The sequence below is a fragment of the Trichococcus sp. genome (genome assembly GCF_049684335.1).
GTDB lineage: Bacteria > Bacillota > Bacilli > Lactobacillales > Aerococcaceae > Trichococcus.
Window position 1 is genome coordinate 1 of sequence record NZ_JBAVFV010000061.1, and the last position, 115,343, is coordinate 115,343.

Genomic DNA, 115,343 nt, shown 5'->3' on the forward strand with positions numbered 1-115,343 from the left:
ATGGCTAGCTAACCACGTCCGTCGGACGAACAAAAAAAGACTTGTATGATGAGTAAAATCATACAAGTCTAAAATCAAAACTCATTTTTACTTTTTTATACTGTCTACTTGACAGGTAGCTGTTCAAAACATAGATTCCAAGGGCTTTTAGCATTTGTAGTTTTTTATTCAATCTTCAATCGCAGTTTCCCCCTGCACTTCCCGCAGACATACTTCTTCAAATCGATCCTGCGTTTGCGCGGGTAAGACTGCCCGCATGCGCTGCAACTGTAGAGCCATTTCGGAGGCGCTATAGTTCCAGCTTGGCGCAGATCCTTCACAAACCTACTCCCCCCGCTCTCCTTCAAAAGGTTCCGGAAATCGGCATCCCGATGCTTGTACCCCCGCCCTTCCAGATGCAGATGATAGTGGCAGAGTTCGTGCTTCACGACCTTTTCCAGTTCGTCCATTCCGTGCAGTTCCAGCACCAGCGGATTGAAATCCAGATTGTGGCTTCCCAGATGGTAGCGCCCGCCTGTCGTTTTCAGGCGGCGGTTGAAAGTTGCTCGGTGGCGGAACGGCCGTTGGAAAACAGTAAGCGAGATGTCCACCACCAATCGCTGCAGTTCTTGTTCATTCATCGCTTGGTCCTCATTATTTTTGCGGCAACATGGTAAGGGCAACACGGCCTTTGTTTGTGTCGACATTATCGACCCAAACGGTCACGATGTCGCCGACAGCGACCACATCAGATGGATGCTTGACGAAGCGGTTGCTGAGTTTTGAGATGTGGACCATGCCGTCTTGTTTAACACCGATGTCAACGAAGGCGCCAAAATCGACAACGTTGCGGACGGTTCCCTGCAGCTCCATCCCCGGCTTCAAATCTTCCATCGAGAGCACATCCTGGCGCAGCAATGGTTGGGCGATGTCGTCGCGCGGATCGCGGCCCGGTTTGGTCAGGCCGGCGATGATGTCCTGCAGCGTTTCTTTCCCTAGGCCTGTCACTTCACGGGCTTTGGTCCGATCCAAGGCGCCCAGCGCTTCGCGGGCTTCGTCAGTACCGATGTCCTTCAGGCTGAGCCCGGCCAGTGCCAGCACTTCTTTAGCGGCCGGATAGGATTCCGGATGGATGTCTGTATTGTCAAGGATGTTCTTGCCACCGGCGATGCGCATGAATCCGACCGATTGCTCAAAAGCTTTCGGGCCGAGGCGCGGCACTTTCTTCAATTGTTGGCGGCTGTCGAAGGCGCCGTTCTCCTCGCGGAAGGCGACGATGTTGTTCGCGATCGTTTTGTTCAGTCCGGCGACGTGCTGCAACAATGGTGCGCTAGCTGTGTTCAAGTTGACGCCGACTTGGTTGACTGCGGTTTCGACGACAAAGTCCAGGCGTTCGCCCAGTTGTTTCTGGGAAACGTCATGCTGGTATTGACCGACACCAACCGATTTCGGATCGATTTTCACCAATTCGGCAAGCGGATCCTGCAGGCGGCGCGCGATGCTGACGGCGCTGCGTTCTTCGACTTGGAAATCCGGGAATTCTTCTCGGGCAATGTCGCTGGCGGAATAGACCGAAGCGCCCGCTTCGTTGACGATGACGTAATAAACGGTTTCGGCGACTTGTTTGATCTGGTCGGAGACGAACAGTTCCGATTCACGGCTGGCGGTTCCGTTCCCGATGGCGACCATCTCCACTTTGTAGTCCGAAAGCATTTTTCGGAAAGCCGGACCGGCAGCGGCACGTTTTTCTTGGTTGGCCGGTTTGTGCGGATAGATCACGCTCTTCGCCAACACTTTCCCGGTTGCATCGACGATCGCCAATTTGCAGCCGGTGCGGTAGGCCGGATCCAAACCGAGCACAACTTTGCCTTTCAATGGCGGCTGCAACAAGAGGTTGCGCAGGTTGTCGCCGAAGACATCGATCGCTTGCGCATCGGCGGCTTCGGTCAATTCGTTGCGCAATTCGCGCTCGATAGCGGGTCCTATGAAGCGGCGGTAGCTGTCTTCGTAAGCGGCTTGCAGATAAGGCACGGCAATGCTTTTCGGATTCTTCACTACCTTTTTCGCCAAATAAGCGAAGATTTTCTCTTCATCGATCAGAACGGCGACCTTGAGGATGCCTGTTTTTTCGCCGCGGTTCATGGCCAGCACGCGATGCGAAACCATAGATGAAATGCCTTGGGAAAATTCGTAGTACATTTCATAGACGCCTTTTTCATCCTTATCAGCATCCTTGGCGGTGCTCACAATCTGGCCGTTTTTGCGCGTGAACTCGCGGATATGTTCGCGGTAGGCCGGTTCGTCGCTGACGATTTCGGCGATGATTTCATGTGCTCCGGCCAAAACGTCTTCTATAGTAGAAAGTTCCATTTCCTCGTTCAGGTATTCCTTGGCCTTCGCTTCGACGGATCCGTTCATGGGACCGTTCAACAGCCACTCGGCAAACGGCGCTAGCCCTTTTTCGCGGGCGATGGCTGCTTTCGTGCGGCGTTTCTGTTTGTAAGGACGGTACAAGTCTTCGACGCGCTGCATTTTTTCGGCGCGTTCGATATCCGCTTTGAGTTTCGGCGTCAGTTTGCCCTGTTCCTCGATGATGCGGATGACTTCTTCCTTGCGTTTATGTAGATTTGTTGCGTACTGGTGGCGTTCCTCGATTTGACGGATTTCAACCTCATCAAGCGAGCCTGTCGCTTCCTTCCGGTAACGCGCGATAAAAGGGACGGTGTTGCCCTCTTCCAATAGTTGCAGTACTTTCTCGATCTGTGCGGGTCTGAATTGGTTCAGCTCGGCTTTCACCAAGCCCAAAACGATTTGTTGTGCGGTTTCTGTCATAGTTTTGTTTATTCCTGCCTTTCAAAATAAAACTGCCCTTTCGGCACCTTCATTATTTCTGTATAATATGGTCCTCTTTCAGACCGTTTTTGTCAAACACGACACCATGCAACGATCCGCCGTAGACGGCTCCGCCATCGATGCCGATCTTATCGTCCGAAGTCCAAAGGTCCGAACGGTCATTGTCGCCGTAGAGGTAAAAGGTCGGGGTATGCCCGAACACGATCGTTTTACCGGTGCGGTTCTTCTTTTTGTGGAACGGTTCGCGGATCCAAAGGAAGTCCTCTTCGGTGCTGTCGTGCCAATCCTTTTTGTCCAGATCGACGCCGGCATGGACGAATACGTACTGTTCCCATTCATAATACAGAGGGAGCTCCGCCAAAAAATCCAGCAGATCTTTGTAGTAGTGTTTCATCATCAGCGCGATTTCGGTAGGCGAATACTCCTCGTTGATGTGCTCATGCAGAAAACTTTCCAGCGAGCCTAAACCGCCGTTCAGGAAATAGTTGCCTGCAAATTCCTCTGGCTTGGCGATAAAATTCAGCAAGATAGCCTCATGATTGCCCTTCAGATAGATGGCACCGTGCTTTTCCACCAACTCCTTCGCCAGCAGAAAACAAGCCTTCGAATTTTCGCCGCGGTCCCCCAGATCGCCGATAAAAATCAGCTGTTGCTTCTCTCGGTCCCACTTTTCCAATAATTTCTTCAGTAAAGTGATCTCCCCATGGACATCGCCCACCACAAACACTTCATCTTTCACGCTCATCACCTTCTTACTTTCAGACTGTTTCACTCCTTCTCATTTTAGCATACCGACTGCTTTCTTGCTCAGACAGATTTCTTCAAAAAAAGAACATGTTTTCCTGAAATACTAACGTTAAGATGTAAGGATAGCTTTTTTGATGCGCTTTCATTATCGATTCGGGCAAATTCCGAACATTAAAGTGATAAATTGATTAAATCATTCACTTATTTATTGCAAGCTTTTGTGGGATTGGTTATAATAGTCGAGTGGTAAGCAAGGAAAGCATCTGAAATCATTTATTGTTACTGTTTCCTGTCGCTGCCGAAAAAAATTCAGATGGGAGATCTTTTCAAAATGGAAAATTTCTTTAAACTCAAAGAACACGGAACAACAGTTTCCACAGAAGTCGTTGCCGGGATCACAACTTTCTTCGCAATGTCTTATATCATTTTCGTCAACCCTGCAATCCTTTCTTTATCAGGGATGCCTAGCCAAGCAGTCTTCTTGGCGACAATCATTTCCGCTGCTGTCAGCACATTGGTGATGGGCCTATTTGCCAACGTACCTTATGCTTTGGCACCGGGTATGGGCCTGAACGCCTTCTTCACTTTCACAGTCGTCTTCTCGCTTGGCTTCACTTGGCAACAAGCTTTGGCCATGGTATTCATCTGCGGGATGCTCAACGTTTTCATCACTGTCACTAAAGTCAGAAAAATGATCATCAAATCGATCCCTGAAAGTCTGCAGCATGCAATCAGCGGCGGTATCGGCATCTTCATCGCTTATATCGGCATCAAAAACGCCGGCTTTTTGCAATTCACTTCCGACGCCAGCTCCATCACGGCCATCAACGGCGCGCCTTATGACGCAACAGCCGAAACTTTCACTGGCGGTGTAGGATCAGTCATTACCGGCGGCGGCATCGTCCCTGCTTTGGTTGATTTCACGCAAATGCCTGCTTTATTGGCTTTGATCGGTTTGGTTATTACGGCTATACTGATGGTCAAAAATGTACGTGGCGCTATCCTGATCGGTATCGTTGCGACAACCTTGTTGGGTATCCCGATGGGTGTCGTTGATATCTCAACAGCTAGCCTGCAAGCAAACTCACTTGCAACTGCTGTTTCAGAATTAGGTGTAACATTCGGTGCAGCATTCGGTTCAGAAGGTCTTTTGTCTCTTTTCTCCGACCCTTCCCAATTGCCTTTAGTACTGATGACCATCTTCGCATTCAGCCTTTCCGACACTTTCGACACAATCGGTACATTCATCGGAACTGGCCGTCGCACAGGCATCTTCTCTGCAGAAGATGAAAAAGCGCTTGAAGAAGGATCCGGATTCAGCTCAAAAATGGACAAAGCTTTGTTCGCCGATTCAGTCGGTACTGTCATCGGTTCGATCTTCGGTACTTCCAACACAACTACCTACGTAGAGAGTGCTGCTGGTATCGGTGCTGGCGGACGTACAGGTTTGACTGCGGTTGTTGTTGCCGGCATGTTCATCATCAGCGCGTTCTTCGCACCTCTGATCGGTGTCGTTCCCGCTGCTGCAACGGCTCCAGCTTTGATCCTTGTCGGTATTTTGATGATGGGTTCGTTCACGGAAATCAACTGGCATGATTTGGAAGATGCGATCCCTGCTTTCTTCGCATCCATCTTTATGGGTCTTTCTTACAGCATTTCCTACGGTATCGCAGCTGGATTCTTCTTCTACTGCATCGTTAAAGTCGTAAAAGGAAAAGCGTACGAAATCCACCCGATCGTGTGGTTCTCTTCGGCTTTATTCCTGGCTAACTTCATCATCTTGGCACTGATTTAATGTTTATGGACACATTTCCGATTGATGCGGAAATGTGTCCATTTTTTTAAATGTTTTCATTTTCGGTAATAAATTGTTGCGATTACATGATTTTGTCGATATAATAAATTCGAGTGTTAAACTGAATATCTCCATAGGGGAGTAACTAGCAGTACAAGGCTGTGGTAACGTCAACAATAAGTAGAGTAATCCTATCTGCTGGTGTTACCTTAAATAGTGAGACTTATGCATACAGTGTTGTCTGAAAGACAATTTTATGCATAGGTCTCTTTTCATTTTAACACTACTATATTCAGGTCAAGAGAGGGGAAATACTGTGTCAAAAGAACAACTGAATAAAGCGTTCTTCGCGCAAACGGAAGAGGAAGTCTTAGCTGAACTTAATTCAACTAGAAACGGACTTTCCAAAGAAGAAGCGGCGAAGAGATTGGCCGAGTATGGCGAGAACGTACTAGAAGCAGGTGAAAAACGCACCACTTTACAAAAATTCTTGGATCAATTCAAGGACTTCATGATTCTCGTTCTATTGGCTGCAGCTATCATTTCTGGTACTATCGGTCATGAAATCGCTGATGCTATCATCATCTTGGCTGTTGTTATCATCAACGCATTCTTAGGTGTCTTCCAAGAGAACAAGGCAGAAGAAGCAATCGAAGCTTTGAAGAAAATGGCTTCCCCACTTGCTAACGTTAAACGTGGCGGAGAAGTCATCCAAGTCAAATCCGAATTACTTGTGCCTGGTGACATCATCGTTTTGGAAGCTGGAGATGTTGTTCCTGCAGATATCCGCCTTTACGATGTAAATTCACTTAAAGTTGAAGAAGCTGCCTTGACTGGTGAGTCTGTTCCGGTTGAAAAAGACTTGCGCGACGTTGAAACCGATGCCGCTTTGGGTGACCGCAAGAATATGGCATTCGCAACCACAAACGTTACTTATGGCCGTGCGGAAGGTGTTGTCGTCCTTACAGGGATGAATACCGAAGTTGGACATATCGCTAACATGCTGCAAAATGCTGAAGATAAGAAAACGCCTTTACAGATCAACCAAGATCAAATGGGTAAATCATTGACTATTCTGATTTTGGTCATCGCTATATTGATGTTCATCATCGGATTCGGCTTCAACGGCCGCCCTTGGTTGGACATGTTGATGGTTTCCATCTCCGTAGCCGTAGCCGCTATTCCTGAAGGATTGCCTGCCATCACGACGATCATCTTGGCGTTGGGTACGCAAAAAATGGCAAGCAGAAATGCGCTTGTCCGTAAATTGCCTGCTGTTGAAACATTGGGTGGTACTGAAGTCATCTGTTCCGACAAAACTGGTACATTGACTCAAAATAAAATGACGATCGAAAAAGTTTACTACGATGGCCAAGTCCACAATGCTGATGAAAACATCGACTTGGAATTGCCTGTCATGAAGATTATGAACTTCGCGAATGATACAAAAATCGCCAATGACAAATCATTGATCGGTGACCCTACTGAAACAGCAATGGTTCAATATGGTTTGGAAAAAGGTTTCGACCTTTCCGCTAAATTGGTTGACATGCCGCGTGTTGCTGAGGTTCCTTTTGAATCAGACCGTAAATTGATGTCAACGATCCATCCTGAAGGCAACCAATTCATGATCGCTACAAAAGGTGCTCCTGATGAATTGTTGAAACGTTGTACGCACATCATTAAAGCCGGCGTCATTTCACCAATCACTGATGCTGACAGAATCGCAATTCTGGACACTAACCACAGCTTGGCTATCCAAGCATTGCGCGTATTGGCAATGGCATTCAAAAACGTCGCTGCTATACCTGCACAAATGACAACTGAAGCAGTCGAAACGGACTTAGTCTTTGCCGGTCTGATCGGTATGATCGACCCTGAGCGTCCGGAAGCTAAACAAGCGATCGCTCAAGCCAAAAAAGCTGGTATCCGTACTGTCATGATCACGGGTGACCACAGAGACACTGCTTCTGCTATTGCGACTCGTTTAGGTATCCTGGATGAGAACTCTTCTGCTAAGGCAGTCATCACTGGTGCTGAATTGAATGATATCTCTGATGATGATTTCTTGCGTACGGTTCAAAATTACTCTGTATACGCTCGTGTTTCACCTGAGCACAAAGTACGTATCGTTAAAGCATGGCAAGACCAAGGTAAAGTTGTTGCCATGACTGGTGACGGCGTAAACGATGCACCATCATTGAAACAAGCTGACATCGGTATCGGTATGGGTATCACAGGTACGGAAGTATCTAAAGGCGCTTCCGATATGGTATTGGCTGATGATAACTTTGCTACAATCGTTCACGCGGTTGAAGAAGGACGTAAAGTTTTCGCAAACATCCAAAAAGCGGTCCAATACTTGCTTTCCGCTAACTTGGGTGAAGTATTGACCTTGTTCATCGCTACTGTATTGGGATGGCAGATCCTTGAACCAATCCACTTGCTGTGGATCAACTTGGTGACGGACGTATTCCCTGCCATCGCATTAGGTTTGGAAGAAGCTGAGAAAGATGTTATGGAACAAGCGCCGCGTGGCCGTTCTTCCAACTTCTTCTCGAATGGCGTATTCACCAGCATGATCTACCAAGGTATCTACGAAGGTGGGATTACCTTGTTCGTGTTCTGGTTAGCGACTGGTTACTATGGTTATGAACTGCACATCGGTGAAGCAATGGCCTTCTTGACATTAGGATTCATCCAATTGTCGCATGCCTTCAACTGTAAGTCAGTGTTCAAATCATTGTTCTCTGTCAACCCGTTCGGCAATAAAATGTTCAACTACGCTATCCTGCTTTCCTTAGCATTGATGCTGATGGTTGCATTCACGCCTGGATTGAACACAATCTTCGGTATCTACGACATGACGGGCCAACAATGGATGATCGTTGTCGCAGCTGCATTGTCAGTAATCCCATTCGTAGAGATTATGAAAGCAATCTTGCGCGGTATCGGATACGACAAAAAAGTGAATCAAATCAAAGAATAATAAATGAATGTTTGAAAACCCCGTTGCAACTTGGTTGCGGCGGGGTTTTCTTTTTTTGCGATCTGGTTGTATGGGTTTCCGGGCTTGGGGATGTGGGTTCGGTGCGAGATCCCCCGCCAAAATGGTTTCGACGGGGTATATCATGTTGTCCGGGTGCGTTTTTCCCCGCCAAAGTCGTTTTGGCGGGTTTTCTCTTGGGTTTTAGGACTGTTTTTCCCCTCCAAATTGATTTTGGCGGGTTATTTTTGACCGCCCAAACTCAATTCGCATAAAGAATAAATGCGAGGCTTCGCCCATAAAATAGCTATACGAATCAAATTATCCCATCCAAATAAAGATTACCCGCAATACTATACGTAATAGCGCATATTTCCGCTTCCTTTAACAGTATATTCCTCCCTCAAAACCCGAAAAATTCGGTCCCTTCGTCCTATTCCGCACCAATCCGTCATACGAGCCGAGGTCACTGGTTCATTCGGGAACAACAAGCGAAAATCCGAAATGCTGGTCTTGATTGCGTTTTTGACATTTACTCTCTTTCCGCACTTCGCGCATGATTGACGATGGCCGCTGAATGTTTCCAGAAGAGCCCCGCATGTAGTGCAAGGGATTCCTTTTATTAGTTGGTCGTAGCGATACTCCGGCATTTTGCTTGGATAATCTAGTTTGTGGAGTTTTACAAGTGCATCCGCCAACTTCTTCTGTTCCGTAGTTGGTTTAGCGCCCAAAAGCAGATTTCCAAAATATCTGGAAATCTGGCTTGGCAGCAGCAGCCGCTCATCGGCTGGAGCACCCAACAACGTAAATTCTGGATTGATATAGACAACAAAGGCTTCTACTTCAATCTTGCAGCCTAACTCCTGAAGCAGCAATTCCAGCCGAACCCGTGTCTTTTGCAGTTGCAAAGCAGGATTCTCCATAGCCACTCCGTTGAGTTTGGTGAATTTATCTTTCCCCCAATAGTGCACCCCTTCATAATTTTTTATTTCGTACAATACTATTCTGTCGAAAAAAATCAGTAAGGAATCGATTTGGAAAGAAGATCGCCTGTTTTCCAATTGCAGATCATTCAGAATCAGGCAAAACTCTTTCAGTTTTTCCGTGAATTCATCAAAACGCATCTCCCCTTCGAATCCCTTTAGCAAATTAAGATAATAATAGTAGTCATCGCTTGCCAAATGCATACGTGAAGACAATATCTGATAGATGTTCAAAAGCTTCGTCTTCGTCCGTTCCTTGTACGCCACAGAATCACCTCTAATTTTATTTTCAAATATACTATGCGCGGAGCATCCGGGGTTGCTTTTCGCTTTCATGAACTTTTGTCGGGATCCTGAGGTGGTTCCGATTAATTTATTGGGCGGTACGTCATTTACCCCGCCAAAAGGGATTTGGCGGGGTAAATGACCTCGGTATCATCTGAAATAGCCCGCCAAAATGTGTTTGGCGGGCTATCTCACTGTGAAGTGTATTCAGTTTGCCCGCCGAAATGGTTTTGGCGGGTTATCTTGCGCGTTCAGCGTCGCGAATCATCGCGCGCTCTATCTCATAGTCACGAACTCTTCCGCTCCAGTCGGATGGATGGCTACGGTGTTGTCGAAGTCGGCTTTGGTGGCGCCCATTTTGATGGCAACCGCAAAACCTTGAATCATTTCATCGACTCCGTAGCCGATGCCGTGGAGGCCGACGACTTTTTCATTTTCGCCTGCGCAGACCAGTTTCATCTTCACAAGCTGGCGATGGGCTGTAACGGCCGTGTACATCGATGCAAACGTAGACTTATATACTTTAACCTGATCGACACCAAACTTCTCCATGGCTTCTTTTTCGCTCAATCCGATGCTGCCGATTGGTGGGTGACTGAAGATCACGGTTGGGATGTTGTCGTAGTCCAATTTCTCATTCGGCTTATTGTTGAACAACCGTTCCGAAAGTCTGCGGCCGGCCGCAATCGCTACCGGAGTCAGCATGATCTTGCCGGTTACGTCCCCGACTGCATAGATGCCATCGACAGAGCTGTTCTCAAACTCGTCGACGATGATGAATTTTTTATCGCTGACTTTTACATCCGTTGCTTCGATGTTCAGACCGTCGATGTTGGCGGTCCGGCCGATTGCCCAGATGATTTTGTCGAAGACTTCCGATCTGCCGTCCTCGAGATGCAGCGTCAAAGTACTGTCCGCATTCTTTTCGACAGATTTTGAAACAGCGTGAGTATGCAACGTCGGTCCATCATTTTCGATTTCCTGCATCAGGCCTTCGATGATGATGTCATCGTATTTCCGCAGCGGTGTGTCGTAGCGGACATACAGATGCGTGTCCACGCCCAGATTGTGCAGCACGCCGGCCAATTCGATGGCGATGTAGCCCGCACCGACGACAGCTACCTTTTCCGGCAATTCAGTCCATTCGAAGAACGTATCGGAAACGTCTCCGAGTTTTGCGCCAGGAATCCGTGGGCGGATCGGTTTTGCGCCTGTCGCGATCAGGATATTTTGGGAGCGGATCAGCTCCCCGTTCACTTCAACAGTATGGTTGTCGACGAATTTGGCGAATCCCTCGATCACATCGACATTACGGCGTTCGAAGCCCGCTTGATAGGAGTTGCGGGAGCGCTCGACATAGGCATCCCGGTTCTTCAATAAGGTCGGAAAGTCGATTTTATGCGCGCCTGTATCGAATCCGTAATCTGGTCCGTATTTGTGGATCGCCTCGGATATTTGGGATGCATACCACATGATTTTTTTCGGTACGCAACCAATGTTCACGCAGGTTCCTCCCAATAAATTCCCTTCAATAACAGCTGTTTTGGCACCATACTCTGCCGCACGGTTCATCGTGGCGATGCCCCCGCTGCCTCCTCCGATGGCAATAAAATCATATTCCCTCATCATGTTCCTCCCAATAATATCTATGTATTTTTATTTATTTTTTTGTCTTTCTTCCAACCAGACACAACCGATCGTCTGCGAAGCCGGCAAAATGGCCTGATAACGGCCGTGGTTATCGTAAGCTTTATAGTACAGCTTACCGTCTTCGTTGTAGCCATAAGCATAGACGACTACCCAATGGTTTTTGTACTTGCTGTTGAACAGCCGCGTCGTCCCCACTATGACAGGGACCGGATCCGGGCGATCCAACAGGGTCGGAACGATTTTTTCCGTGATGAGACCCGATTTCACGGTCCAATCCGGAATATCCGCCAGCAAGGTTTTCAGTCCGTGCTGCACATCCCAAAAAAAGGTCCCTTTGTAGGGCAGAAATTCGTCAACGACCGTCAGGAGACCCGCCAACAAAGTATCTTTATCAAGGGAATGCTTGTATTTATGCAGAACCGCATCATGAACGAGTACGGCGCTGCAGTAGGTTCCGCAGATTCCCGGGCTGCCGCTGTTAATCCAACTGCGGTACTTCGCGAAGCGTGAAGGTTTCAGACCGTGCCACTTCTTCGGCACATTCTTTTTGGCCTGAAGCTCTTTATATGTATGATTTGACGTCATGACAAATTCCTTTCTGTTTCTGAATGAAGCGAATAAGCTATCTTTTGATTATACACCCAGTCAGCTGAATAAATGGAAGAGGATGCTCACGGCTCCTGAAACCAGAATCAGCCAGATCGAATCGATTTTCGTGGTCCGTAGTGCATACAGTGCCGCAAGGAAGATGGCCACCGCAAGGAAATTGATTGTAAATCCGGCGATTGCAGTCCCCCCGGATTGGAATAAGGCAGCCATAAAGAGCGCCAGCCCTGCCGCAGCAATCAAAGCCACGACTGCCGGACGGAGCCCGCCAAGGATTCCCTGCATGATTTTAATGTCACGGTACTTATAGTAGGCCCATGCCAAAATCAGCGAAAGGATGATCGAAGGCGTGACCGTACCGAGCGTCGCGATGATCGCTCCTGCAAAACCACCCACTTTTGTGCCGACGAAAGTCGCTGAATTGATGGCGATCGGCCCCGGAGTGATCTGTGAAATCGTGATGATATCCGTGTATTCCTGCATCGTCAACCAGCCTTTATTCACGACGATTTCATTCCGGATCAGCGGCAAGGATGCATATCCGCCGCCTATCGTGAACAATCCGATTTGGAAGAAGGACCAAAATAATTGCAAATAAATCATTTAATCGCCCCTTTCTTATCTTGGTAGCTCAGATTGATGAAACCAATCAGTCCAGCCAGGAAAATGATTAGGACGACATGGACATCGAAAAAGTAAGAAGCTATGAATGCCGCAATCAACAACAATATGTTGATTATGTCCCTTTGTTTGACGATTCCGCTGACCATGCCGATAACGACATTGACGATGACTGCCGCCACACCGGCCTGCATCCCGATCATCAAAGCATCCACAATCGGATTTTCCCGGAAATTCATGTAAAAATAGGAAATGAGCGTGATGATGGCAAGAGGCGGCGTAACCGTCCCCAAAACTGTCACCAAAGCCCCCAACAGTCCCGCCATGCGGTAGCCGACCAAAATGGACGTGTTGACTGCGATTGCGCCCGGCGCGGACTGCCCCAGAGCGACCAGATCCAACATCTCATCCGCTTCGATCCACTTGAGTTCTTCCACGAACTTTTTTTGCATCAACGGCACGATGACATACCCGCCGCCGAAAGTAAACGCGCTCAGAACAAACGTCGATTTGAACAGCAACCAAAACAACTGGGCTGATTTTTCTTTATTAGCCAAAGTTTCTCTCCACCTCTTCTTCAATTTCAGTTCATCTACTTTTGATTCTACCAAAGTTAGCTATCGATGTAAAAAGAACGAATCGCCAATTGCGCGCCGGAACGGGTCATGGGCATGATTGGGCAGCAGTCATTCCAATAGGATTTTCTTAAGAATATTCAAAATAAATTGAAAATACTGATGCTTCGTGTATAGTTAGATTAGAACATTAGAATAATATAGAACTATTTTTGGAGGAGTGAATCACTATCGAAGCTTGGATTCAAAGTATTATGGAGCAATTTGGCTACTTCGGTGTAGCATTTTTGATTATGATCGAAAATCTTTTTCCGCCTATCCCTTCTGAAGTCATCTTGACTTTCGGCGGCTTTATGACAACCACAACAGATCTCAACATTCCCTTGATGATCGTTGCCGCAACAATTGGTGCAGTAGTAGGTGCTGCGGTTCTTTATGGTGTCGGTACGCTTTTGGATGTCGAACGATTGGATAAGATTGTCGACAAGTACGGCAACATCCTGCGCATCTCGCATGAGGATATCCACAAAGCGGATTCGTGGTTCGATCGCTACGGTTTTTGGACAGTCTTCTTTTGCCGCTTCGTACCGTTGATCAGAAGCTTGATTTCTTTACCAGCCGGAATGGCGAACATGAACTTTGGCCTTTTCCTTCTGTTCACGACTGTCGGTACCGTCATCTGGAATACCGTCCTGATCTACTTGGGTGCGGCGGTCGGCTCGCAATGGGAAACGATCGTCCATTACATGGACATCTATTCCAACATCGCCTATGTCATCATCGCTATTCTTGGGATTGCCGGCATCATTTGGTATATCCGCAAAAGAAAACAAACCGTTAAAGCAGATTAATTAGTCTGGCCATCCTCCACTCGGAAGATGGCTTTTCTTGTTTTTCGGGTGATATATCGTATACTATATGTAAGAAAGTACAACCGAAAAGTTAGTTTCCCCGAACAGTCACTTACGGTTAATTATATAGAAAGAAAGGGATCAAATAATGAAATTCACTTTTACCGATTCCGCCATCGCGGAAATCCAAAAACGTTACGACCTTAAGGATATCAGCCTGTTCTATGCGGTCGGCGATGATTGCGGCTGCCCGAGCACCGGCATCTTTATGCTGAAGGTCAATGATGCCGGAATGGCGGAATACGATGCCATAATCGAAACGAACATTGGCCCAGTTCCTGCCCAAAAATGGGCATTGGTTTTCCTCGACAGCGACAATGTTGTTGACTTCAACGCCACCAAGCATGCTTTCCAACTGAAAAGCGAGCGTGGCTTCCTGAACATGAACCTGTTGTTGGAGCAGACTATCGCACAATAAGCCAACTATACACAAAGAACAGCCCCCGCTCATCCATTAAAACGGATAGTCGGGGGCTGTTCTTTTTATGGAATCAAATCAGTATTTCACCTTGATCATCCTCGCGGCGCGCACTTCATCCAGTCGTCTGACGGATGTGTGATGCGGTGCCTGTGTAACGGTTTCCGGTGATTCGGCCGCTTCGCGTGCAATGGCGATCAGCGCGTCCGCGAAGTCATCGAGTGTTTCCTTGCTTTCGGTTTCCGTCGGTTCGATCATCAAGGCTTCCTCAACGATCAGCGGGAAATAGACGGTCGGAGCGTAGTAGCCGTAGTCCAACAAGCGTTTGGCCATATCTAAAGTCCGCACGCCGCCCTTCTTCTGGCGGTTGCCGGAAAGGACGAATTCGTGCTTGCAGATGCCCGGGTAGGGCGTGTCAAAATCATTTTCGAGAAGCTTACGCAGGTAATTGGCATGCAGCACGGCGCTCTCGGAAACTTTCCGCAAACCGACCGGACCCATCGTGCGGATGTAGGTGTACGCCCGCACTAACACGCCGAAGTTGCCGTAATAGCCTTTGACCGGCCCGATTGAAGCGGGATGATTGCTGTTCAGCACATAGCCCTCTTCCGTCTTTTCCACTCTCGGGATCGGCAGAAACTCTTTCAAGTAGGCTTTTACGCCTACCGGACCGGCTCCCGGCCCGCCGCCGCCATGCGGCGTGCTGAAGGTCTTGTGCAAATTCAGGTGGACGATATCGAAGCCCATCATGCCCGGTGTCGTTTTGCTGAGGATGGCGTTCAGGTTCGCACCGTCGTAATACAGCAACCCACCGGCTCCATGGATGATTTCGGCGATCTGAACGATGTCGCGCTCAAAAAGACCCAATGTATTCGGATTCGTCAGCATCAAAGCGGCAGTCTGGTCGTCGACTGCATTGCGCAAGGCCTCAAGATCGACCAAACCTTCAGCTGTCGACGGGATGCTCACAACATCGAAGCCAGCGATATGCGCACTGGATGGATTGGTCCCATGGGCGCTGTCCGGCACAAAGACTTTCGTGCGCTGCAGGTTCCCGTTCTTTTCATGGTAGGAACGCACCATCATCAACCCTGTCCATTCGCCGTGCGCTCCGGCTGCCGGTTGTAAGGATACACCATCCATGCCGGTGATGACCGCCAGATCTTCCTGCAGTTCATGCATCAATTGCAGTGCGCCCTGCACAGTCTCCAACGGTTGATAAGGATGGATGTTGGCGAAACCGTCCAAGCGGGCGGTCACCTCATTGATCTTCGGGTTGTACTTCATCGTGCAGGATCCTAGCGGATAAAAGCCGTTTTCCACGCCGAAGTTGTCCTGAGAAAGGTTGGTGTAATGGCGCATCAGCTGCAGTTCGCTGATTTCCGGCAGTTCGGCCGGCTGTTTGCGGATGAGATGCTCCGGCAGTTTGGCTTTGAAGTCCGTTATTGGGACATCGCTCTTCGGCAGGCTGTAGCCCACACGCCCCGGACGGCTTAATTCAAAGATCACATTTTTCGTTTTACGCATGGTTCACACCCTCCAATACCGCAATGAATCGGTCGATTTCTTCCTTCGTGCGTTTTTCGGTGGCGCAGACCAACAACTGGTTCGGCTTGTTATAGGTTTCCGCCAAGCTGTAGCCGCCGATGATGCCCGCATCCAACAAAGCCTGATTCGCTTCTGCGGCCGGGAAAGGCAGATCGATGACGAATTCATTAAAGAACGGCGACTGGTTCAGGATTGCGAAGCCTTTTCCCTGCAAAGCCTGGGCAAAATAAGCCGCTTTGTCGACGTTCAGATGCGCCATTTCCTGGACGCCTTGTTTCCCGAGGGCCGCCATGCAGACCGCAGAGGCCAACGCATTCAAGGCTTGGTTCGAACTCATGTAGGAAGTCGCTTTTTCGCGTCGAATATGCTGCTCCCTGCTTTGGAGCGTCAGGACAAAAGCGCGCTCTCCGTCTGCATCCAGCGTTTCCCCGACGATTCTACCGGGAACTTTGCGGATATGCTTTTGGTTGACGGAAAAGTAGCCGCAGTGCGGGCCACCGAAAGACATCGGCAAACCGAACGGCTGCGTGTCGCCGACAACGATATCCGCACCCAGCTTGCCGGGCGCTTCAAGTATCCCGAGCGCCAATGGATTGGCCATCACGATCAACAACGCACCTTTGTCTTCGGCGATCTTTTTGACGACACCTAAATCTTCGACCGATCCGAAGAAATTCGGGTACTGGACAACGATCGCCGCCGTATCCGGTGTCGTCAGGCATCTTGTGACATTGAAGTTGGTGACATCCTTATCCGTCAACACTTCGATGACATCCAGGCCGCGACCTTTTGCGGCAGCGTGGATGACGGCTCGGGCGTTCGGATGGACCGCCTGTGAAAGCACAATTTCGTTCCGCTTCGTGACTGCCGCTGCCAAACCGACTGCTTCGCTCAAAGAAGCGAACCCATCATATAAGGAAGAGTTTGTCGCTTCCATTCCGGTCAATTCGCTGATCATCGATTGGAATTCAAAAATCGCCTGCAGCTCCCCTTGACTGGCTTCCGCTTGATAGGGCGTATAGGCTGTATAGAATTCGGAGCGCGAAATCACTGCATCGACCACGCTCGGAATGTAATGATCGTAAGTACCGGCGCCCATGAAGATCGGCATCTGCCCAGCGCTGACGTTCTTTTCTGCCAAAGCTTTCATTTGCTTCAATAATTCCGATTCGGAAACGGCAGCCGGAATCGACAATTCTTCCTGCAGACGAATTTCTTCAGGGATATCAGTGAACAGGTCCTCCATGTTTTCAACCCCGATGACAGCCAGCATCTCTTTTTCGTCTTCGGCTGTATCCGGTAAATAACGGAATTGCTCTTCAGTCATCTTATGCTTCCTCCTCAGCCACGAATGCTTCGTATTCCTCGTAACTCAACAACTCGTCCAATTCTCTGGCATCGCTCAAGCGCATTTCGTACATCCATCCGCCTGCAAAAGCTTCCGCATTGACGGTTTCTGGCGCATCAGCCAAAGCTTCATTTTGTTTGATCACTGTTCCGGAAACCGGCGCATAGACTTCCGAGACGGATTTTACGGATTCGACCGTCACAGCTTCGTCCCCTTTGGCCAATTCCGCATCCAGATCGGCCACGAAATCGACGAACACGATGTCGCCCAATTGTTCCGCCGCATGCTCCGTGATGCCGATGCGAACCGTATCATCCGTGATTTTTTCTACCCATTCATGCTCTTTTGTGTAATAAAAATTTTTGTGGTCTGCCATTTTGATCATCCTTCCGCGCCTTGCGCTGGTTTATTGTTGTAGAGAAGTATAAAAATTTATCTTTATTCAATAATGATGGCTAGCTGAACGGGTTCGTTCAGCTTTTCGTTCTTTTGTAAAATGGTTTGGGTATGATTGTCGCTTGGATGCGTTTGTTGCGTATTTCGATCTGGATTTCTGTGCCGATGGCGGCCGCTTCCGACTTCACCAAGGCCATCCCGATGCTTTTCTTCAGAGTCGGCGATTGCGTTCCGGAAGTTACGATCCCGATTTCTTCCCCTTTCAACGAAAAGACTTTGTAGCCTTCGCGGGGGATTCCTCTTTCGGTTGCCTCGAAACCGACGATCTTTTCGGTTGGTCCGTTTTCGCGGATTGCCGTCAAAGCCGCTTTACCTATAAAATCGCTCGCTTTTTTCACCTTGACCGCAAATCCCAGCCCGGCCGCCAATGGATTGATATCCTCGGACAATTCATGCCCGTAGAGCGGCATCCCTGCTTCCAGACGAAGCGTATCCCGCGATCCGAGTCCGCAAGGCAACAACCCGTAAGCTTGACCGGCTGCCAACAGTTTTTCCCACAGTAGCGCGGTCTGCCCGCTCGCCAGATATAATTCAAAGCCGTCTTCGCCGGTATAGCCCGTCCTTGAGATCAGGACATGCGGAATGCCCGCGACTTCTTGGTCCTCGATGAAATGGTAATTTCCGATGGTATCCAGATCGGCGTCCGTCAGTTCCTTGAGAATTTTGATGGCTACTGGGCCCTGCAAGGCAAGCAAGCCTATGCTGTCGGAAATATTTTTTAGGATCGCTTTCAATCCATTGTTCTCTTGCATCCATGCATAGACTTTATCCGTATTTGATGCATTGCAGACCAACAAATAACTTTCCTTGTCCATTTTGAAGAGGATGACATCATCTACTGCCCCGCCATCCGGATAACACATGATATTGTATTGAGCTTGTCCGATGGTCATCACGCTGACATCATTCGTCAGCAATCCATTCAGGTAGCTTTCTGCTTCCTCACCGGATATTTCGATTTCTCCCATATGCGAACAATCGAACAGTCCGGCGCGTTCACGGACGGCTTCATGTTCGGCAAGAATTCCGGAAAACTGGATCGGCATCTCCCATCCCCCGAAATCAATCAGCTTCACACCATTCGCTTTATAATATTCAAATAATGGCGTGCGCTTTCCTATCGTTGGTTCACTCACGTACAAATCCCCCTTTTCTTTCCTGGATTCCGCATTTTTTACAACTATTTTTCAGCATTCCGTCACATTAACGTGTAACCGCTTCATATCCCTTTGTTATCTATTTTAGCATAGAAAACAGTCAAAGCACTCTCATAAAAGATTGTTCGCATTAAACACAAAGCCACTCTCATAATAGTATGTTTTTTTTAAAAATTAAAAAAATATGCTTACATTTTCAATATCATAATTATAAATAGTTCGTATTTTGCCCAAAATACGACATTTCATTCAATTATTAACAGATTCTTAAAAAGGTAGTTGTAAACACGCAGAATAATGTGTAAAATGAATAATTAAAAAGATATAATTGATTTCTCTCGCCAAATTTTCATCTTTGGCGGAAATCACGAATCATTTTTAATCATTGTATAAGAAATGTTTCTGAATTTAATAAACTGGCGAGGTGGAAATATTGAAAAAAGTTTTAGTTGCAAATCGCGGCGAAATAGCGATACGTGTATTTCGTGCACTGACTGAACTGGGAATCCCTACTGTTGGCGTCTATGCGCAAGAGGATGAAGGTTCTGTGCACCGTTTTAAAGCAGATGAAGCCTATTTGGTCGGAAAAGGCAAAAAGCCTATCGACGCCTATCTGGACATCGAAGACCTGATCCGCATCGCTAAAGATTCCGGTGCAGACGGCATTCATCCTGGATATGGTTTCTTATCTGAAAATATCGACTTCGCTAGACGTTGCCAAGAAGAAGGCATCAAATTCATCGGCCCTTCTTTGGAACACCTGGACATTTTTGGCGATAAAATCAAAGCAAAAGTTGCAGCTGTGGAAGCCGGCATCCAGTCTATCCCTGGATCGGATGGCCCCGTCGCAAACATCGACGAAGTAATTCAGTTTGCGGAAACCTACTCTTATCCGATCATGATCAAAGCGGCTTTAGGCGGCGGCGGACGTGGTATGCGTATGGCCTTCAACGAGCAAGAAGCCCGCGAAGGTTTCGAAAGAGCCCGCAGTGAAGCTTTGGCCGCATTCGGCAGCGATGAGATTTATGTCGAAAAATATATCCAAGATCCTAAACACATCGAAATTCAGATTTTAGGGGATGAGCATGGTAACATCGTTCACCTTTACGAGCGCGACTGCTCCGTGCAACGCCGCCATCAAAAAGTTGTCGAAGTGGCACCCTGCGTTTCCATGTCGGATCAAGTCCGCCATGAAATCTGCAACTCTGCGCTCCAATTGATGAAACATGTCGGCTATGTGAATGCCGGAACTGTTGAATTCCTTTTGGAAGGCGATCAATTCTACTTCATTGAAGTGAATCCGCGTGTCCAAGTAGAGCATACAATCACAGAATTGATCACAGGAATCGATATCGTGCAATCACAGATCCTGATCGCCCAAGGTCAAGATCTGCATAAAGAAATCGGTATCCCGCAACAGGCCAACATCCCGTTGATTGGCGCTGCTATCCAATGCCGGATCACAACGGAAGATCCGTTGAACAATTTCTTCCCTGATACTGGAAAAATCAACACTTACCGTTCTCCAGGTGGCTTCGGTATCCGATTGGATGCTGGTAACGGATTCCAAGGTACGGTCGTAACACCGTTCTTCGACTCCTTATTGGTTAAATTATGCGTACATGCTTCGACATTCGATCAAGCCGTCCGCAAAATGGAACGTTCTCTGATCGAATTCCGTATCCGTGGCGTTAAAACGAACATTCCGTTCATGTTCAACGTAATCACGCACCCGATCTTCGTATCAGGCGATGCGAAAACGACGTTCATCGACACGACTCCGGAATTGTTCGAATTCCCTAAAACACGTGACCGTGGTAACAAAACGATGCAGTACATCGGAAACATTACCGTTAATGGCTTCCCGGGCATTCAAAAAGGTCACAAGAAATTCTATGACAAGCCTAGAATCCCGACTGACATTGTCGTGCCCGAACAAAAAATCATTACCGCCAAAAATATTTTGGATGAAAAAGGCCCTGTAGCCGTGAGCCAATGGATCAAGGAACAAAACCGTGTGCTCTTGACGGATACGACTTTCCGTGACGCGCACCAAAGCTTGTTGGCTACCCGTATCCGCACAAACGAGATGCAAGCCATCGCAGCCGAAACACAAGCAGCGATTCCGCAACTGTTCTCTTCAGAAATGTGGGGAGGAGCTACCTTCGACGTGGCCTACCGCTTCCTGAGCGAAGACCCTTGGAAACGACTGAAGAAACTGCGCTCACAAATGCCGGATACGCTATTGCAGATGTTGTTCCGTGGATCGAATGCCGTCGGATACCAAAATTATCCCGACAATGGTTTGGAAGAGTTCATCAGACTTGCCGCTAAAAACGGGATCGACGTTTTCCGTATCTTCGACAGCTTGAACTGGACGAAGCAGATGGAAAGAAGCATCCAGTACGTACGCGACAACAACAAAATCGCTGAAGCAGCCATCTGTTACACAGGCGATATCAATGATCCTTCACAAACGAAATACACGATCCAATACTACAAAGAGATGGCCAAAGAGCTGGAATCATTAGGCGCACACATCATCGCGATCAAGGATATGGCCGGCCTTTTGAAACCGCAAGCGGCTTACCGTCTGATCAGTGAGTTGAAGGATACAGTCGATCTTCCGATCCATCTGCATACGCATGATACAAGCGGAAACGGCATCTACACGTACTCAGAAGCGATCAAAGCCGGCGTCGATATCGTAGACGTAGCGATGAGTGCGATGAGCGGTACGACCAGCCAACCGAGCATCAGCAGCCTGTACTATGCATTGGAAGGTTCTGAGCACGAGCCGGACATCAACATCCACAACGTGCACAAAATCAACCGTTATTGGGAAGATATCCGTGACTACTACGAAGAATTCGAAGGCGGCATCCAAACGACTTCAACAGAAGTCTACGACCACCAAATGCCGGGCGGACAATACACGAACCTACAACAACAGGCGAATGCTGTCGGCTTGAACGACGAGTGGGATAAAGTCAAAGAAATGTACGCTGACGTAAACAAAATGTTCGGCGACATCGTCAAAGTGACACCATCCTCTAAAGTTGTCGGCGATATGGCCCTCTTCATGGTCCAAAATAAATTGAATGAAGAAGATGTCTACGCAAAAGGCGAAACCATCGACTTCCCTGAATCAGTGATCAGCTTCTTCAAAGGCGATTTAGGCCAGCCGACAGGCGGATTCCCTGAAAGATTGCAGGAAATCATCCTGAAAGGCAAACAAGCCATCACAGTAAGACCGGGCAGCCTGCGTGAGCCGATTGACTTCGTTGCTTTGAAAGCTGAGTTGGAGGAAAAAATCCAACGTCCAGCCAGCGATGAAGATGTCATCAGCTACTTGATGTACCCGCAAATCTTCTTGGATTATGTCGCAATCTATGATAAGTTCGGCGATGTCACAAAACTTGACACCCCTACTTTCTTCCACGGCATGCGCATGGGTGAACAGATCGAAGTTCAGATCGAAAAAGGCAAAACCTTGATCATCAAACTGAATTCAATCGGTGAACCTGATTCGGACGGGATGCGTATCCTTTACTTCGATCTGAATGGCCAAGGCCGTGAGATTCAGGTCAAAGACATGTCCATCACCAGCACGAAAGCAATCCGCAAAAAAGCGGAACCTACCAACAAAGAACACGTCGGCGCAACAATGCCAGGTTCTGTATTGGAAGTTCTCGTCAAACGCGGCGATCGCGTATCGCAAGGCGATCCAGTCGTGATCACTGAAGCGATGAAGATGGAAACGATGATCCGTTCCACAATCAACGGTGTCGTCGATCAGATTTATGTCATCGACGGCGATCAAATCGAAGCCGGGGACCTCCTGATCGAGATCGAAGCAAAATAATATGCACAAGAAAGGCTGTCTCGAAAAACGAGGCAGCCTCTTCTTACTGTTTAGCAGTGGCATTCCCCGCCAAATAGGATTTGACGGGGTAGCTCTGAGTATAAATTGAATTCCAAAATAAGTAAGCTGGCACAAGGAGGAACCTTTTTTGAAAAATGAATTAAAACCCTATATCCACGTCGCTCAATATTACGAAACGGATCAGATGAAGATCATCCACCACTCCAATTACATCCGTTGGTTCGAAGAAGCCCGCGTGGACTTTCTTGACCAGATCGGCGCGAATTATGCGAAATTGGAACAAGCTGGCATCATCAGCCCGGTACTTTCCGTCGAAGCGCAGTACAAAACGATGGTCCGCTTTGGAGACTCTGTATACGTGCTGACCGAAATCGATTCTTACAGCGGAGTGAAATTAGGCCTAGCCTACCGTGTCATCGATGTCAAAACTGGCGAGTTGCGCACGACCGGCAAAAGCAAGCATTGCTTCCTGAACGAAGAAGGCCGACCTGTTTCGTTGAAAAAAGTCCAACCGTATGTGCATGCTAGCTTCGAAACCTATCGGGATCATATTTTCAGCGTTTGAGTAAGTGAAATAGACTCTCTGCCAAGAAACAACCTGACAAAAGCATCAGCCTGCCTCTCAGCTCCGCAAAAGCAGCCTTTAAGGAAGAAAACTGTTGTGGATGCGTCAAAGTACTCCGTCCCCCGAACAGGCAAGCAAGGTGCCTTTATGTACCGAAAAAAGCATGAGCCCTTGAATGATTGGGCTCATGCTTTTTATTCTGTAGTCATATTTTCATTTTGTTCCAATATGCTCACGAAGCGGTCAGTCAGGTTCGCGGTGAATCCCCAGAGTCGATAGTTCTCCAAATGATAGAACGGCACACAATGGACGCCGATTCTGAATTTGTAGTCCTTGCCGTTCGGAATCAATTCGAACGGGAAGTCGTCTGGGTGCTCCAGCCTGACCGTTGAAGAGTAATAGGTCGGCCGGTTATCCATGAAATACTGAAGAGGAACCGTAAAGATTTCCTGTACTTCTTTATTGAAGCAGATATCATCCTTGTCCACGCCAATGATCTCCCCGACGAAACAATGGATAATTGCACGCTCATTCATGATATAGTCCATTTCTCCCAAAACTTTGATATTGTCCCTTTTTATGTTCAACTCTTCCATTGTTTCCCGGATGGCCGTCGCTTCAAAACTTTCTCCCGGCTCCACTGCGCCGCCCGGGAATGACGTGTCGCCCGGTTGGGAGATATGCTCGCCACGCACTTCATAAAGCACATGAAGCGCCCCGTCTACCTTGATTAAAGGAAGCAGAACGGAAAAGTAGCGCTGTTCCCCGATTGGCTCAGGTTCGTGTTCCGCTAATATTTTTTTGATGTCTTCCAGCATCGTGTCCTCACCTACCGCTTGTTTTTCTTACATTATACCCGTTATTATCTCGAATTCGAAATAATATGCTCGAGCCATTCTTTAAACTTATCCGGCGATTATTTTGACATGGAATTTACGGTTGCGTGGGCCATCGTAATCCCAGAAATAGATACTTTGCCAAATACCCAGCAGCATCCGACCATCCGACACGATGATCGTTTCGCTGACGCCGGTCAAGGATGACTTGATGTGGGCATCGGAATTGCCTTCGTAAACAAATTTTGGCTCAATTGCTTCCCCTCAATTCTGCAATATCAGACAATTTCCTTAAGAGCAGAATCTAAACTGCGTCCACGGAAATCTGCCACTCGATTCCGTAGCGGTCAATCAGGCTGCCGTACAGCGGGCTCCAGAAAGTCTGTTGGAGTTCCATGCCGATGGAGCCGCCATCAGCCAAGCGGTTGAATACAACCCGGGCTTCCTCCACATCATCGTAGGTCAGCGTCAACGACAGATTGTTGCCGGTATGGAATTCCCTTCCCGGAAACACATCGGAAATCATCAGCATAGCGCCATTTTTCAGTCTGATCTGCGCATTCATGATCAGATTCTCAACACCTGGCGGCAAGGAAAATTCTTCCGCCGCCTCGGAATCGTCCTTTGGAGCCTCCCCGAATGTAGTGATGCCGAGCAGTTCGCCATCAAGGGTCGCAACATAATAATGCGTTGCCTCTTTGGCGTTGCCGTCGAAATTCAGATAAGGAAATAAGCTTGTCAACATACGGATTCCTTCTTTCAATTTAATTATTTTTTCAACAACTAGCGCACGACTTCAATGCCGGCTACATTCCCTACATCGTGATAATTTTTCCCGGTTTTCTTGTCGGTGAAGTCAACCGTGACGATGCCGGAAAGTCCTTCTTTGACGATTTTGTTCATTCCCTGTTCTGTCGGCGCCAGCAAAGCCCCTCCATGGAGCACTTCCGCACAGATGGTAAGGGAGGCAGAGGCATGGGAAACTTCGATTTCAATCCGGTCATCGATCAACAATCCCAAAGTGAATTTGCTGTGGTTATAGGTCGCAAAACGGTACTCCTCTCCATACACGATAAAATTGCAGATGAAGCCCTCGAATGAGGAACCCCGGAAAGGGATTTTCGCCACCGAGAAGAAGAGGCTAGTCCTATCGTCCCGGAAATGGTTGCACTGGATCCAGACGTACTCCTGCGGGAAAGACGTTCCCCAGTCCTTTTCGAGGTAGCCTTTGCCGCTCGTAAAATCACTGGTTTTATTTCCGATTGAAACCGTTCCGTCGATGGCGTGATTCATGCTGATGACGCCGTGGTAACATTCCATGTTCGGGATGTAGGCGAAGAAACCCATGATGGATGGCGACACCGGTGTGCGTTTGACCGCTTGGAATGGCCCCAGTTTCAGAATGCCTTCTATCCGGAAATCATCCTCTTCGAGATGCACACTGACGAGCGTTTCCGAAAAGACGCTGTTGCCGACTTTCAGCACAAATGGCGTTTGGTTGTATTGAAACGCAGACAATGGATAGCGGATGTAGCCGGTCCGCAGCTCTTTTTCGAGCGCTTCTCCGACATGGACATAGGAATATTGGATGAAACAGTGCGGGTCTTCCTCGGTGATCGAAATGCCGGGAATCAGACTAAGGACGGTCTTTTCATCTGCCGAAACACTCTTGAAATACCACCCTTCAAAATAGGGACCTTGCTTTTTCAGGTCGCCTTGAAACAGGATCGGATGGGTCACTTTGTTTGCCATGGCGCAGCGCTTCCTTTCGCATGCTTTCTTATCTTTACTATGCAACAACATCCCTTGCTCCGTCAATTTTTTGCATTTGCAAGGAAGTCATTTTTTCGGTTTATCCGGTTAGACAAGAAATGATTATTTATGGAACGTTAACTCCGATATGGATGCGCTCCATCGGAGAACAGCATTGCGCCAGACAGCTCAACTACGACGAGCGAATGTAGGCCGGAGGAGGTTGTGTTGCGGAAGACTGAATTCCGGCAAAGCCGCCGTGGTCGGAGGTAATGATCTTTTCGTATCTCTTTTCCTCCGGCAAAGCAACCAAGTAATCATCAGCAGCCAAACACCAAAAAAAGCCACTCCAGCATTATTGCCGGAGTAGCCCTGTTCATTTATAAAATGTTACTGTTTGATGATGGATACAACGCGAGAGCCATCCACTTCGATCGTCACGCTGTCGCCGGCTTTGATGAACGGCAATTGCTTGTCGATGGATACTTTAGCGATATAGATGGTTTCTGCATCGCCTTCCAACGTGAAGTAATAAGTCGTTTCGCCGTCAATGACGACTGATTCCATGGCGGTGATGGCACCGCTGATGGTTTCGGTCTCGACGACCTCTTCTTCCTCATCGGTTGTCGTGGAAACGACACCGCCAGTATAAGCGTTCCACGCAGCAGCCAAGGAATTGCCGGTCCCGACTTTCTGATAGTTCGTCGCATTCACAAAGGCATACATTTTTATCAAACCGGCATCATCCTTCAAGGACAATTGATAGACCGGCTTGTTTTCCATGTTGAACAAAAGCGGGAATGTGCTGATGTAGCCTTTTTCCTGCACCGATCCCTGGGCGCTCTCCATGGCACTCCATTCTGTCGCTGTGCTGATGTTGTAGCGTTTCGATTCCTTGGTCCTGGAATTGACCAGCACAAAACCGATATTCGATTCATCTGCCGCAACGGAAGTCAAACCGGTGTACAGATACAAATCATCATTCAGCACGATGTAGTTGTAGCCATCCGCATTTTGGATGACACCCTTCTTGCTGATGACGCTGTTCAGGTAACCGCCTTGATATTGCCCGTTGTAATTGATTTGCGTCATCACCATGTTCGCCGGGAACACGCGATCTACCCAATCAGGTACATCGGCAACACTATAGCGCGTGATGTCGCCGGAGGAAGCATCCACGACGAATACTCCGACGACTTCCTTAGGCCCCATGAAGCTGAATTTCTTTTCAACGATAGGCGCAATGTAATAAGGATTGCCTTCTTCATCCAATTCAAAGACCGGATTTTCGAACATCACTGTCGGATAGTTGAAAAAGATATGGCGCGTGATGTCATCCCCGAAATAGCCGGAATGGGAATAATGGATGTTCTTATCCAAACTCACTAATTCAGAATCTCCCGTCACCATATCGACGGTCACATAATGCGGAATGCCATCGGCGCGGTTGTTCAACCAACGGAAAAAGCTGACGTATTCCAATGGTGAAACGCGGACTGAATCGCCTTTATAAGCAATCTGCGTGTATTCCGTGCTGACGTCGAATTGCGAAACCAAATTGAGGACTTCGCCAAGTTTGCGGCTCCCCAGACGTTCCGCCATATCACGGTCGATCGTCGGTATCTGTGAAGGGTCCGTGATGGTCAGGTCCTCCTCAAAATTACCTTCCGTATGCGTAATCAAACTGGCATAGTCTTTGGCCCTGAAAATTTGGGAACCAAACAGCATCCCTCCGATGATGAAGACGATACTGATTCCGATGATAGCTCCGGTAACTTTGTTGACGCGATCGGCTTTCGTCCGATCCAAGATGTTCATCAATGCTGCACTTGCAACCAAATACAAAAACATATTCGTCCAAAACTCCGGTGACTGGATCGACACCGGGGTCAACGCCGAATACCAATATCCTAAAAGACCGACTGCCGGCAGGCCATAGGCAATCGCCACACTTTTCCAATTTTTCACAACTCTGCACCCTTTCTTTTCCTTCGAATCTTCCCTCATAAATCACTTAAGGATTTGATGCTAGTATTATACCATTTTTTTGAGTTATATTTCGAATTTCAATATATGGGATTATTTAGGCTACCTGAACAGATTGGCACGCTCGATCAGCGCTGCGGTCGAATGTAGGGAATGCGGCTTCACCGGAGTTCACAGCCCAGGCCGATCCGATCCCCTCCTCCTGGCAGACGCGCCCTGACCGGAGCTGGCGATCCCAACATACCCACACCAATAGAAAAAAAAACCGAAGCAGCGATTTTCCGCTGCTTCGGTTTTTTTAAACTGATTAATAAATAGCTGTGTCGCCTGACAAGAAACGATCGACTTCGCCTGCGGCTAGTTTTCCTTCTTGCAAAGCCCACACGACCAAGCTTTGTCCGCGGCGCATGTCGCCGCAGGTAAAGACTTTTTCCACATTCGTTTTGTAGTCGGTTTCTGCTGCTTGAATATTGCTGCGCAGATCGCGTTTCAAAGCTAATTCATCCGGAATGGTATCTTCAGGACCGGTGAAGCCCATCGCCAGCAAGACTAAGTCCGCTTTCCAGACTTTTTCGGTTCCTTCGACAGGAACTGGATTCATTCTGCCTAACGCATCACGTTTCCATTCGATCTGTACAGTATGGACAGCCGTAACTTCGCCTGCCTCATTCTTTTCGACTTTCGTCGTGTTGATCTCATAGTTGCGCGGATCGGAGCCGGTCAAGTAGATTGCTTCTTCTTGGCCGTAGTCCGTTTTCAGCTTTTTAGGCCATTCTGGCCAAGGGTTCGTATCTGCATCACGTTTATCCGGAGCTTGCGGCATGATTTCGAATTGATGCACGCTCTTCGCACCATGACGGATGGAGGTACCGACACAGTCGGTACCGGTATCCCCACCACCGATTACGATAACGTGTTTGTCTTTGGCAGTGATTTTGCTTTCCTGCGGTTCGCCTGCAAGAATATTTTGTGTGTTGGCAGTCAGGAAGTCCATGGCCATGTGTACGCCTTTTGCGTCATTGCCTTCAACATTGATGCCGCGGGCGCGGGTTGCGCCGCCGCATAGGACGACTGCATCATACGTATCAACCAATTCCTGCGCAGTGATGTCTTTGCCGATTTCAGTGTTGCAGACAAATGCCACGCCAGCTTCTTCCAGGATATCCAGTCTTCTTTGGATGATGTCCTTGTCCAATTTCATGTTCGGGATACCGTACATCAATAAACCACCCGGACGATCGCTTCTTTCGAAGACAGTGACCGCATGACCGACTGAAGTCAGGTAGTGCGCAGTCGCAAGACCGGCAGGACCGGAGCCGACAACCGCAACGCGTTTGCCGGTTGCTGGAGCTTTAGCCGGTTTTACCCAACCATTTTGGAAAGCATGTTCGATGATTTCGTATTCGATGCTACTGATCGTGACGGGTTCACCGATTAGTCCAACTGTACAAGATCCTTCGCAAGGAGCAGGACAGACACGTCCTGTAAATTCCGGAAACGGATTGGTCAAGGATAAACGTTCGTACGCTTCCTTCCATTGACCGCGATACACCATGTCATTCCACTCGGGGATGAGATTGTGCAGAGGGCAACCGGACGCCCCGTTCGGCAACATGATGCCTGCTGAACAGAACGGAATGCCACAGCTCATACAACGGGACGCTTGAGTCCGAATTTTTTCTTCTGATGTTTCTTCACGCATCTCGCCCCAATTTTTGATGCGGACTTCCGGAGAAATCTTTTCATAATTGGAACGGCTATATTCCTTAAATCCAGTAACTTTTCCCATCTTATCCCTCCTCCTTAGTTTGTCACAACTGGTTTGTAGCGCTCATCAAAGGCATAACGCATTGCGTCTTGACCGGTGATGCCCATCTGGTTCGCTATTTCGATATTTTCCAGTATGAACTTGTAGTCGTTGGAGATGACCTTAGTGAAGCGGGATTTCATTTGATCCCAGTTAGCCAAGATATTTTGCGCTTTTGGACTTCCCGTAAAGATCATATGCTCCTGCAGCATGCGCTTGATTGTGTCATGCTCTGTGTCATTCAAATCTGTCGTTGCGCTGACCATTTCCATGTTCAGGTTATTTTCGTCGAAATCAAGGATATAAGCTACCCCGCCCGACATCCCGGCAGCGAAGTTACGACCGGTTTTTCCGATGATCAGAACCGTTCCGCCAGTCATGTACTCACAACCGTGGTCGCCGATTCCTTCAACAACAGTATCCACGCCACTGTTACGGACGCAGAAACGTTCTCCAGCGATTCCATTGATGTATGCTTTACCACTGGTTGCGCCATAGAAAGCGACGTTACCGGTGATGATGTTTTCTTCAGGTGCGAATGTAGCCTCATTCGGTACGCGTACGATGATTTTACCACCGGACAAGCCTTTACCGATGTAGTCATTCGAATCGCCTTCCAGCGTCAATGTCATCCCTTTCGGAATGAATGCGCCGAAACTTTGTCCTGCCGAACCCACGAAAGTTAATTGGATTGTATCTTCCGGCAAGCCTTCAGCACCATATTTTTTCGATATTTCGCTGCCGATGATGGTTCCGACAACGCGATCGATGTTTTGGATTGCTGATTTAGCTACGATGCGTTTCTTAGAGTCGATTGCCGGTTTCACGATTCTCAACAGACGACGCATATCCAATGTTTTCTCTAATTCATGGTCTTGCTCCGTCATGTTGTATCTGCCGACATTCGGTGCTGCATATGGTTGGTACAATACGCTGGACAGATCAACTGTCTTCGCTTTCCAATGCTTCACATTTTCTTTCATCTTCAGCTTGTCGCTGCGTCCGACCATTTCATTGATTGTGCGGAAGCCTAATTTCGCCATGATTTCACGCAATTCTTCGGCAACGAACATCATGAAGTTCACGACGTATTCCGGTTTGCCTTGGAAGTTCTTGCGCAATGTTTCATCCTGCGTTGCGATACCCACTGGACATGTGTTCAGGTGGCAGACACGCATCATGATGCAGCCGATAGCCACAAGCGGTGTTGTCGCAAAACCGAATTCTTCAGCTCCCAACATGCAGGCGATCGCAACATCGCGACCAGTCAATAATTTACCATCCGTTTCGACGCGGACACGGTCACGCAATTTGTTCAACACTAAAGTTTGGTGCGCTTCAGCCAAGCCCAGTTCCCATGGCAAGCCGGTATTACGGATGCTGGTTCTTGGTGCTGCCCCTGTACCGCCGTCATAACCGCTGATCAGGATCGTATCGGCATTTGCTTTCGCAACACCGGCAGCGATCGTACCAACGCCGGCTTCAGAAACCAACTTCACGTTGATGCGCGCATGACGGTTGGCATTCTTCAAGTCGAAGATCAATTCTTTCAAATCTTCGATGGAGTAGATGTCATGATGCGGAGGCGGTGAAATCAAGCCTACACCCGCGATGGAGCCACGTGTTTTGGCGATTTCAGGATACACTTTCTGTCCTGGCAATTGTCCGCCTTCACCCGGTTTTGCACCTTGGGCCATCTTGATCTGGATTTCCTTTGCGTTCACCAAGTAGTGGCTCGTAACGCCGAAACGTCCGGAAGCGACTTGTTTGATGGCACTGTTGCGGGAATCCCCGTTTTCATCCAATTCGTAACGGCTTGGATCTTCTCCACCCTCACCAGAGTTGCTCATTCCGCCGAGACGGTTCATAGCGATTGCTAACGTTTGGTGCGCTTCGATACTGATTGATCCGTAAGACATTGCTCCGGTCTTGAAGCGTTTCACGATGTTTTCAGCCGATTCGACTTCTTCGATCGGAATCGCGTCTTGTGCGTTTGGCTTGAATTGCATCAGTTGACGCAGCGTGTACGCCTTCGTTTCAGCATTGATTTCGCGAGAGAACTCTTTGTATTGCTCATAGTCCCCTTGGCGAGTCGCTTGCTGCAGTCGGTAAATCGTGCTCGGATTGTACAAGTGTTCTTCACCCATAGCCGAGTATTGGAAATGACCGCCCACTCCCAGCGTTTCGCTGTAAGGAGCTGTAGCTTTGTAGGCACTGTCATGACGCATTCTGTTTTCTGTCGCAATTTCCTGAAGACCGATACCCTCGATGCGGGTAGGCGTGCCTGTGAAGTATTTAGCGACAACTTCGCTGTTGACTCCCAGTGCTTCAAAAATTTGTGCACCATGATAGCTGCGCATTGTTGAAATACCCATCTTAGTCAATACTTTGGACATACCGTGGACAGCTGCGTGGATGTAGTTCGCTTCCGCTGCCTCAGCATCCAGTCCGTCCAACAAGCCTTCTTCAGCAAGTTCGCGGATAGTCGCATAAGTCAAGTAAGGATTGACCGCGTTACAGCCGTATCCGACCAATGTGCAGTAATGATGCACTTCTCTTGGTTCACCGGATTCCAGCACAAGGCCGACGCTCGTGCGTGTTTCTTCGCGGATCAAGTGATGATGCAGACCGGAAACAGCCAATAAAGCCGGAATGGCTGCCCATTCAGCGTTCACACCACGGTCGGAAAGGACCAAAATGTTGGCGCCTGAAGCAATGGCTTTGTCCGCTGCATTGAAAAGACGTTCCAAAGCTTTTTCCATCCCTTTCACATCTTCTTCGACGCGGTAAAGAAGGGAAAGAGTGACCGTTTTGAATTTGTCGTCCTGCAACGCTTTGATTTTCGCTAATTCAGAATCCGTCAAAATCGGGCTATCCAAGTAGATGGCATGCGTATCAGCCTTATCCGGATCTAACAGGTTACCGCAATTTCCGACAAGCATCGTATCGGAAGTAACGATTTCCTCACGGATTCCATCAATCGGAGGGTTCGTAACTTGCGCAAATAATTGTTTGAAGTACAGATAAAGCATCTGTGGTTTGTCTGATAAAACTGCCAACGGAGAATCGATCCCCATTGCTCCGATTGAATCCCCACCTGTAACAGCCATCGGTTTAATCAATAACTGGATGTCCTCGAACGTATAACCGAAAGCTTTCTGTTGGTGCAACAATTCTTCAGGCTCAACAATTGTGGTCAATGGAGCAGGCGCAAGGTCCTTCATTTTGGACAAATGCTTTTCAGCCCATTCTCCGTAAGGTTGTTTAGCAGCTACTGTTTCTTTGATTTCTTCATCCGAGATGATACGTTTTTGCTTCGTATCGATCAACAGCATCTTACCTGGCTCCAGACGACCCTTGTAGGCTACATCTTCCGGACGCACATCTACGACACCTACTTCGGATGAAAGGATTACGCGATCATCTTTCGTCACATAGTAACGGGACGGACGCAAACCGTTTCTGTCCAACACCGCTCCGACGATTTCCCCATCCGTGAAGCCCATTGCTGCAGGGCCATCCCATGGTTCCATCAGGAAGTTGTTGAAATTATAGAAATCCTTTTTGGATTTCGACATCGTTTTGTTCTTTTCCCAAGGCTCAGGAACCATCATCATGACGGCTTCCGGCAAGGAACGGCCGTTCAGATATAAGAATTCCAGATTGTTGTCGAATTGGGAAGAGTCACTCCCAGTTTCGTCGACGATCGGATAGATTTTTTCACTGGCATCCAACAGATCCTGGGACATGCTGCCTTGACGGGCGCGCATCCAATTGATATTTCCGCGGATTGTGTTGATTTCGCCATTGTGGATCAAGTAACGGTTTGGATGAGCTCTTTCCCAACTCGGGAAAGTATTCGTACTGAAACGGGAATGGACCATCGCCAAAGCGGATGTGAAGTCCAAATCCGTCAGATCAAGATAGAAGCTACGCAATTGTTCTGCAGTCAACATCCCTTTGTAGACGATTGTTTTCGAAGAGAAACTGGCAAAATAAAACGAGCCGCCTCTTTTTTCGCTCATCGGTACGATTAGTTTTTCAGATAATTTACGGATGACGAACAATTTACGTTCGAAATCCATTTCAGTCATCTCAGGATTTCCTTTACCGACAAAGACTTGGATAAAACGCGGGATAGCTGCTTTTGCAGTCACACCGATTTCAGAGCTGTCGATCGGAACCTCACGCCAACCCAACACTTTTTGACCTTCGGAAGTGACAATCTCTTCCACCATTCTCATTTGTTCGTGACGTAGATCGTCATATTTATGGGCAAAGAGCATCCCTACTCCATAATCGCCTTTTTTAGGCAAATGGATTCCTAGGACGTCGCACTCCCTGCTGAAAAAATGATGAGGAATCTGCACCATGATACCTGCTCCGTCACCTGTTTTGGCATCAGCGCCGGAAGCACCCCTATGCTCCATGTTTTCCAATAAATCCAACGCATCAGAGACTAATTTATAAGAGCCATTACCATTGATATCAACGACAAATCCCATACCGCATGCATCATGCTCGTAGGCGGGATCATACATTCCTTGTTTTTTTGGAGGAGTGTAACTATTCATTTCGGCGTCCCTACTTTCTATTATGTTATTCTGATATTATAATCAAACTCTAATTTAAATACAATCCATTTTCATTCATTTTTTCACAATTAGTTGCATCTTTTTTTTGATAGTAACAATATTAACTTTGGAAAAAACATTTGATATAACACAATTATACAACCTGATAGCCGTCCACTGACTTGTGATAGATTTCATAACATCACCATGTAAACAATTACCGTTTTCATGACTTTTTAATGCAAGTTGGTTTCATTCTGTCATTTTGACCTGCAGATGCTATTTTTTATTAAAAAATACCCGACCTTGATTAATTTTAAGGTCGGGTAATTGATTTTTGTTCTATTTAGTAAGTGTCAAAAGCATTTCTCTGACGGTCTTGCAGGCCATAGCAGTCGAAGCGCCTGACGGATCGTATTGCGGAGAAAGTTCAACGACGTCGGCTGCAACGATCTGGTTCAAGTCCTGCAGCGCAGCGATACCCGCCAACAATTCCTTGTAGGTGATGCCACCTGGCTCAGGTGTGCCGGTTCCAGGGAAAGTTCCTGGGTCCAGTACGTCCAAATCGATCGTAACATAAACGGGAACATCCTTCAATTGCTGCACGATCTGAGGCAACGTATCGATGGTAAATTTCTCCATATAAGTATGCTCTTTCGCCCATTCGAACTCTTCCTTCAAACCGGAACGGATACCGAATTGGAAAATGCGGCTATCTCCCAGAAAGTCGAAGCAGCGGCGGATGACCGAGGCATGCGACAACTGTTCTCCCATATAGTCTTCACGTAGATCTGTGTGGGCATCGATATGGATGACATGCAGATTTGGGTATTTCTCATAGGCAGCTTCGATAGTAGGCAAGCTGACGAGATGTTCGCCGCCGACCATCAGAAATTTCTTGCCGCTGTCCAGTACTTCTTTTGTATAGGTTGCAATATCGCTCAATACACGTTCTGTGTTGCCGAAAGGCAGATCCAGATCTCCGCCATCATGGATGGCCTCTTCTTCAAGATCACGATCCAAATAAGGGGAATAACTTTCCAAGCCGAATGAATCTTGGCGGATCGCTTGCATCGCAAAGCGCGTGCCTGGTCTGAAGCTGGTTGTTCCATCGAATGGGATTCCGAATAATACGGTAGATGCTTCTTCAAATGAAGATTCGCAACCGATAAAGGTCTGGATGTTCATGTTATTTTTCACTTTCTGCCGTCCTCCAACTGTATGCTATTTGATGAGTGTTACGATTGATTAGTCTTTAAGGACTTTGATCTGATGAGGCATTTTTTCCTCAGTCAGGACGTTGCCTAATGTTTCATTGTAGTAGTGGTAATGCTGCACGACTGCCTCAGAAATCACTTCACCAGGGATGATCAAAGGAATTCCTGGCGGGTAGATCATGATCGAGTCGGCACTGATGCGGCCGATCGCGTCGTCAATGCTGACCACTTCATTGTCGGCATAGAAGGCGTCACGCGGGCTGCAGGCCAATTTGTTGATGCTGCAAGTCATCACATGCGCATCGAAATGTTGGCTTGCTTTTTTGAAGCGTCTGCGGACATCCATCAAGGCATCAACCAGTCTTCCGATTGATTCGCGCGTATCGGCTGTACTGATGACTGCCATCACGACATAGCCTTCAGCCAACTCCATTTGGATGCCGTATTCTTCCTTCAAGATTGTGTATACTTCGAAGCCTGTCAGGCCGATATCATTCACGCGGATCACCAATTTTGTCCAGTCATAAGTCTGGTCAAATTTATCTTTAATGTAGTCGGCTTTCAATACTTCATAGTCGCCGAATGCTTCGATTGCTTCAATCGCTTCGCTGACGATCGGTCGTAGTTTTTTGTAGCGGTCTTTGCCGTACATCGCCAATTCGCTGCGTGCGGCATCGATCGAGCTCATCAACAAGTAGTTCGCGCTTGTCGATTGCAGCATGTTCAGCACTTTTTGTAATTTTGTTGCAGAAATGCGTTCCCCTTGCATCACCATCAAGGAACTCTGTGTCAAAGATCCGCCGGTTTTGTGCATGGAATACGTCACCGCATCGGCTCCGGCTTTCATCGGATCCTTCATTTTTCCGGGCATGAACGGCAAATGCGCGCCGTGCGCACTGTCGACGATGACAACAACACCGCGTTCATGTGCGATATCACAGATTGTTTCCAGATCGTTCAAAGATCCGAAATAAGTCGGATAAGTGACCAAAAGTGCTTTCGCTTTAGGATTTTCATCCAAGCCTTTGATAATGCGTTCCACGGAGATACCGTGTGAAATTCCGAAGGCCAAATCCATTTCGGGCTGGATGAAGATCGGCTTTGCGCCGCTCAAAATCAACCCGCTCATTACTGACTTATGGCAGTTGCGGGGAACCAAGATCGAATCGTTCGGCCCCACTACGCTCATGATCATAGCTTGGATGCCTACAGTCGTACCGTTCACCAAGAAAAAGGCCTGATCGGCATTGTATGCTTTTGCAGCCAATTCCTGTGCTTCTTTTATGACGGATTGTGGATGGCTCAACAAGTCCAATTCTTTCATGGAGTTGACATCCATCTGCATCGTCATATCACCGACTGCCATTTTAAATGGCGTCATCTGCGCACCCATTTTATGTCCAGGGACATCGAAAGGCGTAACGTCCTGCTTCGCATTTTTAACAAGCGCTTCGAAAAGCGGCATTTTGATATGTGTAATATTTTTTGCTTTAACGTTAGAAATTTGGTAAGTAATTTTATCAGAATGACCTTCCAAATAAGTGTCTGAATTGAATAAAACCTTTTCAGCCAAATAGATTTCCCCCTTTGATATAAAAAATGGGCATAAAAAAAGCTCTCCAACCAAAGGAAAGCTTCGATATCTATCAGCTGCTTTTCCTCTTATTGCTCATAGGACTTGGATAATCCTACGCTCAGGTTGGGCACCCAATATCAATCTGTACTGCAAAATAATTAGATTGATTGGTTTGCCACCGTATCTTCGACCCCTCGTCTCAACGGCTATTAATAAGAGATATTCAATTTATGCAAGCTAAATTCTATACAAATATACCGTATATGTCAATGATTTTGAATAGAAAATTATAATTTTTTTCACGCGGCTTTCCCGAACGATGTTTTGACATTTGTTTATGAATATTCATGAAATCGGCGGATTTTCCGTCCTATAGCCTTTAATCCGTTCGTGAAGGTGTTTCCTGGCGCTTATGATACTTATGGGCCAATTTCAGTTCCTTCTGGTACATGCCCATAGCGAATGATATCAATGCAGCCCCGGCAAAGCCGACGATGCTGCCCAGCACCAATCCGTAAAAACGGAATCCGATCAAGTCCATTTCGAATGCGCTGCTCGACAAGTTGGAAAGCAGCAACGCCAACGGATTCGTAAAGAAGTTCGCCAAGCCGTAATTCCGCACCATCGCATATTCTACAAAAAAGTTCAAAACGATCAACACCAAGACCGTTTCCACCTTGCTGAAATGCAAACTGAAAAGAAATATTCCGATGCCCAAACCCACCAAACCGCCGACTATCCGCTGCACATGGCGATGGAAAATGACTTTCAGTTCGCGCCCTTGAAGCACTGCCGCACACGACACGGCAACCCAATAGAAGTTCCCTATCCCCAAGGAATGCGCCAGATAGGTCGCAAGGAACAGGATGCCCGCATGATGCACGGAGGAAAGCAACAATTCCGAATCATTTTCGACTGCATCATAAAGGTGCTCCCGGTAACTCCGGGTGTCGTTCCGGTAAGGTCGGTTCAGCACGCGGTTGTTGAAGCTGACCGCCAAAACCGCCCAGAAGATGGATGCCGCAACCCCGATGCCCACGAAGGAGACTGCTTGAAGTATGCCCGGTATGTCCAAACTCACACCAGCCCCCATGGATGTCACCATGATGACGAAGAAGGCGCCTGGATTCGGGATATGCAGGATGCGCACAACCAGGAAACCGATCAGGCTGACAAGACTGATCGTGATCGGTATCATCCAAGGTACGAAGGTGGATAGCGCCCCAGCCAAGAACCCCGCCATGATGGCAAGCCCTGCCTTAAGGATGCGTGTCGCCAGCTTCGTGGGCGTAAACGGCTGGAAAGAAAGGAACGCGAAAGCTCCCAACGCCCCGAATGTCCCAATGCGCATATTCCCCGCCATCAGTCCAATGATCAGCGGAACCGCTGTGCTCAGTCCTGAACCGATAACCCGCGTCAAAGTATCGTCCGTTTGTCTGATATGCAGCATCTCTTTGATGTGTCCTTTGATAGTTAACCACTCCCTTATTTGATTGATTCTTCCAACTTTGCAAAACAAAAAGCAGCCTTATATAAAATAAACGCTGCTCCAAATCTGTCTCATTGATATTTCGAGCGCCACTTCCACTTACCTTTTCGAAAATGACTTTTGTTTACAGAAAATTTCCCTGACGTCCCCTATTTCAGCTTATCACAAATAACTGGACCATTCGCACCGATTTTGTGACAACTTTTCGAAAATTCCCTGTAAATCAAAAAAACAACCCAAATGGATTGTTTTTTGATTCATACTTTATTTTTAGGCTTTCGACTGGCTTTTCACCATTTCAAATTCCTCTTCCATCGCAGCGGATGGTTTTTCCCCGATCAAGGAGAAGATCACGATTGCCAAACAGGAAAGGATGAATGCCGGCAACAGTTCGTAGATGCCGAATACGCCGCCGATCGGTTTGATGAGAAGTTTCCAGATAAAAACAGCAATCCCGCCTGTCAACATTCCGGCTATAGCACCTTGACGCGTTGTTTTTTTCCAGAACAAGGAAAACAGCATCAACGGTCCGAATGTCGCACCGAAGCCCGCCCAGGCGAAGGATACGATCGTGAAGATGACGGAGTTCTCATCCAAAGCGATGATGATGCCTAGGATCGCCAAAACGATCAAAATCATCCGCGTCATTGCCATGATTTGCTGATCGGAGGCATCCTTGCGCAAAACACCTTTGTAGATGTTTTTCGAAAAAGCACTTGCAGCAATCAACAGATACGAATCCGCGGAACTGATCGTCGCCGCCAAAATGCCTGACATGACGATTCCGGCCAATAGCGGCGGGAACAATAACGTCGCCATTTCGATGAAGATCGTTTCTGAAGTGGAAGCAGTCGTCAACGCCATCGGGAACATCGAACGTCCGATCAGACCGATCAGGACGGCAGCGCCCAATGAAAGTGTCGCCCAAATAATCCCGATGCGGCGTGATTGCTTGATATCATCAGCCGAACGAATCGCCATAAAGCGCAACAGCACTTGCGGCATACCGAAGTATCCGAGGCCCCAAGCCATACTGGACGCAATTGTAATCAGTCCGTATTTTCCTGCAGGTCCAAAGGCAGCCATCGCGCCATCAGCTTGTTGCACGCCATCAACCAATGTCGGTGTAGCGATTCCGAAGAAATCCAAAAATCCTGGGATGCCTTTTAGGTTATCGATGACCGCTCCGGGACCACCGGCATGCACGACACCACCTACCAAAACAACAGCCAAAGCCGCAATCATGATGATGCCCTGCATGAAGTCGGAAACACTCTCTGCCAAAAATCCGCCGATGAACGTGTAGAACACGACGAACACCGCTCCGGCGATCATCACCGGAATGTAAGGCACTTCGAACAAAGTTGCGAAGAGCTTCCCTACCGTCACGAAACAGCTGGCTGCATAGACGGAAAAGAAAACGAAGATGAACGTGGAAGAAACGGTCAAGATGACACGTTTATCCTCATGGAATCGATTGCTGAAGAATTCCGGCAAGGTGATGGCTTCCGCCGATTCAGAATAGTGACGCAACCGTTTCGAGACGATGATCCAGTTCAAAGATGTTCCCAATGCCAAGCCAATCGCGGTCCAGAATGCGTCGGACAAGCCTGACCAATAAGCAACGCCTGGAAGACCCATCAGGAGCCAACCGCTCATGTCCGAAGCTCCCGCACTGATTGCGGCAACCCAAGGACCAAGGCTGCGTCCCCCCAAGAAGAAATTATCGGAGCTTTCATTTGAACGCTTGTAGTAATAAAAACCGATACCGATGATGATCGACATATAGCCGGCCATCGCCATAAAAATTAATGCTTTATCCATAAGTTACCTCCAAAATAAATAATGACATGTTTCTTCATTCAAATTTAATTTAATTAAAATTCAATGAATTCACTACGCCATCATAGCACAAGATGAAAATTGGAAGCAACCTTATTTTCAGGAAAAGCCAGCGTTAGCGTATGTCAAACCGTTTTAAGTCATTTTTTGGAGCTCGTCGATTTTCTTGCTGCATGCCAAAGCCTGCTTCAGGAAAACCAGTGCAATAATTGTCAAAATCAAAGACATCAAGATGAGTACCGGCTCCTTTATTTGGATTGCATTGTACCACTGAGGGATTGAAAGTAGGAATTCCACAATGGCCAATCGGATAAATATCTTACGGATACGTCTGAATTGTTTGATTTGGCTTTCCGGATCCGTATACAGTTCAAAGTACCCTTTTTTCCGGAAGATTGCCCAGATGCCCCAAGTCTGCACGAGTTCCCCACCAGAGTCACGTATCAGATCGTACAATTCATTGCGTTGCTCCGTCGTTTTGTCGCTGATTAAATCAACCCGATAGGTATATTCACCCGGCTGACTTTTTTCAAAAGTGTACAATCCCAAGAAAAAACGTTTCATGGCATAGCCTTTTGCTGACATATCATTCAGGAATGCTTCTTCCTTATCTTTGTCGTAGTAAAGCCTAAATTTTCTCATTATTTTCCATCGCCTTTCTGCCGTTTTCGAGAAGTTCGCCCAGTCTGGCGATTTCCCCATTCAGAATTTCTTTTCCGAGTGCCGTGATCAGATATTCCTTCTTTTTGCGGGATTGGTCGTCCTGGCTGTGCAGCATGATCCATTTTTTCTCCAATAGCGTGTTCAATGCGCCATAAAGCGTACCGGCTCCCAGAGCGACCCTGCCCTTCGTCCGCTCCTCTACCTGTTGCATGATGCCGTATCCGTGGTTCGGCTGCAGCAAAGAAAGCAGAATATAAAACATCGATTCCGTTAGTGGTGCTCCCATCACATACCTCTCCTTCTGATATATCGTGTATCGTTATATATAATATATCGCCTAACGATGTATTTGTCAATTGAGAATTCATGCACACTTACCAAACAAAAAAAGCTTGCCTGATTTCTCCGTTTTCTGGAAAAATCAGGTAAGCTTAAAATTTTTATGCCAATCAAAGGGATTCCAGATGAGCATTTATCCACTCGATAACATCCTGTGTTACTGCATCTTTGTTCGTCTCATTGAGCAGTTCATGACGGGCACCCTCATATAGTTTGTAGCTTACGTCTTGAAGGCCAGCTTGTTGATAAGCCCTGCAGGTTTGGACGATGCCTCTTCCGGCCTTGCCTCCAACCGGATCGGCGGTGCCTGAGATGAACTGAAGCGGCAAGTCTTTCGGTATCGATTGGATATTCACAGCATCATTCATGGCCAGCAAGCCGCTGAAGAAATCATGGAAATAACCAGCCGAGCCGATTTTCCCACGCAACGGATCCGCCAAGAATCTGTCGACTTCTGCCCCGTCACGGCTGAGCCAATCCAAATCCGTCCGAGCGGGCTTTAAACCTCGGTTGAAGTTCTGGAAGACCAGTTTGTCGAGCAAACGACTTGGATGGGCACGGCCATTTCTTTTGATTTCCGATGCTGCCACGACTGTCCCCAGTTTCAGCAAAGCATTCGAAAACACCCCGGAACCGGACAGAACTGCACCAGCAAGATCATCCCCATACAACTGGATGTAGCGTCTGGTCAACATGGAGCCCATGCTGTGACCGAACAAGAACAGCGGAAGGTCAGGATATTCCGCTTGGATGATCTCTGTCAATGCGCGCATATCCGCGACGACCTTGTCGAATCCGGCCTCATCCGCAAAACAGATCGCTTCGCCGACATTCCCGTTCGTTTTGCCGTGGCCCCGATGATCGTTTCCGTAGACGACGATCCCCGCTTCCGCCAGCTTGCCAGTAAAAGCATTGTAGCGTCCGATATGTTCTGCGTAGCCATGCGCGATTTGGACGGCGGCTTTCGGTTTCTGGGAATTTTCCGGCGACCATTTCATCGCGAAGATTTCTGTCCCGTCGCTTGATTGGAAAGTGAATAATGCTGTTGTCATGAGTGGTCCCCTTTTCTGGTATCAGGTTCAAAAATAGGTTAATAAGTATTGATAATGCTATACTTTCCTCCAATTTAGCGACACCAGTCGAAAATGTCAAGCACCACAACAGCAGGGTAACGAATCGCTTCTACTGACTCAATCCTTCATGAATCTTTTCTAGATTCCATTTCATCATATCGTAATAGCTGTCGCCGTCTTCCCCTTCTTTCGCGATAGAATCCGTGAACAGATTGCTGTAAACAGGAAGATCCACCTCATTTGCTAATCGTTCCATGCTTCTGTGATCGACGCTCGTTTCCACAAAGAGAACCGGAACTTGAGAATCTCGGACTTTTTCAATGATTTGCTTCATCTGATCAGGCGTACCTTGACCTTCAGTATTGATTTCCCAAATATAGGCAGCTTGTAATTCATAAGCTTTTGAGAAATACTTGAAAGCTCCTTCGCTGGTCACCAACAGCTTTTTTTCCTCTGGGATATCAGCAAATTCTTTTTTTGCCTCGCTGTCCAGTTCCGTTAAATGGGCAATGTATGCATCCGCATTTTTTTCATACGCTGCTTTATTTTCAGGATCTTTTTCGCTCATGACGCGCGTGATTTCGGTGATGTACCGAATGCCGTTGGAAATATCTAACCAGGCATGAGGATCTTGCTGTGAGCTGTTACCCGTCAGATAAATTGGTTCGACATCTCTGCTGACAACGAAGTAATCCTCATCTTCAATTTTACCAGCTGTTTCCATCAATTTATCAAACCAGCCATTGCCAGTTTCCAAATTCAATCCGTTGTAGAACACGACATCGGCTTCGCTGGCTTTTCGAATGTCTTCCGGCAAGGGTTCGTATTCGTGCGGGTCGGTCCCGACAGGCACGATACTGTGCGCATCAATCAGATCCCCTCCAATTTTTTCTACCATGTCGCCGATAATGGAGTTGGTTGAGACAACTTTTAGCTTGGTGTCAGTTGCATCTGTACTGCCTTTATCATCATCCGGAGAATTTCCGCATCCTCCCAACATACCTACAAAAAGCACTGCAGCAAGCAGCAATAATTTATTCTTCATTTTGTAAATTCTCCTTTCTTAGTTGACCGATAAGGCCCTTCTTCGGTGCAAAAATAAATGCCACAATGAAAAATATAGCTGCTGCCATGACAATCGTCGCCCCAGACGGCAAGTTGTAACTGTAGCTGAAGTAAAGCCCTATGATAGAACTGAGGGTTCCAAACACTGTCGAAAGGACAATCATAACAATCAATTTATCGGTCAGTTGATAGGCTGTCGCAGCCGGGGTGATCAGCATTGCGATCACCAGAATCGTCCCGACTGTTTGCAGCGAAGTCACCGCCACAAGCGTCAGTAAAAACATCAAGCCATAGTTGATTGCACTGATGTTCCAACCATACGATTTTGCAATCGTCGGCGCAAAAGAAGTCAGTTTGAGTTGTTTATAGAAAAGCGGCACTGAGATCAAGACGATAATAAGCACAGCGGCAGTCAACAACATGTCTGAATCCCGGACAGCGAGAACATTTCCGAAGAGGATATGATACAAATCCGTGGAGCTTCTGGCGAAGGAAATCAAGATGATCCCTAGAGCAAAAAATGCGCTGAAGACGATTCCGATTGCCGTATCGTTTTTTAAACGACTGTGTTTCGTGACAAAACCAATGAGAGCGGCCGACGCCATCCCAAAAACCGTGGCGCCGATGACATAGCTGCTCCCCAGCATATAAGAAATCGCCACCCCGGGTAATACTGCATGCGAGATGGCGTCACCCATCAAAGACATTCCCCGCAGGATGATGAAGGAACCGATGATTCCAGCAGATATCCCGACCATAACGGAAGTGATCAAAGCGTTCTGCAGAAATTGGAAGTCGAAGAGTCCTTGAATGAATTCATTTAACATTTGTTCCACCCCCTAGGCTTATCATTTCAGAAATTGCTTCCCCATAAGCCTTTCCCATATTATTGGCAGTGAACACCTCAGATACAGGACCATTGGCAACCACTTCTTTATTGATCAGAACAATATTGTCGAAATAAGACTGCACTTTATGCAAATCATGATGCACGATCACGATTGATTTGCCTTCATCGCGGAGTTGTTTCAACAAATCAATGATGATTTTCTCACTGGTAGCATCAATCCCGGCAAAAGGTTCGTCAAGCAGCAACCATTCCGCTTCCTGTGCCAACGCTCGCGCAATGAAAACGCGCTGCAACTGCCCACCGGATAATTCACTGATATGCCGATCTTTAAAAGCTACCATTCCGACTTTCTCTAAAGCTTTTAAAGCCAAATCCTTTTCTTTTTGCTTTGGTCTCTGGAAAAAACCTAATTTGGCGTAGGTGCCAAAAAGTACGGTTCCGAAAACATCTATCGGAAATGAGAGATCGATTTCTTGTCTCTGTTCGACATAGGCTACCTTGTTTATCATTTCCTTCAGTGGTTTGCCGTAAAGACTTACTTCTCCTGTATTTAACGGCGTCAAGCCCATGATCCCTTTCAATAAGGTTGATTTCCCTGCTCCATTAGGTCCAACGATTCCTGATAATTTGTTGGACTCAAACGCAAGCGTTACATTTTTGATTGCAGACTGCCCTTGATAGGCTATATTCATATTCTGGATTATTAAATTTTCCATTATGTGTTGTTCCTTTCTCGTTTATATTCTCTGGTCTCTTAATTTTTGCTGAGCAGCCCATAATACATAAGGTTAAATTAAACATATCGTTAGGTCTGCCTAACTTTTTATTTAAGTTTAACTTATTTAATCCAAGTAAGCAAGCAGTTTGCATTTATCGCAGAGACTTTCTGTAGCTGTTTACTATGAATGCAAAAAAAATCACCCTTTTAGGTCGTATATATGAATCAAGTTCATTCATATAACAACTCAAAAAGGTGATTTTATGTTTTATAACATCATAGATCCCTTTAAATCGATATTTGCAGGGGTGTTTATGATAGGCTTATTCCCACTCGATGGTCGATGGTGGCTTGCTCGTAATGTCGTACACTATGCGGTTAACGTGCTTCACTTCATTTACGATGCGTCGGGAAATCTTGTCCAACACTTCGTAAGGGATGCGTGCCCAATCGGACGTCATGCCATCGATGGATGTCACGGCGCGGATACCGATTGTGTAGTCATACGTACGGCCGTCGCCCATTACGCCTACGCTGCGGAAGCCTGGCAGGACTGTGAAGTATTGCCATACATCGCGGTCCAAACCAGCATTCGCGATTTCTTCGCGCAGGATGTAGTCTGATTCGCGGACGATTTCTAATTTTTCTTCAGTGATTTCGCCGATGACGCGGATACCCAAACCAGGGCCTGGGAAAGGTTGACGCCAAACGATGCTGTCAGGCATGCCAAGTTGTGTTCCCAATTCGCGGACTTCATCTTTGAACAATGTGTTCAATGGTTCGATCAATTTGAATTGCATATCTTCAGGCAGTCCGCCTACGTTGTGGTGAGACTTGATTGTTTGGGCAGTCTCTGTTCCACTTTCAATCACGTCTGTGTAAAGCGTTCCTTGCGCCAAGAAGTCGATGCCTTGCAATTTCGTAGCTTCATCGTCGAATACGTAAACGAATTCGTTACCGATGATTTTACGTTTTTGTTCCGGATCGCTGACGCCTGTCAGTTTGTCCATGAAACGTTTTTTCGCATCAACGCGGATGATGTTCAAGCCGAATTTGCCTACAAGGCTTTCCATAACCTGATCGCCTTCGCCTTTGCGCAACAGGCCGTGGTCAACAAAGATACATGTCAATTGCGAGCCGATCGCTTTGTGCAGCAACACGCCGACTACGCTTGAATCAACCCCGCCGGACAGTCCCAATAAGACTTTTTTGTCGCCGACAGTTTCTCTGATTTTTTTGGTTTCGATTTCGATGAAGTTGGCGATCGACCAGTTACCTGAACAGTCGCAGACTTCGAAGGCGAAGTTCTTCAGCATTTCGTTTCCGTGTACAGAGTGCTGTACTTCCGGGTGGAACTGGACGCCATAGAATTTTTCTGCTGTATTGGCGAAAGCTGCAACAGGACAGTTGTCGTTTGTGGCAGTCACTTTGAAGCCAGCAGGAATTTCAGTGATTTTGTCACCATGGCTCATCCAGACAGTCTCGATGTCGGAAAGGCCTTTGAACATTGGCGTATCCAAATCAAGGATTTGGATGTCGGAACGTCCGTATTCTCTTTCATCAGCAGGAATGACTTTTCCACCGAAATGGTCGGTCATCAGTTGCATGCCGTAGCAAATACCCAATACAGGGATGCCCAAAGTAAAAATGGCCGGATCGACTTTGAAAGCATCGTCTTCGTAGACGCTGTTCGGGCCGCCAGAGAAAATGACCCCTTTGACGTTCCCCATCGCTTTGATATCTTCAGCTGTTGTGCGGTGTGAAACCAACTCTGAGAATACGCCGAATTCGCGGATGCGTCGTGTAATCAATTGGTTATATTGACTGCCGAAATCCAGTACGACGATTTTTTCCAACTCGGTAAATTGCTCTATCATCTAATAATCTCTCCAATTTTTTTAATATTTTTTTATGTACAATTCATCAATAAAGTGATTCGTTGTTTTATGAATCACTAAATTTGCCCGTGTGATCGTGGGATAGATATACTCCCGAAGGTTCTTGAGGTTGACTCTTTTCCAGACGCCTCTGGCCATCTCGATGGCATGCTCGCGTTTGCCGATTGCATAATTGTAGTAATAATTGTCCGGTTGATCGATCGCCAGATCCATCAGCATTTCGAAACGTTCGATGTACCATTTTTCGATCATCTCTTCTTCAGCATCCACATAGATGGAAAAGTCAAAGAAATCGCTGACGTAAATCTGTTGATTGCTCGGCAACTGCAACACATTGATCCCTTCCACAATCAGGATATCCGGATGATTCACTTCTTCATAATCGCCAGGGACAATATCATAAATACGGTGGGAATAGACTGGAAACCGGACATTCGGCTTACCTGTCTTCACATCCAACAAGAATTGCACCAAATTCTCCATATCGTAGCTTTCCGGGAATCCTTTGCGATCCATGATGTTGCGTTCCCTCAATATCCGGTTCGGATACAGGAAACCATCTGTTGTCATCAATTCGACAGCTTTTGTCGGATAAGCCCGCTTCAAAAGGTTCTGCAGGACACGTGCTGTCGTACTTTTACCCACTGCGACACTACCCGTTACGCCAATGATGAGCGGAGACGGTTCATAGGATCTGCCAAGAAATCTGCTTTTATCCCGCTGAAGATTCCGGTACTGCTGCAAGTAAATATCGAACATATGCACCAACGGCACATAGACATCCTTAACATCTTCCAATGAAAGCCTATCATTCAACGATGTCAATTCCTTCAGTTCCTCTTCCGTGATTGTCGGAATGGAATCTTGATGAAAAGTTTGCCATTCTTCACGATGGATTTCGTAGTAGTTTCTATCTTCTATCATAGCTTTTCCCTTCTGGAAATAATCAAACTTTTGGTAATTGTATCATACTTTTCTGAAAATTTAACCCCCATCAAATACGAACATTTAATTTTAATTGAAACCTAATCTTTGCTTTCTGCGGGGGGAAAGCTTTTTAAGTTTCCGTAAAATCCCAAAGATTTGATTTACTTTGTATTTTTGCTCCGATACAATGAAAATGATGAAAGAAAATAGCGAAAAATATGTGCCGAATCTGTCGGAATTTCATAAGCATCGCCTGCACAGATCGGAAGGCTTCGGCAAAATCATGCCGATTTGCAAAATCCATGTACAGCAAGCATAATAGAAGACGCGCCAGAATCAGTGGCAGTACGACTTTTCCGCTTGATTCATAACCAGTAAAGGACGACTCTATATGATAAAAACACGTTGCTCAACCGGCAAGTCGCACGGCAAAATCATCCTGATGGGTGAACACGCCGTGGTCCACGGGGAGCCATCCATCGCATTGCCCTTCCCGGCAGTCGAAATGACCGCGACCGTTTGCGAAGCGGAAGGTCCCTTGACCATTGATTGTTCCTATTACAACGGCATCGCTGCAGAAATGCCTGAAATCCTTGAAAGCATGCGGACAGCCATCCAATCGGCATTGACCGAACTGCAGGTTTCGGACGAAAACTTAGCGATCTCGCTCGCGAGCACCATCCCGGCTGAAAGAGGCATGGGTTCCAGCGCTGCCGTTTCGGTGGCCTTAACTCGCGCCCTTTTCGCCTACTTCGATAAACCGCTGGACCAAGCGACCTTGCTCCGGCTCGTCAACATATCCGAGATGGTCGCACACGGAAACCCCAGCGGTCTGGATGCCGCCACGGCAAGCGGTGAGGCACCGCTCTTTTACATCAAAGGCCAGCCCTTCGAAGCTTTTCCTTTGAACCTGAAGGCTTACATGATTGTCGGGGATACCGGCGTGACTGGCCAAACAAAGGAAGCAGTAGCCAGCATCGCCACAAAACTGAACGGAAAAAATCCGCAACAATACCGAGACGCCATCACCTGTTTGGGCAGCCTTGCCCAAACAGCGAAGTCCGCCATCGAGGCAAATAACCCGCAACAATTGGGGCAATTGATGAACCAAGCCCATGAAGTCTTGTCTTTTCTGGATGTATCCAGCCCCGATCTGGACAGGCTCGTGTCAGCGGCCCGGTCTGCAGGAGCGCTGGGCGCCAAATTGACGGGTGGCGGACGCGGCGGTTGCATGATTGCATTGGCGAGTACCCGATCCGAAGCGGAAAAAGTGGAAGAATCTTTACGCCAAGCCGGGGGAATCCGGACTTGGATCTATCAAATGGGAGGAACTGAAGATGCCTAAGAAAGCTTGTGTCCGAGCGCATACTAACATCGCGCTAATCAAATATTGGGGGAAGCGGGACGAAACCGACTTTCTTCCTATGAACAGCAGCCTTTCCATGACCTTGGACAAACTCTATACGGATACGATGGTCGTCTTCGATGAAGCCCTCCCGCAAGATTCCTTCTATCTGAACGGCGAGAAACAAGGTGAAAAAGAGACGCAAAAAATCTCCAAATTCCTTGATCTGTTCCGCGCAGAAAAAAAGACAGCCATGCGTGCACGCGTTGAAAGCATCAACCATGTCCCTACCGCAGCGGGCTTGGCCTCATCAGCCTCCGCCTTCGCTGCTTTGGCAGGAGCTACCAATTTGGCCTTGAGTCTTGATTTGGATCCGCAGCGATTGTCGACCTTCGCAAGACGCGGCAGCGGCAGTGCAACGCGCAGCATCTACGGCGGTTTTGTGGAATGGGATATGGGGACTTGTTCCGACGATTCCTTCGCGGTACCGGTCGACGATGCCGGCTGGGATATCGGTATGGTCATTGTGGCTGTCAACCAGAAAGCAAAGGAAGTGTCCAGCCGCATCGGCATGAAACGAACGGTCGAGACTTCGCCCTTCTATCCGGCTTGGGTTGAATCGGCGAAAAGAGATATCCTGGACATCAAAGCAGCCATCGCTGCGAAAGATTTCATCCGCTTGGGCGAAATCACCGAAGCGAACGGCATGAAGATGCACGGAACCATGCTGGGTGCGGAACCACCTTTTTCCTATTGGGAACCGGACAGCATCGTCGCCATCAAGACAGCACAGGCTTTGCGAAAAAAAGGCATCCCTTGCTATATCACGATGGACGCCGGTCCGAATGTGAAAGTGCTGTGCCGACTTTCGCAAGCCGAAACGATAAAACAAGCGTTGTTGGAACATTTTACAGAAGATAAATTGATCATTACCAAGCCCGGAAAAGGAATCCGGGAATTGACTGCAGCCGAACGTGCTGTCTACAACTGGAACGATTAATTGGAATAGAGAGGGTTGAATTCATGACTGTAACAGAAGCAAGTGCTCCGGGTAAATTGTTCATTGCCGGAGAATATGCGGTAGTGACGCCTGGCCACCCGTCGATTTTGGTCGCGTTGGATCAGTTCATTACGGTATCCTTGGAGGAAGCCGATACGACCGGAACGATCCGATCGGCGCAGTATGGCGGTTTGCCGATTCCTTGGACCCGCGAAGAGGATCAGTTGGTCATCGACCAGCGCGAAAATCCTTTCCTCTACATTACCGAAGCGGTAAAAGTGACGGAACGCTACATCAAAGAAGCCGGTATTCCGTTGTCCTATTTCCACCTCTCCGTGAAGAGCGAGTTGGACAATGCCAGCGGAAAAAAATACGGACTGGGATCGAGCGGTGCGGTGACGGTCGCGACGATCAAAGCTTTGCTCAAATTTTATGCGATTGATCCGGAATTCGAATTGGTATACAAATTGGCCGCTTTGGCGCATCTATCCGTCAAAAGCAACGGTTCCTTCGGCGACATTGCCGCAAGTACCTACGGCGGCTGGATCGCTTATGCTTGTTTTGACAGGGAATGGGTGATGAAAAAGGCAGCCGAGCTGACACTCACCGAGTTGTTGGAATCAGCTTGGCCGCAATTGATGATCCGGCCTTTGACACCCCCAGCCAATCTGCGGTTGGTAATCGGCTGGACCGGCTCGCCGGCTTCCACCACCCATCTTGTTGATCGCGTCAATGATGTCCGCGGAGGCATCGATGATTTTTACAAAACTTTTCTGGAAGCCAGTAAAACATGCGTGAACGCTATGATCACCGCTTTTGAACAAGGCGATCTGGGGGCGATTCAGGCAGGCATCCGGGAGAACCGCTTGCTGTTGAAGCAATTGACTGCGCACACCAGTGTCGTCATTGAGACACCCCCATTGACGCAATTATGCGATTTGGCCGAGAAGAATCTGGGCGCAGCAAAATCATCCGGTGCCGGCGGTGGAGACTGCGGAATCGTCATCATCGACAGGCAATCGGGCATCATCCCCTTGATTTCGGAATGGGAAAAAGTCGGAATCATGAACTTGCCGCTGCATGTCTTTAGTTATGTCCGAAGTGCCGCAGCGATCGATTGGAAAGGAGCTTCCGAATGACACTTGATTCAAACAGAAAAGACCAGCATGTCGATCTGGCCGAAAAGCAATATCAGCCAGCCAATCTGTCTGATTTCGGGAAGATGCGCTTTGTTCATCATTCTTTGCCCAACCTGAAAGTGGCGGATGTTTCGCTGCAGACGGAGCTGGCCGGTATGAAACTGGCCGCGCCCTTCTACATCAATGGCATGACCGGCGGCAGCGAACGGACCAAACAGATCAATACGGATCTTGCAATGGTCGCAAAAATGACCGGCTTGGCAATGGCTTCCGGATCCGTCAGCGCGGCGTTGAAGGACCCCAGCGTAAGCGACAGCTTTGCGGTCATCCGCAAAGTGAACCCGAACGGCCAGATAATGGCGAATATTGGAGCGCACCATTCGCTCGAAAATGCCAAACGCGCCGTGGATATTCTCGAGGCTGATGCTCTGCAGATTCACATCAACGCGCCGCAGGAAATGATCATGCCCGAAGGCGACCGCGATTTCACGATGTGGCTGCGCCAGATTGAAGAGATCACGACGCATGTCGGCGTCCCAGTCATCGTGAAGGAAGTGGGTTTCGGCATGAGCCGGGAAACGATTGGGCAATTGATTGCGGTCGGTGTCCGGACAATCGATGTCTCAGGTAAAGGCGGCACAAATTTTGCAGCGATCGAAAACGCAAGGCGGACTGCAATAGCCTACGATGACTTGGAAAACTGGGGCCAATCGACTTTGATTTCGCTGTTGGAAGCTGATGTGCATCGTGGAAAAGCAGATTTCCTCGCATCCGGCGGCATCAAAACGCCGTTGGACATCGTCAAAGCGCTGAGCTTGGGCGCGAAGGCTGTCGGACTTTCGGGCCAGTTCCTGCATATGGTACTGAGCGATGGACCGGAAAAGACGTCGGAAACTGTTAATGCTTGGAAAGAACAGATAACGACGGTGATGGCTATGCTTGGCAAAACCTCTGTTGCCGATCTGGTTCGGACGGATCTTATTTTCCAACGGGATATCCTTGATTGGTGCGACATGCGCGGGATCGATTTCCGTCAGTACGCCAATCGTTCAGCGAAGTAACCTACTTTAAATAAAAATGAAACGCGCTAGCGAACGGGAGAATGATACCGTTCGCTAGCGCGTTTTTGTTTGGTGGGTGTAGTTTCGATGTCGGCTGTTCCCACTTACACCTCATCTGTTCGACCAACCTATCCGCAATTGGAAAAGTCTCCCAGAATCATTAATAATGAGCGAGAGAAATCAGAGTGCCCACACCATCAGGCTGATGCCCGCGATGCCGACGATGACGGAAAGGATCATGTTTTTCGAGTAATAGGCTACCAGAGCCGTCACAAGCGACGGCAACAGTTTGGCGTTCTCCAATACATTCAAGGAAACAGTGCCCTCCCAGAAAAAGATATCCGAAGCGATCAAAGCGGCAAAAATCGATACTGGCAGGAAGCTCATCCATTTCTGGAACCAGATCGGAATCCGCGCATTCTTCAGGGCAACGATCGGGAGCCATCTTGGTAAAAAAGTCACCAATCCGCCTCCAAAAATGAGCCATAACGCTTTATCATCCACGCAAAATCCCCTCCTTTTCGTCTTTCTTGTTCTGCAGGTAGAGCCCGAATCCGGAAGCTAAAATCGAAGTCAGGACGATGGCGATATTATGATGCAGCAGGCTCATCAACAGGACCGCCGTGATGCTGGAAAATACAGCTGTCCAGAATACGATGCGGTTTTCGATCTGGGAAATGAGCAGGAAGATGAACATCGCAATGAGGATGTAGTTCATCACGACCGGCGACAAAGCGATGCTCTTTCCGGCCATCGCCCCAATCCCGGTGCTCAAAATCCAGGTAGCATAGGCAGTCACATTCGCGGCCATTGCTTTTGCTGGATTCCACATGCCATCGGTTTTGAAATACAGTGTGTTAACGGCAAACGATTCATCCGTGATGGTCTGCGCAAAGAACATGCTGAAAGCTGTTTTCTTCTTGCGGATCCTGTGGGCCAAGCTGGAACTCATCAAAAGGTGCCTCAGATTGATGAAAAAAATCATGATTACCATTTCCAGCAGACCCGCTCCTGCAACCGTCATCGAGGCGATCATGAACTGCGAAGCGCCCCCGTAGATGATTAGGCTCATCAGCATGACCGCTAGCCAATGATAGCCGGCTTGCTGCAACAGGACTCCGCAGGCCAATCCCATCGGAATATAGCCGAAACAAACCGGATAGATGGCTTTCATCCCAGCCAGCCACTCTTTTTTCGACATATTGTCCCTCCTCTAATCAAAAAATAATGTTATATTCCATTTTATCATAAGCCAGCTGAAGAAACGGCGTGATTCCGCATATTTTCAGAAAATCTTTATTTCCTTTTACAGAATACAGCCGGTGCTTTAGAATAGAGGAAATGCACTATTTTGAAAGGGGGGACTGCAGTGTACACAATCAGCACATTGGAAATAACGATGCGCTTGCTAGCGGCGGTTTTTGTCGGCGGCGTCATCGGCTATGAACGCGAAGAGAACCGCCAAGCGGCTGGTCTGCGGACGAACATCATCGTTTCCGTTTCAGCTTGCCTCATCACTTTGATTCAGCTCGAAATCGCTTTTTACAGCCTGAACCTGGCGATTGCGAATCCGGACATCGCATCCAGCATCACCGTCGACTTCACCCGCATCATCGCACAAATCGTCAGCGGGATTGGGTTTCTAGGAGCCGGTACGATCCTTATCACCAAACGGGATACGGTCACCGGCTTGACATCGGCTGCAACCATCTGGACGGTTGCAGGTCTCGGGATTGCCGTCGGGATGGGCTATTATTTCCTATCTTTCATCGGCTGTCTGATTCTTTATGTCGTTCTGCACATCATCAAAAAACTCAGGACTTCCATAGGCGGGCTGCATATGGAGGTCCACTACCGGCACCAGGATCTGAAAAAAGCGATCGAATTGTTCCTTTCCGAAAACAACATCGAGACTTCGGACATGAAGTTTCTGATCGAGAATCCGGAGAGCGAGCACCCGAAATACATCGTCATCTACGGGATCGGTTTGCCGCATTACTACAAGAAAAAGGATCTGGTGAACGATCTGCTGAACATGAGCAAGGACATCACGAACGTGTCCTTCGACCAATGATAAAAGCATCCGAACTGCACACATTTAATCGTGTGCGGCTCGGATGCTTTTGTTATCAGTCCGTGATGACGCTGTGGATCAGCGTGATTTCTTTTCGTTCTTCACCTATGGAATAGGCTTCCTGGATCAGCTTTTCGGCCTGACCGAAATCTGCTTTGTTGGCGAACATCCTGACGATTGCTTCGCCTTTTTGGACCGGATCGCCGACTTTTTTCAGGATCTTCAGTCCGGCAGCCAGATCGATCGTGCTTTCTTTCGTGGCGCGCCCGGCACCAAGCAACATCGCAGCCACGCCAATATCATCTGCAACGATTTCCGTCACATAACCGGATGCTTCAGCCAAAACATCCTGTTGACGCGTCGCTTGCGGCATCAATGAATAATCATCCACGACTGCCGGATTCCCGCCTTGGGAAGCAACAAAAACTTTGAATTTCTCTAACGCTTTGCCGTTGCGGAGGTTTTCGGTCACCAGTTCGCGGGCTTCAGCCAAATCAGCCGATTTTCCGCCCAAGTAGACCATCTGGCTTCCCAATTCGATGCAGAGCGCCTCCAGGTCTTTCGGCCCGTTGCCCTTCAACGTTTCAATCGCCACTTCAACTTCCAGAGCATTGCCGACCGCCACACCCAAAGGTTGGCTCATGTCGGAAATGATCGCCATCGTTTTGCGGCCGGCCAGATTGCCGATTTTGACCATCGCATGGGCAAGTGCTCGCGCATCTTCTTCCGTCTTCATGAACGCACCGGCGCCAATTTTCACATCGAGTACAATCGCATCCGCACCGGCTGCAATTTTTTTGCACATGATCGAACTTGCGATCAGCGGTAACGAGTTCACGGTTCCGGTCACATCCCGCAGCGCATACAATTTCTTGTCGGCCGGGCAGAGATTGCCGGATTGTCCGATGACAGCGACTTTATTTTCATTCACGATGGATGCGAATGTCGCCTCGTCGATCTCCACATGGAAGCCTGGAATCGATTCCAGTTTATCCAGCGTGCCGCCTGTATGCCCCAATCCGCGTCCACTCATCTTCGCCACCGGTACGCCGCAGCTGGCGACCAATGGAGCGAGCACAAGCGTCGTCGTGTCGCCAACTCCTCCGGTTGAATGTTTGTCGACTTTTATGCCTGCGATAGCAGAAAGATCGATCTGATCGCCGGACTCAGCCATGGCCATCGTCAACTCCATCCGTTCCTCATCAGTCATGTCCTGAAAAAAGACGGCCATCGCCCAGGCACTCATCTGGTAATCGGGAATCGACCCATCCGTGTAGCCGTCAATGATGAAACGGATCTCTTCTTTCGTCAATGCTTTGCCTTCTTGTTTCTTGATAATTAAATCTACCATTCTCATAGGCTCTTCCTCCATCTGAATCTGACTTTTCGAATATCAAGCACAGCGCAAAACGTTTTTGTGCATCTAAGTTGAAGCTTATCTTTTCGCTTCGATCACTTTCACGCCGTCTTTTGTACCGACCAAAACGGTATCCACACAATCAAGGAACAAACCATGCTCCACGACACCGGTCAGATGGATCAGGTATTCGGCGAGTGCCTTCGGTTCCAAAATTTCACCCAGATGCAGATCGATGATGTTGTTCTTCTCATCAGTCAAATAATAATCCCCGTTTGCTGTCTTGCGGAATTCCGGATTGTAGCCTTTTTCGTTGAATTTATTGAACAGTTGGACCGATCCGTAGCAGACGACTTCCACCGGCAACGGGAAGGCGCCCAGATGTTTCACCATTTTGCTTTCATCGACGATCCAGATGACCTTCTTGGAATTGTCAGCAACGATTTTTTCGAACAGCAAAGCGCCACCGCCACCCTTGATCCCTTGGAAATCTTCGCTGATTTCATCGGCTCCGTCCACTGTGATGTCGATGCAAGTCACTTCATCCACACTCTTTAACGGAATCCCTAATGACTCAGCCAATTCCTTCGTTTGGATTGAAGTCGTCACCCCAGTGATCTTCAATCCTTCCTCATTCACACGTCTCCCGATTTCCTTCACAAAATAATAGGCAGTCGAGCCTGTCCCCAGACCCACTGTCATACCGTCTTTGATGTATTCTGCTGCTTTTAATCCAACCAGTTCTTTTAGTTCCATTTGCTCACGCGTTCCTTTCAGGATGATGAAATCATTATATCATACGGAAAGGAAGCGTTACTATGCTGGAATGCCGATAATGAGAGAGCTTTTTTGTTCCCACATGAAAATTTCATTTTATGGATGAATCAAAAACAGGGCACACATTATTCAGGTGATTTACTTGCTAGATATTTTCTCGCATACCATTAGAATCTGCTAAAAAGCGTGTTGGTGTTCTGTCATTTCGACAGCCTTTTCGCTATAATGAGAGGCAAGCTTTCATGAACCAATAAGGAAAGGGGATCGGTATGAGCCATACATTCAGAAGCATTTTCGATATCATCGGTCCGATAATGGTCGGCCCTTCCAGTTCGCATACTGCAGGCGCTCTGGCATTGGGGAAAGCGGCGGCGCAGCTGTTCGAGGTCAAGCCGAAAAAAGTCACAATCCATTACTACGAATCGTTCGCGGATACCCATCTCGGTCACGGCACCGATTTTGCGATCCTTGGCGGAATACTCGGTTTTGCGGCGGATGATCCGCTGATCCCGCAATCCCTCAAAATGGCCGAATCCCAAAAGATAGCCGTGACATTCATCGAAGAGATCGGCGACTCTCCCGTCGGCCATCCAAACACAGCCACCATGGTGTTGGAACGGGATAAGAAAAAAATATCCATCACGGGCAGTTCCATCGGGGGCGGTTCGATTGTTCTGAACCAAGTCGACATCGACAACTTCTCGATGCGATTGGATGCGCAACTGCCTATTTATTTTATCCATCAGAATACGCTCCAATACCATCTTTACAGCGAAGCGGAATGGCAGAATTATTTTGCATTCAAAGGCTACCCGCTGAATGATATCCGTATTTTTAGGGAAAGTGATACCGAATGGGTCGTCCTCTATCTGGATACGGTTCCCACTAAAGAAATAATCTACGAAATCAACGAGATGCCTTTCATTGAAAAGGCAATACTGATCAGTTAGGAAAGAAGGAATACCGCTTTGTACAACAAGATTGCAGAACTGGTTACTGCCGCGGAGGAAAGCGGCAAGCCGATTTCCGAATTGATGCTGCTGCAGGAAATGGCCAAGAGCCACCGGACGCGCACGGAAATTTGGGAACAGATGCGCAACAATTACCATGTCATGAAAGCCGCAATCGAAAAAGGATTAGCTGGGGATGGCGTGTTTTCCCCCACTGGATTGACCGGCGGCGAAGCCGTGAAACTGCGGAACTATCGTCAACGCGGCCATACGCTTTCCGGAGACGACCTGCTGATTGCTGTGGAGAGCGCCATCGCAACGAATGAAGTCAACGCTTCGTTGGGGATCATCTGCGCAACACCGACTGCCGGCTCATCGGGGACTTTGCCCGGTTTGATGTTCGCAATCAAGGATAAACTGGGATTGACGGAGGAACAGATGGTCCAGATGCTGTTCTGCGCCAGCGGCTTTGGCATGGTGATTGCCAACAACGCGATGATCTCCGGTGCCGCCGGAGGATGCCAAGCCGAAGTCGGGAGCGCATCCGGAATGGCGGCCGCTGCGGCTGTCGAAATCGCAGGTGGCACACCGGAGCAGGCTTCGGAAGCGATGGCAATGGCGATCAGCAATCTGCTCGGCCTTGTCTGCGATCCGGTTGCCGGACTGGTCGAGATTCCCTGCGTCAAGCGCAATGCGATCGGTGCAGTCAATGCCCTAATCAGCGCAGATATGGCCTTGGCCGGGCTGACGAACAAAATCCCCGCCGACGATGTGATTGAAGCGATGCGCAAGGTCGGGAAAAACCTTCCTGCCTCCCTGCGCGAAACCGGATTGGGCGGCCTCGCAGCCACTCGTGAAGGTGTCCGCCTGAAAATGATGATCTTCGGTCAGCAGCTGGAAATCAAGCCGGAATGGGTGGATGACCAGCCCCTGGCTAAAGCGAATCCGTTCGAATAACGGTTTCAGGTTGTTGCTTTAAATGACTAAATAAACCGCAAATAAGATGCTGCCTAGTAAAGAGGCAGCATCTTATTTGTGGTTTGGTAGCGGGATTCCCCGCGAAATGGGTTTTGGCGGGGAATCTCGTATTGTCCGTTGACGTTTTACCCCACCAAATAGGTTTTGACGGGGAATCTCATGTTGCCCTTGGACATTTTACCCCGCCAAATGGATTTTGACGGGGAATCTCCGAGCGTAAATTCAATTCCCAAACAAAAGAGGCCGTATCTAAGCCAGAAAATCCTATTCTGGTTCAGATACAGCCTCATTTTTTAGTCTTTTGCTGCGATGGCTTCTATTTCGATGACGGCATCTTTCGGTAAAGCGGCAACCTGCACCAAAGAACGAGCTGGTTTATGTTCGCCGAAGAATGCAGTGTACGCGCCGTTGATGGCGTCAAAATCATTGATGTCCTTTACGAACACGTTGACTTTCACGATTGATTCCAACGAGCCGCCGCCCGCTTTGACAATCGTCAACACGTTGTTTAAGCTTGCTGTTGTCGCTGCAGCAGGGTCAGAAACAAGTTCCTTCGTTTCCATATCGATCGGTAATTGTCCGGATGAAAAAATGAAGCCATTTTTTCTGGTTCCTTGCGAATAAGGACCGATTGCTGCGGGCGCTTTGTCTGAACTGATGAATTTAGTCAAGAGATTCCCTTCTTTCTTTTAATCTTATTTTAATGATAGCACAACCTTGCGCGGATTGTGAAGCGGAATTTCTTCGACAGACTTTTTGAGTATAAAGTGAATGCGGCTGCCAAACCAATACAATCCAACTGATTTCAATCAGAAACCTTGGTGACAGATATTTCCCCTGTCAATTCTTTGATATCTTCTCCCCCTGAGATAGCTGTTCCCAAATCATACAATCCCCGATAACGTCCAAAGCTGCCATAATACATGACGACATTTCCCCATGTTTCGAAATAGGCAAGTGTGCCCGCAGGACCTTCTGCACTTGGAGTGTTACTGGTATTAAGTTTTGTTGGCGGATAAAATATTTTTTCGTTGTTCCCATAAGTCTCCACCATTATTTTCAAGGGAAGCTGATTATAGAGCGATTCTGCTGCAACACTATTATTTAACATAAATACAACAGTATGCGTGTTATCTTGAACTTGTATCTCCATTTTGTCTTCTCCTGTCTCAATACCATTTTCTGATGATTGACTAACCTGTAGTCCTGCCTTCATACCTGTTTCAACGATTTCAGACGTTTGTCTAAAGCAAGCGGCTAATAGACTAATAGCAACGGTTATGAAAGTTAGCAAGATTCTCTTTCTCATTATGCCGCCTCGCTTAAATGAAATTCTTGTATGTCTCTATGCAATCTTACCTCTTAACCTTAAGATTAAGTCAATGTTTTTCTCTACAAAAAAAACGACCTTTCAGTCGTCTTTGGTAGATAAAATCGCCAATTCATTTAATTGTGAGATTATTGGTTTTCCGTATTTTCTAGTTATTTCTTTATTATTTTCTGAACATTTTAATTTCAAGAAATAAATCATTATACGTCCCCAGAGTTTTAGCTCCCAAGTTTTCGTAGACTTCGAGTTTGTCCATGATTTCATCGGACGGATAAAACTGTTCATCGCTAGTGATTTCGGGATCCATCAGCTCGATGGCGGTTTTATTCGGTGTGGCGTAGCCGACGTATTCCGCATTGATGGCCGCATTCTCAGGTTCCAGCATGAAATTGATGAAAGCATAAGCGCCTTCGATATTTCTGGCGGTCTTCGGGATGACGATATTGTCGAACCAGAGATTGGAACCCTCCTCAGGGATCACATAATGAAGATTTTCGTTTTCCCAAAGCATCTCGCTGGCTTCACCTGAGAAAGTCACGGCGATGGCCGCTTCTTCCTGGATCATGTACATCTTGATTTCATCGGCAACAATCGCCTTAACGTTCGGCGTGATGTCCTTCAGTTTCTCAGCGATCTCCATCAAGATCATCGGGTCCGTTTCGTTCAGCGAGTAGCCTTCGCTCTGGAGGCCCAACCCCATCACTTCACGCGCCCCGTCGATCAGAAGCAGACTGTTCACATAGCGAGGATCCCACAAATCGGACCAGGAAGTGATCTCTTCCGAAACCATTTTATCGTTGTAGATGATTCCCAAAGTTCCCCAGAAATAAGGGATGGAGTATTTGTTGCCTTCGTCGAACGGCAAATTCAGGAAGCGCGGATCGATATTCTCCAGACCTTCAATCTTCGAATGGTCCAGTTCAATCAGCAAGCCCTCTTCAGCCATTTTGTCTATCATGTACTCTGAAGGGATGCTCAGATCGTAGGCCGTCCCGCCCTGTTTGACTTTAGTGTACATCGCCTCGTTCGAATCGAACGTTTCATAAGAAACTTTATATCCGGATTCCTCTTCGAATTTTGTGATCAACTCCGGTTCAATATAGTCGCCCCAGTTGTAGATCGTCAGCGTATTCTCGTCCGAAAAACCTTGCGCTCTATTCAAAGAGATTATTCCAAGAGCGATGGCCGCACAAGTAAGCAACACAGCAACCGCCATTCCCATTAATTTTTTCATCCGTGTTTCACCGCCCTATCCGAACCGGCGCGTTTCCCGATCGCCTTTAATTGCTGCGCACGTTTATTATGCCCGTATTGTTGAATGAAATAGTAGCCCAAGACCAAAAGCAGCGTGAACAGGAACATCAGCGCACTGAGCGCATTGATTTCCAGGCTGACACCGCGTCTGGCCCGCGAGTAAATTTCCACCGCCAAAGTGGTGAAGCCGTTCCCGGTCACGAAAAAGGTCACCGCAAAATCATCCAAGGAATATGTGAAGGCCATGAAGAAACCGCTCAGTATTCCCGGAGTGATGCTCGGGATCAGTATTCTGCTAAAAACCTGGCCGCTGCTTGCGCCCAAGTCCTGGGCCGCACTGATCATCGAATCGTTCATTTCATAAAGCTTCGGCAGCACCATCAACACCACGATAGGGATTGAAAAAGCGATGTGCGACAGCAGCACCGAGGAGAAGCCCAACGAAAAGCCAAGCATGGTGAAAAGGATCAAAAGGCTTGCCCCGATGATGACGTCAGGAGAAACCATCAGCACATTGTTCAGACTCAAGAGCGTATTCTTGGTGCTGCGTTTTTTTGAGTAATAAATATAGATTGCACCCATTGTGCCAATCACAGTTGCGATGAGGGCCGAAAGCAAAGCTACCAAAAATGTGTTCATTACGATTCCGATCAAGCGCGTGTCCTCAAACACGGTTTGGTAATGCTCCCACGTGAAGCCAGTAAAGGCATTCATGGTCCCGCCGGCATTGAATGAATAAAAAATCAGATAAAAGATCGGCAGGTACATCAAGGCGAAAACAAGCGCAAGGAACGCATTGTTCCATTTGGTATTGGTTGTTGCCTTCATTTGACTCCCCTGCCTTTCTTCTTTTTGTCACTTGTCAGGGACATGATGGCAATCATGCTGATGATCAGGATTACGCCGATTGTGGAGCCCATTCCCCAGTTCTGTGTGACGAGAAAATGCTGCTCCACAGCAGTTCCCAAAGTGATGACCCGGTTTCCACCGATCAGACGCGTCAGCATGAACAGCGACAACGACGGGATGAAGACTGCCTGAAAGCCGCTGCGTACGCCGCTCAGTGTCAAAGGAAAGATGACCCGCGTCAAAGTCTGCATCCTTGTCGCACCCAAGTCTTCGCTGGCTATGATAAGGGACGGTTTCAGTTCTTCAATCGAATTGAAGATCGGCAGGATCATGAAAGGCAGCTCGATGTAAGCCGCCACGAAAATGAAACTGAAGTCCGTGAACAGAATCTGTTGGGGACTTATGCCCATGAAGCCAAGGAACTGATTGACCGTCCCACTCTGACTGAACAAACCGATAAAGGCATAAGCTTTCAGTAAAAGATTGATCCAGGTCGGCAGAATGATCAAGGACAGCCAAAGTTGCTTGTGTTTCGTCCGACTCAGGATCAGCGCCGTCGGATAACTGATCAGGAAAGTCACGAGGGTAATGATGAACGCATAAAGGAACGAATTAAACGTCATCCGCAAATAATTGCCCGAGCTGAAATAGGTCGCGTAGTTGGAAAATGTGAAATCCCCGGTGATATCGAAAAACGATTGGTACAGAATCAACAACATCGGGGAGATTACAAACAACCCCAGCCACAGCACGTAAGGAATCGAATAGAATGCTCTAGAATTTTTCGTCATATCTCTTTCCCCCTACTCTTCATAGCTCTCGAGGCGGGCATCGAACTCTTCTTCGGATTCACCCAGACGCATGACATGGATATCCTGCGGACCGAAATGGAGCCCGACATCTTTGCCGATTTCCGCGCGCTTGGTGGAATGGATCATCCACTCGTTTCCATCCTTGTCGTAGCCGATAATTTCGTAGTGGACGCCGCGGAACAGCTGCGTGTCAATAGTCACGACCAATTTCCCATTTTCGACAGTCGTCAGTTCCAAATCTTCCGGTCGGATGACGATTTCGATTTTTTCACCCGGCGTGATCCCGGCATCGGAACATTCAAACTCCTTGCCGACGAAGCTGACTTTATAGTCCTCAACCATCGTCCCCGGAACGATATTGCTTTCGCCAATGAAATCCGCGACGAAACGGTCTATCGGCTCGTCATAAATATCCACAGGTGTGCCGCTCTGAACAATCGCGCCTTTGTTCATGACGAAAATCCAATCGCTCATGGCCAACGCCTCTTCCTGATCGTGCGTAACAAAAATAAAGGTGATGCCAAGGCGCTGCTGTAGCTCCCTCAGCTCATACTGCATGTCCGTGCGCAGCTTCAAGTCCAAAGCCGACAAAGGCTCGTCCAACAGCAACACATCCGGTTCGTTGACGATTGCCCGCGCAATTGCGACACGCTGTTGCTGTCCGCCTGACATTTCGCTGATTTCACGGTTTTCATAGCCCTCAAGTTGAACCATTTTTAGGGCTTCCTCCACTTTCAGCTTGACCTGATCCTTAGGCATTTTCTTGATCGTCAGCCCGAATGCGATATTATCGAAAACATTCATGTGGGGGAACAACGCGTAGTCCTGGAAAACGGTATTGACCTTGCGTCGGTTCGCCGGTATATCATTGACAGTTTCGCCATTGATTTTGATGATGCCTTCCGTTGCGTCCGCAAACCCCGCGATCAAACGCAGAATCGTCGTTTTTCCGCATCCGGATGGTCCCAAAAGGGTATAGAATTTGCCTTTTTCAAGCTCAAAGTTAATATCGTGCAATACAGTTTCATCATCGTATACTTTTTTTACATTCTCCAAAGTAATGATTGGTTTTTCAGTCATTTTCTCCCGCCTTTATCGTTTATTTATGGGCACCGAACGTTCACTCCGACTGCGGATAGGCAATCGGATATTCACACATCACTATCATGTTAGCACAAAACACTATTATTATATAAGAAGTCGCACCTTTTCCAGAAAAAAACCGAACAAAAAACGCCAGAAATGATCCTTCTGACGTTTGGAACTTATATGGATTTCATCAGAACAGACGCGCAGCCCGATCGTAGTAGACGAATTTTTCCGTAAAGGAATACGGATCAGTCATTCCGATCTGATTGGCGAAGGTGAACAAGGTGGTCTCTTTCAATGAGGCGATCTGGATCAGCCTCGGATTGATGAGGACAAAAGCGGAACTCGTGTCAGCCACGATTTTTCCTTTGGCCATAACTACTGCTCTGCGGGTGTATTCCAGCATCAGATGCATGTCATGCGTTACGATCACGACGGTCACACCGTTCTGGTGGATCCGCTGGAGGAAATGCATGATGTCTTTGTAATGGCTGAAATCCTGCCCCGCTGCCGGCTCATCCAAGATGATCAATTCCGGATTCAGCGCCAAGACGGCTGCGATTGACACCCGTTTCAGTTGGCCGAAACTCAGCATCGATAACGGCAAGTCTTTGATGTATTGCAGTCCGCAGACTTTCGCAACTTCATCGACTTTCCTTTGGATCTCTTCTTTTGGCATGTTGCGCTGTTTCATTTTTAGGGCTATCTCTTCATAAACGGTTTCCTGTGAGAGACTGTCTTTCGGGTTCTGCGGGACGTAGCCGACATAGTTTTCCGCTTCATCCGCATCGATGTCGCTGATTTCATTGCCCTTCCAATAGATGTGGCCACTCTGCGGTTTCTCTTCACCGGTCATCAAACGGGAAAGCGTTGATTTCCCGGCGCCGTTCGCACCGACAAGGCTGATCATTTCCCCTTTGTAGATGCGCAGAAAGGCACCGTCGACGATGTCCTTGTCGTTCCAAGGATATTTGAAAGATAAGCCATCCAGCTCCAGAAGTACTTCATCATAATCGGGATACCGGAATTGCGGCAGATAATTCAGCCAGCTTTCCATCTGTTCCTTTAATTGCGGTCCGTTCACTTTCTTTGCGTTCGCCAGTTCCCGTACATTATCCAGATCGACTCCGGCATAACGCATAGCCGTGATGTACAGTGGCTCCCGGATGCCGATGTCGCTCAGAATTTCGCTACGGAGGATTTCCTCCGGCGTCGCGTCCGCGATGATCCGCCCACCGGAAAAAAGCAGGATGCGATCGATCGGTTGCGCCAAAACATCTTCCAATCTGTGTTCAATGATAAGGACGGTCGTGTCGCTGACGCGATGCAGATCATCGATGAATTTCATGGCCAAATCCCCGGAACTCGGGTCCAGATTCGCCAATGGCTCATCGAATAAAATCACAGGTTTGCCATCCAAGGAAATACCGGCCATCGTGATATCACCTAACTGCTGTTCCGACAATTTCATGAAACTGCGCTTCAAATACGGGCGTTTCTTCAAAAAATCATGCCAATTATCCATTTTTTTCACATCATCCGCTGTACGGAACGGGACGTGTTGCTTCACTCCAAATTTGCCCATCTGTTCCGCGTGGGGAATCAGACTATTTTTGACTAGTTTCATTTCATTCGGAAGAAAATCTTCAAAGGGGGCAAGGGTTTGATCGACCTGATGGTGAAAGAGGATGTTTCCACTCGCATCGCCGTTCGCTTCACTCGGCAATACGCCTGTAAGGCAGCGGGCAAAGGTCGTTTTCCCGGAGCCGCTAGGACCGAGCACAAGTATTTTTTCTCCTTCGTAGATGGTGACATTCAGTTCTTCTAAAGTCGGTTCCTTTTGATCTGAATAGGTGAAACTAAAGTTCTGAAAAGATATCAGTGGTCTTCGCATGGGCTGTCCTCCTTCATTATTTTGTTACAGAACAGCTTCATACCAGTAGGCAGTAGCTGTGCTGGTTACTGCAGCTACCACATCCTGGACGGCCGTTCTTCCTCTATTTCAAAAAATAATAATTAAGTGCTATCCAAAAAAAGAGCTGAATGTTCACACCCAGCCTTCTTTTCACCTATACGCTTGCCACTGTATCTTCCCCGATGATCCGGACTTCCGTTTCCAATGGCACAGCATAATGTTCCATTATGACATCTTTGATATGTGCAATCAGTTCAATGTAATCGGTCGCTGTGGCACTGTTGATGTTCACGATAAAGCCTGCATGCTTCATCGACACCTGTGCCCCGCCCCAAGTCAATCCTTGCAGGCCGGCTTCTTGTATCAATTTACCTGTGAAATACCCGGTCGGCCGTTTGAAGACGCTGCCGCATGAAGGATATTCCAATGGTTGTTTCGATTCGCGCAAAGCCGTCAATTCATCCATTCGGGCTTTGATTGTTTCCTGCTTGCCTTTTTCCAGGTGGAAGACAACTTCCAGAACGATTTCGTTCGTTTCCTGCAGCTTGCTGTGGCGATAGGAAAACTCAAGTTCATTCTTCTCGTAGGTTTTGATTTTGCCTTCGCGAGTGATCACCACTACGGATTCGATGACTTCTTCGACTTCACCGTCATATGCTCCGGCATTCATGTAGACCGCTCCGCCGACGCTGCCGGGAATGCCGCATGCGAATTCTAAGCCGCTCAACCGCTCAGCCAAGGCCATCCGGGAAGCATCAATCAGGCGTGCGCCACTCTGGACGATCAACCGTTGGCGTTTCACTTCCATGTGGTCCATTTCCGTCAGTATCATCACGATGCCACGGATCCCACCATCCTTGATGATGACATTGCTGGAATTACCCAAAACGGTCAAAGGCACCTGTTTTTCATTTACCCATGCGACAATTGCCGCAACTTCATCTTTGGTTTTCGGAAAGACCAGCACATCTGCCGGGCCACCTGTTTTTGTGTATGTATAATATGATAAGTTTTCATTCTCTTTAACGATCGTTTCAGGAAACTGTTGTTTTATTTCCGTCCCCAACATGCATTTCACCCACTAATTTTATTTATGTAGTCCATTCTAACATCACTTGATGCGGATTTGTATCAAATAAGTAAGCGGCAGCAATTAATTATATTATTCTAATCATTTATTAATCATATTTTAACTAAAAGCGAATCCGCACCTGTTCATGCTATTTTAACACAAGTTTATGAAAAAATTTACAATTTAATGAATTTGAAATACCTTTGTTAGATAGAAGGAAACCATTTTCGTTTTTGAGCGCGAATTCAGTCTTCTTCCTTGCGATCCGAAAGCACAGATATGGTAAAATATTACAGATAACAGAAAAAGGAGGCTGCTCCATGCAACCGAAACAAACAAGAAACGGAATCACATTCACAATATTGTCCATTCTTTACCCTCTTTACCTCTTCACTACCAAGGACCCCGGCTCCGTATCTACGACCTCGTTGATATTGTCGCTGTTTTTGCCGATCGTCGGAACGATTTTTGCGCTGAACATCCCAGAGCCGAAAATGAAGTGGACACTGGCCGCCATCAATCTTCTCCTCTTCATCCTGTTCCTTTACTATATGATCGCGTTGCGTTAGGGCAGGTGAACATAAAATGGATCTAAAATTTGTCTCATGGAACGTCAACGGCTTGCGGGCCATAGTAAACAAGAATTTTACGGATATTTTTTCGGACTTCGATGCCGATTTCTTCTGTCTGCAAGAAACGAAATTGCAGGAAGGTCAGATTGATCTTGCGTTCCCCGGGTATGAGTCCTATTGGAATTATGCGGATCGCAAAGGCTATTCCGGTACGGCCATCTTCACAAAGCACACACCGCTTTCTGTCAAGTTGGGCATAGGCGCTGCCGCACACGATTCGGAAGGCCGCGTCATCACCTTGGAGTATGCCGACTTCTACTTGGTCACTGTCTACACACCCAACTCACAGGAACAACTGAAGCGATTGGATTACCGGATGGATTGGGAGATATCCTTTCTGGCTTTTCTGAAAGGCCTTGAAACAGAAAAACCAGTCATCGTCTGCGGCGATCTGAACGTTGCCCACGAAAATATCGATCTGAAGAATTGGAAAACAAACCGTAAGAATGCAGGCTTTTCAGACGAAGAACGCGCCAAGTTCAGCGAAGTGATCGCCAACGGTTTCATCGATACTTTCCGCTATTTCCATCCGGAGGCGGAAGGAAGATATTCGTGGTGGAGTTACCGATTCAACGCCCGAAAAAACAATGCCGGTTGGCGGATCGACTACTTCCTAGTGTCGGACGCTTTGAAGGATGCCTTGGCAGACGCGGATATCCATGAAAATATCTTCGGCAGCGACCATTGCCCGGTATCGCTAAAGCTTTCGCTATAGTACGCGGGATAATTGAATCATCAATCAGTCAGGAGGAATGGCATATGGATTTTCAAAATCGTGTGGTCGTGGTGACCGGCGGAGCGAACGGCATCGGCCGTGCCACCGTAGAATCATTTTTAAATGCAGGTGCCGCTGTCGCATTCGTGGACACGGATCAGGAAGCCAGCGAAAAAATCGTTTCCCGTTTCGAAGCGAACGACGTTTATTTCCATCACGGGGACATTGCGGAGGAAGCTGCCCTTCACGTTTTCGCGGAAGCCGTCAAGCAACGCTTCGGAAAAGTCGATTATCTGGTGAACAACGCCTGCATCAGCAAAAAGGGGATCCTTTCAGAATGTTCCTATCAGGACTTCAATTATGTCTTGGCTTTGGGCGTCACGGCGCCATACTTATTGACGAGTTTGCTTTTGCCGGTGTTCACAGCTGATGCTTCTGTCGTAAACATCGCATCCAGCCGCGGTTTCATGTCGCAGCAGGACACCGAAAGTTATTCGGCAGCTAAAGGTGGAATCTTGGCATTGACGCATGCGCTCAGCATTTCATTGGCCGGAAAAGCCCGCGTCAATTCCATCAGTCCTGGTTGGATCGACACGGGTTCCTTCCATAAAGATGAGGATTATCAGCCGGACTACGATGCCGCTGATCTTTTGCAACATCCAGTCGGCCGAGTCGGCGTGCCCGACGACATTGTGCAGACAATCCGTTTCCTCTGCAGTGACGCAACCGGCTTCATAACCGGACAGAATTTCACTGTCGACGGCGGGATGTCCAAGCTGATGATTTACCACAACGATCACGGCTGGACCTATGATCCTGAATCCAAGTGATCGACATTATTGAGAGCAAGCACAAGCTGAAGTTTTCATAAAAAATAAGCAGGACACCTTTCAGCTGAAGGGTGTCCTGCTTATTTTTGTTATCCGGCCTGAACTTACAGCTACCGGTCTTATTTTTCCGGAAGCTGCTTCACAAACCATTGCGCAGCCAACTCGGCGACCTGTTCAAGGGTACCAGCTTCTTCAAAAAGATGGGTTGCCCCCGGAATGATGACCATTTCCTTCTCGCAGTTCAACAAAGCATAGGCTTGCTCATTCAATTCAATCACTTCGTCATCATAGCCGCCCAACAACAACAGCGTCGGGGCTCTGACCTTAGCCAGATGCTCTCTGGCCAAATCCGGACGTCCGCCCCGCGATACGACGGCCTTGATTTCATCACCTAGCACTGCAGCTGATTGCAAAGCAGCAGCCGCGCCGGTGCTGGATCCGAAATACCCGATTGGTAACTGTTTTGTTTCATCCTGCTGCTTTACCCAGTTTTCCGCAAGCGTCAACCGCTGGGCTAACAAATCGATGTCGAAACGTTTGTCGGTCCATTCGCTCTCCGCTTCCGTCAACAGATCCAGCAACAATGTAGCTAAACCGTGCGCTCGCAGCACACTGGCCACATATTTGTTGCGAACGCTGTGTCGACTGCTCCCACTGCCATGGGCAAAAATGACGAGCCCTTTCGCGTCTTTGTGCAAAACCAGATCACCGTTCAATAGGACGCCAGCGCCAGTTATCTGCACTGCCTTTTCTGGATCACTCATCTGCCTTCCCCTCCTTCACATGCATGCTTCGCAGTAAAGAGACGACTTCCGCGTCGTCGAGCTGATCGAAATGGACATAATAGGCACCCACAGCGCCGAGATAGTCATCCGTCCGCTCCAAAGCAACGACTGCATCCACCATTTGGTCCATCTTTTTCGCGGTATCCTCCGGTGTGACCGGGATGGCCACAATGATGCGTTTCGGATTCCGCTTTTTAAGTGCTGCTATTGAGGCGAACATCGTGAAGCCGGTCGCGATGCCGTCATCCACGATGATGGCCGTTTTGCCTTCCAACGATTGGATGTTCGCTGCACCGACATACGTTTCCCTGCGCCGTTTGATTTCCTGGCGAAGCCGCTTCAGCTCCCATTCCAACCAATTCTGGTCCAATACCCCATGCTCGCCCGGATTGAAGATTGGGTCCGCATCCTCTGTGATGGCCCCGATGGCATATTCAGGATTGAACGGGTGCCCGATTTTTTTCGTGATGAGCAGATCAAGCGGTGCCGCCAATTTTTTTGCGATCTCCACACCCAAAGGCACTCCCCCTCGCGGCAATGCAAATACGACGATATCTTCTCCGCGGTACTTCTCCAAAGCTTCGGCCAGCAGAATGCCGGCTTCTTTCCGATCGTTAAAAAGCATAACGTTTCCTCCTTGTCCGACAATATCTTCCCATTGACTGAAACAAGTGCATGTTGTTCGACTGTTTTCCGATTTTCATTGTAAGCTTTTTCTGCAGTCTTTTCTCACCCAAATCATAACACGCCAAATGCCACAACGAGGAATGATAACACTTCTGCATCTGTTGATGTTATCAGTTATTCGGATTAACTGCGCCGGCCGCTGGAAAGAAAGGATCAGTTGATGCTTTGCTTCAATGCTTCAAGATTTTCCAGCATGACCGAAATATAATCCGAACCATTTTTCTGATCTTCTTCGGTAATGCCTTCCAGAGGACTCAATACAGCCAATTCCACACCAACCTCTTCGGCAAGTGTCTCCGCAGTATGTGAAGAAGCATTTTTTTCAAAATAGATGTGCGAAATATTGTTCGCTTTCACGTAATCGGAAAGTGTCGCCAAAGCTGCCGCGCTTGGCTCACTTTCGGCATTCAGACCCGTTACAGAGATCTGATTAAGTTCATAGCGGGCCGCCAAGTAAGCGAAGGCCGCATGCTGTGTCACGAAAGTGCGGTTTTCCGCTCCCTCAAAAGCAGCACGGTAGGCTTCATCCAATTCGTTCAATTGTCCGATATACGTTTCGGCATTCTTTAGATAATTTTCAGCATGGTCCGCATCTGCATCTGCCAATCCTTCCGCAATCGTCGTTACCTCAGTCTGCGCCAGCACAGGATCCAACCACACGTGAGGATCGACAGTATGGGTATGCCCAGTCTCCGCATCTTCTTCCTCGGATTCGTGATCATGCGCGTGGGCCTCGCCTTCGTATTCCAACAACGTGATTGCATCACTTGCACAAATAACCACTATATCCGAAGTGTCGATAGAAGCCAGAACATCCGGTACCCATGTCTCCATCTCAGGACTGTTGTAAATGAAAACATCTGCATCCTGGATTTCGGCGATCATCTGGCTCGATGGCTCAAAGGAATGGACCTCCATTCCGGCTTCCAATAGCAGACTCACCTCGGCATCGTCCTGCGTGACCTGTTTCGTAAAATCGTACATCGGATAAAAGGTCGTGACGACTTGCAGCTTGTCCGACTTTGTATTTTCTGTTGTGCTCTCGGCTGCTCCGCAACCAGCCAATAGTGCTGCTGTCCCCAATAGCGACAACGCCCACTTCATACTCTTTTTTTGATTCATTTATTTTCCCCTCCGCCTTCTCTTTGATGACTATCCGAAATCGGATAATTATTGCTCGCCACAAATCGTAACGATTACGTTTTAAAGGATAGCGTAAAGAGCGACCGGATGCAAGTCATTTGTGTGCAATAACTTGTTTCCTCATATATGCAAATTTCGTACGCAACAAAATACGGTGGCTGCTAAACTCCAAAATAAAAAGGAAGTGCTCCAACAATCGGAACACTTCCTCCTAAATCAGTAGCCTCATCTTTGCTTCATTGATTGTTCAATCTTAATGATCTACGAACTTTTCAATACTAGTTATGCTTGTCTTTCAGGCAAGTCATGTAAGCTTTCGCTTCTAGCTGCTCAAATGAAATCTACTGTTTATTAATCTTAGAATGGTTCAAGTTTTCATGTCTTAGAAATGCATCTAGAACACAAATTCCGAACCATCTAAGATTTTGCATTAACAGCTTAACTGAAAAGCTGTTAACCGGAAAATCTTTTTGAAGGATTTTCCTGAAAGAGTCGCATACTCTTTTGTGTTTCTTTGTTTAACTTAGTATGTCTCTCTTTGTATATTTACAATAACATGTAAGCGTTATCATGTCAAGCGAAAAATGACGATTTAAGCAAAAAGTTTTTGCCGAACTTTTCACCGAAACCGTCATTCTTTGCTTGCATATTAGTCGACCATCAGACTCATCAATACGCCATCAATGAATTCCCCATCAATCAGCATAGCACGCGGCATCACGGCTTCTTGTTGGTAACCCATTTTTTCATAGAGGTGGATGGCCCGTTCGTTTTCACCGTGGACTGTCAACTCCAAACGGCGGATGACGCCGCTCTCTGTTGCCCAAATTTCGATTTCCTCCATCAGAACCGATCCGATCCCGAATCCCCAATAATCCTTCTCGACGGTGATACCGACTTCCCCTATGTGTCTAAGTTTCGGTTTATCCACTGCCCCGACGGACGCCAAGCCAATCAATTGTTTGTTGTTTATCGTCGCAATCAGCATCACATTGTTGTCTTTCTCCATCAAATCTTCCAGATACAATTCTTCGAAGGCTTCGGATAATTCCAAGCCTTCAGCCCCATATGCCAGATAGGGCGTTTCGGCGCCGGTTTTTCTGCTGAAAGCAATGATGTCCTTCGCATCTGCAGGGATGGCTTCCCGGATCATGATTTCGACTTTTTCTCTTTTGCGCATGCTATTTTCCTTCTTTCGTGAGTATTGCCTGTAGTGTTTCGACTAAAGTGGCGTATCGTTCTCCAGTAGGGAGAAAAGTGATTTCCCGGTTTTCAAAAAATTCCCCGGTAGGAACCAAACGGATCGTCAAATACGCATCCGGCAATTCTTCTTCGATGAACTTTGCCCACTCGATCACCGAAACACCATTCCCGTAGAGATATTCTTCGAAGCCAAGTTCATCCCCGCCGATATCCTCCAAACGATAGACGTCCATATGGTAAAGCGGTAACCTGCCCTTTGTGTACTCTCTTATCAAAGTATAAGTGGGGCTTTTTATAACTGTGTCAATGCCAAGACCCTTTGCTAAGCCTTTTGTAAAGGTGGTTTTGCCTGCACCTAAATTCCCTTCAAGGAGGATGACATCTTTGGGTTCCAATAGCTGCGCCAGTTGTGCGGCTATCAACATCGTTTCTTCTTCATTCTTTGCTTGTAAGGTGAACATCCTGAATTTGCCCCCATCTTCACCGATTTATTTTATTCCATTCCTTATTATAGGAATATTCACTCCGGAATGCACCTTTTTTTTACGGATGGCCGATTTTCAAGCACAACAAAAAAAGGAAAGCCCGATTTGATTCAGGCTTTCCATTGTTTTATTAATCAAGTAATGTTTGATTTGCTGTGATGATGGCTGTTTTGTAGACATCTTCTTCGTTACAACCGCGTGACAAATCGGAAATCGGTTTGTTCAAGCCTTGCAAGATCGGGCCTACTGCTTCGAACCCGCCGAAACGTTGTGCGATCTTGTAGCCGATGTTTCCTGATTGGATTTCAGGGAAAATGAATACTTTAGCTTGACCAGCTACAGTTGAGCCAGGTGCTTTTTGTTTAGCTACTATTTCAGAGAAAGCAGCATCGAATTGCAATTCGCCGTCGATGTTATATTGAGGTGCCAATTCTTTTGCGATTCTTGTAGCTTCCACGACTTTGTCGACTTCCGGTGATGCTGCTGAGCCTTTTGTTGAGAAGCTCATCAAAGCAACGTTTGGTTGAATTTCAAACATTTCAGCCGTCTTAGCACTTTCCACTGCGATTTCAGCAAGTTCTTGTGCATTTGGATTGATGTTGATTGCGCAGTCAGCAAACAGGAATCTTTCAGTACCACGGAGCATGATGAAAGCACCGCTTGTGCGGCTTACGCCTGGTTTTGTTTTGATGATTTGAAGCGCAGGACGGACAGTATCACCTGTAGAGTGAACAGCACCGCTCACCAGACCATCGGCTAAGCCCATGTGTACCATCATTGTTCCGAAATAATTCTCATCCAACAACAACTGTCTAGCTTGTTCTTCAGTGATTTTACCGTTACGGCGAGTGACAAAAGATGCAACCATTTCATCGAGTTCAGCATAATCAGCTGGGTCGATGATTTTGATGCCATTCAGTCTGAATCCGCGGCCTTTTGCAGCTTCTTTAACTGCATCCACATTTCCGATAACGATTGGTTCAACTAAATCTTCCGCTTTAAGACGAACGACTGCCCCTAAAATTCTTGGTTCTAAGCCTTCCGGGAAAACGATTTTTATTTTTTTTCCTACGATTTTTTGGCTTAAGCCTTCAAACATGTCCAAAAAAAATCCCTCCAGATTCGATTTATAATACTCAACTATCATACAGCAAACAAGAATAAAAAAACAGTCATTTATAGAAATTACTGTTACAATTTCATCATTTCTCATCAAACTGTCATATCTCCTTCAATTTTGACGCGGGCATTTATTTTGCAATCCTTTACATTGTTGTTTATACTATGTTTCAGCACCTATAAGTAGCATAACAAAAGGAGTCCTTCATTATGTCCATTTATGAATATTCAGCAACTAAAACAGATCAGTCATCTGTATCATTGGAACAATACAAAGGCAAAGTCATCTGCATCGTCAATACAGCTTCTAAGTGCGGGTTAGTGGGTCAATTGGATGAACTGGAAGAACTTTACGAAAAATACAAAGACCAAAATTTTATCATTTTGGGATTTCCATCCAACCAATTCAATAACCAAGAACCATTGAACGGCACTGAAGCAGCTGAATTCTGCCGACTCAATTACGGCGTCACTTTTCCGATTTTCGATAAGATAGAAGTGAACGGAGACAATGCAGATCCGGTCTACAAATATTTGGTCGAGCAGACCGGTGGCGGCGCTATCAAATGGAATTTCACGAAATTCTTGATCGGCCGCGATGGCGAAATCATCAAACGTTTTGCCCCGATCACTTCACCAAAGAAAATGACAAAGCTAATCGAAAGCGCCTTAGAGCAACCAGTAAACAGTAACGAGTAGACAAAAAAAAGACAAAGCCACTGAAAATTTGTGGCTTTGTCTTTTCTTTTGATTCCGATTTATTTTTGTGTATAGAACTCCTGCAAAAGCTTACTCATCTCTTGGTAACGTGGGAACATCGCTGCATAGATAGACTTACTCTCTTCATTCGGTTGATGCTCGATTGAGGCGCCCATCATTTCCTCCGCATCATCCACGGATTCCACCAAACCCAAACTCTTCAGCGTGATTAAAGCGGCACCTGTACAGGAACTTTCGAATGTTTCCGGGAATTCGATCGGCATGCCGATCACATCCGTCAAGATTTGACGCCAAACCTGGGCGCGCGAAAAGCCTCCGCTGGCCATAATTTTTGTTGGCTCGCCGTTCATCGGGATGACTGCCGCAAGCACATCCTTCAGGTTCAGGCAGATGCCCTCCAAAACGGAGCGCAAAAAATGTTCTTTCGTATGCAGCATGTTGATGCCGCTGAAATTCCCTCTGGCATCCGCATTCCATAAAGGCGCCCTTTCTCCATTCAGATAAGGATGAAAAACCAACCCATCCGCTCCCGGCGCAACATTTGCGATTATCTCCATCGCTTTGTCATAGAGATCTTCATCAGCAATGTTCATCGGCATAAATTGTTTGATGGCCCAGTCAAAAATGTTTCCGCCATTGTTGACGGCGCCCCCGTTCACATAATGGTTTTCGTCCAAGATATAACTGAAAGTCCGTCCTTCCGGGCTTACATAAGGTTTATCGCTCGTCATCCGGACCGCACCACTCGTACCGATTGTGATTGTCGCCGTACCCGCGCGAATCGCTCCCATTCCCAAATTGGCTAAACAACCGTCATTGCCTCCAACGATAAAAGGAGTATCTGCAGCAAGCCCCAGCAAATCTGCCACTTCTTCCGAGAGTCCGCTCAGTTGATAGCTAGGACTTACCGGCAACGGTAGCATTTGACTCGTGATGCCGCAGAATTCCAGAATTTCCTCATCCCAGCGAAATTCCCGGATATTGAACAACCCGGTAGCTGATGCAACGGAATAATCCACAATGAATTCACCGAAAAGGCGCCAAAAAATGTATTCCTTGATGCCGATGAACCAGCGTGCTGCTTGGAACAACTCGGGGTTTTCCGCCCTCAGCCAGAGAATCTTGTTCAATGGGGACATTGGGTGCAATGGTGTCCCTGTTTTTTCATAAAAACGCTGGCCCACTTCGGAATGTTTCAGCATGCTTGCGTATTTTTTTGAACGATTATCGGCCCAAGTGATACTCCTCGTCAACGGCATTCCTTCCGCATCCATGAGGATCAAGCTGTGCATAGCACTAGAAAAGCCGATGCCGGCAATATCCGTTGGGCCCAAGTCCGCCTTCGCTATGACAGCTTTTATCGTTTTCAATACGGCAGAAAAGATCTCATCCAAGTCTTGTTCCGCCATTTCGGGATTTTCTTTAATCAATGGATAATGCGCATACGCTGATTCATAAGCAGAGCCATCCGTTTCGTACAGTACGGCTTTTGTGCTTGTGGTACCGACATCCACTCCCATGACATATCGTGCTGCCAAATTAATAACCACCAATCCAAAAAAATTTAACTTATTTTCACGACCTTCATCATTATAGCAAAATTCCACTAGTATAGGGGCAAATTTTTTGATAACCTTTTTTATTTCGCCTTCGATTGTTTACATTTTCTTCACGCAAACTTTTCTTGATATCCATCGCTGTCTGCTATACTGATGACATCTATACACGAGGAGGAACGATTTTGGGATATTATGATCAACATTTGCACACGCAATTTTCGCCCGATTCTGCTGAATCATTTGAGAATTATCTCGAGCAAACAGACGATCTGATCGTCACAACCGAACACCTGGATTTTCATGATGCCTACAACGGCGGAGTGGACACCGTCTTGGATTATGCAGCCTACAGCGATAAAATAGACGCACTGAACAGGATCCATGGCGGGCGCATCCGCAGGGGGATCGAAGTCGGTTACACACCGGAAGCCCATACACAGATTGTGTCCTATCTGGAAGGCAAAACGTTTGATGTCATCCTGTTGAGCGTCCATCAAAATGGTCACTTTGATTACTTGCAGCCGATCATCGACGAAATGGATCCCAAAGCTGTCATGCGGGAATACTTCGGACTCTGCACGAAAGCCGTTCGCAAATTGGATGGCGCAAATATTTTCGCGCACTTTGATTACGGAATCCGTCGTCTGTCGGTCACACTAGACGACTTGCGGGAATTTGAGCCTCAGCTGAAGGAACTGCTCAATGCAATCCTTGCGAAAGAAATGGCGCTGGAATTGAACACCCGCAGTATGTATGAATACCAAAATGCAGACTTGTACCGCTACCTGATTGGCCTCTATCTTGAAATGGGAGGAACCCGCTTCAGTCTTGGTTCGGATGCGCACAGCATCCACAAATACCGTTACCATTTCGACGATGCCATCGCCCTGTTGCGCGAGTTCGGAGTAACAGGATTGACTCAATTCAAAAACCGAGTTGCCTACATTGAACCTATCTGATCATCATGGGAGGCTTCATCAGGTGGTTGGTTACAACGTTTTGAACGCAGCACCCACACAAAAAAACCTCTACACTGCCCTTTTTTAGGCGGTGTAGAGGTTTTTTTCAAAACTCCAAAACATTTCGCTTTTCTACTTTCAGAAAGACCTGTTCGCCTTTATCAAGCAAATTGAAGGTGCGGTAAAGATGATCTGCGCGCAGCGTGACACCTTGGTCCGTTTGGATCACATAGGATAAAATATTTCCGCTGATTGTTTCATCGATTACAGTCCCTTTGAAATAAAGATGGTCTTCTGTCTGTAGCTGCGGTTCCTTGAAATACTCGATTGCCTCCGGACGGATAGCCACTTGTCTTGCCTGCGTTTTTTGCCGGGTCAATTTTGAAAAATCCGAGCTGTTCAACAAATTGTAGTTGCCGATGAACGAAGCTACGAAATGCGTTTCGGGATGCGTATATATTTCGGTTGGTGTACCCGACTGCTCTATTTTTCCGGAAGCCATGACATGGATCACATCCGACATCAGCATCGCTTCATCCTGATCATGCGTGACAAAGATTGTCGTGATATGCAAAGCCTTCTGGATACGGCGGATCTGCTTTTGAAGATTCTTCCGCAGCAAGGCATCAATGGCAGACAGAGGCTCATCCAGCAACAACACTTTTGGCTCGGTCACGATGGCGCGTGCCAGGGCAACCCGTTGTTTTTGCCCGCCGGACAATTGCGCCGGATAATAGTTCTCTTTACCGGATAGGTCCACGAGTTCAATGATGCGGGCGACTTTTTCATTGATGACACTCTGGTTCATTTTCTGCATCTTCAAACCGAATGCGATATTTTCCGCTACATTCATGTTGGGGAACAACGAGTATTGTTGAAAAACCATCCCGATATTTCGTTTTCCCGGCGGAAAATCCGTCACATCCTGGCCGTTGATGTGAATGCTTCCCCCATCAATACTTTCAAATCCAGCGAGCGAACGCAGCAACGTTGATTTCCCGCAACCGGATGGCCCTAGTAAGGTTACCAAATCACCTTCGTTCACCTGCAGATTGAGATCTTTCAACACTAAATTTTCACCATCATATGATTTTCTGATATTTCTGAATTCTATATACGCCATTATTTCTCCTCTATACTTAACAAAAAGTGGAGCTGTCACTCCATTTTTGTGTTTGTATTTGTTTTTGCTTTTTTGGTCTCTTTCGATCCCAGATAACCCGCCAAGTTCGTCAAAATCAGCATGATGCAGAAGATGACCACGGAAATTGCGCTAGCTGCATGCCCTGACACACTTCTGGTTTTATCCAGGAAGATGCTAGTTGTTTCATAGTAGCTGCCTGCAATGATATTCACCAATACAAAATCGCTGAAAAGAATGCCTATCGAGAGCAGAATCGTCGCAACCAACCCTTTCAATGCGCTGGGTACGATGATCCGGAAATAGGCATAAAGCTTACTGGCGCCCAACGTTTCTGCAGCCTCCAAAATCGGCATGACTTCCAGCATGGTTAAAGCATTTTTGATGCCTTGGTACATGTAGGGCAGGATGACGATTCCGTAGGCACAGCTCAGTAAAAAAATACGGTTCGATAGAAAGGTGCTGGAAGAGGCATAAAGCGAAATGATCGATACAGCAAGGATGACACCTTGAATGCCGTATGGGATTTTTGACAATAGGTCCAAATACTTATCCCATTTCGGGTAATGAATCTGTACGACGTACATCGCCAACAAAAGGAACACCAACAGGGCAAGCGTCGGTATGACCGCAATCAGTAGCGACCTGCCTATCGCGCCTGCCATCCCGCCTGCCCCCGCAAAAATGCCGGCATAGAAATCAAAGGTGAATCCTTCCGGGATGATATTGCTCAAATCCCTGAACATAGAATTCAACAGCGTCACAAACAGCGGCAGCAGCAAAATCACGGATAGGATAACGATGATGAATGAAGAAAAGGGAGTGCTTCGTTTCTTCATTTTTACACGCCCTTTCTGAATTTCTTTAACAGGCTGTTGCTTAAGACTGTCATCATACTCATCAATACGAGCATCACAATCGACAAGGCACTTCCTAGCTCCACTTGTTGGACGACATCACCCGTAAACATGGAGGAAATCCGGATCGGCAATAAAGCATAATTGTTCCCGAGCAGGGCATAGGGTGTCGCATAGGCTGCCAGCGCATTTGAAAAGAGAACGGAAAAGGTTCCGAAAATGCTCGGCAACACCAATGGGAGACCAATTTTTGACCAGAATTGCCAAGTCGTCGCGTTCATCAGACTTGCAGCTTCCTTGTATTCGGCCTTGATGCCATCAAATGACGGATAGAGCAATAAGGTAGCCAATGGAATCTGGAAGTAGATGAAAGTGATAAGAATCCCCGACGTAGTATATAAATCGTAGTTGTTCAGTCCCACCAGATTCCATCTTTCCCCCAATGTTGTCAGGATGCCTGAATTCCCTAGCAACAGAATGAAGGCAAAAGCCAACACGATGCCTTGGAAGTTTGAGGTCATGTTCAATGTCGCAATGTAGAACTTTTTCATTCTGTCGCCCGCAGTATGGATGGCATAGGCACCCAGGAGCGCAATCGCAATCCCGATGAATGCGGATAGCAAGGAAACGAACAAGCTGTTCTGGATTGACATTAAGTAATAATCACTCGTAAAAATGGTCGTAAAATTAGCAAGCGTGATGCCGCCCGTTCCGGGGTCCATGAAACTATTTATGAAGATGTTGGATAACGGCATCAATTCGAATAGGAGGATCAACAGCGCGAACGGCAACAACAATATGAGGTACTTGCGTTTTTCATTCTGCAGCATCGCCGGAACCTCTTTTCATAAGGATTCCCTGAACCGCTTGCATGCGATCTCCAGCAGGAATGCCCAATAAATTGCATAAAAATGGCGCTATTTCCAGTTGAGGCACAACGGCTCCTTCTTTGCGGAAGTCCTTGATGATCACTTTGTCCGAAAATAAATAAAGCGGAACAAGCCGATCTTCATTTGAAATACCATTATGGGTATGATAGTCATTCATTCCATGATCGGAAGTGACTACAACTTGGTAGCCTTCGCTCATCCATCTCCAGATGTACTGGGAAAGTTCAGCATCAACGCGGACAGTCGCTTGTACATACTCTTTACTGCCGGCACCGAATTTATGGCCTGCATCATCGATGTTCATCGAATGGATCAGCGTATAATCCGTCGTCTTCTTCCTGATCAAGTAATCGCCATCCGCAATCAGATGACTGTCCGGGTAATGATCTTCATGATAAAAAATGCCATGCTCGATGAGAGCATTCGTATCCAACTGGATTCTGTCCTCCATCACTTGAAATGGCGCATGATTGTAGAGCTCGCTCACCCAGTAGTAACTGGCCGCACCCGTCTTGAGCCCATTTTCTTTCGCAATCTCAAAAATGCTCCGCTCTTTTGAACGACGAACAGTGCGATTCGAGGTGATGCCGTTTTCGGCAGCTGGTACTCCCGTCTGCAAAACTTCATACAAGGGTCTTGATTGTGCGGGCATTTCTGATTTGACGGTATAAGCCGCCATTATTCCTTTTTCGACCAGATGCTCCAAGAAGCCCATATGGTTATGGGCTGTCTTGGCATTCAATCCGTCCAACACTACAAAAATAACTTTATCCACTGTATTCAACCTCAATTATTTTACTTTCGTCAATACTTCTTCTTGCCATCTTTGACCCAGACCAGCTGCAGCCGCTTCCCATGCATCGTAATCTGAGACCGGTTGCGCCTCAACATACTGCTCTTCCGGAAGCAAGATATCCTGCACTTCTTGCGGCAATTCAACATTATCGCGAATTGGACGTGCATATCCTTTTGCCAAATTGATCTGACCTTCATCAGAAAGGATGTACTCTCGGGCTAACGCTGCGGCATGCGGGTTAGGAGCTGTCGCGTTGATGACTGTTGCGTACCCGCTTTGAATCGTTCCATCCTGTGGAATAGTCACTTCAAAACTGGCATTTGGATTCGTTTCGGCAACTTGATTCGCATAATTCAGTGCATTGAAGTCCCAGAACAAGCCGACTTCGATTTCACCTGACTCCAAACGGGCCAATGACGTATCGCCCAAGTCCAATCTTCCTTGTTCAGCCAGTTGTGCAAAGAAAGCAATACCGGGATCCAAGTTGGTTTCATTTCCGCCGTTTGCTATGGCTGCAGCCAATACCGCATTTTGTGCTTGTGTAGCTGCATTTACGTCACCGATCGTAACTTTATAATCACCTGCCAGGATATCGGCAAAACTGGTTGGTGCATCCGTCACTTTTTCGGAATTGGTGATGAACGCCAATGTTCCATAATAACCGACTATCCAATCGCCATCATCGTCCTTGGCCCACTCCGGGATATCGTCCCAATACGAAGTTTTGTAAGCCATAGTCAAACCGTCCGCTTCTGCAACAGGCCCGAATGATTGGCCGACATCGCCGATATCCTTCGTTGGGTTATTCTGTTCTGCTTTGAATAAAGCCAATTCTTCTGCTGAACTCATATCGGTATCTGCATGCGTCAAGCCATATGTCGTTTCGAGTTCTTCCCAGGTCTCTCCCCAGTTCGCCCATGTATCCGGCATCCCTACTGATTCCACATGGCCTTCTTCTTTGGCTTGTGTTTCAATTTCACTCAATGACATTGCGTTCAGATCGACTTCCGCCTCAGCAGTCGTCGCTGCTTCTGTTCCGCACGCGCTCAAAATTAGCACACTGCTTAAGGCCAAACTTGCAAACAATCTTTTGTTGGACAATCTCATTTTATTCTCTCCTTTATTTGTGAACAATGGTTTCATTGTTTTTCATTACGTATTTGACTACAAATAAATACTAACAAATGGTTGTAAAGAACAGTTTGATTCGTTGTTAACCTTTTGTAAATGACAATGAAACCATGTGGCTGCAGCATTTTTTAAAATCGTCTATTTACGCTAAGGATGGATAACCAATTGTTATCCATCCTTATGGGGCCACTTACAAGCTAAAATGATGAATATCCAAAAGTTATCCATCATTGCGGTCGCAGTCACAAGCTAAAACATGAATAAAAAAAGTTATCCATGTTTTCTGACCCAATCACAAGCAAAATGATGGATAACACAAAGTTATCCATCATTTTGCCCGGAAGTCAGCGCCAAAAAAGCAAGGAGAGCAGCGAATCAATCCGCTGCTCTCCTTGCTTTTTATGTCAGTCAATCCATTTAACGTAATCTTCGTCTTCCATCGCTTCGACGGCACCCAACAGGTAGCCGTTCCCGACTTGCGAGAAGAAATCATGGTTGCTGGTTCCGGTCGAAATACCGTTCATGACGATCGGATTCACATCGTCAGCCGTGTCCGGGAACAACGGATCGAAGCCCAGATTCTGTAGCGCTTTGTTCGCGTTGTAGCGGATGAACACTTTGACGCGCTCCGTCCAGCCCAGCTCGTCATAGATGTATTGCGTGTATTTCACTTCATTGTTGTACAGTTCGTACGTCAGCATATAGACCCAATTCTTCATTTCTTCCTGTTCCGTTTCGGACATTTGATTGTATGCGATCTGGAATTTGTAGCCGATATATGTGCCGTGGACCGATTCGTCGCGCAGGATCAGTTTGATGATTTCCGCAACGTTCGGCAATTTGTTGTTGCCGAGATACCAAAGCGGTGCGTAGAATCCGGAATAGAAAAGGAAAGACTCCAGCAGCACGCTGGCCGCTTTCTTTTCCAGCTGATTCCCGCTCTTGTAGATGTCGTTGATCAGACTGGCTTTGCGTTGGATGAATTCGTTGCTGTTGGTCCAGTTGAAGATGTCATCGATCTCAGTCTTTGTGTTCAACGTGCTGAAGATCGATGAGTAGCTTTTCGCGTGCACCGATTCCATGAACTGGATATTGTTCAATACCGCTTCCTCGTGTTGTGTGCGCATATCTTCCTTCATGGCTGCGATACCGTCCTGCGATTGCAGCGTGTCCAGAAGCGTCAATCCGCCGAACACTTTCCCCAACATATCCTGCTCAGGTTTGCTGAGGGTGCGCCAGTCGTCCAAATCATTGGACAACGGGATACGCGTATCCAGCCAAAATTGTTCCGTCAGTTTTTCCCATGTCAACTTGTCAAGCATGTCTTCGATGCTATTCCAGTTGATTGCTATATAAGGCTTATTTGCCATCCTTCATTCCTCCGTTAGACTTTCCGATTATTGCATGACGGGTAATCAAATACAGTGGCGCTGCGTCATCAGATGGTGCATGATTCGCAAGCGTTCGCTCCGATTTCGTCATTGTTTTCCGTAAAGGTACGCACATAATAAATCGATTTTGCGCCTTTTCTCCATGCGTAATTGCGCAGGATGTTCAGATCGCGTGTCGTCATTTTGTTTGTGCGCCCTTCTTTCCATTCGTACATACCTTCCGGCAATTCGGAGCGCATGAACAACGTCAGACTCATGCCTTGGTCGATGTGCTTTTGGGCAGCGACATAAATATCGATGACACGACGCATATCGATGTCATAGGCTGAGCGATAATAAGGCATCGTTTCGTTGGAAAGCTGCGGAGCCGGATAATAAGTCTTCCCGGTTTTCTTCTCTTGACGTTCTTCAATCAGACGCGTGATTGGGTGCAGACTCGCACTCGTTTCATTTACATAACTGATAGAACCTGTCGGCGCGATTGCCAAACGATTTTGGTGATACAAGCCGGATTCACGGACGGATTTTTTCAGATCAGACCAATCTTTCTTTGTAGGCACTTTGATTCCTTCGAAGATTTGTTTCACTTTTTCGGATTGGAAGACGACATCGGAATCGGTATACGCATCGAAATATTCGCCTGTATAGTATGTGGACTTATCAAAATTGACGAATGCTTCCCCGCGTTCCTTAGCGATTTTGTTGCTGGCCGCCAACGTATAATAATTCAAAAGCATAAAGTAGATGTCCGTGAATTCGATGGATTCCGGCGAACCGTAGTGCATCTGATTGGTTGCGAACATCGTGTGCAGGCCCATGCCGCCCAAACCGATCGTGTGTGCTTGATCGTTCCCGTTTTTGATTGTAGGGACCGCATCGATGCTCGAATGGTCGGTTACATATGTCAAGGCACGGACCATCGTTTCGACCGATTTTCCGAAATCAGGCGATTTCATCAGGTTTGGAATATTCGTGGAACCCAAATTGCAGCTGATATCCGTTCCCAGCACTTCATATTCTTGTTTATCGTTCAATAAGGAGGGTTGCTGCACTTGCAGAATTTCCGAGCACAGGTTGCTCATGACGATCGTTCCGTCCACCGGATTGGTGCGGTTTGCCGTATCGATGTTGATGATGTACGGATAGCCGGATTCCTGCTGCAGTTTGCTGATTTCGTTCTCAAGGTCACGGGCACGGATTTTGGATTTTGAGATTTCCGGATTGTTGACCAGATTTTCGTATTCCGCAGTGATATCGATATAGGAAAACGGTTTACCGTAGATCCGCTCCACATCATAAGGGCTGAACAGATACATTTGATCGTCCTTCGCCGCCAACTCGTAAAATTTGTCCGGAATGACCAGACCCAACGAAAGTGTCTTCACGCGGATCTTCTCATCGGCATTCTCTTTTTTCGTGGACAAGAAAGCGACGATGTCCGGGTGGAATACATTCAGGTACACCGCGCCGGCTCCGTTGCGCTGGCCCAATTGGTTGGAATAACTGAAGCTGTCTTCGAGAAGCTTCATGATCGGCACGACGCCGCTCGATGCATTCTCGATTTTTTTGATCGGATCGCCAGCTGCCCGGACGTTCGACAGGTTGACGCCGACGCCTCCGCCGATGCGGGACAACTGCAGAGCACTGTTGATCGTGCGGCCGATGCTGTTCATGTCATCCGTCGTTTGGATCAGGAAACACGACACCAATTCCCCGCGGCGTTTTCTGCCTGCATTCAAAAAGGTAGGCGTCGCCGGTTGGTAGCGTTGATGAATCATCTCTTCCGCCAAGTCGACAGCCAATTGCTGGTCCCCGTCTGCCAAAAAGAGTGCATTGAAGACGATCCGGTCTTCGTAACGCTCCAAATAACGCTTGCCGTCGTTCGTCTTCAGCGCGTACTGGGTATAGAACTTGTAGGCCGCCATGAACGATTTGAAACGGAATTTTTTGTTGTACGTATCCTGCATCAACTTTTTGATGAAATCAAGCGGGTATTTCTCCAAGAACTCTTTTTCGATGTAGTCTTGTTCGATCAAATAATTCAATTTTTCATCCAACGTATAGAAGAAAACCGTGTTTGGATTCACATGCTCCAGGAAATACGCCCTGACGGCTTCCTTATCCTTATGCAAAGGGATGGCATTATCAATCGGACGATTGATTTCATTGTTTAATTTATAATAGGTTACATCTTCTGTTTTGGTTACTAATTTTGGACTATCCAAGTTCCGTCACCTTCTCTTTCAAAATCTGAATGTCTTTCTCGTTTCCTTGAAACTCAAATAAGTGCAGCAGCGGGACGCCATAATCGTGAGCCAAGTCTTTTGCGGTAAACCCGAAAAGCTTGCCGAAATTCAGGTTCCCGCCACCTGCTACACCTTTGAAATAAGAGCAATTCCGGTCGGTCTCAATGAAATCGACCAGAATATCCGTTACCTCTTTATCGTAAGTCGGGGCCACGATGATGAACGGCTCCTCAATCGGTTGGAAGGCGTTATCGGCCGTCAATTCGATAGTCTCAAGGTTTAGTTTGTTTACGAACTTCCTCGTTTGGCCGGTCAACGACATAAATACTACCTTCATTTTACCTCACCCTTTTCCCAACTGTTATTCACCCATTATACGGTTGCGAGGATACAATTACAACAAGAAAGACACAATATGTAGTATGCGATTTTATAAAATACGCAACATATTGTGTCTTTGTTTGCATTTTCACTTTATCCGTCCAAAAGTTGCGCGGCAGCGAATGACTGCCACCGACGACATTTCAGAATTTCATTCTAACATAATTTCTCGGAAGAACCTCCTGATACGCTCCGGAAATCACAAGCTTGTATAGAATTTTTTTGCAATTCGTTCCAGCACTTTCGGATCATCCACGAAAAAGCCATGGTTTCCCCCGGGTACGATATATTTTTGCGATCCGGGAATCAGGCGATGCATCGCCTCCGTTTGGTCGGCGCGGATCAGATCGAATTCCCCCGCTAGCAGCATGGTTGGCGCTTGGATGCTGCGCAAGGCTTCAGCCGAAAGGTCCAATTCCTCCAGCATAAGATTGTGGATGCAGAGGCGACGGATTTTTTCCGGATCGGTATCCGGCAAAGCAAGCAGCTCTTCGTATCGTTCCAGCGTCTCCTCATTGCAGGCGTCAGTCAGGCCGTCCGCTTCGTAATTTGCCCCCATCGCAATCAATGAAACGATTCGATCTGGGTGATGGGCCGCAAAATACAGGCCCAGATTGCCTCCATCGCTGAATCCCAGCACGTGGACCCTTTGAATCCGCTCCTTTTCGAGCAATGTAAGGATATCCTCTGCGATCTGCTTGAAGGTCAGCCGCTCCACTCCCAGATCCGATCTACCATGTCCTCGCGTATCAAGCGCATAGACCGTGAAGTGTTTCTTGAAAAAAGGAAACTGCTTCGCGAAAATGTCCGAACTTTCGCCGTTTCCGTGCAACAGAAGCAATGCATCGCCGGTACCGCCTACCTGATAGTAGAGTTTTCCTTTTCTGGTCTTCAATGACTTCCCTCTCATACGACAATGCCCCTTCCTTCTATTATTCTGGCAAACGCCAGTCGATTGGCTCCATACCGAACGATTTGAGTGCTTCATTTGTTTTGGAAAAAGGCTTCGAGCCGAAGAAGCCTCTATAGGAAGATAATGGACTTGGATGCGGCGATGTGATCACAACATGCTTCGTTGTGTCGATGAACACTTTTTTGGCTATCGATGCATTTCCCCAGAGGATGAAGACAACAGGTTCCTCCCGCTCATTAAGCGCTCGGATGACGGCGTCGGTCAACATTTCCCAGCCTTTTCCGCGATGGGAATTGGCTTCCCCGCTTCGGACAGTTAGGACCGTGTTCAGCAGGAAAACGCCTTGCTTCGCCCAATATGTCAAATCGCCATGTTTCGCAATCGGAATGCCGAGGTCATCCTGCAGTTCCTTGTAGATGTTGACCAAGGAAGGCGGCAGCTTGACCCCTTTCTGCACGGAAAAGCTCAAGCCATGCGCTTGGTTGGGTCCGTGATAAGGATCCTGCCCCAGTATGACCACTTTCACCTTTTTGTAAGGCGTCAATTCGAAAGCTTCCCAGATATGCTGCATATTCGGATAGACCGTCTCGTTCAAATACTCTTCCTTCAGGAATGCGCGCAACTGCTGATAATACGGCGCTTCGAATTCCTCTTCCAATTTCTGTTGCCATTCATTATGGATAATTGCTTTCATTTTTTCACACCACTATCTGTCAAATTTTTCATTTCCGGTTGCGACTATCTTAACATAATGTGCGCACCTTTTTCAGTACATCCGCCTTCCGGGCGATTATTTAAGTCGGCCCCGAACAAATTTTCAGTGAAATTGAAAAATCATGGTAGAATATAAGTGTGAATATACTGCAATTATCGAACAGGAGGATGAATGTATGATAGAACTGATTGTCTCAGATATGGACGGCACATTATTGAATGATAAGATGGAAGTTTCCGCATCGAACGTGAGCGCCATTAATGAAGCAAATAGATTAGGCATCAAATTTATGGTCGCTACCGGCAGAGGGTATACCGAAGCTGTTCCGGCCTTGCAGGAAGTCGGCATCGATTGCCCTATGATCACGCTGAACGGCGGGCAAGTATTTGACGAAGACGGAAAACTGGTTGAAAACCTGGGGATCGATAAAACAACCACCCGCCATATTTTGGAGGATGTGAAAAAATACGGACTCTATTGCGAAATCATGACATCCAAAGGCATATTTTCGGATGACAAAGTGCGCCGGATCGAGTCAATGACTTCCTTGCTGCATGAGACAAACCCTGACACGACCTTCAAAATGGCGCTTGTTCTGGCGGTCGCCCGTTTGGAAGTGATGCACGTAAACTACGTTGAAAATTTCAAAGAAGTTCTGGAAGACAACGCACAGCAAGTCCTCAAGATTCTCGTGTTCAGCGATGTCGGACAAAGCGAACTGGAGCCGATCCGCGCCAAACTGGCCGAAGACAGCCGTGTCGTCGTGACCTCCTCCTTCAAAAATAATATCGAGATCAACCATGTGGAAGCGCAAAAAGGGATTGCTTTGGCAAAGTTCGCCAAAAAAAGAGGGATTCCTTTAGAGAATGTCATGGCCATTGGGGATAACTTCAATGACGTCTCCATGCTGAAAGTAGCAGGCGCCAGCTTTGCCGTGGCCAATGCCGAGGATGGGGTCAAGGAATTCGCGAAGTACCTCACTTCCAAAAACTCAGAAAACGGCGTAGCCGAAGCCATCATGCGCTGCATTAACGAAAATTTGTGATCACGATACCGAAACGCTGACAGTTACAAATCCCTCCTTTCCTACGTCTTTATAGATGTAGGAAAGGAGGGAAAATGAATGGATGCGAACGTGGATGTGCTGGCGTATATGGAATTGATCAGCAATACCGGCTTTCCGATCGTGATCGCGATGTACCTACTGCACCGGATGGAAAAAAAGCTGGATGCACTGGTCGGCGCGATTGAAGACCTGAGCCGGGCCTTTAAATGATCACACTCTTGCCTCACCAGACCTAAAAAAAGCCCTGACATGACAGCTTTTATGCCATCATGTCAGGGCTTTTTTTGCAAATTTCCGAACGTTCCCGAATATACCAGATTGCGTGACACTTTTTTGTTAGCGTTTTTATAAAACTTGGTTTTCGTGTCAGATTTCCTAACATAACCGTGTCGTTATATAATTGTTGTTTCTGTGAATTTAAAATATAATCTCAATGTGGTATTATATGAATATTCAAGCAGAGGCTTCATCGTAATCTCATGGTTATTCAGAAGGAATGCTGATTATAAGGAGGAAAAAATATGTTAAGCAAGAAACTGCGACTAAAGTTGCCGATGCTCTTCATGGCTTTGGGCTTTTTTATTTTTGGGTCAGCCCAGCACGAAGTAGTTGAGGCAACAGAAACACAAAAGTTTGTCATCGCGACAGACACCACTTTTGCACCATTTGAATTCCAGGATGCGAACGGCGAATTTGTCGGCATTGATATGGAACTCATCCAGGCAATTGCAGAGGACCAAGGATTTGAAGTGGAGATTCGTCCTTTAGGATTCAATGCCGCGCTACAGGCCTTGGAAGCAAAACAAGTCGATGGCGTCATCGCCGGCATGAGCATCACGGACGAACGGAAACAAACCTTTGACTTTTCGGAACCGTATTTTGAAAGTGGCGTGGTCATGGCAGTTGCCGATGACAGCGACATCTCAAGCTACGAAGATCTGGAAGGCAAGAACGTTGCAGTCAAAACCGGAACGGAAGGCGCAACATTTGCCGAATCCATCAAGGATGAATATGGCTTCACTACCACTGTTTTTGAAGATTCCGCTAATATGTATCAGGATGTCCTGTCCGGCAATTCTGTAGCGGCATTTGAAGACTATCCGGTAATGGCCTACGCCATCGAGGACCAAGGTCTGGCACTGAAACTGGCTACCGACAAAGAAGCCGGCGGTTCCTACGGTTTTGCAGTAGCAAAAGATACAAATCCTGAATTACTGGCAATGTTCAACGCAGGTTTGGCCAATCTGAAAGAGAATGGCACTTACCAAACCATCCAAGAGAAATACCTCGGTGTTTCCGTTGATACGAGCCTGGATGTCCCGGCACAGAACGGAAAAACTTTTATCATCGCAACCGACACAACTTTCGCCCCATTCGAATTCCAGGATGCTAACGGCAACTATGTGGGTATCGACATGGATCTGATCCGTGCAATCGCTAAAGATCAAGGTTTCGGAATCGAAATCCGTCCTCTGGGTTTCAATGCCGCCCTTCAAGCATTGGAAGCTAAACAAGTGGATGCTGTCATCGCCGGTATGAGCATCACCGACGAACGCAAACAAACTTTTGATTTTTCTGAACCGTATTTCGAAAGCGGTGTGGTTATGGCTGTTGCTGCCGATAGCGATATCGACAGCTATGAAGACTTGGAAGGCATGACCGTGGCCGTTAAAACCGGAACGGAAGGCGCAACATTTGCCGAGTCCATCAAGGATGAATATGGTTTCACTTTATCGACTTTCGATGATTCAGCCAACATGTATCAAGACGTTATCGCCGGCAATTCCGTTGCGGCATTCGAGGATTATCCGGTTATGGCATATGCCATCGAAGGTCAAGGCATCGCATTGAAACTGGCTACAGATAAAGAAGCCGGTGGCTCTTACGGGATCGCAGTCGCGAAAGACACGAACCCGGAACTACTGAACATGATCAACACAGGATTGGCGAACTTGCAGTCCAACGGTACTTATGAAGAAATCGTCAACAACTATCTAGGATCCGACACGGAAGCAAGCAACACGACCTTCTTCGGACTGATCCAAGAAAACTGGAAGACTTTATTGCAAGGTTTGGGAAGAACAATCCTGATCACTTTTGCATCCATTATGATCGCATTGGCACTGGGCATCTTCATTGGCTTGTTCAGCGTATCCCCTAACAAGGCATTGAACTGGATCGCAACCATCTATGTTGACATCATGCGCGGTGTGCCATTGATCGTCTTGGCATTCTTCGTATACTTCTCGATTCCGCAATTGATGGGTATCCGGATGAGTTCGACGGTTGCAGGGATCATCACATTGAGTTTGAATGCGGCAGCTTATCTGGCCGAAATATTCCGCGGCGGTATCAAAGCTGTTGATGTCGGACAGATGGAAGCGGGACGCAGCTTAGGTTTGACTTATCAAACAACAATGAACAAAATCATTTTGCCGCAAGCAATCCGCATCATGATTCCTTCATTCATCAACCAATTCGTCATTACTTTGAAAGACACTTCCATTTTGTCCATCATCGGACTTGTCGAGTTGACACAGACCGGTAAAATCATCATCGCCAGAACTTATGCTTCCGGTAATATGTGGTTAATCATCGGATTGATGTACATCATCGTCATCACAATCCTTACGAAGATTTCCAAAAAACTTGAAGGGAGATTAAAGAATGGCTAACGCAAAAATAAATGTCACGAACCTGAAGAAAAGCTTCGGAAGCAACGAGGTTTTGAAAGGGATCGACCTCGAAGTAGCTGAAGGCGAAGTGGTCTGCATCATCGGCCCTTCCGGTTCAGGAAAAAGTACCCTTCTGCGCTGTCTGAACAAGCTGGAAGAAGTCACCGACGGCCACGTGCTGATCGACGGAAAAGACATCACCGAAAAAACCACGGACATCAATAAAGTACGCGAAGAAATCGGTATGGTTTTCCAACATTTCAATCTTTTCCCGCATCTATCGGTAATGGACAATATCACATTGGCTCCGGTTGAACTGAAACGGGAAAATAAAGAAGCCGCAAAAGTAAAAGCAGTGGAATTATTGGAAACAGTCGGCCTGTCCGAAAAAGCTGATGCTTTTCCAAGCTCGCTATCCGGCGGTCAAAAACAACGTGTCGCTATCGCGCGCGCGTTGGCAATGAACCCGGAGATTATGCTTTTCGATGAACCTACATCCGCGCTTGACCCTGAAATGGTCGGCGACGTCCTTGAAGTCATGAAAAAATTGGCAAAACAAGGGATGACCATGGTTGTGGTAACACACGAAATGGGCTTTGCCAGAGAAGTAGGACATCGCGTCATCTTCATGGATGGCGGTTATATCGTCGAAGAAGGCACGCCTGCTGAAGTATTCGGCAACCCGCAACACCCACGTACGCAAGATTTCCTGAACAAAGTTTTGTAATAGCATCATGCAACAGAAAAGGCGCCGCAAGCTCTCTAACAAGCTTACGGCGCCTTTTTTGTTTTGAAAAAAAGGTCTGCCTCTTCGCGGAGGCAGACCTTCCTGTAGCTATTTTATTGCAGTATGGTGATCGTCACTGTTTGTCTGCCGAAAGCAAGAGCGGCATTCAGATCTTCCATATGTAAGTCAATTTTGTTTCCTACGATTGCTCCACCAGTATCCCCGGCAATTGCGATGCCGTAGCCTGGCACGCTGACTAAGCTTCCCAATGGAACCACTGAAGGATCTACCGCAATAACCATCGGATTGACCGACAAGTCGATGCCAGTAGCGGTAAAGTTGGATAGGCCTGCTTCGTGTCGCGAATAGGCTGTTGCCGATACGACTAATGTCTTGCCTTGGGCAGCAGGTGTTTCCGTCACTGTTGGAGTAGTAACTGTCACGGCTGGCGCGGTTTCAGCTGCGGCAACGGAACTGTCTGTGATTTGGCTTACTGTTGGTTGCGAGGATGATGCAGATTGGGCAACCGCAGCAGCTCTGCTAGCATCTGCAATTTGCTGCTCTTCCTCCGCTTTGGCTTGAGCCTCTTCAGCAGCCAAACGGGTGGCTTCATTAGCATACTCCGTTTTCACCTGAGACAACACGGTTTGGTTTTCGGAAAGGATGCCTTTCAAAGAAGTCAATTCTTCAGCCAACGCAGTGGATTCGGAATTCAAGCGGCTCTCTGCAGCCTTGACTGTTTGGATTTCCTCAGCCAACTGTTCTTCCAATGCCGTTAGTTTCTCCTCTTCGGAAATGGCAGATTCGATCTGTTCATTATCGGCAGCTTGCAATTGACCGACTACATAGGCCCTGTTGATGAAATCGGCAAAATTTTCGGAATCCAGCAACATCAAAATTTGGTTCTTCGTTGCATCCGAAATTTGTAAAGCAACTAGCCTCGTTTTCAGTTGTTCTTTACGCGACGCAATCACTTCTTTTTGCGCTTCGATAGCCGCTTTTGTTTCGATTTGGCTTTCTTCAGTCGCAACAATCTGTGCCTTCAAGTCATCTATCCCCATCTGCTTCAGGTTGATCGATGCCAATGTTTCACCTATTGTCACTTCCACAGAAGCGATTTGAGCTTCCGTCTTTTGTTCATCTTGGGTTAAGGTATCTAAGGTGGAACCTTGAACTTGTGTAATGGAAAGGGTCAGACTTGCTGCCAAGCCGGCCAACATCAGTTTCCCTATACGCTTTTTATGATTCAAAATCTCACGCCTCTCTTTTCTCGTTGGAAAATGCTCCCTTATTATATCGAATTTCCCTTAATGGAGGGTTGCATTCCTTTTACCGTTTCGTATCAAATGATTCACTCGATGCTTGTTTTGCCTTTTAACGAGCATTTTTGTAACTCTTCTGTAATATAAGATGCCTTTCCGTAACATGTTTCTGCATTTTCCACCTATTTCGGCAACTGGAAAAGATAATTTTATGACAAACTTGCCAAATTCCAGTAAAATGGAAAGTGAGGAATCTTGGAAGATCCGGGATTCAGAAGGAGACACGCATGTTATTAGAAAGAATAGGTTTAATCGATATTGGATCCAACACTATCCGGTTGGTCATCTTTGAAATCAATGAACACTTTACGATGTTTCAAGTCCAGAATATCAAGACCCCCGCGCGCCTGTTTCAGTATTTGGACAAGAAGAAAAAGATGTCCCAAGCAGGGATCGATGTACTCATCAAAGTCCTGAAAAGTTTCAAGTCCGTCGCTGATCAGTACCAAGTCAGCACGCTTATGCCGGTAGCGACAGCTGCCATACGCCAGTCCACTAACCGCGACGACATCATTGCGCAAGTGCGCAAAAAAACCGGTATCGAAATGATGTTGTTGCCGGAAGAAAAAGAAGCGTTTTATGGAAATTATGCCGTTCTGCATACGACCCAATTCCTCAGCGGCATCACAATCGACATCGGTGGCGGCAGCACAGAAGTCACTTACTATGAAAATAAAGAGCTCCTGCAGTACCACAGCTTCCCGTTTGGGGTCGTGACCTTGAAGCAGATGTTCTTCGACGGCAAAGATCACAATGACTCAAAAGCGATAAAGAAGATGCAGGAATTTGTGAAAGAACAGTTCAAATCGATCAAATGGCTCAGCAAGAAACAAGTGCCGATTGTAGCCATGGGCGGTTCCGCGCGCAGCATCGCGAATGTTCACCAACGTCAAGTCAATTATCGGTTAGCAGGCGTGCACGGTTATCGTATGTACAGAAATGACCTCCAAAAGACATTGGATTTGTTCCAGTCATTGAATATTCCACAACTGCAGAATCTGGATGGGTTGAGCCGAGACCGCACCGATCTGATCATACCGGCAAATGTAGTATTCAATACCCTCTTCGATGAAGTGAAGGCCCCAGTGTTCTTGTTCAGCAATAAAGGCCTGCGCGAAGGCATCGTGATGGAATTTCTCAACAACAAGTACGAAAACAAAGCCTTCAGCGTTTTCGACATAGCGGCTCAAACGGTCAACAGGCTGGCCGCCAGCTACCATACGTTAGCGCATGTAGCGCAACAAAGGGTGAAGTTGGTCGACATGATGTATGAGGAATTGTGCCGATTGGGTATTTTTGATAAGAATCCGGAAATGGAGAAATTGTTGCATTTCGGAAGCTACCTTTATTATCTGGGTCAATTCGTCGAAACAGGCGCCAGTTCGCAGCATACTTTCTATATCATCTCCAACAGCGACTTGGATGGCATCAGCCACAAAGATCGGGTAAGCATCGCTTTATTGGCCAGCTTCAAGAACCGGTCGCTCGTCAACCAATACCTGACCGGCTATACGGATTGGTACACCGTTACCCAGATCGATCAGCTTCAATCATTCGGCGGCATCATCAAATTTGCTGATGCCATCAATGACTCGCATATGGAGGTCATCCAAGACATCAAAATCAATAAGACCAAGAATGGGCACGATCTGGTGCTCTATTATAAAGGTGACATCCTTGCCGAAGAGTACCGCGCCGAGCGTCAGCGCAAACATATCGAGCGCCTGCTGAGCGGCAAACTTAACATTATATTTACAAAAATTTAACAAAAACATGCTATAAATAAAGCTTACAAATCGAACGAACGGATGTGCAATATGATGGAATCAGATAGTAAACTCAATCTTGCTCATGCAGATTATTATTTCAATCGAGAGTTGAGTTGGCTTGACTTCAACAAACGCGTCATAGAGGAAGCGAAAGATCCTCAGAACCCTTTGCTTGAACAGCTGAACTTTTTATCCATAGCAAGTTCCAATCTTGATGAATTCTACATGGTCCGGGTTGCCGGATTACAGGATCAGTTCAAACTTGGCTACCATATGACTGACCGAAAAACCGATATGAGCCCCCTTGAACAATTGTCCGCCATCTCTGATAAAAATAACGGAAACATCGCCTTACAATATGAGTACTATTATGAACTTTTGAATAAATTGGCTGAAAAGAATGTCCGCATCAAAAAAATCAGCGATCTTTCCAAAAGTGAACTGGCTGTCATAGAAGAAACTTTCCATGAGCAAATTTTCCCCGCTTTGACGCCGCTAGGGATTGATGCATACCGCCCCTTCCCTAACTTGAACAACAAACTTATCCACATTTTCGTCAATTTGGTAAAGGAGGACACGACCCGGGTTGCGATCGTGCCTGTTCCCGCTCCGTTGCAACGATTCATCTTGTTGGATGAAGATAAAAACGACATTGGTATTATCCTATTGGAAGATGTCGTGCGCCATTTCATCCACACCTTATTCAAAGGCTTCAACGTAACGAACAGTTTCAGCTGCCGAATCACCCGCAATGCGGATTTGGAATTGCATGAGGATGGTGCAGATGACCTGCTTTTGGTCATTCAGGATTACCTGAAAAAGCGCAAAAACGGAATGGCGGTCCGACTTGAAGTCGATACACGCGATACGATCGATTCCCTCCAGGGAGATGTGCGATTTTTGCAGACAGAACTGGATCTTGATGATCGCGATGTCTACCTGATCGATGGCCCATTGGATCTCACTTTCCTAAGCAAATTGACGCGCCATCTGATGATTGATTCGCCAGAAGATGTTTTCCCTAGCTTCTCACCGGTCACACCGAGTGAGCTGTCCGGAAAAGACATCTTTGATGTGGTCGAAAAGCAGGACGTCTTCCTGCATCATCCTTATGATTCGTTCGATCCGGTCGTCGATTTCATCAAGCGGGCTGCTGAAGATGAGGATACGATCGCCATCAAGCAGACCCTTTACCGCGTCAGCAAAGATTCTCCGATCATAGAAGGTTTGAAGACTGCAGCCGAATCCGGCAAGCAGGTCACTGTGCTTGTCGAGCTGAAAGCCCGTTTCGACGAAGAGAACAATGTGCAATGGGCCAAGGAATTGGAAGAAGCCGGTGCGCATGTGCTTTACGGGATGACCCACTTGAAGACCCACAGCAAGATCACGATGGTCGTAAAGAAACATCATGATCGGATTGTCCGCTATGTCCATCTGGCCACCGGCAATTATAACGATAAGACAGCCCGACTTTATACCGATATGGCCATCTTCACGGCAAATAAGGAAATCGGCGAGGATGCCACAAACTTCTTCAACTACTTGAGCGGCTATTCGGATCAACCGGAGTACAATCACCTGCACGTGTCACCTTTCGAAATCCGCGATTCATTCATCGAGTACATCGACGACGAAATCGCCTCGCATGAACAATTCGGGAATGGGCATATCATCGCGAAAATGAATTCCTTGACTGATAAACGCGTCATCATGAAACTGTACGAAGCTAGCCAAGCCGGCATCCGGGTTGATCTGATCATCCGCGGCATCTGCTGCCTGAAGCCCCAAGTTCCTGGCGTCAGCGAGAATATCCATGTCCTCAGCATTGTCGGCCGTTTCTTGGAACATAGCCGGATCTACTATTTCCATCATAATGGGGATGAAAATCTTTTCCTTTCTTCCGCTGACATGATGACCCGCAACATGATCAAACGCGTCGAAATAGAATTTCCGATCCTGGACAAAGCCATCAAGAAGGAAATCCTGTCTTTGATGGATGTCTACCTTGCAGACAACACGAAAGCACGCGAACTGCACCCTGACGGAACCTATCGACACGTGCGTAACGAGATGCCAAAAGTGGATGCACAAAAGTATTTCATGGAACTGGCGAATAAGGAAAAAGAAATTCCAACGCTTTCCGAAAAAGATTCCTGGTTAAAAAAAATTCAACGAAGATTCAAGAAATAACGGCAGAAAAAAAGAAGGCCTAGAGCTGCGCGCTCCTGACCTTCTTTTTTTCTGCCGTCGTTAGGTTAATTGATTGTTTTTCGAAATTGCCAAACCGATCGCAAAGCCGATCACGGATGGGATCAGCCACCCCATTCCGATATCGGATAAAGGGATAGCTGAATTGGTCCAAGCGATGACACCGTTCATGCCGACAGCGTCCTTGATTCCTTGCGGCAAAGCTTTCAGGAAATCAACGGTTGCGAAAGGCAAGGTGAACAGGGTTGTCATCTGGTAGACGATCGTCCGGTCATTGAAAAGGCTGCTCATGATCGACAGCAAAATCAAAGTGATCGCGAGTGGATAAAGGAACATCAATACTGGAATCGAGAACGCGATGATCTGACTCAAGCCCAGATTCGCCAACCCGAAGGAAATGGCTGTAAAAAGATAGACATATTTTTTGTAGTCCAATGAGTTGGGAAACATAAGCACGAACGTTTCGCTGATGGCCGTGATCAACCCGATTGCTGTTTTTAAACAGGCCACGGTGATGATGACCGCAAACAGGACAGCACCGAAGATTCCGAAGTACTCGTTTGAAATCTGCGCCAAAGCGATACCGCCGTTGTCGCTTATTTCAAAAACACCACGGCTTGTTGCACCCAAGTAAACCAGCGAACCGTAAATGACAGCCATCAACAGCATGCTTATTGTTCCGGCTTTTATCGTATCCCTCGCGATTGTTGTCGTTTTTGTGACGCCCAAGCCTTGGATCGTCGTTACGACGATGATGCCGAAAGCCAAGGAAGCCAGCGCATCCATTGTGTTGTACCCTTCCAAAAAGCCTTTGAAGAATGCGCCGGTCTGATAGCTCGCATCCACGGGTATTTCACTCGCTGTACCCATCGGCGCGAAAAAGCCGAAGAGGATCAGAATTGAAAGAAAAACCAGGAAGATCGGGTTCAGAACCTTGCCTACCCATTTCAAAATTTCCGATGGCTTCAGTGAGAACCACAGCACAGCCGCGAAGAAAAGCAATGAGAACAGGAACAGCGCCATTTTTGTCATCGAAGGATCCAGATAAGGCGCAAAGGCTGCCTCAAACGATACGGTCGCGGTACGCGGCGTCGCAAAGAAGGGTCCAATCGTCAGGTAAAGTGCTGCGGTGAAGAATACGCCGTACTTCGGATGGATTTTGCTCGCCATTTCCAACAGGCTTTCTTTACCGGATAGTCCCATCGCCACGATACCCAGAAACGGCAATCCTACTGCCGTCACGATGAAACCTAATATTGCCGGAATCAAGTTTTGTCCAGCCAATTGCCCCATATGGACAGGGAAAATCAGGTTGCCGGCTCCGAAAAATAAGCCAAAGAGCATGGAGCCTATGTATATATATTCTTTATTCGATAATTTCTTATCCATTAAGTCTCAGCCACCTTTCTGTTGCAATTTTGTCCATTCTATCACGGCATTTCCTCTGTTACTATAATTGACAGCGCTAACCGAAAAAAACTTACCAATTTCTCATTTTTAAAACTATCCCGCGAGTATTGGTCGTCATCCGCAAAAAATCGGCAATATTACAACAAACGAGCACAAACGATTGCCACAAAAGAAACAATCTTACTCGTTTTTTGTAAACAGTATGTAAAATCCTTTTATTTTTTCAGGAATATGCTAGAATTAATTGACTATAACCAAGAATTGAGGAATGTAAAAAAATGATTACCGTATCAAATGTCAGCCTACAATTTTCCGATCGCAAACTGTTTGACAATGTCAATCTAAAGTTCACCCCTGGTAACTGCTATGGCGTCATCGGTGCCAACGGTGCTGGAAAATCTACTTTTTTGAAGATTTTATCAGGCGTCATCCAGCCCACCACTGGAGATATCATTATGGATCCAAATGAACGTTTAGCTGTACTGAACCAAAACCACTATGGTTTCGAAGACCATCAAGTACTGGACACTGTCATCATGGGTCACAAACGTCTTTATGCCATCATGGATGAAAAAAATGCCATCTATGCAAAAACTGATTTCACTGAAGAAGACGGCATCAGAGCCGGCGAACTTGAAGGTGAATTTGCTGAATTGGATGGATGGGAAGCCGAATCCGATGCTGCAAGTCTCTTGCAAGGTTTAGGAATCGGTGAAGAATTGCACTTCAAGCAGATGAGCGACCTATTGGAGCCGCAAAAAGTAAAAGTTTTGCTGGCGCAAGCATTATTCGGCAAACCTGACGTATTGCTATTGGACGAGCCGACAAACGGTTTGGACAAAGAATCAATCGAATGGTTATCCGAATTTCTGATCAACTTCCCTAACACCGTCATCGTTGTTTCCCATGACCGTCACTTCCTGAACACAGTTTGTACGCACATGTGTGATGTTGACTTTGGAAAGATCAAACTTTATGTCGGGAACTACGACTTCTGGATGCAATCCAGTCAATTGGCTTCTAAATTGGCAGCCGATTCCAATTCGAAAAAAGAAGAGCAGATCAAGGAATTGCAGGATTTCATTGCGCGATTCAGTGCAAATGCATCGAAATCCAAACAAGCAACTTCACGTAAAAAGACCTTGGATAAAATCACATTGGATGATATTCAACCATCATCCCGTAAATATCCTTTCGTCGGCTTCACCCCGGAACGCGAAATCGGCAATGACTTGCTGATCGTTTCGAACCTTTCCAAGACAATTGATGGCGTCAAAATTTTGGACAAAATCAGCTTTGCTTTGAACAAAAATGATAAAGTCGCTTTCGCAAGCCGCAAAGATATCGCCACTACCACCCTCTTCAAAATTTTGATGGGCGAAATGGAAGCTGACGGCGGTACTTTCAAATGGGGCGTCACAACGTCACAAAGCTACTTGCCGAAGGACCACACGAACGAATTCCCGGTTGCCGACATCACTATTTTGGAATGGTTGCGCCAATTCGCAGGCAAAGAAGAGGACGACAATACCTTCTTGCGCAGCTTCTTGGGCCGCATGCTGTTCTCAGGTGAAGACGTCATGAAGAAAGTTTCTGTCCTATCCGGAGGAGAAAAAGTACGTATCATCTTATCGAAAATGATGCTTACCAAAGCAAACGTTTTGGTATTGGATGACCCGACGAACCATTTGGATCTTGAATCCATCACTGCCTTGAATGACGGCATGATCGCCTTCAAAGGCGCTCTGTTGTTCACTTCACACGATTACGAGTTCATCAACACTACTGCGAACCGTATCATCGAAGTGACTCCAAATGGCGTTGTGGACAGAATGGAAACAACCTATGAAGACTTCTTGGCTGATAAGGATGTCCAAGCAAGAATCAATGCACTTTATAAAGATCAGGCATAAAATCAGTCGCTGAAAAGCCTGAAAAGCCTGAAAAAAAAGAAGGAGGAACAATCCGAGCGTTCGGGTTGTTCCTCCTTCTTTGCTTATACTTTTTTCCAGATCATGTGGGCTTCGCAAGCCAAGTCTTCGCCGTTCATGATGCGATGCGCGGTGATGATTTCACCGTCCACCGCTTCTTTCGTCGACATGACGCTGGTGATACTGTTTCCGTATTCGACCTCTTTTTCATACTTGATCGTAACGGCAGCCAACTGGTGATCCATGATGAATTTCGGATCGATCGTATTGATGATCCAATCGAAATATTTTGCGTTGTTGACATGGCGATTGTAGTCGATATCCAAGTATCTGACGCGGAAATCCTGTTCTTTGCGATTATCCTGCTCCAGTTGGATCGGCTTCTGCATGCGCACCATCGTCCGGATTTCATCTGCCTGATAGACGGCCAGCAGGTCTTTTTGGATCTGGACCATTTTACGGGTCTCGATGTTCATCATGACGAAGTTCGTCATCACTTCCACACACAGTTGTTCGCTTTCATCATAAGCCCGGAAGCGGCGATAGGTGAAGAATCGATTATAGCTCATGGCTTCCGTTTCCAGAATGATTTCTTCGCCTTTGTGCGGCATGCGTTCGATCTGCATGTCATACTGAACGATGATCCAACTGAGTCCTCTTTCGGACATCTGATCATTCGTGTTCCCGAGTGAATCGCTTTGTTGGCCCGACAAGTCCATCATCAGGTTTACGAGCGATGGCAAAGTGATCTCACCGGTAATGTCACATTCATAGCCTTTGATACGATGGGTTCTGCGATAGATTAATCCGCTCAACATTTTTCCTCCAATATCAATTTTATAATAGAAAGGATACCATACTTTTCAGAGCGATCCAACCAAAAACCCGATAAGTGTCAGACACGCAGTTGCTGTCTATCGTTGTAGAATTCGCGGTATGCCAAGAAAGAGGCGATGTAGGAGGAGATGCTTGTCGCCGCCACCAGCATGAAAGTAACCATGATTTGATACATGATAGCTGTCATTGGCACGGTACCGGCAAACATCAGACCCGACATCATGCCTGGCAAGGATACGATGCCCACTGTTTTGGCGGAATCCAAGGATGGCTGCATGCCTGATCTGATTGTCTCCCTCAAGATGGTGCGCGAAGCTTGATTCGGAGTCGCACCGAGAGACAGTTTTTCCAGAATCTGCTGGCGCTGATCACGGAACAAGGAATTCAGGTTGCGGTAGCACAAGCCGATGGTCGTCATCGCATTCCCGGCTATCATGCCGGTGATCGGCACAATCTGTGATGGGATAAATTTGACGGACCCTGACAGGACCAAGATGGATAACGTCAAAATCGCTGAAGCAGAGATGGCGATGAGCGAAATCTTCAAGGAATTTGGGATACTGTTACTGCGTTTGTGGGCATTCCATGACGCATTGAAGACGATGACCGCAACCATCACCAAGGTAACGATTGTATTGTTCACATTAAACAGATACGTCAACACGTACCCGACCGCAATCAACTGCACAACGGCTCTGGCAATGCTGTACAATATGTCTTTAGCCGTGCCTAATTTTTCTTTGTAGGAGATGTAGACTCCCACCATTACCAACGAAAAGCTCAACATGAGCGTGATTGGACTGACTTGTAGATCCATCTTAATTCCCCTCTCCTTTTACGATTTTGCCTGCAACGATATGGAGGTTCTTATCCGCCAAGCTGGATTCTTCCTCATTATGGCTGACCATGATGATCGTCATATCGGCATGCTCCCGCATTTCCTGGAGCCATTTCCAGATGATTTGGCGATTCGCTTCATCCAAGGCACTCGTCACTTCATCGAGCAAAAGGATTTTTGGTTGAAACAAGACATTACGGATCAAGGCGACACGCTGTTTTTCCCCACCCGACAAGGTGTTGATTTCTTTATCCAGGTATTCCTTCGGCAGCCCGACCGATTCCAAATAGGCTACCGCTTTCTTTTCATCAAATTCTGTTTTACGGATTTCATAAGGAAAAGCCAAATTATCCCGGACGGTTTTTCCGAACAAAACGGGTGTCTGGAACGTATAGGAAACCTCCTTTCGGTATTCGGTAGGTTCGTACGCATCCAGCGATTTGCCATGGTAGCGTATTTCCCCTTCGGTACGTGAAAGGATCGTCGCGATGATCTTCAACAGTGTGCTCTTTCCGCTTCCGGACGGGCCGGTTATCGAGAGAAACTCACCCTCCTCCAGCGAATAGCTGATGTCGTCCAGAATGACTTTACCGTCCGACACAAAACTCAGATGTTCCATTTCCAATAATGCCATTTTTTAAATTACTCCTTTATCATTCAAATTGCAGCCGAACCCGATGCGAACTTCATAAACCGCTGTGCAGATTGGCTATGCTTCATTCCTCTATTCTATCACTACTTCCCGAATTTTCGTTAATGATAATGACTATAATTTAGTAATAAATACAAAATGAACTACTTGGACTAAAACATACTGAGCTTCCTGCTAATCAGAGAAGCAACTCGGTTTCTTCCAGTAGCTACTGTGAAGCGGATGTTCATCGGAGGACGCCGGCTTCATCGGCCTCAACTCCGATGAAGCCGATCTCATCGTAGCACGCAAGCCAAATGCAGTCTGAACTCCGGTCAAGCCTTCATTCGCCGGAGAACGACAAAGGCTGTCTCGGAGAACGAGACAGCCTTTGTTATTTCTTATCGTATTACTCTTTCAATTCAGCGTACGAAATCAACTGGATTGCCTCATCTTCCCGGATTCGATCCGCAAAGTCGGAATGCATCAAGAATTCCGTCATGTAGGCCCGTTCTTTCTGAAGACTGCTCACGCGTTCCAGATTTGCGTCGACATAGCCCGGATGGACGATCAATTCAACCGAGATGTCTTCTTTTTCCAAGACGGCCATGATGTCATCCAATTTTTCCATTACGCTCATCCCTAATTCAGCCTGCGGTTTTTCAGCAGCGAAACCGAGGTCAAATTGACGGTCCGTGTGCAATACCCCATGGCTGCCTTCAAAGTGATCCCGAATCGGCAGATCGTACTGGATCGCCAACGACAGGATGACTTTGTTGAGCGGCTCCAACATATGCACATGGTGGTGCGAATCCAAATGCGTTGGATTGATGCCTGCCTTGCGCACCTTTTCGATCTGCGCATGCCACTCCGCATAGACCTCATCCAAATCCAGCGACGCAGCATGTTGCTGCACATATTCCCTTGTTCGGAAACGCCCACTGGCACTGATGCTATCTGTATCAGGCAATAGTGGTTTCCCGAGCGTCAAATTCAGATGGACCCCAATTTCCAGATCTGGATGATCGGATGCCAATTCCACTGCATGATCGAATGCGGCTCCGTTCGCCAGCAAGGTCGTTGAAGTGGTGATTCCGTATAAAAAACTGTCGATGATGCCGTAGTTCACGCCATTTGTGAGACCAAAATCGTCTGCGTTGATGATTACTTGTCCCATATTTCATTCTCCTGTCTGTTTCGTATGGCGGTTCGGCTTCAAATCGCTTTGACTGCCCCGCCATCCACATAAAGTGTGCTGCCGGTGATGTACGTATTAGCCTCGGAAAGAAGGAAAACGACGGCTTTCGCGAATTCTTCCGGTGTACCGTAGCGGCCCAAGGGAATGCCTGCAATCGCAGCTTTGTCGACTTCCGCCAATGGCAACTCTTTCGCTTTGGCGTTCGCTTCATTCAGATATTTCAGACGATCAGTTTCAATTTTCCCCGGCGCAACGACATTCACGAGAATGTTATCGGGCGCCAATTCATCGGCAAGCGTCTTGCTCAAGCCGACGATGCCGTTTCGGAACGTATTGGAAAGCACCAGATTCGGCAACGGTGTCTTCACCGAAATCGAAGCGATATTGACGATGCGTCCGCCCTCTTTGCGCAGATCGGGCAGCACTTCACGGATGATCCGGATGTAGCTCAGCAAGTTCAATTCGAAAGCCTGTTGCCATGCCTCATCGGAGAAGGAATCGAATTTCCCGCTCGGCGGACCGCCTGCATTGTTCAACAAGATATCGATTTTCCCGAACACTTCATGCGTTCTTGCTACCAGCTTCTGGATATCCTCGTTTTTGGTGATGTCGCAAGGGAAATATGCGACTTTTCCGCCATGCAATGCTTCCAGCTCTTCCTTCACTTCAGCCAATTTGTCTTCGCTTCTGCTCGTGAGCATGACGTGCGCGCCTTCTTTGACGAGTTCCTTCGCCACCGCTTTGCCCAAACCTTGGCTTGAAGCGATGACCAATGCCACTTTGTTCGTTAACCCCAGATCCATTTCGGTTCCTCCTCCAACTGCTATTTATTATCCTGACCTCTTACCCATACTATATCCCAAAAGCGTCCACATCACTAGCATTTCACTCGCTCCGCTGCATTTGTCCCTGCTCGCCTCCAGTATAGTCTGTTATAATGGAAGATGAACTTATTTGCTTTACCGATAAGATACGCGCAACTTTTTTATTACAAAATACTAACTGATGGACAGGAGACTTTCCCATGCGAATACTGCATACGGCTGATTGGCATCTCGGCAAAATCGTCAATGATTTTTCCATGCTGGACGATCAGACCCATTACTTGATGAACCTGATTGAAACACTCAAAGAAAAAGATATCGATGCGATCATCATGGCAGGAGACCTTTACGACCGCGCTTTGCCGCCGAAAGAAGCGGTGGCGCTGGCCAACCGTACGCTGACCCGGATGGTGAAGGAATTGGGCGTGCCTGTGTTTGTCATCGCTGGCAACCACGACAGCAACGAGCGGATCGAATATGCCGCCGATCTTCTGGCCGAGAGCGGCCTCTACATAGAAGGAACCATGAAGAAAGAGGCCATCCGAAAAGTTGCTTTCCAGGGAACCAATTTCTATCTGCTGCCCTTTGCGGATCATGTCTACGTCCGCGAAACGCTTCAGGACGACACCATCAAAAATATGGAGGATGCCGTTCGTGCGCAGTTGGCGACCGTCAAAGCAATGATGAACCCGGATGAAGTGAACATCCTGATTGCGCATGGCTATGTGATCCAGGCCGGAAACGACACGAGCGAGCCATCCGATTCCGAACGGCCGCTCAGCATCGGCACTGCCGAATACGTGGATGTGGCGCTGTTCGAGGATTTTGATTACGTCGCTCTGGGGCATCTGCATAAAGCCCAGAAAGTCAAAAGCGACAAAGTCCGCTACAGCGGCTCAATCCTGAAGTATTCCAAATCGGAAACCCCGCATCAAAAGCAGACGAGTATCGTAACGATAGAAAAAGGCAAATTGGAGATCGAACCGCTCCGCATCAAGCCTTTGCGCGATATGCGCACGATCAGAAGCACGTTTTCTGAGTTGATGAACGGCCAATCCGACGATTATCTTTTTTTTGAACTGGAGGATACGGAATATGTGCTGGATGCGATGAACCAATTGCGCCGTCGCTATCCGCAGGCGATGGGCCTAGAATACGTCAGCCGGAGAGAGGTTGAATCTGTAGCCCTGCAGCATAACCGGGAGGATCTCCAACAGCTGTCGTACCCGGACCTGTTCAAGGACTTTTATGAGCAATACCGCGCCATAGAATTGGATGAATCCGGTCAAAAAATCGTTGCGGATGTCTTTGCCGCTTTGGGAAGGAAAGATTAGATGAGACCCTTAAGATTAGAAGTGAGTGCCTTCGGGCCATACAAAGAAAAGATCGTCTTGGACTTCACGCAATTTCAGAACCAGACGCTGTTCTTGGTGAGCGGGCCTACGGGTGCCGGCAAAACCACAATTTTTGATGCTATAGCCTACGCGCTTTACGATGTTGCCAGCGGCAGTAGCCGGGAAAAGGACACATTCAAGTCCCAGTTCGCAACGGAGGAGTCGGTCTGCTATGTCGATCTGGAGTTCGAATACAACGGAAAGACCTATCGTGTCAGACGATCCCCTGCCCAGACGGGTCCCGGCAAGAGCGGAAAAATCATAGATTTGAAAGCTGATGTGGCCTTCTATCACGACGGCACTGTGACGACGAAAGCGCGCGATGCCAATGCGGAAATAGAACAGCTGCTTTCCTTGAACTATGAACAGTTCAAGCAGATTGTCATGTTGCCGCAGGGAGAATTCAAGAAACTGCTTGAATCGAACAGCAACGAAAAAGAAACCATCTTCCGGAACATCTTTGGTACCGAAATCCTGAAAAATTTCCAGGAGCAACTGAAAGAGAAAGCCAAAGCGCTCCAGACCCAAGCGACTTCCGCCCAGGATTCCCTGCAGACGGCCTATTCCTTTGCCTCCGGAATAAACGATGACGCCCTGCAGGAAATACTCATCTTGCAGGACACCGAGCGCATTCTAGTTCGGATCACGGAACTATTGGGGACGCTCGAAGAAGAACGTACTGCCAAAGAACTGCAGCTCTTGGCCCTGCGTTCACAAAGCCAATCCGCTTCCGATACCATCAAATTGCTGGAAGATATCGCACAGCTGGAGGCAAGGTTGAAAGTTCTTGAGGAAGAGGAATCGTCTATCCTCGGATGGAAACAGCAATTGGAACGCCATGAACAAGCCGTCAAAGCTGAGGAAAAAAGATTGCTGTGCATTGCAGCATCCACAAATCAGGCCGCAAAGCAGGAACAAGCAAAACAAAATGACGGTCTCCTCGATCAATTGAATCAAGTTTCACGCGCTAAAAAACCAGCGTTCGAAGCAGCTGAACGTGCGATTTCACTGATCCCAGGCTTGCGTGAGCAAGTCGACGCCGCAAAGGAACAGGAAAAACAGTTTGTCACGTTGGCTAAGAAAGAGAAAGAGCTGGCCGGTTGCCAAAAAGCCTACAGCGACGCCAATAAAGAACTGAATAAATACGCGGAACTCAAGCAAGCACAAAAAGAAAAACAGGAGCAGTGCCAACAGAAGATTGCGGCGGTGAAGCAAGCACAAAAGGATGCCACCATCCTTCAAGAACAATTGAGTACCTGCAGAATGAACGTGCAGCAATCCGAGCAGCTCCACAAAAGGATCGTCCAAACCGAAAAATTGTTGACTAAACAACTTGAAAAAGGCGAGCGATTCCTGATTCTGGAAAAAGAATACATGATGATCAATCAAGCGTTCCAGGATGAAACACTTCTCTACAACCGCAACATCGCCGGCATCTTAGCCGAACAGTTGGTTGGAGGAGAAGCTTGTCTTGTCTGCGGTTCAACAGACCATCCCTCACCCGCGCAAAAAACAGCGGAGACACTCTCAGATCAGGATCGGGAGTTGCTGGAGAAAAAACGGAATCAGGCCTATATGGATTACCAGCAAGGAACTGCCGAACTTTCCGGAATCCGAAAACAACTGACTGACCTCTTCGCTGAATTCGCTGTTCCGGCTGAAACTTTCGAAAGCTTTAAGCACGAACAGAAAGAAAAACACGATACAGAGATCGTGTCAGAAAAAATATTCCTTTTGGAAATGAAAAATCTTCAGAAAGTAATTGATGAAGAAGAGGCCCTCGTCAAAGAACAAAGCGACATCGAAGCGAAACTGCAGGCGATCGACAAAAATTGCTTTTCCCTCCAGCAAACGCTGTTCTTGAACGAAACCCTTTCCAGGGATCTGTTGGTCGAAATCAACCAAGATAAACATGTTTTAGGCGACAAGGACCTCGCAATCGTGCAAAAAGAGATCCTGCAGCTTAACGAAAAGATTGAAACTTGTACAAACGATTACAACAAACTGAATAAAGAGCTGTCAGAACTCGAAAAACAGATAGCAGTCTGTCTAGCCAACCGGATCACCTACGCAGCACAGGTAGAGGAAGCCACCACTGCATCGTTGACTGCTGAAACGTTATACGCGACCGTTCTGGCTGCTTACGGTCTGAAAGAACCTTTCAACCAGCTGATTTTAGATGAGTCATTGTGCTTGGACATCCAGAAACGAATCCGCAGTCATGAAGACAACCTCAATGTCACTGTGACCCGTTTGCGCGATCAACGTAAAGCCGCAGCCGAGTTGGAGCCGGATCAGACCATCGCTGCCTGCTCTGATCAAAAATTGCTTCTGGATAATGCGATACGCGATTTGGAAGATCAAAAAGATCAGCTCGCAGGCGACATCCAAATGCTCAAAAAAGCGGTCCAAGAAATCGCCGCAATCTACAAAAAGCAGCAGCGAATCATTGCCGATTACCAAAAATACAAGACATTGTCTGATATCGCCAATGGCACCAAAGAAACCGACTATATTTCCTTTGAACGCTATGTACTGGCGATCTATTATGAAGAAATCATCGAAGCCGCCAACCTGCGCTTCCAACAGATGACGAACAACCGCTATCTGTTGTTGCGGAAGGAAGATAAAGGCAAAGGATCCGGAGCCAAGGGTCTGGACCTGGATGTATTCGACCATTACACCGGCCAAACCCGCAGCGTCAAAACGTTATCGGGTGGCGAAAGCTTCAAGGCATCCCTTGCGCTTGCCCTTGGTCTCAGCGATGTGATGCAGAGCCGCAGCGGTGGCATCCAGATCGATACGCTGTTCATCGATGAAGGATTCGGTTCGCTGGATCCCGAATCATTGGATTCCGCAATCGAAGCGCTGTTCTCCCTGAACAGCAGTGGCCGCTTGGTCGGGATCATTTCGCACGTCGAGGAATTGAAGACGCGGATACCAGTCCATATCGAAGTCGACCGCACAGCGGAAGGAAGCACCGCAAAAATTATAATCTAGACAAAGGAAAGTCCAGCTACATTTACGTAACTGGACTTTTTTTGCGTCTCCTGATTCGTTGGGTCAAAAGCGTCTGATCAATTTTCCCTTACAATTAATACATCACACGGCGCATGTTTGATGACATGATTCGTCACCGAACCGACCACCAATTTTGCGATGGTGCCCTTACCAGTTGCACCCATAACAATCAAATCACAATTCCATTCTTCCACAAGCGTCTTCGCGATCATTTCCTTAGGGTTGCCTGTGCGCATTTCCTTATGCACCGCGACCCCGTTTGCCCGCGCGTATCTGTCCAATTCATCAAATAAAGAGTCCTTGTCTTTCTGCAGTTGTGCGGCTTCTTCGGCATTGTCCTGTTTATCCAGTATCGCAATAAGATAAAGCGCTGCATCGTTCCTTTCAGCGATATGGACCGCTTGTTTGAACGCCTTGATTGAAGCCTCCGATCCGTCCACCGGAATCAATATGTTTTTATAATGATTCATTCAATCTCACTCCTTTGGAATAATCAACCAGAAAACGCTTTCCTTAATCTTATTTTACTATACTTACGAAAGAAACAAAAGACTAGCCACCATTCGGTTGATAAATTTATAAACCAAAAAGAGCCTGGGTGGCAGGCTCTTTTTGGTTGTTTCTTACTCCAATTAAAATCATCTTATTGGACTATTGATTTTCTCTGCAATCATTAGATCTTATCTGACTAAATTTCTCTGCTTTCCAACTTACCGATTTCTTTGACATCTTTACGCAATACTGCCTGGGAAAGGTTCGGGCGCACTTTATAGGCCGATTTTGATGACATGACGGCGTTCACCAAGCCCGTCTGGATCATTTCCGTAATATCATCAGTCCTCAAGTAGGAATAAACGATTCCGGCACAAAGCGCTTCGTTCGTCCCCCAGATATAGGTATCGCTATCTTTGTCGCTGTTCTTGAGGTCGTAGACGTGCATGCCGTATTTTTCGCTGGCATAGCCGACGCACTGACTGTTTCTGGTGATGATGACATGTTGAACGCCTTTGTCCATCCAAAGCTGCAAAGCTTCACGCAAGGATGCATCATCCTTGATTTCGATCCCGAAGTGTTTCTCGGTTTCGTCATGTTTGGTGATGAGCAGTTTCAATCCTTTTAGATTTTCCGGGATATTATAAAGCTTTAGCAAGGATGCGCTGACTAGTGCGACTGGAATGTTGTACTTCGCTCCGATTTCAAGTAAGTGCTCCACGCTTTCTTTCGGACAATTCGAATCGATAATGATCGACTTCGCCCGCTTCAGAGTCGCCAGATGTTTCAACAACCACTTTGGTTGCATGTATTCGTAGATATCCATCTCTGCCAATCCGATGATCATCTTTCCTGATTCGTCGATGACTTCCATAAAGGTTCCTGTAGAAAAGCCCGGGACCATTTCAACTTCGGACGTCTTCATCAATGGGCGCATGGATTCTTCGATCGTATGCCATTCTGCATCGTCACCGACTAAAGATAGCATGACGACATCTTCCTGCAGCCTACCTAGATTCTCAGCGACACTGAGAGCAACCCCTCCGATTGATGTCTGTGAGGTGACATTGTTCGATTGTCCATGAACAAGGCCCCCTTCCACAAAATAGCGGCGATCGATGCAGGCAGCGCCGATGCAGACGATTGGTCGCGTGTCATTGATGACATAGGCTTTCCCCAAAAGGTATCCCCGTCTCACTAAGCCGGAAATGATGTTTGCCACCGCGGGACGTGACAGGCCAATCTTTGTAGCTAAATCTTGCTGCGAAATGAAAGGATTTTCCTTTATGTAGCTCAGTATTTTTGATTCTTTTTCGTTTAAAGCCATGTTTCAATTCCCCTTACTCTATAAAAACTCGGCGACGCCGAACTTATTCTTTTAGCAACATTTTATGCTCCTAAAGGTATAGTATATAACCAATGGGCGCCATTTCCAAACGAACACGGCACATTGTAACCTTTTTTTAATGCGTTTGCATCATTCGGGGTTGTTTTATTACCGTTCAAAGCTGTGCTATAATGACAGGAACTATTTCAAGGGAGCTGTTTATATGATACATTCATTTATTTTTGATGTCGACGGTACAATTGTGGATACCGAATATTCCATCTTCAAAGGTCTGGATGATGTCCTTCAGGAACACGCCGGCCGACCTGCAACACAGGAAGACATGCGTACGATCTTCGGCATACCGGGCATGGAAGGCCTGCAGTTATTGGGCTTCACACCTGAAGAAGCTGCCGATCTGCATCCGAAGTGGAGTGTACAGTCGAAAACATATGCGGATAGCGTAAGTATCTTTGCTGGAATGGAAGATACGCTGCGTCATTTGAAGGAAAACAATCATCTGCTGGGCATTGTCACCTCCAAAACAAAAGAGAGTTACGAGCTGAATATCACACCCTACGGTTTGGATGATTATTTTGACGTCATCATCACATCCAGCGATACCGAAGAACATAAGCCTTCCGGGCAACCTTTAACGGAATGCCTGCGGAGATTGGGCATTGCCGAGAATGAAGCCATCTACATCGGGGATTCCATTTACGACAACCAATGCGCACGCAATGCCGCAGTCGCTTTCGGCTTGGCGGAATGGGGATCGCATACGTCGGAAGGATTCGATGCAGATCACATCTTCAAGACACCGTCGGATATTTTATCGATTTTATAGAAAATCAAGGCAACCTGGCCACAGGTTGCTTTTTTTCGTTTTTAGAATGGATCTTTACAGTCCAAAGCTGCCTAATACGGTTCTCACCCTGCATCCTCAACGCGCTTCAGCCTTGCCAGCAATTCATCTGCCGCTTCTTCATTTTTATTATTCATATATAAGGCATGGCTTTCCAGATAGGCATCCCGGGCTCTTTCCAATTCATTGAGGGTGAAATGATAATCACCCAGCCCACGCATTATGCCGGCCTTACAATCTACATCTTCTGACTTGTCCGCATGCTGTTTTGCCTTGTCGAGATAAACTTTGCTCTTCATGGGATTCCGTTGCAGCAATGACAACATTGCCGCTTCATGATAGCTTCGCGCTAACCCGCAATAATCGTCTGGGAAATGCGTAAGCCGGAAAGTAATCTCTTCCTCAGACATCAGAGATGCCAAGTCGTATTCCTCCATGTAACGGGTATTCACCGCCAAGGCATGCAGATACTCGGCTTCCTTCTCCAGGTCTTTGTTTTTTTTCGCATAAAACAACAGTTCCTCGAGGCATTCTTTGGCTCCAGCAAAATTTTCCTGCGCAGCATAGCACTTGGCCAACTTGTTTACGACTTTTTGATATTCAGCAGATCTCGGGTCCTCCAATAAATATAAAGCATCAATGTATTTTTTCTCAGCATGAGCATAGTCATTCGCCTGCATCGCAATTTCAGCGATTTCAATCAGTTGATGAACTTCCTTATCCATAGCGCATCCCCCTTACATCACCAATAAAATGTTATCGCTTTCAAATTCATCTTAACACCATTCAGTTGGTTTCACAAAAGATAACATCGAAGGGGGGCGCTTGATTGCGACGTGGACAAGGTGGTTATCTTGAACTCACGGTCCCATTATACTCGACAATCCGCGGAATCCACCGGCACGCGCACCGAAATAAAAAAGGCGTCCATGCATGAACGCCTTCACTAATATTAAACTAACGAAAAATGTTCCAATTTGTCTGAATTTGATCTATGTGGCCCGTTTCACACATTTTAAAATACCAACACTCATGTGTGTCGGCAAAAAACACCCTTACTCTTTTCGTTTGTTACTCATTATTAATCCTACGCTTATGGCAATGCTTAGTAAGCCTGCAGTAATTATGATGCGATTGATTAGTTTATGATTGCGGGCGGCTGGCGAAATTTCATTTGCTGACATAAGGATTTGAACAATCGTATTTCCCGACGACTGGGGAACTTGATTTTCTGTATATTCGCTAACTGCAGAATCACTGCTCTGCTCAAACGTTTCACTGCTATCCTGGATTTCGATGTTTTCAGCATAATTCTCATTGCTGGATATTTCTCCTTCCATCACTTGTTGTTCTTCTTCATCAGGATATTTCAAGGCCAGTTCAGCTTCTTCCTCATTGGCTTCGCCAATTATAGTCTCTTCTGATGCAGTCGTGTACTCGACAGGTTCACCTTCATCGTATACCCTCGATCCGTATATTAGTAATCTATACTGGTCTGTCGGATAAGGTGTGCATGTCAATAAGGTTACTAAATCCGCTCCATCCACAATCCCCAGTGAAGACGTATCATCAGGTTCGATTATAGCCTGACCTGTCACCTCGTAAATCAGCACTTTATTCAATACATATATATATAATAGATCTCCGATTTCCATTTGATCGATATATCTGAAAAATGTTGCCCCGTAATATCCTCGATGACCTGCAATAACAGAATGTGTCCCTGATCCCCCTGTCGGCAAAGATGATTCCGTCACTTGAGCCACACCTTTTGAAAGATTGTTTGTCGTAGCGCCCAAGTAAATAGGCAACGTCTCACCAATTTTAGGGATTTCAATGAAAGCAAAGACATCATCTTCTGCAATCAAACTTGGCTGATTTCCTCCTGAAGTCATCTGGTTAGTGAATGGATCGCTTAGAGGATAATGATTGGGCACAGTGTCAGTGACTTCTGCGGAAATTTCTGGTAGCTCTGTATCATTTTCACTATCCGCATTAGCAGCAATGTTATTGTTATTGATTAAGGCTGCCTCTGTAAAAAATTGTTGGATTTGACTTTCATTTAATCCTGTAATCGTATCCTTATATTCATCTATTTGATTTTGTTGGCCTAAATTATTGTAAAAGATGACCACTTGCGGAACCAAAATAATGGATACTCCCAAAATGAAGAGCAGCAAATATCTGTTCTTCTTTTTATTTTTCATTTTGGCCACCTTCTTTTTTGCGTCTTCTCCTGTACAGCATAATAGTAACCATTAGAAGAATAAACGCCATTGCTACAACAAAGTAAATAATCTTGTTATCCTGTTCCTTCACATCTTTGACGGGATCAGTTACTTGCGTTTCTTTGGAAATTTCTTCAACCTCTTCGTAATCAACCCTGTGGCCTGTAACTAATAAGCGATGCGTATTAATCATATAAGGGGTACAAGTAATCAAAGTGACCAAATCCTCACCTTCAACAATCTTCAAAGAATCAGTTTCATCCGGCAATACTGTAATTATGGTATCCACCTCATAGGCG

At 47.1% G+C, this 115,343-nt stretch carries 100 protein-coding genes and 1 riboswitch (1 of these 101 running past the window's edge); of the genes, 28 read left to right on the top strand and 72 right to left on the bottom strand.

The annotated features are described in order from the left end of the window. Positions 1–164 precede the first annotated feature (164 nt). From WBM30_RS10895 to WBM30_RS10905, 3 genes are read right to left on the bottom strand one after another with little or no spacing between them, the layout of a single operon-like run. Positions 165–620 (bottom strand): SprT family protein, encoded by a 456-nt coding sequence (locus tag WBM30_RS10895; protein WP_424900732.1) that lies wholly within the window; start codon positions 618–620, stop codon positions 165–167. 13 nt (positions 621–633) lie between these two features. Continuing rightward, positions 634–2,811, bottom strand: coding sequence for a Tex family protein (locus WBM30_RS10900; RefSeq protein ID WP_424900733.1), 2,178 nt, complete (start codon positions 2,809–2,811; stop codon positions 634–636). A 52-nt stretch (positions 2,812–2,863) separates the two neighbouring features. Continuing rightward, positions 2,864–3,571 (bottom strand): metallophosphoesterase family protein, encoded by a 708-nt coding sequence (locus tag WBM30_RS10905; RefSeq protein ID WP_424900734.1) that lies wholly within the window; start codon positions 3,569–3,571, stop codon positions 2,864–2,866. 339 nt (positions 3,572–3,910) lie between these two features. Between WBM30_RS10905 and WBM30_RS10910 the strand changes: the two genes are divergently transcribed. Continuing rightward, on the top strand, positions 3,911–5,374 hold the full coding sequence (locus tag WBM30_RS10910; RefSeq protein ID WP_424900735.1) for an NCS2 family permease: 1,464 nt from the start codon (positions 3,911–3,913) through the stop codon (positions 5,372–5,374). Positions 5,375–5,690: 316 nt separating this feature from the next. Next, on the top strand, positions 5,691–8,363 hold the full coding sequence (locus WBM30_RS10915; RefSeq protein ID WP_424900736.1) for a cation-translocating P-type ATPase: 2,673 nt from the start codon (positions 5,691–5,693) through the stop codon (positions 8,361–8,363). A 350-nt stretch (positions 8,364–8,713) separates the two neighbouring features. On the opposite strand, the gene WBM30_RS10920 is transcribed toward WBM30_RS10915, so the two are convergent. From WBM30_RS10920 to WBM30_RS10940, 5 genes are all read right to left on the bottom strand, one after another. Next, positions 8,714–9,610: a nuclease-related domain-containing protein gene (locus WBM30_RS10920; protein ID WP_424900737.1), complete on the bottom strand. Its 897-nt coding sequence runs from the start codon at positions 9,608–9,610 to the stop codon at positions 8,714–8,716. A 294-nt stretch (positions 9,611–9,904) separates the two neighbouring features. After that, on the bottom strand, positions 9,905–11,254 hold the full coding sequence (gene gorA / locus WBM30_RS10925; RefSeq protein ID WP_424900738.1) for a glutathione-disulfide reductase: 1,350 nt from the start codon (positions 11,252–11,254) through the stop codon (positions 9,905–9,907). A 30-nt stretch (positions 11,255–11,284) separates the two neighbouring features. Next, positions 11,285–11,863 (bottom strand): dihydrolipoamide dehydrogenase, encoded by a 579-nt coding sequence (locus tag WBM30_RS10930; protein ID WP_424900739.1) that lies wholly within the window; start codon positions 11,861–11,863, stop codon positions 11,285–11,287. A gap of 60 nt (positions 11,864–11,923) precedes the next feature. Further along, the gene (locus WBM30_RS10935) at positions 11,924–12,487 is read right to left on the bottom strand and encodes a chromate transporter (RefSeq protein WP_424900740.1); all 564 of its coding nucleotides are present in this window, start codon (positions 12,485–12,487) and stop codon (positions 11,924–11,926) included. Beyond that, positions 12,484–13,062, bottom strand: a complete 579-nt coding sequence (locus tag WBM30_RS10940) for a chromate transporter (protein WP_424900741.1) — start codon at positions 13,060–13,062, stop codon at positions 12,484–12,486. The genes WBM30_RS10935 and WBM30_RS10940 overlap by 4 nt, the downstream gene beginning before the upstream one ends. Positions 13,063–13,334: 272 nt before the next feature. Between WBM30_RS10940 and WBM30_RS10945 the strand changes: the two genes are divergently transcribed. Both WBM30_RS10945 and WBM30_RS10950 read left to right on the top strand, forming a co-directional pair. Beyond that, positions 13,335–13,931 carry a DedA family protein gene (locus WBM30_RS10945; protein ID WP_424900742.1) on the top strand — a complete coding sequence of 199 codons (597 nt, stop codon included), beginning with the start codon at positions 13,335–13,337 and terminating at the stop codon, positions 13,929–13,931. 148 nt (positions 13,932–14,079) lie between these two features. Further along, positions 14,080–14,409 carry an iron-sulfur cluster biosynthesis family protein gene (locus tag WBM30_RS10950; RefSeq protein WP_424900743.1) on the top strand — a complete coding sequence of 110 codons (330 nt, stop codon included), beginning with the start codon at positions 14,080–14,082 and terminating at the stop codon, positions 14,407–14,409. 78 nt (positions 14,410–14,487) lie between these two features. Here WBM30_RS10950 and gcvPB read toward each other — a convergent pair whose 3' ends face one another. The 4 genes from gcvPB to gcvT all read right to left on the bottom strand — a co-directional run bounded on the left by gcvPB (position 14,488) and on the right by gcvT (position 18,897). Then, positions 14,488–15,936 (bottom strand): aminomethyl-transferring glycine dehydrogenase subunit GcvPB, encoded by a 1,449-nt coding sequence (gene gcvPB / locus WBM30_RS10955; RefSeq protein WP_424900744.1) that lies wholly within the window; start codon positions 15,934–15,936, stop codon positions 14,488–14,490. Further along, positions 15,929–17,284 (bottom strand): aminomethyl-transferring glycine dehydrogenase subunit GcvPA, encoded by a 1,356-nt coding sequence (gene gcvPA, locus WBM30_RS10960; RefSeq protein WP_424900745.1) that lies wholly within the window; start codon positions 17,282–17,284, stop codon positions 15,929–15,931. Before gcvPA ends, gcvPB begins: the two co-directional genes overlap by 8 nt. A gap of 1 nt (position 17,285) precedes the next feature. Further along, on the bottom strand, positions 17,286–17,681 hold the full coding sequence (gene gcvH / locus WBM30_RS10965; RefSeq protein ID WP_424900746.1) for a glycine cleavage system protein GcvH: 396 nt from the start codon (positions 17,679–17,681) through the stop codon (positions 17,286–17,288). Positions 17,682–17,778: 97 nt separating this feature from the next. Further along, a complete protein-coding gene (gene gcvT, locus WBM30_RS10970; protein ID WP_424900747.1) occupies positions 17,779–18,897 on the bottom strand; it encodes a glycine cleavage system aminomethyltransferase GcvT in 1,119 nt (372 codons plus the stop codon). Between the two features lie 454 nt (positions 18,898–19,351). Between gcvT and WBM30_RS10975 the strand changes: the two genes are divergently transcribed. After that, positions 19,352–22,783 (top strand): pyruvate carboxylase, encoded by a 3,432-nt coding sequence (locus WBM30_RS10975; protein ID WP_424900748.1) that lies wholly within the window; start codon positions 19,352–19,354, stop codon positions 22,781–22,783. A 148-nt stretch (positions 22,784–22,931) separates the two neighbouring features. Further along, positions 22,932–23,369, top strand: coding sequence for an acyl-CoA thioesterase (locus tag WBM30_RS10980; RefSeq protein ID WP_424900749.1), 438 nt, complete (start codon positions 22,932–22,934; stop codon positions 23,367–23,369). Between the two features lie 194 nt (positions 23,370–23,563). On the opposite strand, the gene WBM30_RS10985 is transcribed toward WBM30_RS10980, so the two are convergent. The 19 genes from WBM30_RS10985 to coaA all read right to left on the bottom strand — a co-directional run bounded on the left by WBM30_RS10985 (position 23,564) and on the right by coaA (position 47,978). Next, positions 23,564–24,187 (bottom strand): NUDIX hydrolase, encoded by a 624-nt coding sequence (locus WBM30_RS10985; protein WP_424900750.1) that lies wholly within the window; start codon positions 24,185–24,187, stop codon positions 23,564–23,566. Positions 24,188–24,274: 87 nt separating this feature from the next. Next, positions 24,275–24,460, bottom strand: coding sequence for a secondary thiamine-phosphate synthase enzyme YjbQ (locus WBM30_RS10990; protein WP_424900896.1), 186 nt, complete (start codon positions 24,458–24,460; stop codon positions 24,275–24,277). Between the two features lie 49 nt (positions 24,461–24,509). Beyond that, positions 24,510–24,950 carry a VOC family protein gene (locus WBM30_RS10995; RefSeq protein ID WP_424900751.1) on the bottom strand — a complete coding sequence of 147 codons (441 nt, stop codon included), beginning with the start codon at positions 24,948–24,950 and terminating at the stop codon, positions 24,510–24,512. A 38-nt stretch (positions 24,951–24,988) separates the two neighbouring features. Beyond that, positions 24,989–25,957 carry a tocopherol cyclase family protein gene (locus WBM30_RS11000; protein WP_424900752.1) on the bottom strand — a complete coding sequence of 323 codons (969 nt, stop codon included), beginning with the start codon at positions 25,955–25,957 and terminating at the stop codon, positions 24,989–24,991. 390 nt (positions 25,958–26,347) lie between these two features. Next, positions 26,348–27,925 carry a hypothetical protein gene (locus WBM30_RS11005; protein ID WP_424900753.1) on the bottom strand — a complete coding sequence of 526 codons (1,578 nt, stop codon included), beginning with the start codon at positions 27,923–27,925 and terminating at the stop codon, positions 26,348–26,350. Between the two features lie 325 nt (positions 27,926–28,250). Next, positions 28,251–29,732, bottom strand: a complete 1,482-nt coding sequence (locus WBM30_RS11010; protein ID WP_424900754.1) for a glutamate synthase subunit beta — start codon at positions 29,730–29,732, stop codon at positions 28,251–28,253. A gap of 14 nt (positions 29,733–29,746) precedes the next feature. After that, the gene (gene gltB / locus WBM30_RS11015; RefSeq protein WP_424900755.1) at positions 29,747–34,324 is read right to left on the bottom strand and encodes a glutamate synthase large subunit; all 4,578 of its coding nucleotides are present in this window, start codon (positions 34,322–34,324) and stop codon (positions 29,747–29,749) included. Between the two features lie 342 nt (positions 34,325–34,666). Beyond that, entirely contained in the window at positions 34,667–35,524 is an 858-nt protein-coding gene (speB, locus tag WBM30_RS11020) for an agmatinase (RefSeq protein ID WP_424900756.1), read from the bottom strand. A 48-nt stretch (positions 35,525–35,572) separates the two neighbouring features. After that, a complete protein-coding gene (locus tag WBM30_RS11025) occupies positions 35,573–37,114 on the bottom strand; it encodes an aminotransferase class I/II-fold pyridoxal phosphate-dependent enzyme (protein WP_424900757.1) in 1,542 nt (513 codons plus the stop codon). Positions 37,115–37,200: 86 nt separating this feature from the next. Beyond that, positions 37,201–37,336: riboswitch (SAM riboswitch) on the bottom strand. Positions 37,337–37,496: 160 nt separating this feature from the next. Continuing rightward, the gene (locus WBM30_RS11030) at positions 37,497–38,567 is read right to left on the bottom strand and encodes an FUSC family protein (RefSeq protein ID WP_424900758.1); all 1,071 of its coding nucleotides are present in this window, start codon (positions 38,565–38,567) and stop codon (positions 37,497–37,499) included. A 309-nt stretch (positions 38,568–38,876) separates the two neighbouring features. Beyond that, entirely contained in the window at positions 38,877–40,430 is a 1,554-nt protein-coding gene (locus tag WBM30_RS11035) for a sodium/proline symporter (RefSeq protein WP_424900759.1), read from the bottom strand. 153 nt (positions 40,431–40,583) lie between these two features. Beyond that, a complete protein-coding gene (locus WBM30_RS11040; RefSeq protein WP_424900760.1) occupies positions 40,584–41,090 on the bottom strand; it encodes a DUF2812 domain-containing protein in 507 nt (168 codons plus the stop codon). Further along, the gene (locus tag WBM30_RS11045; protein WP_424900761.1) at positions 41,077–41,397 is read right to left on the bottom strand and encodes a PadR family transcriptional regulator; all 321 of its coding nucleotides are present in this window, start codon (positions 41,395–41,397) and stop codon (positions 41,077–41,079) included. The genes WBM30_RS11040 and WBM30_RS11045 overlap by 14 nt, the downstream gene beginning before the upstream one ends. A gap of 163 nt (positions 41,398–41,560) precedes the next feature. Beyond that, on the bottom strand, positions 41,561–42,502 hold the full coding sequence (locus WBM30_RS11050; protein WP_424900762.1) for a lysophospholipase: 942 nt from the start codon (positions 42,500–42,502) through the stop codon (positions 41,561–41,563). A 130-nt stretch (positions 42,503–42,632) separates the two neighbouring features. Next, positions 42,633–43,568 carry a metal ABC transporter substrate-binding protein gene (locus tag WBM30_RS11055; RefSeq protein ID WP_424900763.1) on the bottom strand — a complete coding sequence of 312 codons (936 nt, stop codon included), beginning with the start codon at positions 43,566–43,568 and terminating at the stop codon, positions 42,633–42,635. Beyond that, positions 43,558–44,415: a metal ABC transporter permease gene (locus tag WBM30_RS11060; protein ID WP_424900764.1), complete on the bottom strand. Its 858-nt coding sequence runs from the start codon at positions 44,413–44,415 to the stop codon at positions 43,558–43,560. Before WBM30_RS11060 ends, WBM30_RS11055 begins: the two co-directional genes overlap by 11 nt. Beyond that, a complete protein-coding gene (locus WBM30_RS11065; RefSeq protein ID WP_424900765.1) occupies positions 44,405–45,154 on the bottom strand; it encodes a metal ABC transporter ATP-binding protein in 750 nt (249 codons plus the stop codon). The genes WBM30_RS11060 and WBM30_RS11065 overlap by 11 nt, the downstream gene beginning before the upstream one ends. Positions 45,155–45,479: 325 nt before the next feature. After that, complete coding sequence (gene guaA, locus WBM30_RS11070) at positions 45,480–47,033, bottom strand: glutamine-hydrolyzing GMP synthase (RefSeq protein ID WP_424900766.1); 1,554 nt, start codon at positions 47,031–47,033, stop codon at positions 45,480–45,482. Between the two features lie 21 nt (positions 47,034–47,054). Continuing rightward, entirely contained in the window at positions 47,055–47,978 is a 924-nt protein-coding gene (gene coaA, locus WBM30_RS11075; RefSeq protein WP_424900767.1) for a type I pantothenate kinase, read from the bottom strand. A gap of 394 nt (positions 47,979–48,372) precedes the next feature. Here coaA and mvk point away from each other — a divergent pair, with 394 nt between their 5' ends. The 4 genes from mvk to fni are packed head-to-tail and all read left to right on the top strand — an operon-like array spanning position 48,373 to position 52,526. Next, a complete protein-coding gene (gene mvk / locus WBM30_RS11080) occupies positions 48,373–49,326 on the top strand; it encodes a mevalonate kinase (protein ID WP_424900768.1) in 954 nt (317 codons plus the stop codon). Continuing rightward, positions 49,319–50,326 (top strand): diphosphomevalonate decarboxylase, encoded by a 1,008-nt coding sequence (gene mvaD, locus WBM30_RS11085; RefSeq protein WP_424900769.1) that lies wholly within the window; start codon positions 49,319–49,321, stop codon positions 50,324–50,326. Before mvk ends, mvaD begins: the two co-directional genes overlap by 8 nt. A gap of 23 nt (positions 50,327–50,349) precedes the next feature. Then, positions 50,350–51,465 carry a phosphomevalonate kinase gene (locus tag WBM30_RS11090; RefSeq protein ID WP_424900770.1) on the top strand — a complete coding sequence of 372 codons (1,116 nt, stop codon included), beginning with the start codon at positions 50,350–50,352 and terminating at the stop codon, positions 51,463–51,465. Then, on the top strand, positions 51,462–52,526 hold the full coding sequence (gene fni / locus WBM30_RS11095; RefSeq protein ID WP_424900771.1) for a type 2 isopentenyl-diphosphate Delta-isomerase: 1,065 nt from the start codon (positions 51,462–51,464) through the stop codon (positions 52,524–52,526). Before WBM30_RS11090 ends, fni begins: the two co-directional genes overlap by 4 nt. A gap of 180 nt (positions 52,527–52,706) precedes the next feature. Here the strand turns inward: fni and WBM30_RS11100 are convergent, their stop codons facing one another. Together WBM30_RS11100 and WBM30_RS11105 are read right to left on the bottom strand one after the other, a co-directional pair. After that, positions 52,707–53,030: an AzlD domain-containing protein gene (locus WBM30_RS11100; RefSeq protein ID WP_424900772.1), complete on the bottom strand. Its 324-nt coding sequence runs from the start codon at positions 53,028–53,030 to the stop codon at positions 52,707–52,709. Next, on the bottom strand, positions 53,023–53,727 hold the full coding sequence (locus WBM30_RS11105) for an AzlC family ABC transporter permease (protein WP_424900773.1): 705 nt from the start codon (positions 53,725–53,727) through the stop codon (positions 53,023–53,025). The genes WBM30_RS11100 and WBM30_RS11105 overlap by 8 nt, the downstream gene beginning before the upstream one ends. 168 nt (positions 53,728–53,895) lie before the next feature. Between WBM30_RS11105 and WBM30_RS11110 the strand changes: the two genes are divergently transcribed. Continuing rightward, positions 53,896–54,600 (top strand): MgtC/SapB family protein, encoded by a 705-nt coding sequence (locus WBM30_RS11110; RefSeq protein ID WP_424900774.1) that lies wholly within the window; start codon positions 53,896–53,898, stop codon positions 54,598–54,600. Positions 54,601–54,655: 55 nt separating this feature from the next. Here WBM30_RS11110 and WBM30_RS11115 read toward each other — a convergent pair whose 3' ends face one another. Both WBM30_RS11115 and rpiA read right to left on the bottom strand, forming a co-directional pair. Further along, positions 54,656–55,957 (bottom strand): pyrimidine-nucleoside phosphorylase, encoded by a 1,302-nt coding sequence (locus WBM30_RS11115; protein WP_424900775.1) that lies wholly within the window; start codon positions 55,955–55,957, stop codon positions 54,656–54,658. Between the two features lie 78 nt (positions 55,958–56,035). Next, complete coding sequence (gene rpiA, locus WBM30_RS11120) at positions 56,036–56,713, bottom strand: ribose-5-phosphate isomerase RpiA (protein WP_424900776.1); 678 nt, start codon at positions 56,711–56,713, stop codon at positions 56,036–56,038. A 290-nt stretch (positions 56,714–57,003) separates the two neighbouring features. Here rpiA and WBM30_RS11125 point away from each other — a divergent pair, with 290 nt between their 5' ends. Both WBM30_RS11125 and sdaAA read left to right on the top strand, forming a co-directional pair. Next, positions 57,004–57,684: a serine dehydratase beta chain gene (locus WBM30_RS11125; protein ID WP_424900777.1), complete on the top strand. Its 681-nt coding sequence runs from the start codon at positions 57,004–57,006 to the stop codon at positions 57,682–57,684. An 18-nt stretch (positions 57,685–57,702) separates the two neighbouring features. Continuing rightward, complete coding sequence (sdaAA, locus tag WBM30_RS11130; RefSeq protein WP_424900778.1) at positions 57,703–58,641, top strand: L-serine ammonia-lyase, iron-sulfur-dependent, subunit alpha; 939 nt, start codon at positions 57,703–57,705, stop codon at positions 58,639–58,641. A gap of 314 nt (positions 58,642–58,955) precedes the next feature. Here the strand turns inward: sdaAA and WBM30_RS11135 are convergent, their stop codons facing one another. The 8 genes from WBM30_RS11135 to murB form a co-directional block, all read right to left on the bottom strand. Further along, positions 58,956–59,333, bottom strand: a complete 378-nt coding sequence (locus WBM30_RS11135; RefSeq protein WP_272162323.1) for a RidA family protein — start codon at positions 59,331–59,333, stop codon at positions 58,956–58,958. Between the two features lie 134 nt (positions 59,334–59,467). Beyond that, positions 59,468–59,971 (bottom strand): cyclophilin-like fold protein, encoded by a 504-nt coding sequence (locus tag WBM30_RS11140; RefSeq protein ID WP_424900779.1) that lies wholly within the window; start codon positions 59,969–59,971, stop codon positions 59,468–59,470. Between the two features lie 184 nt (positions 59,972–60,155). Continuing rightward, positions 60,156–61,226 (bottom strand): ABC transporter substrate-binding protein, encoded by a 1,071-nt coding sequence (locus WBM30_RS11145; protein WP_424900780.1) that lies wholly within the window; start codon positions 61,224–61,226, stop codon positions 60,156–60,158. Further along, positions 61,223–62,074 (bottom strand): ABC transporter permease, encoded by an 852-nt coding sequence (locus WBM30_RS11150; RefSeq protein ID WP_424900781.1) that lies wholly within the window; start codon positions 62,072–62,074, stop codon positions 61,223–61,225. The genes WBM30_RS11145 and WBM30_RS11150 overlap by 4 nt, the downstream gene beginning before the upstream one ends. Then, positions 62,071–62,886 carry an ABC transporter permease gene (locus tag WBM30_RS11155; RefSeq protein WP_424900782.1) on the bottom strand — a complete coding sequence of 272 codons (816 nt, stop codon included), beginning with the start codon at positions 62,884–62,886 and terminating at the stop codon, positions 62,071–62,073. Before WBM30_RS11155 ends, WBM30_RS11150 begins: the two co-directional genes overlap by 4 nt. Positions 62,887–62,898: 12 nt before the next feature. Continuing rightward, positions 62,899–63,987 (bottom strand): ABC transporter ATP-binding protein, encoded by a 1,089-nt coding sequence (locus WBM30_RS11160; protein WP_424900783.1) that lies wholly within the window; start codon positions 63,985–63,987, stop codon positions 62,899–62,901. A 199-nt stretch (positions 63,988–64,186) separates the two neighbouring features. After that, positions 64,187–65,890, bottom strand: a complete 1,704-nt coding sequence (locus WBM30_RS11165; RefSeq protein ID WP_424900784.1) for an ABC transporter ATP-binding protein — start codon at positions 65,888–65,890, stop codon at positions 64,187–64,189. A gap of 175 nt (positions 65,891–66,065) precedes the next feature. Beyond that, positions 66,066–66,980, bottom strand: coding sequence for a UDP-N-acetylmuramate dehydrogenase (murB, locus tag WBM30_RS11170; RefSeq protein ID WP_424900785.1), 915 nt, complete (start codon positions 66,978–66,980; stop codon positions 66,066–66,068). Between the two features lie 323 nt (positions 66,981–67,303). Between murB and WBM30_RS11175 the strand changes: the two genes are divergently transcribed. The 3 genes from WBM30_RS11175 to WBM30_RS11185 are packed head-to-tail and all read left to right on the top strand — an operon-like array spanning position 67,304 to position 69,160. Continuing rightward, entirely contained in the window at positions 67,304–67,552 is a 249-nt protein-coding gene (locus WBM30_RS11175) for a hypothetical protein (RefSeq protein ID WP_424900786.1), read from the top strand. Between the two features lie 16 nt (positions 67,553–67,568). Beyond that, positions 67,569–68,330, top strand: coding sequence for an exodeoxyribonuclease III (locus WBM30_RS11180; RefSeq protein WP_424900787.1), 762 nt, complete (start codon positions 67,569–67,571; stop codon positions 68,328–68,330). A 44-nt stretch (positions 68,331–68,374) separates the two neighbouring features. Further along, on the top strand, positions 68,375–69,160 hold the full coding sequence (locus WBM30_RS11185; RefSeq protein WP_424900788.1) for an SDR family oxidoreductase: 786 nt from the start codon (positions 68,375–68,377) through the stop codon (positions 69,158–69,160). Positions 69,161–69,279: 119 nt separating this feature from the next. Here WBM30_RS11185 and WBM30_RS11190 read toward each other — a convergent pair whose 3' ends face one another. The 6 genes from WBM30_RS11190 to pta all read right to left on the bottom strand — a co-directional run bounded on the left by WBM30_RS11190 (position 69,280) and on the right by pta (position 74,568). Beyond that, on the bottom strand, positions 69,280–69,924 hold the full coding sequence (locus WBM30_RS11190; protein WP_424900789.1) for a dienelactone hydrolase family protein: 645 nt from the start codon (positions 69,922–69,924) through the stop codon (positions 69,280–69,282). Beyond that, positions 69,917–70,570 (bottom strand): phosphoribosyltransferase, encoded by a 654-nt coding sequence (locus tag WBM30_RS11195; protein WP_424900790.1) that lies wholly within the window; start codon positions 70,568–70,570, stop codon positions 69,917–69,919. Before WBM30_RS11195 ends, WBM30_RS11190 begins: the two co-directional genes overlap by 8 nt. Before the next feature lie 215 nt (positions 70,571–70,785). Further along, positions 70,786–71,754: a metal ABC transporter substrate-binding protein gene (locus WBM30_RS11200; RefSeq protein WP_424900791.1), complete on the bottom strand. Its 969-nt coding sequence runs from the start codon at positions 71,752–71,754 to the stop codon at positions 70,786–70,788. 670 nt (positions 71,755–72,424) lie between these two features. After that, positions 72,425–72,955, bottom strand: a complete 531-nt coding sequence (locus WBM30_RS11205; protein ID WP_424900792.1) for an N-acetyltransferase family protein — start codon at positions 72,953–72,955, stop codon at positions 72,425–72,427. Position 72,956: 1 nt separating this feature from the next. After that, positions 72,957–73,439: a tRNA (adenosine(37)-N6)-threonylcarbamoyltransferase complex ATPase subunit type 1 TsaE gene (tsaE, locus tag WBM30_RS11210; protein WP_424900793.1), complete on the bottom strand. Its 483-nt coding sequence runs from the start codon at positions 73,437–73,439 to the stop codon at positions 72,957–72,959. 154 nt (positions 73,440–73,593) lie between these two features. Continuing rightward, positions 73,594–74,568, bottom strand: coding sequence for a phosphate acetyltransferase (gene pta, locus WBM30_RS11215; protein WP_424900794.1), 975 nt, complete (start codon positions 74,566–74,568; stop codon positions 73,594–73,596). A 224-nt stretch (positions 74,569–74,792) separates the two neighbouring features. Here pta and WBM30_RS11220 point away from each other — a divergent pair, with 224 nt between their 5' ends. Continuing rightward, positions 74,793–75,281: a glutathione peroxidase gene (locus tag WBM30_RS11220; protein ID WP_424900795.1), complete on the top strand. Its 489-nt coding sequence runs from the start codon at positions 74,793–74,795 to the stop codon at positions 75,279–75,281. A gap of 59 nt (positions 75,282–75,340) precedes the next feature. Here WBM30_RS11220 and WBM30_RS11225 read toward each other — a convergent pair whose 3' ends face one another. After that, complete coding sequence (locus WBM30_RS11225; protein WP_424900796.1) at positions 75,341–76,840, bottom strand: gluconokinase; 1,500 nt, start codon at positions 76,838–76,840, stop codon at positions 75,341–75,343. 203 nt (positions 76,841–77,043) lie between these two features. On the opposite strand from WBM30_RS11225, the gene WBM30_RS11230 reads away from it, so the two are divergent. After that, positions 77,044–77,820 carry a PHP domain-containing protein gene (locus WBM30_RS11230; protein WP_424900797.1) on the top strand — a complete coding sequence of 259 codons (777 nt, stop codon included), beginning with the start codon at positions 77,044–77,046 and terminating at the stop codon, positions 77,818–77,820. Positions 77,821–77,926: 106 nt separating this feature from the next. On the opposite strand, the gene WBM30_RS11235 is transcribed toward WBM30_RS11230, so the two are convergent. The 10 genes from WBM30_RS11235 to WBM30_RS11280 form a co-directional block, all read right to left on the bottom strand. After that, on the bottom strand, positions 77,927–78,943 hold the full coding sequence (locus tag WBM30_RS11235) for an ABC transporter ATP-binding protein (RefSeq protein ID WP_424900798.1): 1,017 nt from the start codon (positions 78,941–78,943) through the stop codon (positions 77,927–77,929). 35 nt (positions 78,944–78,978) lie between these two features. Further along, the gene (locus tag WBM30_RS11240; protein WP_424900799.1) at positions 78,979–79,800 is read right to left on the bottom strand and encodes an ABC transporter permease; all 822 of its coding nucleotides are present in this window, start codon (positions 79,798–79,800) and stop codon (positions 78,979–78,981) included. A gap of 2 nt (positions 79,801–79,802) precedes the next feature. Continuing rightward, positions 79,803–80,648, bottom strand: coding sequence for an ABC transporter permease (locus tag WBM30_RS11245; protein WP_424900800.1), 846 nt, complete (start codon positions 80,646–80,648; stop codon positions 79,803–79,805). Beyond that, positions 80,635–81,483 carry an alkaline phosphatase family protein gene (locus tag WBM30_RS11250; protein ID WP_424900801.1) on the bottom strand — a complete coding sequence of 283 codons (849 nt, stop codon included), beginning with the start codon at positions 81,481–81,483 and terminating at the stop codon, positions 80,635–80,637. Before WBM30_RS11250 ends, WBM30_RS11245 begins: the two co-directional genes overlap by 14 nt. A gap of 15 nt (positions 81,484–81,498) precedes the next feature. Continuing rightward, positions 81,499–82,611 carry an ABC transporter substrate-binding protein gene (locus tag WBM30_RS11255; protein WP_424900802.1) on the bottom strand — a complete coding sequence of 371 codons (1,113 nt, stop codon included), beginning with the start codon at positions 82,609–82,611 and terminating at the stop codon, positions 81,499–81,501. Positions 82,612–83,039: 428 nt separating this feature from the next. Beyond that, the gene (gene nrdF / locus WBM30_RS11260; protein ID WP_424900803.1) at positions 83,040–84,005 is read right to left on the bottom strand and encodes a class 1b ribonucleoside-diphosphate reductase subunit beta; all 966 of its coding nucleotides are present in this window, start codon (positions 84,003–84,005) and stop codon (positions 83,040–83,042) included. 68 nt (positions 84,006–84,073) lie between these two features. Further along, positions 84,074–86,251, bottom strand: a complete 2,178-nt coding sequence (nrdE, locus tag WBM30_RS11265; RefSeq protein ID WP_424900804.1) for a class 1b ribonucleoside-diphosphate reductase subunit alpha — start codon at positions 86,249–86,251, stop codon at positions 84,074–84,076. Further along, a complete protein-coding gene (gene nrdI / locus WBM30_RS11270) occupies positions 86,244–86,609 on the bottom strand; it encodes a class Ib ribonucleoside-diphosphate reductase assembly flavoprotein NrdI (protein ID WP_424900805.1) in 366 nt (121 codons plus the stop codon). Before nrdI ends, nrdE begins: the two co-directional genes overlap by 8 nt. A gap of 243 nt (positions 86,610–86,852) precedes the next feature. Next, on the bottom strand, positions 86,853–87,548 hold the full coding sequence (locus WBM30_RS11275; protein WP_424900806.1) for an alpha/beta fold hydrolase: 696 nt from the start codon (positions 87,546–87,548) through the stop codon (positions 86,853–86,855). 37 nt (positions 87,549–87,585) lie between these two features. Further along, positions 87,586–88,260, bottom strand: a complete 675-nt coding sequence (locus tag WBM30_RS11280; RefSeq protein WP_424900807.1) for a uracil-DNA glycosylase — start codon at positions 88,258–88,260, stop codon at positions 87,586–87,588. 196 nt (positions 88,261–88,456) lie between these two features. On the opposite strand from WBM30_RS11280, the gene WBM30_RS11285 reads away from it, so the two are divergent. The 4 genes from WBM30_RS11285 to WBM30_RS11300 all read left to right on the top strand — a co-directional run bounded on the left by WBM30_RS11285 (position 88,457) and on the right by WBM30_RS11300 (position 92,749). Next, positions 88,457–89,326 (top strand): Cof-type HAD-IIB family hydrolase, encoded by an 870-nt coding sequence (locus tag WBM30_RS11285; RefSeq protein WP_424900808.1) that lies wholly within the window; start codon positions 88,457–88,459, stop codon positions 89,324–89,326. Between the two features lie 78 nt (positions 89,327–89,404). Beyond that, positions 89,405–89,557 carry a YvrJ family protein gene (locus WBM30_RS11290; protein ID WP_084253768.1) on the top strand — a complete coding sequence of 51 codons (153 nt, stop codon included), beginning with the start codon at positions 89,405–89,407 and terminating at the stop codon, positions 89,555–89,557. Between the two features lie 311 nt (positions 89,558–89,868). Then, positions 89,869–92,022, top strand: a complete 2,154-nt coding sequence (locus WBM30_RS11295) for an amino acid ABC transporter substrate-binding protein/permease (RefSeq protein ID WP_424900809.1) — start codon at positions 89,869–89,871, stop codon at positions 92,020–92,022. Next, on the top strand, positions 92,015–92,749 hold the full coding sequence (locus tag WBM30_RS11300) for an amino acid ABC transporter ATP-binding protein (RefSeq protein WP_424900810.1): 735 nt from the start codon (positions 92,015–92,017) through the stop codon (positions 92,747–92,749). The genes WBM30_RS11295 and WBM30_RS11300 overlap by 8 nt, the downstream gene beginning before the upstream one ends. 113 nt (positions 92,750–92,862) lie before the next feature. On the opposite strand, the gene WBM30_RS11305 is transcribed toward WBM30_RS11300, so the two are convergent. Then, positions 92,863–93,999, bottom strand: coding sequence for a 3D domain-containing protein (locus tag WBM30_RS11305; protein WP_424900811.1), 1,137 nt, complete (start codon positions 93,997–93,999; stop codon positions 92,863–92,865). Positions 94,000–94,298: 299 nt separating this feature from the next. Here WBM30_RS11305 and WBM30_RS11310 point away from each other — a divergent pair, with 299 nt between their 5' ends. Both WBM30_RS11310 and WBM30_RS11315 read left to right on the top strand, forming a co-directional pair. Further along, positions 94,299–95,837, top strand: a complete 1,539-nt coding sequence (locus WBM30_RS11310) for a Ppx/GppA family phosphatase (RefSeq protein WP_424900812.1) — start codon at positions 94,299–94,301, stop codon at positions 95,835–95,837. Between the two features lie 51 nt (positions 95,838–95,888). Then, on the top strand, positions 95,889–98,030 hold the full coding sequence (locus WBM30_RS11315) for an RNA degradosome polyphosphate kinase (protein WP_424900813.1): 2,142 nt from the start codon (positions 95,889–95,891) through the stop codon (positions 98,028–98,030). A 60-nt stretch (positions 98,031–98,090) separates the two neighbouring features. Here the strand turns inward: WBM30_RS11315 and brnQ are convergent, their stop codons facing one another. Further along, a complete protein-coding gene (brnQ, locus tag WBM30_RS11320) occupies positions 98,091–99,437 on the bottom strand; it encodes a branched-chain amino acid transport system II carrier protein (protein WP_424900814.1) in 1,347 nt (448 codons plus the stop codon). 299 nt (positions 99,438–99,736) lie between these two features. On the opposite strand from brnQ, the gene WBM30_RS11325 reads away from it, so the two are divergent. After that, complete coding sequence (locus WBM30_RS11325; protein ID WP_107995052.1) at positions 99,737–101,371, top strand: ABC-F family ATP-binding cassette domain-containing protein; 1,635 nt, start codon at positions 99,737–99,739, stop codon at positions 101,369–101,371. An 83-nt stretch (positions 101,372–101,454) separates the two neighbouring features. Here the strand turns inward: WBM30_RS11325 and WBM30_RS11330 are convergent, their stop codons facing one another. The 5 genes from WBM30_RS11330 to WBM30_RS11350 all read right to left on the bottom strand — a co-directional run bounded on the left by WBM30_RS11330 (position 101,455) and on the right by WBM30_RS11350 (position 105,696). Further along, positions 101,455–102,204, bottom strand: a complete 750-nt coding sequence (locus tag WBM30_RS11330) for an acyl-[acyl-carrier-protein] thioesterase (RefSeq protein WP_424900815.1) — start codon at positions 102,202–102,204, stop codon at positions 101,455–101,457. A gap of 80 nt (positions 102,205–102,284) precedes the next feature. Further along, positions 102,285–103,043: an ABC transporter permease gene (locus WBM30_RS11335; RefSeq protein WP_107995050.1), complete on the bottom strand. Its 759-nt coding sequence runs from the start codon at positions 103,041–103,043 to the stop codon at positions 102,285–102,287. A gap of 1 nt (position 103,044) precedes the next feature. Further along, complete coding sequence (locus WBM30_RS11340) at positions 103,045–103,698, bottom strand: ABC transporter ATP-binding protein (protein WP_424900816.1); 654 nt, start codon at positions 103,696–103,698, stop codon at positions 103,045–103,047. A 406-nt stretch (positions 103,699–104,104) separates the two neighbouring features. Further along, positions 104,105–104,872, bottom strand: coding sequence for a ChbG/HpnK family deacetylase (locus WBM30_RS11345; protein WP_424900817.1), 768 nt, complete (start codon positions 104,870–104,872; stop codon positions 104,105–104,107). 38 nt (positions 104,873–104,910) lie between these two features. Then, on the bottom strand, positions 104,911–105,696 hold the full coding sequence (locus WBM30_RS11350; protein WP_424900818.1) for an SDR family oxidoreductase: 786 nt from the start codon (positions 105,694–105,696) through the stop codon (positions 104,911–104,913). Between the two features lie 221 nt (positions 105,697–105,917). Between WBM30_RS11350 and WBM30_RS11355 the strand changes: the two genes are divergently transcribed. Both WBM30_RS11355 and WBM30_RS11360 read left to right on the top strand, forming a co-directional pair. Then, positions 105,918–107,051 carry an exonuclease SbcCD subunit D gene (locus WBM30_RS11355; protein ID WP_424900819.1) on the top strand — a complete coding sequence of 378 codons (1,134 nt, stop codon included), beginning with the start codon at positions 105,918–105,920 and terminating at the stop codon, positions 107,049–107,051. Next, positions 107,052–110,111, top strand: coding sequence for an AAA family ATPase (locus WBM30_RS11360; RefSeq protein ID WP_424900820.1), 3,060 nt, complete (start codon positions 107,052–107,054; stop codon positions 110,109–110,111). 77 nt (positions 110,112–110,188) lie between these two features. On the opposite strand, the gene WBM30_RS11365 is transcribed toward WBM30_RS11360, so the two are convergent. Next, positions 110,189–110,602 carry a universal stress protein gene (locus tag WBM30_RS11365; RefSeq protein ID WP_106450910.1) on the bottom strand — a complete coding sequence of 138 codons (414 nt, stop codon included), beginning with the start codon at positions 110,600–110,602 and terminating at the stop codon, positions 110,189–110,191. 218 nt (positions 110,603–110,820) lie between these two features. Further along, complete coding sequence (locus tag WBM30_RS11370; RefSeq protein ID WP_424900821.1) at positions 110,821–111,951, bottom strand: carbohydrate kinase; 1,131 nt, start codon at positions 111,949–111,951, stop codon at positions 110,821–110,823. A 223-nt stretch (positions 111,952–112,174) separates the two neighbouring features. Here WBM30_RS11370 and WBM30_RS11375 point away from each other — a divergent pair, with 223 nt between their 5' ends. After that, a complete protein-coding gene (locus WBM30_RS11375) occupies positions 112,175–112,798 on the top strand; it encodes an HAD family hydrolase (protein WP_424900822.1) in 624 nt (207 codons plus the stop codon). A gap of 83 nt (positions 112,799–112,881) precedes the next feature. On the opposite strand, the gene WBM30_RS11380 is transcribed toward WBM30_RS11375, so the two are convergent. From WBM30_RS11380 to WBM30_RS11390, 3 genes are all read right to left on the bottom strand, one after another. Next, a complete protein-coding gene (locus WBM30_RS11380; RefSeq protein ID WP_424900823.1) occupies positions 112,882–113,541 on the bottom strand; it encodes a tetratricopeptide repeat protein in 660 nt (219 codons plus the stop codon). A 330-nt stretch (positions 113,542–113,871) separates the two neighbouring features. Next, positions 113,872–115,023 (bottom strand): class C sortase, encoded by a 1,152-nt coding sequence (locus WBM30_RS11385; RefSeq protein WP_424900824.1) that lies wholly within the window; start codon positions 115,021–115,023, stop codon positions 113,872–113,874. Continuing rightward, positions 115,013–115,343 carry the end of a class C sortase gene (locus WBM30_RS11390; RefSeq protein WP_424900897.1) on the bottom strand. Its footprint extends 596 nt past the window's final position, so 331 of the gene's 927 nt are visible here — the last part of the coding sequence; the start codon falls outside the window, past its right edge; the stop codon is at positions 115,013–115,015. The genes WBM30_RS11385 and WBM30_RS11390 overlap by 11 nt, the downstream gene beginning before the upstream one ends.

Excerpts from the sequence above, each read along its gene's own strand:
- WBM30_RS11340 (WP_424900816.1), bottom strand. The coding sequence starts at position 103,698 with ATGGCATTATTGGAAATGGAACATCTGAGTTTTGTGTCGGACGGTAAA.
- WBM30_RS11125 (WP_424900777.1), top strand. The coding sequence starts at position 57,004 with ATGAGCCATACATTCAGAAGCATTTTCGATATCATCGGTCCGATAATG.
- mvaD (WP_424900769.1), top strand. The coding sequence starts at position 49,319 with ATGCCTAAGAAAGCTTGTGTCCGAGCGCATACTAACATCGCGCTAATC.
- WBM30_RS11045 (WP_424900761.1), bottom strand. The coding sequence starts at position 41,397 with ATGGGAGCACCACTAACGGAATCGATGTTTTATATTCTGCTTTCTTTG.
- gcvPB (WP_424900744.1), bottom strand. The coding sequence starts at position 15,936 with ATGCGTAAAACGAAAAATGTGATCTTTGAATTAAGCCGTCCGGGGCGT.
- WBM30_RS10945 (WP_424900742.1), top strand. The coding sequence starts at position 13,335 with ATGGAGCAATTTGGCTACTTCGGTGTAGCATTTTTGATTATGATCGAA.
- WBM30_RS11115 (WP_424900775.1), bottom strand. The coding sequence starts at position 55,957 with ATGAGAATGGTAGATTTAATTATCAAGAAACAAGAAGGCAAAGCATTG.
- WBM30_RS11150 (WP_424900781.1), bottom strand. The coding sequence starts at position 62,074 with ATGAAGGCAACAACCAATACCAAATGGAACAATGCGTTCCTTGCGCTT.
- WBM30_RS11175 (WP_424900786.1), top strand. The coding sequence starts at position 67,304 with ATGCAACCGAAACAAACAAGAAACGGAATCACATTCACAATATTGTCC.
- WBM30_RS11235 (WP_424900798.1), bottom strand. The coding sequence starts at position 78,943 with ATGGCGTATATAGAATTCAGAAATATCAGAAAATCATATGATGGTGAA.
- WBM30_RS10900 (WP_424900733.1), bottom strand. The coding sequence starts at position 2,811 with ATGACAGAAACCGCACAACAAATCGTTTTGGGCTTGGTGAAAGCCGAG.
- WBM30_RS11220 (WP_424900795.1), top strand. The coding sequence starts at position 74,793 with ATGTCCATTTATGAATATTCAGCAACTAAAACAGATCAGTCATCTGTA.
- WBM30_RS11375 (WP_424900822.1), top strand. The coding sequence starts at position 112,175 with ATGATACATTCATTTATTTTTGATGTCGACGGTACAATTGTGGATACC.
- WBM30_RS11335 (WP_107995050.1), bottom strand. The coding sequence starts at position 103,043 with ATGGATCTACAAGTCAGTCCAATCACGCTCATGTTGAGCTTTTCGTTG.
- WBM30_RS11200 (WP_424900791.1), bottom strand. The coding sequence starts at position 71,754 with ATGAATCAAAAAAAGAGTATGAAGTGGGCGTTGTCGCTATTGGGGACA.
- tsaE (WP_424900793.1), bottom strand. The coding sequence starts at position 73,439 with ATGTTCACCTTACAAGCAAAGAATGAAGAAGAAACGATGTTGATAGCC.
- WBM30_RS10950 (WP_424900743.1), top strand. The coding sequence starts at position 14,080 with ATGAAATTCACTTTTACCGATTCCGCCATCGCGGAAATCCAAAAACGT.
- WBM30_RS11185 (WP_424900788.1), top strand. The coding sequence starts at position 68,375 with ATGGATTTTCAAAATCGTGTGGTCGTGGTGACCGGCGGAGCGAACGGC.
- WBM30_RS11155 (WP_424900782.1), bottom strand. The coding sequence starts at position 62,886 with ATGACGAAAAATTCTAGAGCATTCTATTCGATTCCTTACGTGCTGTGG.
- WBM30_RS10935 (WP_424900740.1), bottom strand. The coding sequence starts at position 12,487 with ATGATTTATTTGCAATTATTTTGGTCCTTCTTCCAAATCGGATTGTTC.
- WBM30_RS10985 (WP_424900750.1), bottom strand. The coding sequence starts at position 24,187 with ATGCTGGAAGACATCAAAAAAATATTAGCGGAACACGAACCTGAGCCA.
- WBM30_RS11300 (WP_424900810.1), top strand. The coding sequence starts at position 92,015 with ATGGCTAACGCAAAAATAAATGTCACGAACCTGAAGAAAAGCTTCGGA.
- WBM30_RS11285 (WP_424900808.1), top strand. The coding sequence starts at position 88,457 with ATGATAGAACTGATTGTCTCAGATATGGACGGCACATTATTGAATGAT.
- gorA (WP_424900738.1), bottom strand. The coding sequence starts at position 11,254 with ATGAGGGAATATGATTTTATTGCCATCGGAGGAGGCAGCGGGGGCATC.
- WBM30_RS11040 (WP_424900760.1), bottom strand. The coding sequence starts at position 41,090 with ATGAGAAAATTTAGGCTTTACTACGACAAAGATAAGGAAGAAGCATTC.
- WBM30_RS11380 (WP_424900823.1), bottom strand. The coding sequence starts at position 113,541 with ATGGATAAGGAAGTTCATCAACTGATTGAAATCGCTGAAATTGCGATG.
- nrdI (WP_424900805.1), bottom strand. The coding sequence starts at position 86,609 with ATGAAGGTAGTATTTATGTCGTTGACCGGCCAAACGAGGAAGTTCGTA.
- WBM30_RS11310 (WP_424900812.1), top strand. The coding sequence starts at position 94,299 with ATGTTATTAGAAAGAATAGGTTTAATCGATATTGGATCCAACACTATC.
- WBM30_RS11240 (WP_424900799.1), bottom strand. The coding sequence starts at position 79,800 with ATGAAGAAACGAAGCACTCCCTTTTCTTCATTCATCATCGTTATCCTA.
- WBM30_RS11195 (WP_424900790.1), bottom strand. The coding sequence starts at position 70,570 with ATGCTTTTTAACGATCGGAAAGAAGCCGGCATTCTGCTGGCCGAAGCT.
- WBM30_RS10910 (WP_424900735.1), top strand. The coding sequence starts at position 3,911 with ATGGAAAATTTCTTTAAACTCAAAGAACACGGAACAACAGTTTCCACA.
- WBM30_RS11065 (WP_424900765.1), bottom strand. The coding sequence starts at position 45,154 with ATGGAAAATTTAATAATCCAGAATATGAATATAGCCTATCAAGGGCAG.
- WBM30_RS11370 (WP_424900821.1), bottom strand. The coding sequence starts at position 111,951 with ATGGCTTTAAACGAAAAAGAATCAAAAATACTGAGCTACATAAAGGAA.
- WBM30_RS11360 (WP_424900820.1), top strand. The coding sequence starts at position 107,052 with ATGAGACCCTTAAGATTAGAAGTGAGTGCCTTCGGGCCATACAAAGAA.
- mvk (WP_424900768.1), top strand. The coding sequence starts at position 48,373 with ATGATAAAAACACGTTGCTCAACCGGCAAGTCGCACGGCAAAATCATC.
- WBM30_RS11165 (WP_424900784.1), bottom strand. The coding sequence starts at position 65,890 with ATGCGAAGACCACTGATATCTTTTCAGAACTTTAGTTTCACCTATTCA.
- WBM30_RS11280 (WP_424900807.1), bottom strand. The coding sequence starts at position 88,260 with ATGAAAGCAATTATCCATAATGAATGGCAACAGAAATTGGAAGAGGAA.
- WBM30_RS10930 (WP_424900739.1), bottom strand. The coding sequence starts at position 11,863 with ATGACGTCAAATCATACATATAAAGAGCTTCAGGCCAAAAAGAATGTG.
- gltB (WP_424900755.1), bottom strand. The coding sequence starts at position 34,324 with ATGAATAGTTACACTCCTCCAAAAAAACAAGGAATGTATGATCCCGCC.
- WBM30_RS11205 (WP_424900792.1), bottom strand. The coding sequence starts at position 72,955 with ATGCGCAAAAGAGAAAAAGTCGAAATCATGATCCGGGAAGCCATCCCT.
- WBM30_RS10895 (WP_424900732.1), bottom strand. The coding sequence starts at position 620 with ATGAATGAACAAGAACTGCAGCGATTGGTGGTGGACATCTCGCTTACT.
- WBM30_RS11030 (WP_424900758.1), bottom strand. The coding sequence starts at position 38,567 with ATGCTGCATATCAGACAAACGGACGATACTTTGACGCGGGTTATCGGT.
- gcvH (WP_424900746.1), bottom strand. The coding sequence starts at position 17,681 with ATGGCAGACCACAAAAATTTTTATTACACAAAAGAGCATGAATGGGTA.
- WBM30_RS11290 (WP_084253768.1), top strand. The coding sequence starts at position 89,405 with ATGGATGCGAACGTGGATGTGCTGGCGTATATGGAATTGATCAGCAAT.
- WBM30_RS11345 (WP_424900817.1), bottom strand. The coding sequence starts at position 104,872 with ATGGGACAAGTAATCATCAACGCAGACGATTTTGGTCTCACAAATGGC.
- brnQ (WP_424900814.1), bottom strand. The coding sequence starts at position 99,437 with ATGGATAAGAAATTATCGAATAAAGAATATATATACATAGGCTCCATG.
- WBM30_RS11090 (WP_424900770.1), top strand. The coding sequence starts at position 50,350 with ATGACTGTAACAGAAGCAAGTGCTCCGGGTAAATTGTTCATTGCCGGA.
- WBM30_RS11010 (WP_424900754.1), bottom strand. The coding sequence starts at position 29,732 with ATGGGAAAAGTTACTGGATTTAAGGAATATAGCCGTTCCAATTATGAA.
- WBM30_RS11160 (WP_424900783.1), bottom strand. The coding sequence starts at position 63,987 with ATGACTGAAAAACCAATCATTACTTTGGAGAATGTAAAAAAAGTATAC.
- guaA (WP_424900766.1), bottom strand. The coding sequence starts at position 47,033 with ATGATAGAGCAATTTACCGAGTTGGAAAAAATCGTCGTACTGGATTTC.
- WBM30_RS11145 (WP_424900780.1), bottom strand. The coding sequence starts at position 61,226 with ATGAAAAAATTAATGGGAATGGCGGTTGCTGTGTTGCTTACTTGTGCG.
- WBM30_RS11325 (WP_107995052.1), top strand. The coding sequence starts at position 99,737 with ATGATTACCGTATCAAATGTCAGCCTACAATTTTCCGATCGCAAACTG.
- fni (WP_424900771.1), top strand. The coding sequence starts at position 51,462 with ATGACACTTGATTCAAACAGAAAAGACCAGCATGTCGATCTGGCCGAA.
- murB (WP_424900785.1), bottom strand. The coding sequence starts at position 66,980 with ATGTTGGGGACGGAAATAAAACAACAGTTTCCTGAAACGATCGTTAAA.
- coaA (WP_424900767.1), bottom strand. The coding sequence starts at position 47,978 with ATGATAGAAGATAGAAACTACTACGAAATCCATCGTGAAGAATGGCAA.
- WBM30_RS11350 (WP_424900818.1), bottom strand. The coding sequence starts at position 105,696 with ATGGATCTGGGGTTAACGAACAAAGTGGCATTGGTCATCGCTTCAAGC.
- gcvPA (WP_424900745.1), bottom strand. The coding sequence starts at position 17,284 with ATGACTGAAGAGCAATTCCGTTATTTACCGGATACAGCCGAAGACGAA.
- WBM30_RS11365 (WP_106450910.1), bottom strand. The coding sequence starts at position 110,602 with ATGAATCATTATAAAAACATATTGATTCCGGTGGACGGATCGGAGGCT.
- WBM30_RS11255 (WP_424900802.1), bottom strand. The coding sequence starts at position 82,611 with ATGAGATTGTCCAACAAAAGATTGTTTGCAAGTTTGGCCTTAAGCAGT.
- WBM30_RS11245 (WP_424900800.1), bottom strand. The coding sequence starts at position 80,648 with ATGCTGCAGAATGAAAAACGCAAGTACCTCATATTGTTGTTGCCGTTC.
- WBM30_RS11055 (WP_424900763.1), bottom strand. The coding sequence starts at position 43,568 with ATGAAGAATAAATTATTGCTGCTTGCTGCAGTGCTTTTTGTAGGTATG.
- rpiA (WP_424900776.1), bottom strand. The coding sequence starts at position 56,713 with ATGGAACTAAAAGAACTGGTTGGATTAAAAGCAGCAGAATACATCAAA.
- WBM30_RS11355 (WP_424900819.1), top strand. The coding sequence starts at position 105,918 with ATGCGAATACTGCATACGGCTGATTGGCATCTCGGCAAAATCGTCAAT.
- WBM30_RS11035 (WP_424900759.1), bottom strand. The coding sequence starts at position 40,430 with ATGGATAAAGCATTAATTTTTATGGCGATGGCCGGCTATATGTCGATC.
- nrdF (WP_424900803.1), bottom strand. The coding sequence starts at position 84,005 with ATGGCAAATAAGCCTTATATAGCAATCAACTGGAATAGCATCGAAGAC.
- WBM30_RS11295 (WP_424900809.1), top strand. The coding sequence starts at position 89,869 with ATGTTAAGCAAGAAACTGCGACTAAAGTTGCCGATGCTCTTCATGGCT.
- WBM30_RS11140 (WP_424900779.1), bottom strand. The coding sequence starts at position 59,971 with ATGAGAAAGAGAATCTTGCTAACTTTCATAACCGTTGCTATTAGTCTA.
- WBM30_RS11385 (WP_424900824.1), bottom strand. The coding sequence starts at position 115,023 with ATGAAAAATAAAAAGAAGAACAGATATTTGCTGCTCTTCATTTTGGGA.
- WBM30_RS11105 (WP_424900773.1), bottom strand. The coding sequence starts at position 53,727 with ATGTCGAAAAAAGAGTGGCTGGCTGGGATGAAAGCCATCTATCCGGTT.
- WBM30_RS11190 (WP_424900789.1), bottom strand. The coding sequence starts at position 69,924 with ATGAGTGATCCAGAAAAGGCAGTGCAGATAACTGGCGCTGGCGTCCTA.
- WBM30_RS10995 (WP_424900751.1), bottom strand. The coding sequence starts at position 24,950 with ATGTTGACAAGCTTATTTCCTTATCTGAATTTCGACGGCAACGCCAAA.
- WBM30_RS11315 (WP_424900813.1), top strand. The coding sequence starts at position 95,889 with ATGATGGAATCAGATAGTAAACTCAATCTTGCTCATGCAGATTATTAT.
- WBM30_RS11180 (WP_424900787.1), top strand. The coding sequence starts at position 67,569 with ATGGATCTAAAATTTGTCTCATGGAACGTCAACGGCTTGCGGGCCATA.
- WBM30_RS11000 (WP_424900752.1), bottom strand. The coding sequence starts at position 25,957 with ATGGCAAACAAAGTGACCCATCCGATCCTGTTTCAAGGCGACCTGAAA.
- WBM30_RS11060 (WP_424900764.1), bottom strand. The coding sequence starts at position 44,415 with ATGTTAAATGAATTCATTCAAGGACTCTTCGACTTCCAATTTCTGCAG.
- WBM30_RS11050 (WP_424900762.1), bottom strand. The coding sequence starts at position 42,502 with ATGACAACAGCATTATTCACTTTCCAATCAAGCGACGGGACAGAAATC.